This is a genomic window from Candidatus Pseudomonas auctus, assembly GCF_048654275.1.
Lineage (GTDB): Bacteria > Pseudomonadota > Gammaproteobacteria > Pseudomonadales > Pseudomonadaceae > Aquipseudomonas > Aquipseudomonas pharyngis.
The window spans coordinates 1-110,690 of sequence record NZ_JBJYZK010000014.1 but is presented as its reverse complement, the minus strand read 5'-3'; the positions used below and the strand labels follow the sequence as shown (position 1 = coordinate 110,690).

Sequence of the window (110,690 nt, the reverse complement as noted above, 5' to 3'; positions counted from 1 at the left end):
GCTGGCGTTCGATGGCGGTGGCGACCTGGGCACAGACGTATTGCAGCAGTTCCTTGTCGCGTTCGGTGTAGCGCTCGCCACCGGGCAGGCTTTTGACGATCAGCGCGCCGATGGTGCGGTCTTTCGAGCTCAGCGGTACGCCGAGCCAGCACGGCGATTGCTGCCCGGCCACCAGCGCGGCGAACTCCGGCGGCGCGTGGGGGCAATCCGGGGTCAGGAGGATTGGCTGGCGGCTGCGGATCACCTCCGCACACAGACGCCCGGTGACTGTCCCGGGTTGTTCCGGTTGCAACTCGTCATCGTCAACGTGATAGGGGAAATTCAGCTGCGCGCAATGTTCGTCGTACAGCGCCACGGAGAAATTCAGCGCCGGCAGCCACTCGCCAATAATCATGTGAATGCGCTTGAACAGCGCCAGCAGATCCTCCGCCGCATGGGCCGCTTCGGAGATGGCGTACAGCGCCGCCTGGCGCGACTCGGCGAGTTTGCGCTCGGTGATGTCCCGAGCCACGGCGATGCGCAGTTGGTCGACCTCCGACCAGCGCGCCGACCACAGGATATGCACGACGCTGCCGTCCTTGCGCACATAACGGTTTTCAAAATTGTGCTTGGGTTCGCCGCCCATGATGTCGTTCGCGGCAGCCAGGGTGCGCTCACGGTCGGCCGGGTAGACGTAGTCGATCATCGACTGGCCGATCAGCTCGTCAGGCGTGTAGCCGAGAATCCGCTCGCAGGCTGCGCTGACAAAAACGAAACGGCCCTGCTTGTCCACGGCACAGACGGCGTCCAGCAACAGATCGATGTAACTCGCCAACGGCGCGGAATTTCGGCTTTCCATGGTTCAGAAAAGGTGTCCGGACAATGCAGCGCTGATCCACCGTCCCTGACCCCGACCTCGCATCCTGCGATCGATTTCAAGCCTTGTTCGGCATCAACCCCGGCAGTGCATGCACCAGCGCGTTGATGGCAAAACAGATGAACATGATCCCGCACAACCGGGTGATCGCCAGTTCATGACGCTGGTACAACGTACGCACCTGCCGCGCCCCGACGATGCCAATGAGGATAGCGTAGGCGAGCAATCCGCCGAGGAAGCTCAAGGCGATCAGCATCGGCAGCATCGACCAGTTGAGCAGTTCGGCGCGGCTCGACAGCAGCGCGGTGAAGGTTGCCACCGCCACCGGGTAGGCCTTGGGGTTGGTCAGGCCGAACAGGATGCCGTGCCAGAACGGCTGACGCGCCGCGCCCTGCGGTTGATCGCCGTTGCTGCGCTTGGCCCGTACCGCACGCCAGCCGAGCCAGAACAGGTACAGGCCGCTGAGTACGCCGAGTACATCGAACGCGGTGCTGCCGATTTCCCGGGCGCCGACAATCGCAATCAGCGCGGTGCTGCACCAGATCACATCGCCCAGCAGGTGCCCGCACAGAAACCCCGCCCCGGCCCTCCGCCCACGTGCGGCGCCAATGCCGAACACCGCCAGCACACCCGGCCCCGGCGTGATGCCGTAAATGAAACCCGAAGCCAGCACGGCCATTAGCAACGATGGAGTCATGGAAAACCTGCAAGTCCCGGAAAACGTGGCCGCCAGTCTATCCCAGCAGTTTGTGAATATTCACGACTCGTTGAAAAAACCCATGCCCGCGTAGGGCTTTTGCCGACACGCGGCCAGTCGCGAGGCCAGGTCGCCGACGTGGGCTTCGAGTTTGTGCCCGTCCGGGTCGAGGAAGTAGAACGACGCGCCTTCGCTGCGGTTGTCGCGCCATTCCTGCACGTTGGCGGCGCGAAGCTGCTGTACGAACAGCGGAAAATCTTCAGCGCCAATGCTGAAGGCGTAGTGGGTATAGTCGGCGGCGGGTTCGGGATGGCGCTTCGGATCGAAGGACAGGCACAACCACAGGCCCGGGAGCGACAGATAGGCACCGGCGTCCCAGGTGGCCTCGACTCGCAGCTTCAGGATGTCGCGGTAGAACGCGAGGCTGCGGTCCAGGTCGGTGACAGCGAGGGTCAGGTGATTGAGGCCGGTGAGCATCGGTCAGTAACCTCGGAGGTCTTCGGGGATGGAGTATTGCTTGCCGTCGTAGGTCAGGGTGATTTGGGTTTTCTTCAGTGGGGAATCCTGGGAAACGCACTCCTTGCCGGCCTTGACGGTTTTCATCGCCGTGCCGCTTGAGGTGACGATCAGGTCGGAATAACCATTGTGGCTGGTCGGGCCGATTTCCACGGTTCGGCGAATTTGCTGACCTTCACCCACACAGTTTTCCAGCCACTCACCGTTGTTCTTGTAGACCACCAGGCCATCAAGTACCGGGCGCAGTTTATTACCCTCGCGCACATAAAGTGTCAGGTCGGTTTTTTCGTAGGGAATGGCGCTTGAATTGTGCGAGAACTTTGACCGCAGCCCGAACGCGCGAACATCCGGGGCCAGCCGATAGCGAGCGGTATCGACCAGCAGATCGGTGAAACGAATGGCATCGGAATTGTAGGCACCGGGTTTCGCATACGTCGCCAGCGTCTTCCAGTTGCTGGTGTCGATGATCGCCAGATCCAGATCAAACACACCGGCATCGTCACTACCAGCATCCGGCACGTAGGTGGATTTGAGGGCAATCGCCTGATCCTTGAACGCCGGCCATGCCTTGCAGCGTGCCAATGACTGGTCGTTGTAATCCTTGGTGACGCAGGAAACCTGGGCCTGGGCTGGAGCGGTGATGGCCAGCAAGCCGAGAGCGATGAAAAGTCGGGTTAGGGTGAGCATTGTTCTTCCTTGAATTAAGTCGCGTTGGCTCTGTATCACTCGATGGCTTTGAAACCTTTAGGCAGGACGTAGGATTTTCCGTCGTAGCGAAGGGTTGTCAGTTCAGGACCACTGACACTGATTTTGTCTTCACAAGTATCGCCTTCGACGACATTGGTCGTCCCTGTCGTCTTGGTTTTGATGATCAGATCGGCATAACCATGGGAGCTGGTCTTGGCGATTTCTACCGTTCTGGTCGTCTCATATCGCTCGCCGGCGCAATCACCGTCCCATTCGCCGCCGTACTCATAAACCACTAATTGACTGAGCACGGGACGTAATTTATCGGCCTCTCTCACATAAAGAGAGAGGTGCGTTTCCTCAAGCGGGTTGAGGCGAGAGGCATTGGTGAATTGCACGCGAACGCCAAACGCCCGTACTTCTGGGGTTAGTTTGTAGCGCGCGGTATCGAGCGAGAGATCTCGCAATGCCACCCCACCCGAGAAAAAAACGGAGGCTTGGTGATAAGTGGCAACCGGTTCCGTTTGGTCGCTTTTCAAGACCGATAAATTGAAATCATAGGTGCCGCTCGTGTCGGTGCTCTCCGGCACGGAGCTGCGCTCAAATTTCGCATTCGCGCTGATGATCAACCCCGGATACGCCGGCCACTCCTTGCACACGGAGAAATCCAGATCACCCGCCACCGGCGCAGGCACACAATCAGCCAACACCTGCCCCGCCATCAGCGCCCCACAAAGCGCCAGCCCCACAACAACCCCAGACTTCACTGTCACGCCCCGCTCCTTGATGTTTTTCAGCCGCGCACTATCCCCTGCTCAATCCGCCGATTCAACCAGTTCAACGCCTGATCCCCACCCCGCCGCTTGTGCCACGCCGACACAAAGGTGAACGGCGCAATTTCAAACGGTGGCGGTACGACGATCAGCGATTGGTCATCCACCTCATTCAACGCCCGCGAAGCGACGGTCAGGATCAGGTCCGTGCCGCTGATGAAACGTGGCGCGGCGCTCCAGTGCGGCAGGCTGATGGCGACGCGGCGGCGTTCGCGCAGGGCAGTCAGGGTGCGTTCGATTTCCGGGGTGCCGCTGCCGCGCATTTCCAGCAGTACGTGCGGGCGTGACAGGTAGGTGGGCAGGTCGAGCTGGCCGTCGGCCGGCAGGCTGTGGCGATCGAGCAAACACACGTAGCGTTCCTCGAACAGTGGCGTGCTGCGCAGTTCACCCGGCAATTCGGGGAGTACGCCAGCGGCGAGGTCGATGTCGCCGTTGAGCAGGCCTTCGACCATGCCTTCGCGGCTGGCATGGCTGATTTGCAGGTCGATGCCCGGTGCTTCCGCGCGCAAGGTGCGAATCAGCCCGGGCAGGATGATCGCCGCGCCGTAGTCCGACATCGCGAGGCGAAAGGTCCGACGGGCGCTGGCCGGATCGAAGGTGTTCGGCGCCAGCAGCGATTGCACCTGGGCCAGGGTTTCCGCCAGTGGCGCCGCCAGCTCCAGCGCCCGCGCGGTGGGCACTAGCCCCGAACCGGCACGCACCAACAATGGATCACCGAGCAAGTCGCGCAGACGCGCCAACGCGTGGCTGACCGCCGGTTGACTCAGGTGCAGACGCTCGGCGGCGCGGGTCACGTGTTGCTCGCCGAGCAAGGCGTCAAGGATCACCAGCAGATTGAGGTCGATGCGGCGCAGATCATTCATTCGATGCATGTTCCGAATACCAAAACAGAATTTAAATCTGCGCGACGAATACCCTAGAGTCCAGCAAAACCTTGCCGGAGAACGATCATGGGAACGATGCAGTGGGTCGGTTTGCTGCTATTGGCGGTATTTGCCGGGGCGGTGGTGCCGTTTCAAAGTGCGATCAATATCAATCTGGCGCGGGGGTTGGGGCATCCGCTGTGGGCGACGTTCACCTCGCTGGTGGTGAGCGTGCTGGTGTTGTTGCCGGTGATTATCGTCCTGCGCTTGCCACTGCCGTCGTTGGCCCCGCTCGGCAAGCTGCCGCTGTGGATGTGGACCGGCGGGGCGTTCGGGGTGTGCTTCGTGGCCTTGGCGGTGGTGTTGCTGCCGAAGCTGGGGGCTTCGGGATTTCTGGCGCTGGCCCTGGCCGGGCAAATGATCACGTCAATCGTGCTGGATCACTTCGGCCTGTTCGGGCTGGTGGAGAAGCACCTGACATTGCCGCGCCTGTTCGGCGCAGTCTTGTTGATGGCGGGAGTGGCGTTGATCCAGTTCTCCCCGACACTGGAAAAGAGCGCCACAGCCGTTGGATAAGGGTTCAAGCGTAGGCTCTCCAGCACCGGACTTGTCGGGCATTTCATCGCCTCACAGCCGGGCAAGGCTTCGCCCTACAAGCAAATCTCCAACAGCCGTCAATGCTATCGGACGCAGCCGATTCTGACCCTGCATAGCTCTCTGTAAAGTCTGGCAACACACACAATTTGCAACACCCCATGGATTGCCCTGCTCAAGGAGAGCTGCCTATGAATCACCTGTCGGAATCCGCCAACACTTTCTCCAATTACCGCAAGGTCATCGCTTTGGCAGACCACGATTGGGAGGCTGCGGAAGCTGGAAAAATCGCCGCCCTCAACGTCGAGGTCACAGGCTGTAATCACTTGCTCGATCAGCACGGGCGCCAGTTCCATCATTTCTGCACCACCTCCTATCTGGGCCTCGATCACCACCCCGCGCTGCTTGAGGGGGCCATCACGGCGCTGCGTGAAACCGGTACGTTGCGCGTTGCCAACTCGAAAAACCGCTGCAAACTGGCGCTGCTCGAGCAATACGAAAGCGAGTTGTCGCAATTGTTTGGCGCGGTGTGTCTGAGCAGTCTGTCCTGCAGCGCCGCGAGCGCCGGTATCCTGCCGCTGCTGGCCAGTGGCGTGTTCACCCAGAACCGCCCGCCGGTGATGGTGTTTGATCGCCTGGCCCATTACTCGATGAATCACCTGAAGGCCAGTTGCGCCGACGAGACCCTGGTATTGACCTGCCCCCACAACGACATGGATTTTCTCGAATCGGTGTGCCAGCGCCATTCCACCGTCGCCTACATCGCCGACGGCGCCTACAGCATGGGGGGCGTCGCCAATCTGGACGGTCTGTTGTATCTGAAGGAGCGTTACGGCCTGTTCCTTTATCTGGACGATTCTCATGCGTTGTCAGCGGTCGGCAGCAACGGCGCAGGTCTTGTTCGACCAAGAATGCCGGCGCTGGAGGAGGACTGCCTGATCGTCGCTTCGCTGGCCAAATCGTTCGGGGCAAGCGGCGGTCTGGTGATGCTCGGGAATGAACGGCAGAGGAAGTTGATCCAGCGTTACGGCGGGCCGAGCAACTGGTCGCAAAGTCTCAATTGCGCGGCCATCGGTGCGGGCCTGGCGTCGATCCAGGTGCATCGCAGCGCGGAACTGAGGGCGCTGCAGGTTCGGCTCCAGGCCAACATCCACCTGTTCGACAGCCTCTTGAGCACCGAGCAGCACGGCAGCTCCATGGCCATCCGTTTGATCAACTGCGGCGAGGCCGCCCTGGCCACGCAAATCGCCGTTGAACTGGCCGAACACGGTTTTTTCACCAGCGCCGTGTTTTTCCCGGTAGTGGCCCGAGGTAAAGCCGCGATCCGCGTGACCCTGCGCGCCGACATGGAATCGACCCTGATCCACCGCTTTTGTGATTTGATCACCGGTCTGTTAATGACGCGCGGTCACCCTCGCCACCGCTGAACCTTTACGGACGACTCATGAACCCCAGCCTCATCCTGCTCATCACTTGCTCCACCGTGTTCCTCGCCCAGTTGGGCATGAGCATTTATCTGCCGGCGCTGCCACAGATCGCCGGGCATTTGCAGGTCGATGCATCGCAAGTGGCCTGGGGTTTGTCGCTGTACCTGATCGGCATGGCGCTGCCGATGCTGCTGTGGGGCAGCCTGGCCCAGCGCATCGGCCGCAAACCGGTGCTGCTGGCGGCATTGGGAATTTATGGCGTGGCGAATCTGGCACTGCCGCTGGGTGCGACGCTGGAGTCGTTCCTGCTGCTGCGACTGCTTCAGGGGATCGGCGCCAGCGGCATTTCGGTGATGGCGCGGGTGCTGATTCGTGACAGCTTTCGGGGGGATCTGCTGGCGAAGGCGTTGTCGTGGATTTCGATTTCATTCGTTGTCGCGCTCGGGATCGGGCAATACGCCGGTTCGCTCATTCAGGTGACGCTGGGCTGGCAGGCGATCTTTTATCTGCTGGGCGCGGTCAGTCTGTTGATGGCCGCGATAGTCTCGCGTCTGAATTTTCCGCAACTCGTCGAAGCGCCCACAACCGCTTCGCCCTGGGCGGTCTACCGGACGATTCTGGTCCATCGGGCGTTTCTTCTGCCAGCGCTCGCGGGCGGCCTGGGCTATGGCGTGATCATCGCGTTCAACAGCGCTGCGCCGTTGATTCTGCAAGGCCCGTTCAACTGGTCGGCGACTGAATATGGATTGCTGGGCTGGCCGATCAGCGCCGCATATTTTCTGGGGGCGCTGGCGGTCAATCGCTTTGTACTGCGTATCGGTCAGCACCGGTTGATGACACTGGGGGTCGCGTTGGTGATGGCCGGCACTGGCGTGATGCTGGCTGGCAGTCTGTTGGCCAGCTCGATGGCCTGGCTGCTTTGGCTGCCTTATTGCGTTGCCGTGTTCGGCCAGTCGCTGAACTATCCGATCAGCCTGTCACGGGCCAACGATGGCGCGCCGATTGCCGGCGCCTACGCGATGGCCCTGAGCGGGTTCATCCACCAATTGATGGCGGCGCTGATCGGCGCCGTGGCCAGCCTGTTCGCCAGTCCGCAAGCCTGGCCGCTGTCGTTGCTGTGCTGCATTCTGGCGATGGGCGCGCTGCTCTGTACGAGAGGCACGCCCGTTCGCCTGCCCGCTTAAAACGCGCTGCGAAAAATCTCCTCGATCTGCCGTTGATCCGCCGCCCGTGGATTGGTGAAGCCGCAGGCGTCTTTCAGGGCGTTGGCGGCGAGCACCGGGATGTCGGTGCATTTGGCGCCCAGATCACGCAGGCCACCGGGAATCTCCACGTCCCTGGCCAGGCAACGAATCGCATCGATCGCGGCTTTTGCACCCTCCTCCGGGCTGAAACCACGAATGTCGGCGCCCATGGCGTGGGCCACGTCGGTCAGACGATCGGCGCAGACCTGCGCGTTGAATGTCTGCACATGCGGCAGCAATACCGCGTTGCACACCCCGTGAGGCAGATCATAGAAACCGCCCAACTGGTGCGCCATCGCATGCACGTAGCCGAGGGACGCATTGTTGAAGGCCATGCCCGCGAGGAACTGCGCGTAGGCCATGTTTTCCCGCGCGGCCAGGTCGCTGCCGTCGCGCACGGCCAGGCGCAGGTTGTTGCTGATCAGGGTCATTGCCTTCAGCGCGCAGGCGTCGGTGATCGGGTTGGCAGCGGTGGAGACGTAGGCTTCGATCGCGTGGGTCAGCGCGTCCATGCCGGTGGCGGCGGTCAGGCTTTTCGGCATGGCGACCATCAGCGCCGGATCGTTCACCGACAGCAGAGGCGTGACGTTGCGGTCGACGATGGCCATTTTCACGTGGCGGGTTTCGTCAGTGATGATGCAGAACCGGGTCATCTCGCTGGCGGTGCCGGCGGTGGTGTTGATGGCGATCAGCGGCAGTTGCGGCTTGGTCGATTGATCGACGCCTTCGTAGTCGCGGATCTGCCCGCCGTTGGTGGCACACAACGCAATGCCCTTGGCGCAGTCGTGGGGCGAACCGCCGCCCAACGACACCACGAAGTCGCAGCGACTGTCCTTGAGCAGCGCCAGCCCCGCCTCGACGTTGGCGATGCTCGGGTTGGGTTTGGCGCCGTCGAAGATCACCGAATCGATGTCCTGCATCGCCAGTTTCTCGGCAATCATCGTCGCCACCCCGGCCTTGGCCAGCCCGGCGTCGGTGACGATCAGCGCCTTGCGAAAACCGTAGTTGCGGATCGCGTTCATGGCGTCGTCAAGGCAGCCGCTGCCCATGATGTTTACGGCGGGAATGAAAAAGGTGCTGCTCATGGCGCGTCTCCTGACTGGAGCCGAATCGACTCGTGCAATTCGGCGGATGCACACAGGATCGACCGATCGGTCACGGCGGATGTTGATCTGGCTCAATGCCCGCTCGTGATAAAGTCGCCGTCCATCTGCCCCTTTGTTTTGAGACGTGCCCTGCAATGAGCGATTTTCTGGATGTCGACGCCACCCTCGAAGACTGGAACGCGTTGCGCGCCACCACCGACTTCAGCGGTCTGCTGCTGGGCAACGGCGCCAGTCGCGCGGTGTGGGACGATTTCGGCTACGACTCGCTGTTCGAAAACGCCCGCACGGTGGAAGAAAAGCCCCTTAGCCCGTCGGAACTGAGCGTGTTCGACGCCATGCAGACGCGCAGTTTCGAGCAGGTGCTCGGCGCGCTGAAAACCACCAGTCGGGTCAACAAGGCGCTGGCCGTCAGCTCGGCCGCGCCGCGCAACCGCTACTACGCAATCAAGGAAGCGCTGATCAACACGGTGCACGCGGTGCACATCCCGTGGCGGCTCATCGAAGCCTCGACCCTGACGACCCTGAACAGCGAACTGGCGCGTTATCGCACGGTGTTCACCACCAATTACGATTTGCTCAATTACTGGGCTCTGCAACATCAGGGCGAGGCGATCGACGACCTGTTCAACGGCCCCGATGCGAGTTTCGATCTGTGCGAAAGCAGCACGGAAAAACCGCGTCTGCTGTACCTGCACGGCGGCCTGCATCTGGTGCGCAACCAGGACGGCACCGCGCGCAAACTGACCGCCACCGAGGGCACGCTGCTCGGCAGTTTCGCGATCAACAACACGATCAAGACGCTGGACGACGTGCCGCTGTTCGTCAACGAAGGGCCGAGCGCCGACAAGCTCAAAACCATCCGCAGTTCCGATTACCTGTCGTTCTGCTACAACCAGTTACTCGGTCACGGCGACAATCTGTGCATCTTCGGCCACGCCCTCGGCGAGCAGGACAGCCACCTCGTGCGCGCCCTGCGTCTGGCAAAACCGAAGACCGTGGCGATCTCGATCTACCCGCGCAGCGCGGCGTTCATCCAGCACCAGAAGCGGCACTACGCCAAGGTGTTCGAGGGCACGGGTGTCGAGTTGCGGTTTTTTGATTCCAAGAGCCATGCGTTGGGCAATCCGAAGCTGTCGGTGCCGGTCGAGGTCTGATCACTCCTCGCCGCTGTGCACCACCACCAGCAACTGCGCCTGCACCTCGCCCACTGAGCGGATGCGATGGGGTTTCTGCGCATTGAAGTGCAGCGCATCGCCCCGCTCCAGCAGCACCCTTTCGTTCACGAAGTCCACTTCGACCTGGCCTTCGTGGACGAACAGAAATTCCTCGCCCAAATGTTCCTTGAAGGTCTTGTCAGTGAATTCGCTCGGCGGATAAATGATGAACGGCAGCAGGCTGCGTTCGCTGACCTGATGGGCCAGCACCGCGTAGCCGGGGCTGTGGTCGTTGGCCGCCAGCGACTGGCGCTCATGGCTGCGCACCAGGCTGTAGCTGTCGAGGCTGACGTTGTCTTCGGAGAACAGCTCCTCGACTTTCACGTTCAGCGCCTTGGCCAGTTTCAGTGCAGCGGCTATCGACGGCGTGTTCAACCCGCGCTCGACTTTCGACAGGTAACTCTTGGTCATGCCGGATTTCTCGGCCAGCGCCTCAAGGGTTACGCCAAGTTTTTTTCTCAATAATTTCAAACGGATAGACATGCGAAGCGATTAATCCAGCAAAGGAAAGACGATTTGTCCTTGCCAATGACACAAAGTGTCATATAGCCTCTTAAGTGTCATCCATGGCAACCACCACAGGACACGGATATGGCGAAGACATTAGCACTACCCAAAGACGAACTGGTCAAGCAAGCGCTGACCCAGATGCAAAAAACCCTGGCGGATAATACGTGGACGGACCGGCAAAAGCTGGCCCTGACCTGCCGGATCCTGTTCGAAAACGGTCACGATTCGGGCCTCGCCGGGCAGATCACCGCCCGTGGCCCGCAACCGGGCACTTACTACACTCAGCAACTGGGACTGGGTTTCGACGAAATCACCGCGAGCAATCTGCTGCTGGTCAACGAAGACCTCGAAGTACTCGAAGGCCACGGCATGGCCAACCCGGCCAACCGTTTCCACAGCTGGGTGTACCGCGCCCGACCGGACGTGAACTGCATCATCCACACCCACCCGACACACATTGCCGCGCTGTCGATGCTGGAAGTGCCGCTGCAGATTTCCCACATGGACCTGTGCCCGCTGTACGACGATTGCGCGTTCCTTGAAGGCTGGCCGGGTGTGCCGGTGGGTAACGAAGAAGGCGAACTGATTGCCGGCGCGTTGGGCGACAAACGGGCGATCCTGCTTTCCCACCACGGGCAACTGTCGACCGGCACGACCATCGAGGAAGCCTGTGTCATCGCGCAACTGATCGAACGCGCCGCCAAACTGCAACTGCTGGCAATGGCCGCCGGGACGATCAAACCGATCATTCCCGAGCTCGGCCGCGAGGCCCATGACTGGGTGTCGAAACCCAAACGCCACGCCGCGGCCTTCAACTACTACGCCCGGCAGAACCTGCGGCAGCACGCCGATTGCCTGAACTGAACACCTCATCCTTGCGGAGCACTCTCATGTCCAACATTCACGGCATCATCGGCTACACCATCACCCCGTTCGGCGCCAATGGCGAAGGCGTCGACCTGCCGGCCCTCGGCCGCTCCATCGACCGTCTGATCGCCGGCGGCGTTCACGCCATCGCGCCACTGGGCAGCACCGGCGAAGGCGCCTACCTGAGCGATGCGGAGTGGGACCAGGTCGCCGAATTCAGCATCAAGCACGTCGCCAAACGCGTGCCGACCGTGGTCAGCGTGTCCGACCTGACCACCGCCAAAGCGGTACGGCGCGCACGCTTTGCCGAAGCCCACGGCGCCGACGTGGTGATGGTGCTGCCGACGTCCTACTGGAAACTCACCGAGGCGGAAATCCTCGCCCACTACCGCGCCATCGGCGACAGCATCGGCGTGCCGATCATGCTCTACAACAACCCGGCCACCAGCGGCACCGACATGTCGGTGGAGCTGATCCTGCGTATCGTCAACGGCGTGGAAAACGTGACCATGGTCAAGGAGAGCACCGGCGACATCCAGCGCATGCACAAGCTGCAACTGCTGGGCGAAGGCCGGGTGCCGTTCTACAACGGCTGCAACCCGCTGGCGCTGGAAGCCTTCGCTGCCGGGGCCAGGGGCTGGTGCACGGCGGCGCCGAACCTGATTGCGCAGCTCAATCTGGATTTGTACGAAGCCACGCTGGCGGCGGATCTCGGCAAGGCGCGGGAGCTGTTCTACCGCCAGTTGCCGCTGCTGGACTTCATCCTCAAGGGCGGCTTGCCGGCGACGATCAAGGCCGGTCTGCGCCTGACCGGTCTGGAAGTCGGCGATCCGCGTTTGCCGGTGTTCCCGCTGGCTGAGGCCGGGCGTACGCAATTGCAGGCCTTGCTGAACACCTTGCGTTGAACGAAAAAGATCCCGCCCGGTTTACGCCGGGCGGGATTTATTGTGGCCGTCGATCAGAGGCTGGCGGCGCGCTTCATGGCTTCGCGGTGGAACGGCTGATCCTTGAGAATCTGCGCGATGAACGTGTCGCTGATCAAGCGCATGTGTTCGAACTGACCGCCCGAGGCATTGAATGCGCCGCGCCAGGATTCGGTGTGATTCTTCACGGTGTACACGCCCAGTATCTGCTTGCCATGGCTGAGGCTGAACACCACCGTGCTGTCGAAACTCACCGGCACCGGCACCAGAAACAGAGTGAAGGCGCTCAGAAGCATCTGCGGCTGAATCCCGCCGACATCGCTGTTGGCAATCACCAAAACGTTGTAGCCGTCTTCGCTGCGGCCGGCCTTCACTTCTTCAAAGGTGCCACGCCGACGCAATTCGTCACGCAGCATCCAGCTCGGCATGCCGATCACACTGACGTTGATGGCCGGCAATTGCTGGCTGCTGTAATCGACGTCCGGCGCCTTCAGCGAATGGGTGGCCTGGCAGCCACCGAGCAGCAGAAGCAAGCCCAGAAGCAGACGTTTGATGAGCATTAGAATTTCCCCGAGAGCATGGCTTTGTAGACGGAGGCGCTGGTGCCGTTCTCTTCACGAATAAACGGTGTGGCGGTGTACAGGTTCGGCATGTCCAGTCGTTGCAGGCCGGGTACTTGCGGATATCTGGCGCGGACCAGCGCGGCGTCGCGTTCGAGATGATCGCTGTGCAGAAACAGGCAGGTGCTGTCGCTGGGGGACACGCAGCCGGCACGGAAGTCACCGATGTAGTAAGCCTTGCCCGCTTCAAGCTGCATGCCGATGGTGAAGTCTTCACGGCTCCAGGACACCGATCTGCCGCGATCGAATCGCACGTTGTAGATCTCGTAGCGACCGGGTTTGAGCGGCATCACGAACAGCGTGCCGATACCACGGCCGGTCTCGCGCACGTCTCGTGCGGTACGGGCATAGAACTCGTTGTGCAGGCGCGCGCTGGCGAATTCGTCACTGCCACGCTTGCGGATCAGCAGCATCTGTTCCTGGGCCGCATAGGATGCTTTTGGCCAGATGCCGACCACGCCCACCAGATAAGCCGTGCCGGAATCGGCACTCGGTGCGAGTTCATCATCGATTTGGGTCGGGGACAGGCTATAGCAGCCGCTCAAGCCGAGCAGCAGGGTCAGGACAGCGAAAAGGCGGATCATCAGTGGGAAAACTCTGGCGGCAGTTGTTCAAAAATTCCGCGAAAGAGTCATCTCGCGCCCCTTCCTTGGATTGGCGGCGGAGGATAAGCGAAATGATGGCACATGGCCAGAATTCAGTCGCCAAAGATTTGGCGACTGAACGTCATGGGTGGTTCAAAGCACCGGCAGGGTTTTGTCCTTGATCACCTTGGACGGCCCGTTGGCCTTGACGCTGGCGATGCCCTTGTCACACGCCGCGTCGGATGAATAGGATTCGCTGCTGCCGATGATCTGGTGATTGGCCGCCTTGAGGTTGAAGTAGGGGTGACCGTCCTTCGTCGATTTTTTCTCGTAGCGTTCGTCCAGCGGGCTGTTGGCCTGCACCGAGGCGATGCCGTTTTCGGCAGCCGTGCGGCTGGTGTACAGCTCGCTGGTCAGAATGGTTTCGGCGTTCGCCGCTTTCAGTACGAACCTGTACTGGCCGTTGCTGCTTTTGCTCAACTCATACCATCCGGACATGGTGTTTCTCCTTTTCGATGTGTCACAGGGTGATTCTGGTTCCAAGCAACCCGAGGAAACCGGCCAGCCATTTCGGGTGCGCCGGCCAGGCGGGCGCGGTGGCCAGGTTGCCCTGGACATGGCCGTCCGTGACCGGGATGTCGATGTAGGTGCCGCCGGCCAGCCGCACTTCCGGGGCACAGGCCGGATAAGCGCTGCACTCCCGTCCTTCGAGAATCCCCGCCGCCGCCAGCAGTTGCGCGCCGTGACAGACAGCGGCAATCGGCTTGCCGGCCTTGTCGAAAGCACGCACCAGTTCGAGGACTTTTTCGTTCAGCCGCAGGTATTCCGGCGCACGCCCGCCGGGCACCAGCAAGGCGTCGTAATCCTTGGCATCGACCTTGGCGAAATCGAAGTTCAGGGCGAACTGGTGACCGGGCTTCTCGCTGTAGGTCTGGTCGCCTTCAAAGTCATGGATCGCGGTGCGCACGGTCTTGCCGGCGGCCTTGTCCGGGCACACGGCATGCACGGTGTGACCGACCATTTGCAGGGCCTGGAACGGCACCATCACTTCGTAGTCTTCGACGTAATCGCCGACCAGCATCAGTATCTTTTTCGCGGCCATGGGCAGGACTCCTCTAGTGAATGCGCAGGAATATTCACAGTAGCCCAAGGACCGCGATGGCGTTCGCAAACTGTATGGATAACTCTGCGCTCAGCTGTAACAGCCCGACTGCCGTGGTTTGTGGCTAGATGAAGACACCTTCCTGTCATCTTCGAATCTGGTTGCCCTCATGTCTTCGCGCGAAAACACCGGCATGGCCCTCGGCCTGCTCGGCGTGGTGATTTTCAGCCTCACCCTGCCCTTCACCCGCATCGTGGTGCAGGAACTGCACCCGCTGCTCAATGGCCTCGGCCGCGCGTTGTTCGCGGCGATTCCGGCAGCAGCGCTGTTGTTGTGGCGACGGGAAAAGTGGCCGACCTGGAAGCAAGTCAAAGGCCTGAGCCTGGTGATCGCCGGGGTGATCCTCGGTTTCCCGGTGCTGTCGGCGTGGGCCATGCAGACCCTGCCGGCCTCCCATGGCGCGCTGGTCAACGGTTTACAGCCGCTGTGCGTGGCGTTGTACGCCGCGTGGTTGTCCCATGAACGTCCATCAAAAGCCTTCTGGGCCTGCGCCGCACTGGGCAGTGCGCTGGTGCTGGGATACGCGCTGTACACCGGTGCCGGCAGCATTCAGGCCGGGGATTTGTTGATGTTGGGTGCGATTGCGGTGGGTGGTCTGGGTTATGCCGAGGGCGGGCGTCTGGCCCGGGAGATGGGCGGCTGGCAAGTGATCTGCTGGGCGCTGGTGCTGTCGACGCCGCTGCTGATCGGCCCGGTGCTGTATCTGGCGTTGCAGCATCAGGGCGCGGTATCGGCAAAAACCTGGTGGGCGTTCGGTTACGTCGCACTGTTTTCGCAGTTTCTGGGGTTCTTCGCCTGGTACGCCGGGCTGGCCATGGGTGGCATTGCCCGGGTCAGTCAGATCCAGTTGTTGCAGATCTTCTTCACCATCGCGTTTTCCACGTTGTTCTTCGGGGAACACGTGGAGCCGATCACCTGGCTGTTCGCCTGCGGGGTGATCGCGACGGTGATGCTCGGGCGCAAGACCGCGGTGCGCCCGGCTCAACCGGGCACATTACCGGCCGGGGTTCAGCTCAAGCCTTGAGCTTCAGCAGGCCGTCAGCGAGCAGCAGGGTTTCGAGGCAGTGCTCGCTGATCTGGTAGAACGCCTTCAACTCCTGAATTTTCACCAGCAACTGAGTCGGGTCCACCGGCTCGGCGCGCTTCACCGCCAGGATCATCTTGTTCTTGTTGGTGTGGTCCAGGGAGATGAACTCGAACACCTTGGTCTCGTAACCGCAGGCTTCAAGGAACAGCGCACGCAAGCTGTCGGTGACCATTTCCGCCTGCTGGCCCAGGTGCAGGCCGTATTGCAGCATCGGCTTGAGCAGCGCCGGGCTCTGGATCTGCAAGCGGATCTGTTTGTGGCAGCACGGCGAGCACATGATGATCGAGGCGCCGGAGCGGATGCCGGTGTGGATCGCGTAGTCGGTGGCGATGTCGCAGGCATGCAGGGCGATCATCACGTCCAGCTCGCTCGGCGCCACGCTGCGCACATCACCGCATTTGAACACCAGCCCCGGGTGTTCGAGTTTCTGCGCGGCGGTGTTGCACAGGTTGACCATTTCTTCACGCAACTCGACGCCGGTGACTTCGCCTTCGGCCTTCAGGGTGTTGCGCAAATAGTCATGAATGGCGAACGTCAGATACCCCTTGCCCGAACCGAAATCCGCCACCCGCACCGGTTTGTCCAGGGCCAGCGGCGACGAGGTCAGCGCGTGGCTGAAGACTTCGATGAACTTGTTGATCTGCTTCCACTTGCGCGACATCGCCGGGATCAGCTCGAGCTGGGCGTTGGTCACGCCCAGATCCTTGAGGAACGGTCGGTTCAGATCGAGGAAGCGGTTTTTCTCGCGGTTGTGCTCGGCGGACGGCACTTCGCGCAATTGCTGGGGTTTGCTCATGAACAGCGAGCTCTTGCCCTTTTTGCTGTATTCGAGCTGGGCTTCATCAGTCAGGGCCAGCAAATGCGCATTTTTGAACGCCGCCGGCAGCAGCCCGGCAATCGTCGCCACCGCTTCATCCAGCGGCAGGTTCTTGGTGATGTCGCGAGTCTTGTAGCGAAAAACGAACGACAGGCACGGCTGCGCCTTGACCGTCACCGGTTTGATGATGATCCGCTGCAGATCCGCTTCTTCGCCGACGTACTTGGCCAGCACCAGTTTGATGAAACCATTCAGTTCGAGGCTGGTTTGCAGCAGCTCGATGAACCGGGCGTGGTGATCGGGCGCCGGTTTGGCAGATGCGGAGGGAGCGGTAACGGACATGGGAAAAAGCGGCCTCGGACGGGCAAATCGGGAATGGGCGCTAGTTTAGGGGGGATGGGGGTTGGGGACACGCTCTTATTTACCGAACGGCTTCTAAAAGCGGCCCTCACCCCAACCCTCTCCCGGAGGGAGAGGGAGCCGACCGAGTTGTTTTCTTGAGTTACGCCGACCTGAAATACCGAGTCGAACTCAAGATTTGAAACCCAAGAAAATCGGCTCCCTTCCCCCTCTCCCCTCTGGGGAGAGGGCTGGGGTGAGGGGGGGGTTCAAGCCGAACGCAAAAATCAAAGCTACCCCAAAACGACCAACCGATTCGGCAACTCATTCCTGACCTGCGTCACCGGCACATGCACCTTGAGCAACTCGCCGCACGCCTCGATACAGGTAACAAAGCCCTGCAACGTCTGCCCCTGCCGCACCTGCTCGGTAAACGCCGCGACAATCGAGTCCCAGCTCTTGTTATCCAGCTTTTTGGAAATCCCTTCGTCCACCAGAATTTCCACATACCGCTCCGCCTCGCAGACAAAAATCAGCATGCCGGTGCTGCCCACCGTGTGATGCAGGTTCTGTTCGAGAAACTGGCGCCGCGCCAGGTTCGAGGCGCGCCAGTGCCGGACGTGGCGCGGGATCAGATGAGTGGTGACCCTGGGCAGGCGAAACAGCAGGCACAGCACGACAAAACTGACCCACTGCACCAGCAACAGACTGTGCATGGTCAGCCAGCCGGTCAGGTAATGCACGATCCCCGGCACCACCAGCGCCAGCAGGCTGGCCCACAGCAGCGGGATGTACGCGTAGTCGTCGGCGCGGGCCGCGAGCACCGTCACCAGTTCGGCGTCGGTGTCGCGCTCGACCCGGGCGATGGCCTCGGCGACCTTGCGTTGTTCGTGTTCAGTCAGTAATGCCATGTCGTGTTGTGCCTGCTCATTATTGTTATCACCAGCCGCCGGAGGACCCGCCCCCGCCGAAACTGCCACCGCCGCCGCTGAAGCCCCCGCCGCCTCCGCCGCCGCCAAATCCACCGCCACCAAAGCCGCCCCCTCCTCCGGAGCCGCCCCGGCCGGCGGGAAGGATACCGAGCATCTGGCAGACAAAAACAGTCACGATGAACAACATCACCAGAAATACGAACAACGCCGGATGCCGCGAGACGAAGTCGTCCGCAGGATCGCCGGCCGATTCATACACAGTGGACGGTTCGTCCAGCGGATTTCCGCCCAGCACTACCAGCATCGCCGCGACACCGTCGCTGATGCCCTTGCTGAAATTGCCGGCCTTGAACGACGGCGTGATCACCTGATGAATGATCACCGAGCTCTGGGCATCGGTCAGGCGATCCTCCAGCCCGTAGCCGACTTCGATGCGCAATTTGCGCTCGTCCCGGGCGACGATCAACAGGGCGCCGTTGTTCTTGTCCTTCTGGCCGATGCCCCAATGCCGGCCGAGCTCGACGCCATAGTCCTCGATGGTCGCGCCTTGCAGGTTCGGCAACGTCACCACCACCAACTGTTCGCCGGTCGCCTGCTCGTGGGCCTGCAATTGCTGGCTCAGTTGCGTGCGCACCGACGGCTCGATCATCTGCGCATCGTCCACCACCCGCCCGGTCAGCGCCGGAAAGGTCAACTCGGCCCGGGCGCTGACGGCAAACAGCCACAGCATCAGCACCAGGCCCATCTTCAACACACGCATGGGCATCCCCGGCTCAGAACTTCACTTCCGGGGCCTTGTCCGCGCCGGGGCTGGTGGCTTCGAAGGTCTCGCGGATCGGCAAATTGCTGTACATCACGCTGTGCCACAGACGACCGGGAAAGGTGCGGATCTCGGTGTTGTACTTCTGCACTGCCAGAATGAAATCGCGTCGGGCCACGGCGATGCGGTTTTCCGTGCCCTCAAGTTGCGATTGCAGGGCGAGGAAGTTCTGGTTGGCCTTCAGGTCCGGATAGCGTTCGGACACCACCATCAAGCGGCTCAAGGCACCGGTCAACTGGTCCTGGGCCTGCTGGAACTGCTTGAGTTTTTCCGGATTGTCGAGAGTGCTGGCATCGACCTGGATCGACGTCGCCTTGGCCCGGGCCTCGATCACGGCGGTCAGGGTTGCTTCCTCGTGTTTGGCATAGCCCTTCACGGTTTCCACCAGATTGGGGATCAGGTCGGCGCGGCGCTGGTACTGGTTCTGCACCTGGCCCCAGGCAGCCTTGGCCTGTTCGTCGAGGGTGGGAATGTTGTTGATGCCGCAGGCGGTCAACAACGTGGCCAGCACCAGCAGGGTGGCGACCTGCAAACGCGAGCGGTAGACAGGACTGACATTCATCGGACGGGTGCTCCCTTGCACATTTCATGAATAATGAATCGCGAAACATTCTCAGCCGACGGTTGGGGCATAATCGCCCCCGCCACTGGATTGCGGCGGGCCGATGGGCTAAAAAGAGGCCCTGCGCGATCACGTCGCCGAAACGTTCGACGTACATTCGGCTGTCGTTTTCTGAATCAGCACCCGAACAACAATAGTCGCTCCCTACATTTTGGCTGGCCGGTGTTGTAACGCCGTTTAGGCCCTTGAGAAAACTATTCATGAAGAAGCTGTGTTTGCTGGGCCTGTTCGTCAGCCTGGCCAGTCATCAGATACTGGCCGCCACGACCCCGGTCCCCCTGGAAAACAAGGATGCGTTCATCAGTAATCTGATGAAACAGATGACCCTCGACGAGAAAATCGGCCAGTTGCGCCTGATCAGCATCGGCCCGGAAATGCCCCGCGAGCTGATCCGCAAAGAGATCGCCGCCGGCAACATCGGCGGCACCTTCAACTCGATCACCCGCCCGGAAAACCGTCCGATGCAGGATGCTGCCATGCGCAGCCGGCTGAAGATTCCGATGTTTTTCGCGTACGACGTGATCCACGGTCACCGTACGATTTTCCCGATTCCGCTGGCCCTGGCGTCGAGCTGGGACATGGACGCCATCGGCCAGTCCGGGCGCGTTGCCGCCAAGGAAGCCGCCGCCGACAGCCTCGACATCACCTTCGCGCCGATGGTCGACATCTCCCGCGACCCGCGCTGGGGCCGCAGCTCCGAAGGTTTCGGTGAAGACACCTACCTGACCTCGCGCATCGCCAAAGTCATGGTCAAGGCCTATCAGGGCGACACGCCGAGCGCGGCCGACAGCATCATGGCCAGCGTCAAGCACTTCGCCCTGTACGGCGCGGTCGAGGGCGGTCGCGACTACAACACCGTCGACATGAGCCCGGTGAAGATGTACCAGGACTACCTGCCACCGTACCGCGCAGCCATCGACGCTGGCGCCGGCGGCGTGATGGTGGCGTTGAACTCGATCAACGGCATCCCGGCCACCGCCAACACCTGGCTGATGAACGACCTGCTGCGCAAGGACTGGGGCTTCAAGGGCCTGGCGGTCAGCGACCACGGCGCGATCTTCGAACTGATCAAGCACGGCGTGGCCCGCGACGGTCGGGAAGCGGCGAAGCTGGCGATCAAGGCCGGCATCGACATGAGCATGAACGACACCCTGTACGGCAAAGAGCTGCCGGGGCTGCTCAAGTCCGGCGAGATCGAACAGCAAGACATCGACAACGCCGTGCGTGAAGTCCTCGCCGCCAAGTACGACATGGGCCTGTTCAAGGACCCGTACCTGCGCATCGGCAAGGCTGAAGACGATCCGGCCGACACCTACGCCGAAAGTCGCCTGCACCGCGCCGACGCCCGTGAAGTGGCGCGTCGCAGCCTGGTGCTGTTGAAGAACCGGAACGAAACCCTGCCGCTGAAGAAAACCGCCAAAGTTGCGCTGGTCGGCCCGCTGGCCAAGGCTCCGATCGACATGATGGGCAGTTGGGCGGCCGCCGGTCGTCCGGCGCAATCGGTGACCCTGTTTGACGGCATGAGCAATGTGATCGGCGACAAGGCGAACCTGATCTACGCCCGTGGCGCCAACATCACCAGCGACAAGAAGGTTCTCGACTACCTGAACTTCCTCAATTTCGACGCGCCGGAAGTGGTCGATGACCCACGCCCGGCCAACGTGTTGATCGACGAGGCGGTGAAAGCCGCCAAGGATGCTGACGTGGTGGTCGCGGCCGTGGGCGAGTCCCGTGGCATGTCCCACGAATCGTCGAGCCGCACCGACCTGAACATCCCGGAAAACCAGCGCGAGCTGATCCGTGCCCTGAAAGCCACCGGCAAGCCGCTGGTGCTGGTGCTGATGAACGGTCGTCCGCTGACCATCCTCGAGGAGAAGGAACAGGCCGACGCGATTCTGGAAACATGGTTCAGCGGCACCGAGGGCGGCAACGCTATCGCCGACGTGCTGTTCGGCGACTACAACCCGTCGGGCAAACTGCCGGTGACCTTCCCGCGCTCCGTGGGCCAGATCCCGACCTACTACAACCACCTGAGCATTGGCCGGCCATTCACGCCAGGTAAACCGGGCAACTACACTTCGCAGTACTTCGATGACACTACCGGCCCCCTGTTCCCGTTCGGTTACGGCCTGAGCTACACCGACTTCAGCCTGAGCGACATGGCGCTGTCCTCGACCACCCTGAACGCCACCGGCAAGCTCGACGCCAGCGTCATGGTCAAGAACACCGGCAAGCGTGACGGCGAAACCGTGGTGCAGCTGTATATCCAGGACGTCACCGGGTCGATGATCCGTCCGGTCAAGGAGCTGAAGAACTTCCAGAAAATCATGCTCAAGGCCGGCGAGCAGAAAGTCGTGCACTTCACCATCACCGAAGATGACCTGAAGTTCTACAACGCCCAGCTCAAGTACGCGGCCGAGCCTGGCAAGTTCAACGTGCAGATCGGCCTGGATTCCCAGGACGTGACGCAGCAGAGCTTTGAGTTGCTGTAATTAGCCAAGCGCTGCAAAACCTGTCTGATCGTTCCCACGCTCTGCGTGGGAATGCAGCCCGGGACGCTCCGCGTCCCAAAGCGGACGCAGAGCGTCCATTGAGGCATTCCCACGCAGAGCGTGGGAACGATCAATTGCGCTTAGCCGCGTCTGTCGAGCAAGTTGACCACCACTCGATCCACCCAGCCCCACACCCGCTGCTTCACCCGCCGCCACAGTGGCCGTTTCCGCCATTCCTCCAGGCTCACCTGCTGACTCAGGCCGAAGTCCTTCTCGAAACTCGCCGCCACCGCTGCCGTCAGCGACGGGTCCAGCGCTTCCAGATTCGCCTCAAGATTGAAGCGCAGATTCCAGTGATCGAAATTGCACGAGCCGATGCTGACCCAATCGTCCACCAGCACCATTTTCAGGTGCAGGAAACACGGCTGGTATTCGTAGATTTTCACCCCGGCCTTGAGCAGGCGCGGGTAGTAGCGATGCCCGGCATAACGCACCGACGGGTGATCGGTACGCGGCCCGGTCAGCAGCAGGCGCACGTCGAGACCTCGGGCGGCGGCCTTGCGCAGGGAACGGCGGATCTTCCAGGTGGGCAGGAAGTACGGCGTGGCCAGCCAGATCCGCTGCTGGCCGCTGTTCAGCGCGCGGAACAGCGATTGCAGAATGTCGCGATGCTGGCGGGCGTCGGCGTAGGCCACGCGGCCCATGCCCTCACCCGTGTCCGGCACGCGCGGCAGCCGTGGCAGGCCGAAATGCGCGTTGGGCCGCCAGGCCCGGCGATGGCGGTTGGCGATCCATTGACGGTCGAACAGTAATTGCCAGTCGAGCACCAGCGGGCCGGTGATCTGCACCATGACCTCGTGCCATTCGCTGGTGTCGTGGCCCGGCGTCCAGAACTCGTCGGTGACCCCGGTGCCGCCAACCACCGCCAGACGCTGGTCGACCAGCAACAGCTTGCGATGATCGCGATAGAAATTGCCGACCCAGCGCCGCCAGTTCAGCCGGTTGTAAAAACGCAGCTCGACCCCGGCCCCGGTCAGCCGCCGGCGCAACGTGAGGGTGAAGGCGAGGCTGCCGTAATCGTCGAACAGGCAACGCACCCGCACGCCCCGCTCCGCCGCCAGCACCAGCGCCTGCACGATGGTTTCGGCACAGGCACCGGCCTCCACCAGATACAGCTCCAGTTCGATCTGCTCGCGGGCGCGGGCAATCTCGTCGAGCATGCGCGGGAAGAATTGCGGGCCGTCGATCAACAGCTCGAAGCGGTTGCCATCACGCCACGGAAACACCGCGCCGCGCATGTCAGCGCGCCGTGAAGATCAGCACCGCACCCACCGGCACCGACAGACTGATGGCCGACAGACCGGCCATGTTGCGCAGGCTTTCCAGGCCCGGCAGCAGATCGAAATCCTCGGCGCTGATCACCAGCGGCTCCAGGGTCACCACCTGAAAGCGTCGGTCATCGAGGCGCGTGGCGAGCAGCTCGGCGGGGTATTCGTGCTCTTTGCCGTGCAGGTTGACGGTCAGCGGCAAGCGCAATTCAAGCTGCGCGCCGGGGGCCAGATCGTTGATCGGGCGCAGGTCGATCTGGGTGGTGATGGTCGCTTCGGGGAATTGCTCGATCTGGAACAACTCCTTGCGCATGCGCTCGTCGCGCAGCGGGATGCCGCTGTTGATCGAGTCCAGCTCGACCTCGACCACGGCGCGCCCGTCGGGATCGACCTTGCCGTGCAGCACCAGAAAGCGCTGCACTTCGGACACGTTGGCGTTTTTCGTGCTGACGAACGACAGCCGCGACGACTCGCCGTCCAGATACCAGTTGGCCTGGGCCGGCAGCGCAGCGGCGCCCAGCAGCAGGCCGGCGAAGGCGTTGCACAGAGAACGGTTGAACATTGAAAACTCGTGGGGCCGATAAACGTGCACGAACCTTAACTGGCCTTGGCGTTATTGCAAACTGTCAGTCTGTGCAAACACTCAGGCCAATGCCTGCTGCACCTCGCCGATGGTCGACGCGAGGCTGTTGAGGTGCAGGCTCAGCACCCGTTCCACCGGCGCCTGATCCATTGGCCAGTGCAGCGCCATACTGCCGACCAGCCGCCCTTGCGCACGAATCGGCAACGCCACCGCGCGAATCAGGAACGGCAGGCGCACCGGGTATTCCCAATAACCTTCAGTGCGCTGGCCGAAGCCCTGATGCAAGGCTTGTTCGGTGGCCTGCAATACACCGTCATCCGCCAATTGTTCGCGCTCGGCCAGACGTTTCACGTCCTGGCTGTCGAGTTCGCCAAGGCAGGCCCGGCCCATGGCCGAATGAAACAGGCTGGCGTGATGGCCGACGATCTGGCAGTTGGTGGGATAGCGTTTGCGCAAGATCTGCGGGATCGCACTTTCCATCACTTCAACCCGTTCGCCGTCGAAGCACGACAGATCTGCCACCAGCCCGGTACGCTCGCTCAGCTCCAGCAGCATCGGCGCGGCGCTTTCCACCAGGTGGCGTTTGAAGCGTTGCTGTCGATCACCGAACAGCCGTTTGGCGCACAACCGGTAGCGGCGGTCGCTGAGGCCGCGATAGATCCAGCCCTGCTCCTGCAAGGTCGCGAGCATGCGCGACACCGTGGCCTTGGGCAGAGTCGTCAGGTAGTGCAACTCTTCCAGCCCCAACGCCTGATGCTCGCCGAGCAACTCGACGATGGCCAGCGCCCGTTCGACCGAGCGCACGCTACCGGTGTCTGCCTTGCTGCCCATGTGTTCGACCTCCATGGATACGGATGAAAGATCACTTCGTGCAGCAAGATGCGGGCCGCTCAGGCGGATTGCAGGCATGCCGGCGGTCGCCGTTCGACCCAGCGGGTCAGCTGTTCATGGGCGTAGGCCAGTTGCAGCACCGCCCGATCCGCCTGGGCCGGGCCGATGATTTGCAGGCCCATCGGCAGCCCGGCCGGGTTGAAACCGACCGGCACGCTGATGCTCGGCAGCCCCGCCAACGTCGGGCCTATTACCACTTCCATCCAGCGGTGATAGGTGTCCATGGTCTGCCCGCCGACAACTCGCGGCCACGCTTGCTGTGCATCAAAAGGGAACACTTGGGCGGTGGGCAGCAGCAGGAAATCGTAACGCTCGAACAACTCGCTCAACGCGCGATACCACTCGCTGCGCGCGACCGACGCCTGATAGACCTCGGCAGCGGTCAGACGCAGACCGCCCTCGATTTCCCATTGCGCTTCGGGTTTGAGCAGCGCGCGCTTTTGCGGGTCGGCATAGGCCGCGCCGAGGCTGCCCTGAACCAGAAAATGCCGGTGCGTGAGCCAGGTCTGCCACAAACGTTCCATGGAAAAGTCCGGCTGACAGGCCTCAACGTGACAACCCAGGGTGCTGAAATCCGCCAGCGCCGCTTCGCACAGGCTCAACACACCGTCGTCCATCGGCAGATAGCCGTTGTAATCGCCGAGCCAGCCGAGGCGCAGGCCGTTGCAGTCCTGTTGCAGATCCAGGCCGAAGTCCCGTGGTTCATCGGCCAGCGACAGCGGCACCCGCGGATCGTAGCCGGCCTGGGTCGAGAGCAACCGCGCGACGTCGGTGACCGTGCGCCCCATCGGCCCTTCGGTGGCCAGTTGCTGGACGAAAACTTCCGGCATCGGCCCATGGGGCACGCGGCCTTGGGACGGTCGGAAGCCGAACACGTTGTTGAACGCCGCCGGGTTGCGCAGCGAGCCCATCATGTCACTGCCGTCGGCCACCGGCAGCAGGCGCAGGGCCAGCGCCACGGCCGCCCCGCCGCTGCTGCCGCCGGCGATCAGGCTCGGATCGTAGGCGTTGGTGGTGGTGCCGAACACGCTGTTGTAGGTCTGCGAGCCGAGGCCGAATTCCGGGACGTTGCTCTTGCCGATGATGATCGCGCCGCAGTCGCGAACCCGCGCCACACTGATCGCATCGTGCTGCGGCACTTGCTCGGCGAACAGCGGCGAGCCGAGGGTCGTGCGCAATCCGGCAGTGGCCGCCAGGTCCTTGATCGCCTGGGGCATGCCGTGCATCCAGCCTCGGGACTCGCCGCGATCCAGTTGCCGATCGCATTCATCGGCCTCGCGCAGCAGCACGTCTTGCGGGCGCAGCGAAACCAGCGCATTGACCGCCGGATTGAAGCGATCAATGTGCGTCAGGTAGGCCTGCATCACCTCACGGCACGACACCTTGCGGGCATGGATCACCCGGGACAGCGCATCGGCGTCGAGGGCGACAATCGGATCAATGGCCAACGGACTCACGGTTTCACTCCCAGGTTGAGCGCAACGGATTTCTTCGCGCGTGGTGCCTCCTGCAAACAGTAAGTACCGAGCAGGGTCAGCAGGCAAGCGAACAAGACATAGAACGACGGCGCCACCGGGGTGTTCAGAACTTTACTCAGCCAGGTGACGATCAGCGGCGCGAAACCACCGAACACCATCACCGCCACGTTGTAGGCTACCGACACGCCGGTGGAGCGCACCTCAATCGGAAACTGTTCGGCCAGCGCCGTCGGCGCCGGGCCGAAGAACCCGCCAATCGCCGTGCACAGCAGCAGTTGCATCACCAGCAGGCGCTCGATCGAAGGCGCCGCCGCGACCCACACATACAACGGATAAACCATGACGAAAAACGCCAGGGTGAAGGCCATCAGCACCGGCCGCCGACCGAGGCGATCCGACAGTGCGCCGGAGAATGGAATCACCACGGTCATCAGCGCTACCGCGAGCATCTGCACCAGCAGCACTTGATCCAGCGGCAGGCCGAGGTTCTTGTGGGCGAAGGTCGGCATGTTCACCAGCACCACGTAGAACGACACCGTCGCCCCGCACGCCAGGCCCATCGACACCAGCAGGCTGCGGCGATGTTCGCGCAGCACCTGCCACAGGCCCGGCGCTGCGCCTTTGGCTTTCTTGCGCGCTTCGAGAAATTCTTCCGGCTCTTCCATGTGCTTGCGAATCCACAAGCCCACCGGGCCGATCAACAGGCCGAGCACGAACGGAATCCGCCAGCCCCAACTGTCCAGCGCTTCGGGGGAAAACAGGTGCGTGACCAGCGCCACCATCGCCGCGCCGCTGAACACCGCCAGGCATTGCCCGACCAGTTGCCACGAGCCGTACAAACCCTTGCGATGGGCCGGCGCGCTCTCTACCAGAAACGCCGTGGCGCTGGCGTATTCACCGCCCGTAGCGAAACCCTGGAGCATCCGCGCCACCACGATCAGCAACGGCGCGCCCATGCCGATGGCGGCGTAGTTCGGCGCGAACGCGATAAGGGCGATGGACACGGTCATCAGGCGGATGATCATCTGCATCGCGGCTTTGCGCCCTTTGCGGTCGGAGTAGATGCCGAGCAGGATGCCGCCCACCGGGCGCATGAAAAAGCCGACGCCGAAGGTCGCCAGCGCCATCAGCAGCGAGGCGTAGTCGTCGTCGGACGGGAAAAACTGCCGGGCGATGATGCTCGCCAGAAAGCCGTAAACGATGAAGTCGTACCATTCCAGGGCGTTGCCGATGACGGCGGCGACCACTTGCCGGGTGCGCGAAACGCCTGCGTTCGAAGTCTGCATGGGGATTCTCCAGAAGCTGTGGGTTGACCACGCAGGCACGTGCGCACCTGCGTTCCAGCGGCAGCAAAAAGTGAAGAAATCAGGCCGGCTTGAGCCAGCTCTCGGTGAGCGCGCCCCAATACGCCGCGCCGGTCAGCAGAATGTCATCGTTAAAATCGTACGCCGGGTTATGCACCATCGGCCGCGCCACGCCGTTGCCGATGAACAGGTACGCGCCGGGGCAGCGCTGGAGCATCCAGGCGAAGTCTTCGCTGCCCATCAGTTTGGGAGTGTTGCCATCGACGGCATCGGCGCCCACCAGTTCGACGCCGACCTGACGAGCGAACTCGGTTTCGGCGGCGTGGTTGACCAGCACCGGGTAGGCCGGGCGGTGTTCGATGGTCGAGGTGCAGCCGAAGCTTTCGGCCTGGGACTCGATGATCGAGCGCACGCGGTCCAGTGTCTGAACGCGGACTTCGGCATTCAACGCACGCAGGCTCAGGCGCAGGATCGCCTGTTGCGGAATCACGTTCGCCGCTTCGCCGGCCTGCAATGCGCCGACCGTTACCACCGCCGCCTGCTGCGCATCGATATTGCGCGCGACCACGGTTTGCAAAGCCATCACCACACTGGCTGCGGCCACCAACGGATCCACCGCCAGATGCGGCATCGAGCCGTGACCGCCGACGCCTTCGATGGTCACCGTGAGCAAGTCCTGCGAAGCCATCATTGGCCCTTCGCGAAAGCCCAGATGTCCCGCCGGCAGGCCCGGCATGTTGTGCATGCCGAACAGCGCATCACACGGGAAGCGTTCGAGCAGGCCATCGGCAAGCATCGCTTCGGCGCCGCCCTGGCCCTCTTCGGCGGGCTGGAAAATCAGCGTCAGGGTGCCGTCGAACTGACGGGTCGCGGCCAGATAACGCGCCGCGCCGAGCAGCATCGCGGTGTGCCCGTCGTGGCCGCAGGCGTGCATGCAGCCTTGATGCCGGCTGCTGTAGACGACGCCGGTGTTCTCGATGATCGGCAGCGCATCCATGTCGGCCCGCAGCCCGAGTCTGCGTGTGCTGCTGCCGTTGCGCAGCACGCCGACCACGCCGGTCTTGCCGACCCCGGTGTGGACTTCATAACCCCACTCTTCCAGCGACCTGGCGACCAGCGCCGAGGTGCGGCTTTCCTCGAAACCGAGTTCAGGGTGAGCGTGAATGTCCTGGCGGGTGGCGTGCAGGTCGCCAGCCACGTCGTTGAGCCAGGCCAGAATGTGCTGATGTCGGGGCATGACGGTTCTCCTCGCGCGGGTGTTCCCGGTCTTTTTGTTCGGTGTTGTTTCACGACACGTGAACGGCAGGTCGTGCTCACCGCCAGATAACCGCGAGACACGCGAGAGGACAATCGAATGTGGTTCCACAGGGTGGAACCGGATCAGGGTTGCAGGCGACAGCCCTGGCGTTCGCCTAACCATTGGGCGCTGTTGCTGCGTCCCAGGCCGCTGGCGGTGACGATTTTTTGCGTGCGGTCATCGGTCAGTTCGCTGGGCAGCCACTGCTTCACGTAGCCCCGGCAATACTCGGCGTCGTTGTTCATGACGTAGCGGCACGAGCAATATTCCTTGGCGGTGTAGGCGCTGATGATGTCCGGGAAGGCCCACAGGTTTTCGCGCTCGTGCCAGCCCCAGCCCAACAGCACGATCAACAGCACCAGCAGGATGCGTCTGAACACTTTCATGGCCGCACCGCCCCGAGCACGCGCTTGAGCAATTCGTTGTGGCGATAGCTGCCGTCGCGGTCATCGGCGTAGCGCACGATCAGCAGTTTTTCGCTCGGGATCACGTACAGCGCCTGACCCCAGTGGCCGAGGGCGGCGAAGGTGTCGGGTGGTGCGTCGGGCCATGGCGAGGCGGCGCCGTCTGCCGGGCGATTGAGCCACCACTGGCCGCCGGGCACGGCTTCGTCCTGATGAGCCTTGTAGCCGGCGAAGGGTTGGCGGTTGAAGGCGACCCAATCCTTGGGCAACAACTGCCGGTCGTTCCAGCGTCCGTCCCGCTCCATCAACAGACCAATTCGCGCCAGATCCCGGGCCGTCATATAGGCATAGGAGGAGGCGACGAAGGTGCCCGTCGCGTCGGTTTCCCACGTGGCATGGCGTATGCCCAAGGGATCGAAAAGCGCTGTCCACGGATAGTCCGGATAACGTTGCGGACCGACGATGGTCTTCAGGGCTGCGGCCAATAGATTGCTGTCGCCGCTGGAGTAACGAAACGCCTGACCCGCTGGCGCGTAGCTGTCGTGATTGGCGGTGAAGGCGGCCATGTCGCGGTGACCACGGGTGTAGAGCATCGCCACCACCGAGGATTTCAGCGGGGCGTATTCGTAGTCTTCCTGCCAGTCGATGCCGGAGGACCAGTGCAGCAGATCCTTGATCGTGACGGCCGGGTGTTTTTCCAGCACCGGGTAATATTTCGCGGCCGGGTCATCGAGCTTGAACAGGCCTTCGCCGTACGCCACGCCGAGCACCGTGGCCATCAGGCTTTTGCTGATCGACCAGGTCAGGTGCGGGGTGTCGGCGGTGGTCGCGGCGGCGTAGCGTTCGTAGATGAGCTGGCCGTCGCGGATCACCAGCAAGGCGTCGGTGCGGATGCCTTTGCGGGTGCTGTCATCGCGGGTCGGGAAGGCATAGGCCTCCAGTGCCTCGACGGCTGGGCCGGTGAGTTTCGCGCCGGTCGGCCATTGCTCGCCCGGCCATTGTTCGGCCTGAACCGTGAAGCTGATCAGCAGCAGAAACAGGGACAGGCCTTTGAACATGGTGAGAGCTCTGGGGATGAACCTGAGAAGACTAGCCGGCGTTCATGACAGATGTGTTTTGGTTTGCCGCCAACGCCTTGGCCAGGCGTTTGGCCCGCGCACCCGCCGCCAGTTGCATGACCGACTGATCGCGCTGCCACATCGCCGCCCACTCAGGATCGCCGTTGCGCAGGGCCTGATCGACTTCCGTTTTAAGCCCGTCGAACTGCGCAAACAAACCACCGAGCAACACATGCCCGGCGGGATTGTTCGGCGGCTGGCGACTGACCTCCGCGCACCCGGCCAGCAGCGCCAGCAAGCGCAATTGCAGCAGCTGCGGCCAGCCGCTGTCCTGACCGACGCCGTACAACCACGCGGTCATCGTGCTCAATACGTAAACGTCTTCAAGGGTGCGGAACGGTTTGACGTAAGCATCCCAACCGTCCCCGGCAAGCAACTCGCACAATGCATCGTCGAGATGCAGCCGGCCATGGCTGATGTCCGGCATCAACGGCAGCGCCGGGAGTTTTTCCACCCGCACGCCGGGTTCGCCGGGGTACACCACCGCCAGACTCAGGCGCGGTGATTCGCCGGGTTGTTCACTGCGCGCGGCGATCAGCAGCCAGTCCGCCGCATCGCCGGCGGTGACGAAATCCTTTTGCCCGGTGAGGCGCAGATCCGTGAGCCGGGTCTGCATGTCCGCCGGGCGCAGACTGCGCTGCTCGGTCGCACACATCGCGCCGAGGCTCGGCGGCGCGCTCGGCCAGAGCATGCGCAACGCCGCCTGATAACCCACCAGAAACGCCAGCCCCGGCGTCGCCATTCGCCGCCCTCCCGCCACCGCCAGTTCGAACGGCGTCACGCTGCCCAGTTGCTGCAGCAACGTGGCGAAGCCCTCGGCCAGATCGGCAACGGCGGGCAGGCGTTCGCGACATTCAAGCAGGGTCAACCAGGTCATCAGAGGCTCCTCGTGGGCTGTCATATAAGCATCACCAAACATTCATGGCGATGACACCGGGGCTACATAGCCTGACTTTGCACAACACGGCTGCATAAAGAAAGTCGATCGGCTGCAACCCATGACGGGTTCAAGGCCCGTACGGAGATTCACATGACTCAGATCGCCCGCATCAGCGACACCGGCAATGAACGCCGCCTGCAAGCCGAACGCCTGATCGGCGCCGAGGCCTTGCAGCAAGCCCAGGCCTTGCGCTTCAACGTGTTCAGCGGCGAGTTCAACGCCAAGCTGAACGGCGCGGAGCTGGGTCTGGACATGGATGACTATGATGTTCACTGCAGCCACATCGGCGTGCGTGACCTGAACACCGGCCGCCTGGTGGCGACCACCCGTTTGCTCGATCACACCGCCGCCAGCAGCCTGGGCAAGTTCTACAGCGAAGAAGAATTCAGCCTGCACGGCCTCGCGCATCTACAAGGCCCGATCCTGGAAATCGGCCGCACCTGCGTCGACCCGGCCTACCGCAACGGCGGCACCATCGCCGTGCTCTGGGGCGAGCTGGCCGAAGTGCTGAATCAGGGCGGCTACAGCTATCTGATGGGTTGCGCGAGCATCCCGATGCAGGACGGCGGCATACAGGCCCACGCGATCATGCAGCGCCTGCGCGAACGCTATCTGTGCACCGAACACCTGCGCGCCGAGCCGAAGAATCCGCTGCCAACTCTGGATATTCCATCCAACGTGATCGCCGAAATGCCGCCGCTGCTCAAGGCCTACATGCGCCTGGGCGCGAAGATCTGCGGCGAACCGTGCTGGGACGAAGACTTCCAGGTCGCCGACGTGTTCATCCTGCTCAAGCGCGACGAACTCTGCCCGCGCTACGCCAAGCACTTCAAGGCGGCCGTGTGATGAGCCGGCTGCGGGTGTACGCGCGGATCGCGCGAGTGCTGCTGGTGGTGACGCTGGGCCTGAGCATGGCCGGTGTCTTCGGAGTATTCGAACGGCTGGGGCTGGCTCATTCGATGGAGCGTCGGCAGCGCTGGTCGCGGTTTTTCATGGCGCGTCTGAGCAATGCCCTGCCCTTTCGCGTGACCGTCCACGGTGAGCTGCCGAAACAGCCGATGCTGTGGGTCAGCAACCATGTGTCGTGGACCGACATTCCGCTGCTCGGCATGCTCACGCCGCTGTCGTTTCTGTCCAAGGCCGAAGTGCGCACCTGGCCGGTGGCCGGCTGGCTCGCGGCGAAGGCCGGCAGCCTGTTCATCCGTCGCGGTTCGGGCGACAGCCAGCTGATCCGCAAGCAGATGACCCGTCACCTGCAAACCGCTCATCCTCTGCTGATGTTCCCGGAAGGCACCACCACCGATGGTCGTTCGCTGCGTACCTTTCACGGCCGCCTGCTGTCGGCGGCGATTGATTCGGAAGTGAAGCTGCAACCGGTGGCGATCCGTTATCTGCGCGACGGCAAGATCGATTCGCTGGCGCCGTTCATTGGTGACGATGATCTGCTGTCGCACCTGATGCGCCTGTTCAGCAATGACTGCGGCGATGTCGAAATCCATCTGCTCAAGCCGATTGCCTGTCAGGGTCGGGAGCGCGCGGCATTGGCGTACGAGGCCCAGCAAGCGGTGCAGAAAGCCTTGTTCGGTGATGTGCTCAAACCGGTCGAAGCGCAACACGCGGGCGATCTGATCGCAGCCTGATCGGCAACGTCTATCTACAGCTGCCGGCCGGCAAAGTCCTGCAGCTGTGGGTAGAACAAGCGGAAGTCTTCGCTCAACGGTTCATACAACCGCCGCAATTCCTCCATCGCCCCCGCCAGTTCTTCAGGCCGGGTCAGGCGCCGGGAGATCCCGCGCAACACCTGCTCCAGCACTTCGAATTCCTGATACGAACCCAACCAGTCATTGGCGACCATGTGCGGGGCGATCTTCGCCAGGCGGTCGGGCAATTGCCGCTCGCTGGACAGCACGCGGTAAACGTCGGTGGTGAATTGGCCGAGCGGCCGATCGGCGTACTGCGTCCAGTCGCGGGCCAGGCAATGGTCGAAAAACACGTCGAGGACGATGCCCGCGTAACGGCGGCGAGTCGTCGAAAACCGCGCCAGCGAGGCATCCACCAACGGATGGCGATCAGTGAACACATCGATTTGCCGATGCAGGGCAATCGCCGCTTCGATCTCCGGGTCGAACTGCCCTTGCAGCCGCCCTTTGACGAAATCGCCATACAGACTGCCGAGCAGTTGACCGGGGCGCTGGCCACCGAGGTGTAAATGTGCGAGATAGTTCATGGGCGCAGCTTAGCACCGCGCCCGCGGTTGTTTACACCTCACATATCGTTATAACCCGATATACCGATTTAAGCGGTCGTCAGATCAAATTCATATTGGTGTATCGCGAAGTACCGATATAAAGTTCGCCTCATCGCGATATAACGCTACACACATCACGAGCACCCAGCCATGAACATTGACCTCGACGAAATAATAAAAGCCCTGGCACACCCAGTACGGCGAGACATCCTCAACTGGCTGAAAGACCCGAAAGCCCAGTTTCCGGAACAGATCCACAACCACGAGTACGGTATCTGCGCCGGGCAGATCGATCAACGCTGCGGCCTGTCGCAATCGACCGTTTCCGCCCACCTGGCCACCCTGCAACGGGCCGGGCTGATCAGCAGCCAGAAGGCCGGCCAGTGGCACTTTTTCAAACGCAACGAGGACGTGATCCAGGCGTTCCTCAGCACCCTCAGCAAAGAGCTCTGACCCTTAACGTCAGCCAGCCAAAAGGACCAGACAATGCCCCTCTCGCTACTCATACTCGCCTTGAGCGCCTTCGCCATCGGCACCACCGAGTTCGTCATCATGGGCCTGCTGCCCAATGTGGCGGCTGACCTCGGTGTGTCGATCCCCGGTGCCGGCTGGCTGGTGACCGGTTACGCCCTGGGCGTGGCGATTGGTGCGCCGTTCATGGCAATGGCCACTGCAAAACTGCCGCGCAAGGCTGCACTGGTTACGCTGATGGGCATCTTCATTATCGGCAACCTGCTCTGCGCCATCGCCACTGATTACAACGTGCTGATGTTCGCCCGAGTGGTCACCGCCCTCTGCCACGGTGCGTTCTTCGGCATCGGTTCGGTGGTCGCGGCCAATCTGGTGGCACCGAACAAACGCGCCTCGGCCGTGGCCCTGATGTTCACCGGCCTGACCCTGGCCAACGTGCTGGGTGTACCGCTGGGCACCGCCCTCGGTCAGGAAGCCGGCTGGCGCTCGACCTTCTGGGCAGTGACCGTGATCGGTGTGATCGCGCTGATCGGCCTGATCCGCTTCCTGCCGGCCAAGCGTGACGAAGAAAAACTCGACATGCGCGCCGAACTGGCCGCGCTCAAGGGCGCCGGCATCTGGCTGTCGCTGAGCATGACCGCGCTGTTCGCCGCCTCGGTGTTCACGTTGTTCACCTACGTCGCACCGCTGCTGGGCGATGTCACTGGCGTCTCGCCCCGTGGCGTGACTTGGACCCTGATGCTCATCGGCCTGGGCTTGACCGTCGGCAACATCATTGGCGGCAAACTGGCCGATAAAGGCCTGGCCGCGACGCTGATCGGCGTGTTCATCGCCATGGCCGTGACTTCCACCGTCCTGACCTGGACCAGCATCGCGCTGATCCCCACCGAAATCACCCTGTTCCTCTGGGCTACCGCGTGTTTCGCTGCCGTGCCGGCTCTGCAAGTGAACGTCGTGACCTACGGCCAGGCCGCACCGAACCTGGTGTCGACCCTGAACATCGGCGCCTTCAACGTCGGCAACGCCCTCGGCGCCTGGGTCGGCGGCAGCGTCATCGCCCACGGCTACGGCCTGACCAGCGTGCCTCTCGCCGCCGCAGCGCTGGCTGTCTTGGCCCTGCTGGTGACCCTGATCACATTCCGCCAGAACGGTAATCCCGAGCTGGCCACCGCTAACTGATTCACTCACTTACCTCACGAGGGTTGTATCTCATGGCAACAATTTTCGATCCGATCAAACTGGGCGACCTCGAGCTGTCCAACCGCATCATCATGGCGCCGCTGACCCGCTGCCGCGCCGACGAAGGCCGCGTACCCAACGCGCTGATGGCCGAGTACTACGTACAACGCGCCTCGGCCGGCCTGATCCTCAGCGAAGCCACGTCGGTGACCCCGATGGGCGTCGGCTACCCGGACACCCCGGGCATCTGGTCCAACGACCAGGTGCGCGGCTGGACCAACGTGACCAAGGCCGTTCACGCGGCCGGCGGCAAGATCGTCCTGCAACTGTGGCACGTCGGCCGGGTCTCCCACCCGTCGTACCTGAACGGCGAAGCGCCAGTTGCCCCGAGCGCCATCCAGCCAAAAGGTCACGTCAGCCTGGTTCGCCCGCTGGCCGACTATCCAACCCCGCGTGCACTGGAAACCGCTGAAATCGCCGACATCGTCGACGCCTACCGCGTCGGCGCGGAAAACGCCAAGGCCGCCGGTTTCGACGGCGTGGAAATCCACGGCGCCAACGGCTACCTGCTCGACCAGTTCCTGCAAAGCAGCACCAACCAGCGCACCGATATCTACGGCGGCTCCCTGGAAAACCGTGCCCGCCTGCTGCTGGAAGTCACCGACGCCGCGATCGAAGTCTGGGGCGCCGGCCGTGTTGGTGTGCACCTGGCACCGCGCGCCGACTCCCATGACATGGGCGACGACAACCTGGCCGAGACCTTCACCTACGTCGCCCGCGAACTGGGCAAGCGTGGCATCGCCTTCATCTGCTCCCGCGAGAAAGAAGGCGCCGACAGCCTCGGCCCACAACTGAAAGAAGCCTTCGGCGGCGCGTACATCGCCAACGAGCGCTTCACCAAGGACAGCGCCAACGCCTGGCTGGCCGAGGGCAAGGCTGACGCCGTGGCATTCGGCATCCCGTTCATTGCCAACCCGGACCTGCCGGCCCGTCTGAAGGCCGATGCGCCGCTGAACGAACCGCGGCCAGAGCTGTTCTACGGCAAGGGCCCGGTCGGCTACATCGACTACCCAACGTTGTAATCACTACGCCTTGCAATTCAAAAGCCCCGGACTCGTAAGAGCCGGGGCTTTTTGTTTATCAGGGGGGGCGACTACTTGCGAAATAAACCATTACATAGCTCGCATGCACATCGACCTTGGTACTGTTATTTTCGCACCCTCCAACTAAACAAAAAGAGAAACCGTCATGAATGACACAACAAACAACACCGCTTCAAAAGACGAAAACAATCATGAAGAAACTCAAATCAAAACATTCGAAAACACTACTCTAAACTCCATTTTATCAAGCTCAACCTATTTAATTAATCCAGTCGCCGCTGGTATTTTAGGTACTGTGCTTTCCAGCATCACCGACGACGAACCCACCAAGACCACTAACCACTCAAAACCCGAAGATGAATTCAAAACCGTTATCAAAAAAGCTCAACAACACGAAGAAAAAACCTGGAATACGATTAAACACGAAGGCAATAACAGTATTCTGATCAATATCTACAACGGAACCTCGGAAAAATTTTCACTCACCCAATGCAGCTGGGATACCAGTGGATTCCAAGGAGAGGATCTGGTCATCCACCCGTGGAAATACATGCAGTTCATACTACGCAGCACGCCTCCAGCGATTTCTGGTGGGGCGAAACGGCGCAGATCCACCCCCGTCGGACATGCGTTTACTTACTCCGGTGAAAAACAGGCCTTTCATTTCACAACCTCAGTAAAGTTAACGGCCCCCTATGAACCGTTCGCCTTTGACACGAAAATAATCCCCAAACGCGAACATAACGTTCGTTCTATTGGCAAAAAACCACTGACCTGCGAATCTCATATAACCCGGCAACAGCCCGCTCGCCCTTATAGCTATGCCATAGTGATCAACTTAGGTTAAGTACGACCGCCGCCCGTATAACCAATTATTGGGCTGTCGGGAACTGAGATTACATAGTTCGCAACCATTCAAGTAAAAAGATTCCTTTGTTCGTAAAGCGGTATGCACTCAAGGATGCTCCACGGTCGGCCACATCGACTACCCGACAGTATTCGTCAATTACAGAAACACGAAAAAAGCCCTGGACTCGAAAGAGTCGGGGCTTTTTGTTTATCGTAGGTCTGACGCAGCTCCAATAGGGGATCACGTCAGGATTGATTGTCTAGCACTTACCCTCTCTCACATTCCAGACACAAAATTCCTACAAAATACTGAGCTAGCAATCTGTCAATCAAGTGAACGTGCGTATATAAAAGCAGCCCATCACCGCAGCGTGCGTGAAGCACCGTTCATTTTCAACATCACGGTTGACACCCACGGACCAATAACGAATTTTGTTTCATTTGCGCAGGCTGGGGCTCCAGCGCAGCATGTCCAGCCCCGTATCGACCCAACGCTCCGCCTCGGCGTACAGATCGAAGGCGTCCGGCGCCAGGAGCCATCCATAAAGGAGGCCGTCGATATAGGCGTGAATGCTGATGGCTGCCCGGGCGGTGTCGAGGTCCGCCGGCAACTGCCCACGATTGACCGCGTTACTCAGTGTCAGCGCGATCCGCACATTGCAATCGAGGCTGGCGGTCCGGCGCTGCTGACGCAGATCGCACATTTCATCGGTGAACTCGCACTTATGAAACAAAATTTCGTTGATACGCCGGGTCTTCGGATCCAGTGCAACTTTATGAAACAAATGAATCAGCAATTGGCGCATGCAGCCCAGTGGATCGGGTTCGTCCTCGCTTTCGCTGGCCTTGGCCAGTTCGTCCAACGGCTCATGCAGAGTATCGAGCATGGCTTGCAACAGATCGGCCTTGTTGCTGAAGTGCCAGTAGATGGCTCCGCGCGTCACCCCGGCCAGGGTCGCGATATCCGACAATGTCGTGCGCGCCACGCCCCGCTCATAGAAGGCTTTCTCGGCCGCTTCGAGAATCTGGCTGCGCGTTTCCTGAGCTTCCTCTTTGGTACGACGGACCATGGCAGTAAAACCTCAAACAGGATGTTTCAGGGATGGCTGAATATCCGCTGAATAAAAAAGGGTCGATCTCTCGCGGATCGGCTCCCCGGCCTACAATTTCAGACCTTGCGACGACTTTTGTAACAGGATGGATACGACGCCAAGGTGTTTACAAACAACCATGAACGTAAGTATATTCATTAGCAAGCTACTTATCCACCCGATAACCCTTTTTTACCCTTCCACACTTCTTGTGCGCTTTTCGCGCGCCTGACCCGAGGATCTTCATGCAATTCAAGCCAGCTGTTACCGCTCTGGTCACTGCCGTCGCCCTGGCATCGCTGCTCAGCGGATGTAAAAAGGAAGAGGCGGCTCCCGCCGCACCACCTCCTCAGGTCGGCGTCGTCACCCTGCAACCACAAGCCTTTACTCTGACTTCCGAACTGCCGGGCCGCACCAGTGCATTCCGCATCGCCGAAGTTCGTCCGCAGGTCAACGGCATCATTCTCAAGCGTCTGTTCAAGGAAGGCGGCGATGTCAAAGCCGGCCAGCAGCTGTATCAGATCGATCCGTCGGTTTATGAAGCGACCCTGAAAAGCGCCGAAGCCAACCTGCGTTCGACCAAGTCGATCTCCGACCGCTACAAGCAACTGGTCGACGAGCAGGCCGTCAGCCGTCAGGAATACGACACCGCCGTGGCCAACCGCCTGCAATCGGAAGCGTCGTTGCAAAGCGCGCAGATCAACGTGCGTTACACCAAGGTCTACGCACCGATCTCCGGTCGCATCGGCCGTTCTTCGGTGACCGAAGGCGCGCTGGTCAGCAGCGGCCAGACCGACGCGATGGCCGTGATCCAGCAACTGGACCCGATCTACGTCGACGTTACCCAGTCCTCGGTCGAGTTGCTGGAATTGCGTCGCGAACTGGAAAGCGGTCGTCTGCAGAAGGCCGGCGACAACGCCGCTGCGGTCAAGCTGACCCTCGAAGACGGCAGCCAGTACAAGCTCGACGGTAAGCTGGAATTCTCCGAAGTGTCGGTCGACCAGACCACCGGTTCCGTGACCCTGCGCGCCGTGTTCCCGAACCCGGATCACACTCTGCTGCCGGGCATGTTCGTCCACGCGCAGTTGCAGGCCGGTGTGAACAGCGCCGCGATCCTCGCGCCGCAGCAAGGCGTGACCCGCGACCTCAAGGGCACCCCGACTGCGCTGGTCGTCGGTCCGGACAACAAGGTCGAACTGCGTCAGCTCAAGGCCAGCCGCACCGTCGGCAGCCAGTGGCTGATCGAAGACGGCCTGAAGGCCGGAGATCGTCTGATCACCGAAGGGCTGCAATTCGTCAAACCGGGTGTTGAGGTCAAACCGACCGAAGCGACCAACGTCGGCAAAAAGAACCCGGCCCCCGCTCAGGCAGCTGACAAAGCCGCCGGCGGCAAAGGGGAGTAATCCATGTCAAAATTTTTCATCGACCGTCCGATTTTCGCCTGGGTAATTGCCCTGGTGATCATGCTGGTCGGGGCACTTTCGATCCTGAAACTGCCAATCAACCAGTACCCGAGCATTGCGCCACCGGCCATTGCAATCTCCGTGACCTACCCGGGTGCTTCGGCACAGACGGTTCAGGACACCGTGGTGCAAGTGATCGAGCAGCAGCTCAACGGTATCGACAACCTGCGTTATGTGTCCTCGGAAAGTAACTCCGACGGCAGCATGACCATCACCGCGACCTTCGAGCAAGGCACCAACTCCGACACCGCGCAGGTTCAGGTCCAGAACAAGCTGAACCTGGCCACCCCGCTGCTGCCGCAGGAAGTGCAGCAACAGGGTATCCGCGTGACCAAGGCAGTGAAGAACTTCCTGCTGGTGATCGGCGTGGTGTCGCGTGACGGCAGCATGACCAAGGACGACCTGTCCAACTACATCGTGTCGAACATGCAGGACCCGATCTCCCGGACCGCCGGTGTCGGTGACTTCCAGGTCTTCGGTGCCCAGTACGCGATGCGCATCTGGCTCGACCCGGCCAAGTTGAACAACTTCAACCTGACCCCGGTCGACGTGAAAACCGCGATTGCGGCGCAGAACGTCCAGGTGTCGTCCGGTCAGCTCGGTGGCTTGCCTGCCGTGCAGGGCCAGCAGCTGAACGCCACGATCATCGGCAAGACCCGTCTGCAGACCGCCGAGCAGTTCAAAGAGATTCTGCTCAAGGTCAACAAGGACGGCTCGCAGGTTCGCCTCAAAGACGTCGCCGACGTCGGCCTGGGTGGCGAGAACTATGCGATCAGCGCCCAGTTCAACGGCAGCCCGGCGTCCGGTCTGGCGGTGAAACTGGCCAACGGCGCCAACGCCCTCGACACCGCCAAGGCACTGCGCAAGACGATTGACGACCTCAAGCCGTTCTTCCCGCAAGGCATGGAAGTGGTGTTCCCGTACGACACCACCCCGGTGGTGACCGAGTCGATCAAAGGCGTGGTTCACACCCTGGTCGAAGCGATTGCGCTGGTGTTCCTGGTGATGTTCCTGTTCCTGCAGAACTTCCGCGCCACCGTCATCACCACGATGACCGTGCCGGTGGTATTGCTCGGTACTTTCGGCATCCTCGCAGCGGCCGGTTTCAGCATCAACACCCTGACCATGTTCGGCATGGTGCTGGCCATCGGCTTGCTGGTGGACGACGCCATTGTCGTGGTGGAAAACGTCGAGCGGGTGATGAGCGAAGAAGGCTTGTCACCGAAGGAAGCGACCAAGAAATCCATGGGCCAGATCCAGGGCGCCCTGGTCGGTATCGCCCTGGTGCTGTCGGCGGTGTTGCTGCCGATGGCATTCTTCAGCGGCTCCACCGGTGTGATCTACAAGCAGTTCTCGATCACCATCGTGTCGGCCATGGCGCTGTCGGTACTGGTCGCGCTGATCTTCACCCCGGCGCTGTGCGCCACCATGCTCAAGGCGATTCCGCACGGTGAGCACGGCACACCGAAAAAGGGTTTCTTCGGCTGGTTCAACCGCAACTTCGACCGTGGCGTCAACAGCTACGAGCGCGGTGTTGGCAACATGTTGTCGCGCAAGGCGCCGTATCTGCTGGCGTACCTGCTGATCGTGGTCGGCATGATCTGGCTGTTCACCCGCATCCCGACCGCGTTCCTGCCGGAAGAAGACCAGGGCGTTCTGTTCGCCCAGGTGCAGACACCCGCCGGTTCCAGTGCCCAGCGCACTCAGGTGGTGGTGGATGAAATGCGTGAGTTCCTGCTGCGTCCGACCAAGGACGGCGGTGAAGGCGACGCCGTAGCTTCGGTGTTCACCGTGACCGGCTTCAACTTCGCCGGCCGTGGCCAAAGCTCGGGTATGGCGTTCATCATGCTCAAGCCGTGGGGCGAACGTAACGCCGACAACAGCGTGTTCAAACTGGCGGCCCGCGCCCAGCAGCACTTCTTCAGCTTCCGCGATGCGATGGTGTTCGCCTTCGCCCCGCCGGCCGTACTGGAGCTGGGTAATGCCACCGGTTTCGACGTGTTCCTGCAGGACCGCGCCGGTATCGGTCACGAACAACTGATGGCCGCGCGCAACCAGTTCCTCGGCATGGCCGCGCAGAGCAAGGTGCTCACGCAGGTCCGTCCGAACGGTCTGAACGATGAACCGCAGTTCCAGCTGGAAATCGATGACGAGAAGGCCAGTGCCCTGGGCATCACCATCTCCGACATCAACAACACCCTGTCGATTGCGCTGGGCAGTAGCTACGTCAACGACTTCATCGACCGCGGTCGGGTGAAGAAGGTGTACGTGCAGGGCCGGCCAGACTCGCGCATGAGCCCGGAAGACCTGAAGAAGTGGTACGTGCGCAACGCCGCCGGCACCATGGTTCCGTTCTCCGCGTTCGCCAAGGGCGAGTGGATCTACGGTTCGCCGAAGCTGGCGCGTTACAACGGCGTTGAAGCGGTCGAGATCCTCGGTGCCCCGGCGCCGGGTTACTCCACCGGTGAAGCGATGGCCGAAGTCGAGGCGATTGCCAAGAAACTGCCGGCCGGTGTGGGTATTTCGTGGACCGGTCTGTCGTACGAAGAACGTCTGTCCGGTTCGCAGGCTCCGGCGCTGTACGCCCTGTCGCTGCTGATGGTGTTCCTGTGTCTGGCGGCGCTGTATGAAAGCTGGTCGATTCCGATCGCGGTCATGCTCGTGGTACCGCTGGGGATCATCGGTGCGCTGATGGCCACCAGCCTGCGCGGTCTGTCGAACGACGTGTACTTCCAGGTGGGTCTGTTGACGACTATCGGTCTGGCGGCTAAAAACGCCATTCTGATCGTCGAGTTCGCCAAGGAATTGCACGAGCAGGGACGCAGTCTGCGCGATGCGGCCATTGAAGCCTGCCGCATGCGTCTGCGACCGATCATCATGACGTCGCTGGCCTTCGTCCTCGGTGTTGTACCGTTGGCTATCTCCACCGGCGCAGGCTCGGGCAGTCAACACGCGATCGGTACCGGCGTGATTGGCGGTATGCTCACCGCGACGATCCTGGCGATATTCTGGGTTCCACTGTTCTTCGTCACTGTGTCGTCCATGGGTCAGCGCAAAAACGCCGGCAAGGATGACGCCATAGAAACTCCTAAAGAGGCTGGCCAATGAGCAAGTCGCTACTCTCCATCGCAGTCGCCGCCTTCGTGCTGAGCGGTTGCTCGCTGATACCGGATTATCAGCAGCCGGAAGCACCGGTGGCGGGCCAATACCCGCAGGGCCCGGCGTACTCGCCGGCCCAGGCACCGGCGCAGGCCGCTGCCGAGCAGGGCTGGAAGCAGTTTTTCCATGACCCGGCCCTGCAGCAGCTGATCCAGGTGGCCTTGGAAAACAACCGCGACCTGCGTGTCGCGGCGCTGAACATCGACGCCTACGCGGCTCAATACCGCATCCAGCGCGCCGATCTGTTCCCGGCCGTGTCGGCCAATGCCAGCGGCAGTCGTCAGCGGGTTCCGGCCCGTGCGTCGCAGACCGGTGAAGCGGCCATCAGCAGTTCCTACTCCGCTACCGTCGGCATCAGCGCCTACGAACTCGACCTGTTCGGTCGGGTTCGCAGCCTGAGCGAACAAGCGCTGCAACAATACTTCGCCACCGAAGAAGCGCGCCGCAGCACCCAGATCAGCCTGGTGGCCAGCGTGGCCAACGCCTACCTGACCTGGCAGGCCGACAAGGAACTGCTGAAGCTGACCCAGGACACCCTCGGTGCCTTCGAGGAAAGCTACAAGCTGACCAGCCGCAGCAATGAAGTCGGTGTGGCCTCGGCGCTGGACCTGGCGCAGTCGCGTACATCGGTGGAAAACGCCCGGGCACAACTGGCGCGTTACACCCGTCAGGTGGCCCAGGACGAAAACAGCCTGACCCTGCTGCTCGGCACCGGCATCCCGGCCAACCTGCAAGCGGCCAAGCCGCTGTCGGATGACCTGCTGGCCGACGTACCGGCCGGTCTGCCGTCGGATCTGCTGCAACGTCGTCCGGACATCCTTCAGGCCGAGTACAACCTGAAGGCCGCCAACGCCAACATCGGCGCGGCCCGTGCAGCGTTCTTCCCGAGCATCAGCCTGACCGCCAACGCGGGCAGCCTGAGCCCGGACCTGTCCGGCCTGTTCAAGGGCGGCTCGGGCACGTGGCTGTTCCAGCCGCAGATCAACCTGCCGATCTTCAACGCCGGCAGCCTGCGCGCCAGCCTCGACTACGCCAAGATCCAGAAGGACATTGGCGTGGCGAACTACGAGAAGTCCATTCAAACGGCCTTCCAGGAAGTCGCCGACGGCCTGGCCGCGCGCCAGACCTACACCGAGCAGTTGCAGGCCCAGCGTGATTTCGTTCAGGCCAACCAGGATTACTACCGCCTGGCCGAGCGTCGCTATCGCATTGGCGTCGACAGCAACCTGACCTTCCTCGATGCCCAGCGTCAGCTGTTCAGCGCACAACAATCGCTGATCACCGACCGCCTCGCGCAGCTGACCAGTGCGGTCAACCTGTACAAGGCCCTGGGCGGTGGCTGGAATGCGCAGACCGCGCAGAACGAGCCGCTCAAAGAAGAAGCGCCGAAGATGAAGTTGTTCTGATCATCTGCTGAATACAAGAAGCCCACCGTTTGGTGGGCTTTTTGTTGCCCGCAAATCTTGCGTTCGATAATCGCCCAAATTCCACTTTCGCCGATTGAATCGCCTCGCCCGCGCCCCGCACCATTCGAGCCACAAAACCAATAACAACAGGTTCGACACCATGCTCCCGCGCCCTGCTCCTCCCGGCTGATCGCCGCCGCTTCGCCTCTGAATCCATCGAATGTCTGCGCCTTGAAAAACGGTCGCAGCGCCCCCGTTTGCCCAAAAAAACAAGAGAGACCCGAGCCCATGACAACCTCCCCTGCGCCCTACGCACTTCCCGGTCTGATCGCCCTCGCCCTGGCCGGCATCGCGATGCCCGCTGCGGCAGAAGAAACCGGTTTTATCGACGGGGCCAAGGTCAACCTGAACCTGCGCAACTTCTACATCAACCGCAACTTCACCAACCCGACCAAGGCTCAGGGCAAGGCTGAAGAGTGGACGCAGAACTTCATCCTCGACGCCAAATCCGGTTTCACCCAAGGCACCGTCGGGTTCGGTCTGGATGTGCTGGGGTTGTACTCGGTGAAGCTCGATGGCGGCAAAGGCACCGGCGGCACGCAATTGTTGCCGCTGGATCATGACGGACGCCCGGCGGACAACTTCGGCCGCACCAACGTCGCCTTCAAGGCGAAGCTGTCGCAAACCGAAGTGAAGGTCGGCGAGTGGATGCCGGTGTTGCCCATCCTGCGCTCGGACGACGGCCGCTCGCTGCCGCAGACCTTTCGCGGTGGCCAGATCACCTCGAAGGAAATCGACGGCCTGACCCTCTACGGCGGCCAGTTCCGCGCCAACAGCCCGCGCGACGACAGCAGCATGAGCGACATGTCGATGACCGGCAAAGCCGCGTTCACCTCCGATCGCTTCAACTTTCAGGGCGGCGAATACGTGTTCAACGACAAGCGCACCCAGATCGGCCTGTGGAACGCCGAACTCAAGGACATCTACAGCCAGCAATACGTCAACCTGATCCACAGCCAGCCGCTCGGCGACTGGACGTTGGGCGCCAACCTCGGTTTCTTCTACGGCAAGGACGACGGCAGCGCCCGCGCCGGCGAGCTCGACAACAAGACCTGGTCGGGGATGTTCTCGGCAAAATACGGTGGCCACACCTTCTACGTCGGCCTGCAGAAACTCACCGGCGACAGCGCCTGGATGCGCGTCAACGGCACCAGCGGCGGCACCCTGGCCAACGACAGCTACAACGCCAGCTACGACAACGCGCAGGAACGCTCCTGGCAGGTCCGCCACGACTACAACTTCGTTGCCCTGGGCATCCCCGGCCTGACCCTGATGAACCGTTACATCAGCGGCGACAACGTGCACACCGGCACCATCACCGACGGCAAGGAATGGGGCCGCGAATCGGAACTGGGCTACACCGTGCAGAGCGGCGCGCTGAAGAACCTGAACGTCAGATGGCGCAACTCGACCATGCGCCGCGACTTCAGCAACAACGAGTTCGACGAGAACCGCCTGATTGTCAGCTATCCGATCAGTTTGCTGTGACTGTGAAAACGGCGCTCCCGGCGAGCGCCGTCTTTGACCGCTGGTCATTTGAGTCTGGCAAGCCACCAAGACCCGGTTACATTTAAGCGGTACTTTTTATTCTCCAGCCTGCAGTAGGAGTCATTTACCTTCCGTTATCTCCGGATGCCGTACGCGAAGCACACCTTGACCATGGAGGTCAGGTATGAAAAAGCGAATAGTGATCGTCGGTGGCGGCGTAGGCGGAACCATGCTGGCCAATCAACTGGTCGGCAAACTGTATCCCGAACTCCTGCGTGGCGAAGTCTCGATCACTCTCCTGTCGGAATCCCCCGATCATTACTACAAACCTGCGTTCATGTACGTGGCGTTCAACCTGTTCTTCAAAGAAGAACTCAAACGCCCGGAACGCTCGTTGTTGCGACCTGAAATCGACTTTCAGGTTGAAAAGGTCATACGGTTCGACTTCAACAACCAACACCTCAAAACCCATAGCGGCAAGTTTTTTGCCTACGACTTTCTGGTCATCGCCACCGGTTGTGTGCCCGCTCCGGAACGCATCGAGGGTTTGAAAGAGGCTGGCGACCATTTCTATCAATACGAACCGGCGCGCCAACTGGCGCAACGTCTGAGCACGCTTGAAAAAGGTCGGATTTTCATTACCGTGTCTTTTCCGCAGACTCCCAATGTGCCGCACCAATGCGGTATTGCTCCGGTAGAAACGACACTCATGCTGCATGATTTTCTGTGCCGTCGTGGTGTTCGCAAGAACGTGGAGATCATCTACACCTACCCGACTACCGCCCAGCTGTTGCGCAACTGTCTGTTCCTGCAACGCCCGACCGGAGAGATCCTGCCGGGCATTTTCGACAAAGCGGGCATCCAGTATCGGCGCGGTTTCACTCTGAGCCAGGTCGATCCCGACGCAAATATCGCCTACTCCCATGAAGGCGCGGACGAACCGTTCGACATCCTGATGGCAACCCCGCCGATCCGTGCCGTGGATGCCGTGCTGGAAGCCGGTATTTCTCAAGCGCCAAACAACGAAGGCTGGCTGCCGACCAACCACGAAACGCTGCAGGTCTATGGCCAGGAGGGGGTCTATGTGATCGGCGACACCGTTGACCTGCCAGTGAGCAAGGCCGGTGGGGCCTGCCATAACCAGGCGCCGGTGATCGCCAACAACATCGCCGCCGAAATCCGTCTGGGGCACCCCATCAGTGCCTATGACGGTCGCGTTCAGGCCGTTGCGCAAATGGGCCTGAATGCCGGAATGCCGCTTTGGTACAACTATCGGAGCGATGTACTGCCGACGCCACCGACCAAACTCGGCGGCCTGCTGCGCAACAGCTTCAATCGCGGTCTGTACTGGGCGGTGGCCCGTGGAATGCTTTGACCCTGCACAGGGAGGAGTGATTGCTGATGAAAGAGTCTGAAGCCCTGTCGGCCACACCCGGCTACACCGCCCTGATGGCCAGACTGCAACCGTTGATCGACGGTGGACGGCTGGAAAACATTGTCGACCTGCTGTCCCTGCTGTCGGATCTGGTCGACCTGTTGGATGAAGCCATGGTGGAGAAGCTGTCCTTGCTGGTCGAACAGGCGGCAGCCTGCAGTTGGGAGATGGCCAATGCTCTGCGTCTGGCGAAGGCTGAAGTCGCGGCGCACCACCAGCCACCAAGCGTCGTTGCACTGCTCAAACTGTTGAACGACAGCGATACACGCAAAGGAGTAGCCGTTGTCCTGAAAGCGCTCAACGTCATCGGAAGACAACTTTAACTCGCCAGAGAGGATCACCTCATGAGCGTAAAACTCGAAACGCCGGGCAAGCCCTGCTCCGACTGGGACGCCAAGGCGTACCAGCAGTTTTCCCGTCTCAGGCAACAACCGGTCGTTGAATTGCTCGGCCGCGTCGAACTGAACGATCCGAAACTCATTTATGACCTCGGTTGCGGCACCGGCATTGCCACGCAACTGTTGGCCGAACGCTGGCCGCGTGCGCAGTTGCGGGGCATCGACAGTTCGGCACAGATGCTCGATCAGGCCCGCAGCCTGCCGATCAAGGCGTCGTGGCAGCACTGCAACCTGCTCGACTGGCAACCCGAGCAATCGGCCGACCTGCTGCTGGCCGCAGCCGTGCTGCACTTTATCGACGACCATGAGCAACTGCTGCCCCGTCTGCTCGGCCACATAAACCCCGGCGGCTGCCTCGCCGCGCATATGCCGGACTGGCGTGATGCGCTGTGGTATCAGCTGATGCTCGACACCCTCAACGATGCCGGACCCTGCGGCCGCCCCATCGGCACTGCGCAATTGCGCCAGCGCATGGCCGCGCGGCCGTTGTTGTCGCTGGAGGATTACTACCGGCTGCTGGCCCCGCTGACCCAATCACTGGATATCTGGGAAACCGAGCAGTTGCAGGTGGTCGACGGCAAGTCGCCGGTTTATGACTGGGTGAAGGTGTCGGCGCTGCGGCCGGTGATGCAGGGGCTGACGTCGGAGGAACAGGCGCGCTTCATTTATCACTACCTGAGGCGGGTGCATGCGCATTATCCGCAGGAGGAAAATGGCCATACATTGTTTGCGTTCAAGCGGACTTTCATTGTTGCCAAGGTATGAAGTTCAAAGGATCGCAGCCTTCAACAGGCTGCGCCCCCTCGAATTCGGCGATTACTCGCGAGATTCGGTACCCAGCTCATCCCACACCGATTCGGCCAGATGGAACGTCGCATTCGCCGCCGGAATCCCGCAGTAGATCGCGCTCTGCATGATCACTTCCTTGATCTCGCCGCGGCTCACGCCATTGTTGGCCGCCGCCCGCAGGTGCAACTTGAGTTCACCCTCGCGGTTCATGCCGATCAGCATGGCGATGGTGATCAGGCTGCGGGTGTGGCGCGGCAGGCCCGGGCGGGTCCAGATGTCGCCCCAGGCGTGACGGGTGATCATCTCCTGGAATTCCGAGTTGAACTCGGTCAGCGTGGTCAGGCTGCGATCGACGTGGGCGTCGCCGAGCACCGCGCGGCGCACTTGCATGCCGTCGTCGTAACGTTGTTTCTCGTCCACGGAAATCCCCTCAATCGGCCAGCAAAAAGGTCAGCACGCGGTCGCTGAACGCGTCGCCGGCCTGAACGTTGGAAAGGTGCGCCGCATAAAACTCGGCGTACTCGGCGCCACGCACATGTTCCTGAATGAAATGCCCGCCGGACGGTGGCGTCACCGCATCTTCGGTACCGGCGATCACCAGCAGCGGCACCGTGATCGACGCCAACTGCTCGCGGAAATCCGCATCGCGTACCGCTGCGCAGTTGGCGGCGTAACCTTCAGGATGGGTCGCGGCCAGCATGTCAGTGATCTGCTTCGCGGCTGCCGGGTTGGCTGCCGAAAAGTCCGGGGTAAACCAGCGGGCAATCGACGCATCGCGCAACGCGACCATCGCCGCCGGGCCGTCACGCAGCACGGTTTCGATGCGCGGGTTCCACACCGACGGATCGCCGATTTTCGCCGCCGTGTTGCAGACGATCAGTTTGTTCAGCCGCTGGCCGGCGTTGATCCCCAGCCACTGGCCGATCAGGCCGCCCATCGACAGACCGCAAAAATGCGCGCGTTCAATGTGCAGCGCATCCAGCAGCGCCAGCACGTCGCGGCCCAGTTGCTCGATGCTGTAAGGGCCCGGCGTCACCAGCGACTGGCCGTGCCCGCGAGTATCGAAACGCAGCACGCGAAAATGTTCGGTGAAGGCCGGCATCTGCACGTCCCACATGTGCAGGTCGGTGCCCAGCGAGTTCGACAGCACCAGCACCGGTGCATCGACCGGGCCTTCCAATGAGTAATGCAGTTCGCCATCGGCGAGTTGAACGAAAGCCACAGCCCTCTCCTTTCAGTCAGACAATGCGTTGTGTTCGGCCACTGCCCGCTCGACCCAGACTTGCGCCTGACCGAGGTAATGGGCGGGATCGAGCAGATGATCCAGTTCGGTTGCGCTCAGTTCGGCGATCACCTGCGGTTCGTCACCGAGGACCGCTCGCAGATGACGCTGTTCGGCCACCGCCCGTTTGCAGCATTGCTCGAGCAGATGATGCGCGGTGTCGCGGCCGACCCGTTGCGCGAGCACGATGCTCACCGCTTCGGCCAGCACCAGACCTTGGGTCAATTCCAGGTTGCGGGCCATGCGCGCGGCATCGACTTCCAGACCATCGGCCAGCAGCCGCGCCTGTTGCAGCGCGCCCGACACCAGGCAGCAGATGTCCGGCAGGGTTTCCCATTCGGCGTGCCACAGACCGAGGCTGCGTTCGTGTTCCTGGGGCATGGCGCTGAACAGCGTCGACACCAGCCCCGGAACGCGGGTGGCGGCGCCGATCAGCACCGCCGCGCCCACCGGATTGCGTTTGTGCGGCATGGTCGAAGAGCCGCCCTTGCCCGGCGCCGACGGTTCGAACACTTCCGCCGCTTCAGTCTGCATCAACAGGCTGATGTCGCGGCCGAACTTGCCGAGGCTGCCGGCGATCAGACCGAGCACCGCGCCGAACTCGACGATGCGATCACGCTGGGTGTGCCACGGTTGTTCCGGCAGGGTCAGGTGCAGTTCTTCAGCCAGCGCCTGGGCGATCGGCAACGCCTGTTCGCCGAGTGCCGCGAGGGTGCCGGACGCGCCGCCGAATTGCAGCACCAGCAGCCGTGGCTTGAGCTCGCGCAGACGCTGACGGCTGCGCGTGATCGCACCGAGCCAACCGGCGATCTTCATGCCGAGCGTCACCGGCGTCGCATGTTGCAGCCAGGTGCGCCCGGCCAGTGGCGTCGCGGCGTGGCGCTGCGCCTGAATGGCGAGAGCGTCGGCCAGTTGCGCCAGCTCCCTTTCAATCAATTCCAGCGCCTGACGCAATTGCAGCACCAGACCGGAATCCATCACGTCCTGACTGGTGGCGCCCAGATGTACATAGCGCTCGGCTTCGGCATCGGTCGCGGCAATCTGTTTGCCCAATGCCTTGACCAGCGGAATCGCCGAATTGCCGGCGGTGGCAATCGCCTCGCCCAGCGCTGCGAAATCGAACAGTCCGGCGCGGCAGGCGTTTTCGATCGACTCGACGGCGTCCGCCGGAATCAACCCGACACGCGCTTCGGCCCGGGCCAGTGCCGCTTCGAAGTCGAGCATCGCCTGCACCCGGCCCTGATCGCAGAACACGTCGCGCATATCGCGGGCAGTAAAGTAGGCATCGAACAATTGATTGCCCGGTCGCTGAGTCATAAACAGTCCTTGCCGGCGCGGGCCGTTGTGGCCCGCGCGCATCGGTTTAAAGATCGTGGTGCAAATACTTCGCTTCTTTGGGCAGGCGCAGGCTGAACAGGAACGCCACGGCCATCATGATCGTGACATACCAGTAGAACGCGTTTTCCATGCCGCCAGCCTTGAGGCTCAGGGCCACGTATTCTGCCGAACCACCAAAGATCGCATTCGCTACCGCGTAGGCCAGGCCGACGCCGAGGGCGCGGACTTCCGGCGGGAACATCTCGGCTTTCACCAGACCGCTGATCGAGGTGTAGAAACTGACGATCGCCAGCGCCACGGTGATCAGCACGAAAGCCAGGAACGGGCTGCCGACACTTTTCAGGCTGAGCAGGATCGGCACCGTGAACAACGTGCCGAGGCCACCGAACCAGAGCATCGAGTTACGCCGGCCGATCTTGTCGGCGAGCATGCCGAACAGCGGCTGCATGCACATGTACAGGAACAGCGCGCCGGTCATGATGTAGCTGGCGGTCTTGGCGTGCATGCCGGCGGTGTTCACCAGGTACTTCTGCATGTACGTGGTGAAGGTGTAGAAAATCAGCGAGCCGCCGGCGGTATAGCCGAGCACGGTGATGAACGCAGCCTTGTGATCGCGGAACAGTGCGCGGATGCTGCCGGCGTCCTTGTTCTCGCGCATTTCCTTGCTGGTGGTTTCTTTCAGCGAACGGCGCAGGAACAGCGAAATCAGCGCGGCGGCCGCACCGACCACGAACGGAATCCGCCAGCCGTAGGCACGCAATTCTTCTTCAGAGAGGAACTGTTGCAGGATCACCACCAGCAGCACCGCCAGCAGTTGCCCGCCGATCAGGGTCACGTACTGGAACGAGGCGAAGAACCCGCGCTGGCCCTTGAGCGCGACTTCGCTCATGTAGGTCGCGGTGGTGCCGTACTCACCGCCCACCGACAGGCCTTGCAGCAGACGCGCGAACAACAGCAGCAGCGGCGCCCAGACGCCGATGTCCTTGTAGGTCGGCAGGCAGGCGATCAGCAACGAACCGAAGCACATCATCAGGATCGAGATCAGCATCGAGTTCTTGCGCCCGTGCTTGTCCGCGACCCGGCCGAAAATCCAACCGCCGATCGGTCGCATCAGGAACCCGGCGGCGAAGACGCCTGCCGTGTTGACCAACTGCACCGTGGGGTTGTCGGAGGGGAAAAACGCCGGGGCGAAATAGATCGCGCAGAAGGCGTAGACATAGAAGTCGAACCATTCGACGAGGTTGCCGGACGACGCGCCGACAATGGCAAAGATGCGCTTGCTGCGCTCTTCACCGGTGTAATGGGAGGTGAGGGTTGTCATTGTTTTTCACTCGATAGGGACAGTGAGAGTCTAGACACACTTTGCAACAGCCCCGTTCCACATTGGATCAGCAACTCAGTTCCCCCCTGTGGGAGCGAGCCTGCTCGCGATGGCGGTACATCACCAACCTTTGTGCTGAATGACACTCCGCAATCGCGAGCAGGCTCGCTCCCACATTGGAACTCTGGTGTTCTAGTAATCGAAGAACACGGTCTCCGCATCAGTGCCCTGCAGGATCACATTCCACTGATAGACACCCGCCGCGTCCGGCTTCGCCAGCAACGTGGTGCGGCGCTCCGCTGGTACGCACTCGAGCAACGGATCATTGACGTTCGCCGGATCGCCTTCGAAGTAAATCCGCGTCAGCAAGTGCTTCACCAGACCGCGCGCAAACACCAGCACCACCAGATGCGGCGCCTGGGTCGAGCCCTTCAGGCCTTCAACCGTGCCCGGCTTGATGGTGGTGAAACGAAAGCGCCCTTCCGCATCCACCGGCACCCGGCCGAAGCCTTCGAAATTCGGATCGAGCGGCTTGGCCTGCTCGTCTTCCGGGTGGTCATATTTGCCGGCGGCGTTGGCCTGCCAGACTTCGAGCATGGCGTCGTTGACGACATCGCCGTTGCCGTCCACCACTTGCCCGGTGATCGCCACGCGCTGGCCGAGGGTCAGTTCGTTGGCGAGGTTTTCACGGTTCAGCCAGGTCAGGCCGATGTGGTAATACGGCCCGACGGTGTGGGACGTGGTCGCAGTCAGGGTCATCTCATTTCTCCATCGGCGTGGCTTCGCGGCCGCGCAGCACGATGTCCCAGCGATAAGCGAGGGCGTAGGACGGAATGGTTTTTTCCAGATCGAAAGCGGCGATCAGGCGTTCCTTGGCCGAGGTGTCCGGCACGCAGTTGTAGATCGGGTCGTAGGCCAGCAGCGGGTCGCCCGGGAAATACATCTGCGTGACCAGGCGCGTCAGGATGCTCGGCCCGAACAGCGAGAAATGCACGTGGGCCGGACGCCAGGCATTGTGGTGGTTGCCCCACGGATAGGCGCCGGGCTTGATGGTCTGGAACTGATACCAGCCGTCAGCGTCGGTCACGGTGCGGCCGGTGCCGGTGAAATTCGGGTCCAGCGGCGCGTCGTGCAGGTCACGGGCATGGTTGTAGCGACCGGCGGCGTTGGCCTGCCAGATCTCCACCAGAATTCCCGGGACCGGCAGACCGTCTTCGTCGAGCACACGCCCGTGAATGATGATCCGCTCACCGAGGGGTTCACCCTGATGCTGGGCGGTCAAATCGTTGTCGGTTTCGGCCACACGCTCGGCACCGATGGTCGGGCCGGTGATTTCCGACAGCGAATGCGGCAGAAACACCAACGGCTTGGACGGCGAGCGCAGATTGGTGGATTGATAGGTCGGGTGCAGGTACGGCGGCTGGGTGCCTTCCTGCGGGCGGCGGTAACCAGGCTTGTCAGTCATTTCGCTTTCCTCTGTTCTTTTTCGTCACGGCTTGCGTCAGACGCGTTCGATGGCCAGGGCCAGACCCTGGCCGACACCGACGCACATGGTCGCCAGACCTTTCTTGCCACCAGTCTTTTCCAGCTGATGCAGCGCAGTCAGCACCAGCCGCGCGCCGCTCATGCCCAACGGGTGGCCCAAGGCAATCGCGCCACCGTTCGGGTTGACCTGGGCCGCGTCGTCCGCCAGTCCCAGTTCACGCAGCACCGCCAGACCCTGGCTGGCGAAGGCTTCGTTGAGTTCGATCACATCGAAATCGCTGACCGCAACGCCGAGGCGTTCGGTGAGTTTGCGCACCGCCGGCACCGGGCCGATGCCCATCACCCGTGGCGCAACCCCGGCGCTGGCCATGCCCAGCACTTTGGCGCGGGCAGTCAAACCGTGTTTTTTCACCGCTTCCGCCGAGGCCAGAATCAGCGCGGCGGCACCGTCGTTGACGCCCGAAGCGTTGCCGGCGGTGACGGTCTTGTCCGGGCCGTTGACCGGTTTCAGTTTGCTCAGCGCTTCAAGCGTGGTGTCGGCGCGGGGGTGTTCGTCCTGGCTGACCACGGTTTCGCCCTTTTTGTGGGCGATCCGCACTTCGACGATTTCCTCGGCGAAGTAGCCGGCAGCCTGGGCAGCGGCCGTACGTTGCTGACTGCGCAAAGCGAAAGCGTCCTGATCCTCGCGGGAAACTTCGTAGTCGTCGGCGACGTTGTCGGCGGTCTGCGGCATCGCGTCAACGCCATACTGGGCCTTCATCAGCGGGTTGATGAAACGCCAGCCGATGGTGGTGTCCTCCAGCTTCATGTTGCGCGAGAACGCCGCATCAGCCTTGCCCATCACGAACGGTGCGCGGGACATCGACTCGACGCCGCCGGCAATCGCCAGCTCCATTTCACCGCTGGCAATGGCGCGGAACGCGGTGCCGATGGCATCCATGCCCGACGCGCAGAGGCGATTGAGGGTGACGCCGGGCACGCTGTCCGGCAGACCGGCCAGCAACAGCGCCATGCGCGCGACGTTGCGGTTGTCTTCACCGGCCTGGTTGGCGCAGCCGAGGAATACTTCGTCGATGGCGCTCCAATCCACCGACGGGTTGCGCTCCATCAGGGCCTTGATCGGCACGGCGGCGAGGTCGTCGGCGCGAACAGCCGCCAGACCACCACCGAAACGACCGATGGGGGTACGAATCGCATCGCAGATATAAACGTCGCGCATCATGCTTCTCCCGGTGCCTGGCCGTGGGCCGCTGCGGTGCGGGCTTCGAGATCGCGCAGAGCGGTCAGCTCGACCTCGGTCGGTTCGGCCGTGGTGGCCACGCTGTCGGCAAAACGGATCGCCCAACCGGTGGCGGCGACCACTTGCTCGCGGGTCACGCCCGGGTGCAGTGCGGTAACCACGAATTCATGGGTGCCCTCTTCCGGCTCCATGATGCACAGGTCGGTGATGATCCCGACCGGGCCGGCGCCCGGCAGGCCCAGACGTTTGCGCGAATCACCACCCTCACCATGGCCGACCGAGGTGATGAAATCGAGCTTGTCGACAAACGAACGCGCCGACTGTTTAAGGATGATCAGCACGCTTTTGGCGGAACCGGCGATCTCCGGCGCGCCACCGGCACCCGGCAGACGCACTTTCGGCTGGTGATAATCGCCGACCACGGTGGTGTTGATGTTGCCGAAACGGTCGACCTGGGCTGCGCCGAGGAAACCGACGTCGATGCGCCCACCCTGCAGCCAGTAGCGAAAAATCTCACCGGTCGGCACGACGGTGTCAGCGGTTTCTGCCAGTTCGCCGTCACCGATGGACAGTGGCAACACGCTGGGTTTGGCGCCGATAGGGCCGGACTCGTAGATCAACACCACGTCCGGCGACGAGGTCAGGCGCGCCAGGTTGGCGGCTTTCGACGGCAGGCCGATGCCGACGAAGCACACCGAGCCGTTCTTCAGGCGACGGGCTGCGGCGACGGTCATCATTTCATTGGTGGTGTAAGTCATTACTTGGCCTCCGAAGCAGCGGCCAACTTGGCCTGGAACTCGCTGAAGTCAGCGCAGCCATGGATGTATTCGTTGATCCACGCGGTAAACGTCTCACGGTCGCGGGCGATCGGATCCCACGCCTGATAGAAGCGGTTGTCACGCTCGGTGTAACCGTGGGCGTAGGACGGATGCGCGCCACCGGGTACGTGGCAGACCGCACTCAAGGCCCAGGTCGGCAGCACGCAGGCGTTCATCGGGGCGTTGAGGTTGTCGACGATCTCTTCGACGGTGACGATGCAACGCTTGGCGGCCAGTGCGGCTTCTTTCTGCACACCGAGAATGCCCCACAGCAGCACGTTGCCCTGACGGTCGGCTTTCTGGGCGTGGATCACGGTCACGTCCGGACGCACCGACGGCACCGCCGCCAGCACTTCGCCGGTGAACGGGCAAGTCACGGATTTGATCAGCGGGTTGACCTTCGGCAGGTCGGAACCGGCGTAGGCCCGCAACACCGCGAACGGCAGGCCGGAGGCGCCGGCGACGTAGGCATTGGCCAGGTCGGCGTGGCTGTGCTCTTCGATTTCCAGCGCGTGCGGCCATTGCTTCTCGACCGCGTCGCGCAGACGGTGCAGCGAACCCACGCCAGGGTTGCCGCCCCAGGAGAAGATCAGCTTGCGTGCACAGCCGGCGCCGATCAGTTGGTCGTAGATCAGGTCAGGCGTCATCCGCACCAGGGTCAGATCTTTCTTGCCCTGACGAATGATTTCGTGACCCGCCGCCGTAGGGATCAGGTGAGTGAAGCCTTCGAGCGCGACGGTATCGCCGTCGTTGACGAATTGCTTCACCGCGTCGTGCAGCGAAAGGATCTCAGCCATGGAGCGGGCTCCCGTTTTTGTAATGAATCGCCAGTGAATAAAAAGGCGCGAGGTTCTGCGCCGGAGTCACTGAAGATTAAGCCGCTGATTTTCACCAAACAATCCGATAATCGACTGAGTGTTCGTTTATCGAACAGATTGTTATCTGCCTAATGATCACTCCCGCACCGCGTGCGGGAGTGGCACTGATCGTTCCCACGCTCTGCGTGGGAATGCAGCCCGGGACGCTCCGCGTCCCTTCAGAAGCCGAACGCGGAGCAACCTCTGCGGCCAGTTCGACGCGGGAACAATCCTGCAATGAAACTCAGGTCGCGTCCGCGTGACTGACCAGACCCTTGATCACCACCGCTGCCGTGGCCAGGCCCGCCGGAACCACCAGCGCCGTCAGCACTTGCTCGAAATTCCAGCCCAACCCCAAGAGGGTCGCGCCCATCCACGCCCCGAGAATCGCGCCGAAGCGGCCGATCCCGAGCATCCACGACACACCGGTCGCCCGGCCCTGCGTCGGATAAAACCGCGCCGCGAGCGACGGCATCGCCGACTGCGCGCCGTTGACGCACATGCCCGCCACCAGCACCAGCGTCGCCAGCAGCGTGATGTTGCCCAGACTCTGCCCGACCGCGTAGGCAAACACCCCGGCCAGCAGGTAGAAAATGCCGATGACCTTGTGCGGATTGAAGCGGTCCATCGCCCAGCCTACGCCCACCGCACTCAGCACCCCACCGAACTGGAACAACGCACCGATGAAGGCCGCCTGCTCCATGCTCGCGCCGCTGTCGCGCATCAGGGTCGGCAGCCAGCTGGTCAGCAGGTACACGATCACCAGACCCATGAAGTAGGTCAGCCACAGCAGCAACGTGCCGACGCTGTAGGTGCCGGAAAAAATCACCGCAAACACGTTGCGCGCTTTCACGGTTTTCTGTTCCGGCACGCTGAAACTCGCGGCCTGAGCGACGATGGCAGGATCAATGGGTGCGAGGGTCTTGCGCACCTTGTCGGTGCCGCGATTGCGCACCACCAGATAACGCGCCGACTCCGGCAGCCAGAGCAGCAACACCACGGTGAGGATCAGCGGCAGGATCCCGCCGATCAGCAACAGACTGTGCCAGCCGAATGCCGGGATCAACTTGGCCGAAATAAACCCGCCACCGGCCATGCCCAGGTTGAAGCCGCAGAACATGCTGGTCACCAACAGGGACTTCTTGCGCTCCGGGGTGTATTCCGACAGCAGCGTGGTGGCGTTCGGCATGCCGGCGCCCAGTCCCAGACCAGTGAGGAAACGCAGCACCAGCAACTGATCGACATTGGTGGCGTAGGCCGACGCCAGGCTGAAAGCACCAAACAGGAAAACCGCGCCGACCAGTATGACTTTTCGCCCGAAGCGGTCAGCCAGCGGCCCGGAGCCCAGCGCACCGAAGACCATTCCGATCAGCGCGGCACTCATCACCGGGCCGAGGCTGGCGCGGTCGATGCCCCAGTCCTGGGACAGGGCCGGCGCGATAAAACCCATGGCCGCGGTGTCGAGGCCATCGAGGAACACAATCAGGAAACACAGGATCACGACGCGCCACTGATAGCGCGAGATCGGTTGGGCATTGATGAAGGACTGCACGTCGAGGCAGTGACCTACAGCGGACTGAGGCTGGTTCATTATTTTTATTCCACGCAAGAAAACGCAGTCGAACGGCGGCCGGCCAGAGAGCGGCACGGTCACAACTATATAAGGAAGAAATCAGGCGTTGCGCTAATACCGGCAACAGGAACGGGAGCGGCGACAGTCGGGGAACGTGCGCATGGGAAGTTGCCTCTTGTCATTATTATGGGAGTCGACGATCCGGCGGGCTCATTCACATTCGCGCCGGATGACGCTGCCGCGACATTAATGATCCGGGGGTTTTAGCGTCAATTCGATAAACGCAACTCTGTGCGTTTATCGAACAGCTTCATCAGGCAAACAATTGCGCACTGAGGTCCCGGCTGGCGCTCAACAGGCCCGGCAGAAAGCGCTGCTCGAGCTCGGTACGGCTGACACGACCGGCGTGGGTGCTGACATTGAGCGCGGCCACCACCTGGCCGGAAGCGTCATACACCGGCACGGCAATCGAACGCAGACCTTGTTCCAGTTCCTGATCGACGATGCACCAGCCCTGCTGCCGGACTTCCTGCAGACATTCGAGCAAGGCGTCGGGGGTGTGAATCGTGCGGCTGGTTTTGGCCACCAGTTCGGCGTGGTCGAGATATTCGCGCAGCGAGGTGTCGTCCAGCGCCGCCAGCAGGATTCGCCCCATCGACGTGCAGTACGCCGGCAAACGCCCGCCCACCGACAGGTCCACCGAAATCAGACGCTGGGTGGTGGCCGAACGGGCAATGTAGAGAATGTCGTCGCCTTCCAGCGTGGCCATGTTGCAGGCCTCGTGCAGTTGCTCGCTCATGCGGTCGAGGTACGGCTGGGCCGAGACCGCCAGCGGAGTCGACGACAGATAGGCGTGACCGAGGGTCAGCACTTTCGGCAGAAGTGAATAAGTGCGCCCATCGGTGGTGGCGTAGCCGAGCTTGATCAGTGTGTGCAGGCAACGGCGCACAGCGGCGCGGGGAATTTCCGTGCGGTGGCTGATCTGGGCGATGGTCAGGTGGCGCTTGCGCTCCTGAAACGCCTGCACCACCGCCAGGCCACGGGCCAGGGAGGTCATGAAATCCGGATCACCGGTCAGGGCCTGGATACGCTTGGCCGGCGAAGCGACGATCGGCGGCGCTACCGAGGTGAAGGAATTGCGCATTTGATCGTTCATGTCAGGTCCTTTTTTTCTTGTTCGGATCAACGGCTATACAAGCGGCTCGTCGGCAGATACACAAGCGACACACCGCCAACACCGGGCGATTATCGAACCGTCGACCGATAATCGCAATCGCCCTCACCTCCTCGTTTGGGTTGTGCGCAACAGATTTGAACTTGGAACGCCGGTGCGGTTTAAGCGCCTTAGTTGTCCGACTAAATGGCGCCAGAAATCAAACACTGCGCAACGGCGATGCAACTATTGATGAAAGTTGCACGTCACAAAACAATCACACATCCGGAACCGTTTTTAACTTGGCAAAGATAGTCAATCCCGATTCGGCCGCTATAATGCACCTAAGTGACACCGCGCTCTTATCTGCCGACGGTGCCACCCGCTGGCGCGATGTCCATCGCCGCCGGCCCCGGCCAGCGCCTGATGCTCATTACTCATGCACCGCCAGCGCGCTCGCTGAAACAGGAAACTGATGCTGCGTCAGTTTTAATCTGGTGCCGTAGCCGCCTGCAACATGGAAGTCTTGACCGTCTTCCCGACAACACCGCTGCCTTTACAGGCAAGTCCTTGTTGGCGATTCGGTTAAATGATTCGTGCAGTGCGTTCACCAGACATTTTTCTCAACTCATACAGGTAGCACTGTGACGAAAGACGAACTGCGCGCGGAACTTGAGCGCCAGGAACAACGTTACAAGGAAGTTTACGGCGGGGAAGTCACCACCTACGCCGCCCAGCCCGAACCGGAACGCAAAGCCTGGCGTAAACGCCCTACCGTTCAGGATCAGGTCTTCCAGCAAGAACTGAAAAAAATGGAAGAGGAACTCAAAGCCGAAGAGCCTTGACGCCGTCCTTTGCATCTTTCGAGGGTAAGCGTACTCACCGGGTTACAAGCACGGTGGGCTGACGATGCCTTGCGCGCCCGCTACCCGCGGGCAGCGGCCAACTCCCCCTGTATTGCACAGGCTGGGAGCATGTCAGACGCGTTTCTCAGATATTTCATACAAGTTTCAGCCCCCTCCCGACAACCGGCCAATCCGCCGACTCCTCGCATTTTTCCCAATAGAATCAAAGGCTTGAAAATCCCTGCAGAAAGCTTGGGTAATGCCCCCTGATACAAATTAATTCGTTGAAGAATGTTACCGATGAGCAGGTAGGGGATCGATTTCCAGTCTTTTCTGGCATAATCGCGCCCCCTTATGACCGGGTCAGAAAACCTTCATGATCGATTTATTCAGCGGACTGGATGCCTGGGTGCTTGTGAGCCTCCTGCTCGCCCTGACATTTGTCCTCGCCTTCGAGTTCATCAATGGATTTCATGACACCGCTAACGCGGTAGCCACTGTTATCTACACCAAAGCGATGCCGCCTCACTTGGCGGTGTTCTTCTCGGGCGTGTTCAACTTCCTCGGCGTACTGCTGGGCGGCGTTGGCGTGGCGTATGCCATCGTGCACCTGCTGCCGGTAGAACTGTTGATCAACGTGAACACCGGCCATGGTCTGGCAATGGTGTTCTCGCTGCTCGCCGCCGCGATCGCCTGGAACCTGGGCACCTGGTACTTCGGTATCCCGGCCTCCAGTTCGCACACCCTGATCGGTTCGATCCTCGGTGTCGGCCTGGCCAACGCCCTGATCAACGAAATTCCACTGGCTGACGGCGTCAACTGGCAGAAAGCGATCGATATCGGTGCCTCGCTGGTGTTCTCGCCAATGGCCGGCTTCCTGATCGCCGCGCTGGTGCTGATCGGCCTGAAATGGTGGCGCCCGCTGTCGAAGATGCACAAGACGCCGGAACAGCGCCGCAAGATCGACGACAAGAAGCACCCACCGTTCTGGAACCGCCTGGTCCTGGTGATCTCGGCCATGGCCGTGAGCTTCGTGCACGGTTCCAACGACGGCCAGAAAGGCATCGGCCTGATCATGCTGGTACTGATCGGTATCGTGCCTGCGCAGTTCGTACTCGACCTGAACAGCACCACCTACCAGATCGAACGTACCCGCGACGCGACCCTGCACCTGAGCCAGTTCTACAAGCGCAACGCCGACACTCTGGGTGAATTCCTGGCCCTGGGCAAAAGCGTGGAAGGCGACCTGCCGGAGAAATTCCGTTGCAACCCGCAACAGACCGAACCGACCATCGCCGCCCTGCTCGACACCCTCAAAGGCGTAGCCGACTACCACTCGCTGTCCGCGGAAAGCCGCATCGAAGTGCGTCGTTACCTGCTCTGCCTGGACGACACTGCGAAGAAAGTCAGCAAACTGCCAGGCCTCGCCGCTCGTGAAAAAGCCGACCTGGACAAACTGCGCAAAGACCTGACCACCACCACCGAATACGCCCCGTTCTGGGTCATTCTGGCGGTAGCGCTGGCCCTGGGCCTGGGCACCATGGTCGGCTGGAAACGCGTGGTACTGACCATCGGCGAGAAGATCGGCAAGCAAGGCATGACCTACTCGCAAGGCATGTCGGCCCAGATCACCACCGCCAGCCTGATCGGCATGGCCAACATCTTCAGCCTGCCGGTGTCCACCACCCACGTCCTCTCCTCGGGCGTGGCCGGCACCATGGTCGCCAACAAAAGCGGCCTGCAAGGCGGCACGGTGAAAACCATCCTGCTGGCCTGGGTCCTGACCCTGCCGGCCACCGTGGCCCTGTCGGCCGGCCTGTTCTGGCTGGCGTCGAAGGCGCTGGGTAGCTGATAGATCGCTGGAATGAAAAAGGCGTGATTCGAGAGGATCACGCCTTTTTTGTTGGTCGCGGTAAAGAGGCGCTGAAGATCAAGAACGCCCTCACCCTAACCCTCTCCCGGAGGGAGAGGGGACTGACCGAGTTGTTTGGGAGAGGTACGCCGACGTGAGATACCGAGGTGAACTCAGGTCTTAAAAGCAAACATCTCAAGCCTGCCTTTGGCTTTGGCTTTCCACCACTCAACACGATGAGCGTTAGCTCGAGTACCGCTCTTGACCTGCCGGCCCCATCGGAACGAAGGAACGCCGAGCCTCAGCGAGGCGCCGAACGTCGGGGCCCAGCCTTTTGGTTCCTTTTTGGCGTCTGAAAAAGGGACTCGCCGTAAGGGCGAAACCGCCGGCCGCAACCCCCGAAGAAACGGATATTCACCCAAAACCCCAAGAGCATGGTCGGCCCAAAGGCCGCCAAGACACAAAAAAAAAGGGCAACCGAAGTTGCCCAAAATGCCTTGCGTGCTCATCAAACCCGGAAGAATCAAGGCTTCTTGCGCTTGTTCGCATCCTTCCAGATAAAAAATCCAAACCCTGCAAAAAACAGAACCATCAGCCCCACAGTCAGGACCCCGGCAAACACCACGTTATCGAAAAACATGACTGGCCTCCTGGCCCCTGCTTTGCTGCGATGGAACTAAGTTAACCAATCAGGCAGGCGCAGGAATTGACCGGGATCAATGCCGGTCACAGAGAGGAGGAAAGGAAGGGAAATAACTGACCTGCATCAACGGATGCAGGGGAGATCAACGCTTTTTCGGTTTGTTTTTCGGCTTTTTCTTCGGCTTACCCAACGGCATGGCCTGCTCGAAAGCCTGGCGCACTTCATTCAGGCGCTTCTCGTTGAGGTCATGAACCCGCTTGGCGCGTTCGGTGTTGAGGTCGATCAGCTTGTCGTCTTGGCTCATGGCGTTCGGTGCATCGCTTGGACTGAATCACAACTGCCGCTTCAACGGCAGGACTGCGCCAATAATGCGGCCTGGCGCGAACGCTGACCAGCCACTCGCCTGAACCCTCTACAACATTTCATGTACCGCCCACCGGATTTGCTTGCACAATCGGCGCCTCGCCCTGAACCCGAAGGATCTGCGCCGTGCCCCTGCATCAGGACCTGCCACCGCTGATGGCCTTGCGTGCCTTTGAGGCCGTGGCCCGTCATTTGAGTTTCATCAAGGCTGCCGATGAGCTGTCGGTGACCCAAAGCGCGATCAGCCATCAGGTGCACAAACTCGAAGAATTCCTCGATCAGCGACTGTTCGTGCGCCGCACCCGGGCGATCGATCTGACGGTCGCCGGCGAACATTACTACCGGCAGATCGAACCGGCCCTCGCCGCGATTGCCGCCGCCACCCACGATCTGCGCGCCGAGCGCCCCACCAACCTGCGCATCGGTCTGCTCGCCTCTTTCGCCACCTTGTGGCTGGCGCCGCGTCTGGCGGATTTCAACGCAACATACCCGAACATCCACGTCGAACTGCTGCCCGCCGTACAACTGGCGGATGTCGACGCCGGCGAGGTGGATCTGGCGATCCGCTACGGCAAGGGCGGCTGGCCGAAAGTCCAGGCCCGCCGGTTCATGGGCGAGACCCTGACGCCGGTGTGCAGCCCGGCATTCAAGGCCAGGGGCGTGACCAACGGGCCGTTGCTGATGGCCAAGTCGTACCAGCCGTTCGAGTGGATCGACTGGCAGCAACACAGCGGCATCGATCTGGCTCATGTGCCCAGCGTCATGCTGCACGACTACAACATCGTCGTCGAAGCGGCCGTCGCCGGCCAGGGCATTGCCATGGGCCGCCAGCGAATGATCGAACGGCGAATCAAGGAAGGCGCGCTGGTACCAGCCTTCGACACGCCGCCGATGCTCGGCGAGATCGGTTATTGGCTGGTCACGCCGCAACGCCCGCCCACGCCGGCAGCGCAGAGTTTCTGCGAGTGGCTGGAGGAAACCGCGAACGCATGAGTTTTTTGGATGCGTCAGATTAAATCTATCCGTTTGTCGCCCTTCGCTCGCACCAACATGCTGAAGCCCTCACTCAGGAGGACTTCCCATGACCGATTCCCTCAGACAACGCGTGCAACAACTCGGCCTGCGTCTGCCCGAACCAAGCCAGCCGATCGCCAACTACGTCAACCACGTGGTCAGCCAGAACCAGTTGTTCATCTCCGGGCAGATTCCATTGCTCGACGGCAAACCTGCGTTCATCGGGCGACTGGGCGAAGCAATTTCCGACGAAGAAGGGGTTAACGCCGCTGAACTGGCTGCCTTGGGCCTGCTCGCCCAGTTGAGCCATGCGCTGGGCGATGACCTGTCGAAACTGGTGCGCATTCTGCGCCTCGGGGTTTTCGTGGCCGCCACGCCGGACTTCAAGACTCAGGGCGTGGTCGCCAACGGCGCCTCGAATCTGCTGGTCAACGCCCTCGGCGACAAGGGCCGACACGTGCGCACCGCGGTCGGCGTGGCGAGCCTGCCGGCCGGCGTCGCGGTGGAAATCGACGCAATCTTCGAGCTCAAGCCGTGAACATCGACGACATCTTGCGTCTGCGCGCCGCCACGCCCGGCTGCGCTCAGGTGATCCACTTCAACCACGCCGGCGCCTCGCTGCCAAGCCACGCCACCCTCGATGCAGTGATCGAACAGCTACAACGCGAAGCACTCGGCGGGCCGATGGAGGCGGCGGACAACCGGGTCCAGGAACGCGCGCGCAATGCGGCCGCCGCCCTGCTCAACGCCCAGCCCGAAGACATCGCCTTCGCCAGCAGCGGCTCGGCGGCCTGGAGCCAGGCGTTCAACGCGCTGGGGCCGTGGCAGCCCGGCGAACGGATTCTGGTGGGTCGCCATGAATGGGCCGGCAATCTGGCGTGCATGGCCGAAGCGGTGAAGGCCGGCGCGCGGCTCGAAGTGATTCCTTGCGATGCCAAAGGTGCGGTCGATCCGCAAGCCCTGGCGCAGATGATCGACGGCCAGGTACGCCTGATCGCCCTGACCTGGCTGCCGGCCAACGGCGGTCTGATCAACCCCGCCGCGCAGATCGGCAATGTCGCGCGGCGCCACGGCATCCCTTATTTCATCGACGCCGGCCAGGCACTGGGACAGTTGCCCTGCGATGTTCAGGCCTTGCAGTGCGACGTGCTCAAGGGTGCCGGACGCAAGTTTCTGCGCGGGCCGCGCGGCACGGCGTTGATGTACATCCGGCCGCAATTCCTGCAACGGCTGCTCCCCGTGCAACGCGATGTACTGTCGGCGCCGTGGGACGGCAAGCGCTTTACCCTGCGTGACGACGCCCGCCGCTTTGAAACCAGCGAGGTATCGCTGGCCCTGCTGGCCGGTCTGGCCAATGCGCTGGAGGAGTACAACCGCCTCGGCGCGATCCCCGTCCGCCAGCGCATCGAACAACTGAGCAGCGGATTGCGCCAACGCCTGAAGGCGATTCCCGGTCTGACACTGCGGAATCTCGGCGCGGCCAATCAACAATCCGGGCTGATCGCCTTCACGCTTGAGGGCTGGGACAGCGTGGCGCTGAAGCAGACGTTGGCCGGACGACGAATCAACATCGGCGCCAATGGCGTCTCCTACACGCCGCTGGACATGCAGGCGCGCGGGCTGACAAATATTGCGCGGGTGGCGGTGAGCTACTTGAACACACAAGAAGAAATCGACGTGTTGCTGGAAAACCTGACACAGCTGGCCGCCCGGCCTCAGATTTCGATATCGACCCAAAGCCCCTGACGCGGCTGATCTTCCATCAACGGCGCCACCGGCACTGTGTTGTCGGCGTTCAGTTCGGTGCCGGGCACCGCGAGGTGCGCTTCGGGGTCGTCGTCGGCTTCGCGGCGGCGGCGATCGCGTTCCTGCTGGCGGCGCTGCTCTTCGCGCAGCAGATAGCCGTCTTCTTCCGGGTCGCGCTTTTGCAGGTCGATGGTGCTTTCGTTGGAGCTTTCCTGCACCGGCACCACAGGGGGAATATCCGGTCGCTGGCGGATCGGATCCTGCTGGGAGGTGATCGGCACGGCGCTCAGGGGGAGCATCGGTGGCAGCATATGAAGGGTCTCCTGTCAGCAAGCTATCGGCTGGGGCGAGGTTGCCTTGAACCATCTGTCGCAAACTTGTGACCGGGTTGGCACTCACAGGTGCCCCGGCCCTGCGTAAAACTGACAGATGACCACATCTGCCTTACTTGCAGCGTGCAGCCAAAAGCTCGTCACCGCTCCTTATCCTTTGGCCTCGGGCCCTCATTCCGTTAAGATAGCCCGCTTTTTCAAGGTGGGAGTCAGGCAGCATGGCGCAGCAGTATCAACCGGGGCAACGCTGGATCAGTGACAGCGAAGCAGAGCTTGGTTTAGGCACCGTTCTGGCACAGGACGGCCGCTTGTTGACCGTGCTTTACCCGGCCACTGGCGAGACTCGCCAGTACGCGCTACGGAATGCGCCCCTCACCCGCGTGCGGTTCTCGCCGGGCGATTCGATCACGCACTTCGAAGGCTGGAAGATGACCGTCCAGCAAGTCGACGACGTCGACGGCCTGATGGTCTACCACGGCCTCAACGCACAGAACGAAGCGGTCACCCTGCCGGAAACCCAGCTGTCGAACTTCATTCAGTTCCGTCTGGCCAGCGACCGTCTGTTCGCCGGGCAGATCGACCCGCTGGCGTGGTTCTCCCTGCGTTATCACACCTTGGAACACACCAGCCGCCAGTTGCAGTCTTCGCTCTGGGGCCTGGGCGGCGTGCGTGCACAACCGATCGCCCATCAGTTGCACATTGCCCGTGAAGTCGCCGACCGCATCGCGCCGCGCGTACTGCTGGCGGACGAAGTGGGTCTGGGCAAGACCATCGAAGCCGGCCTGGTGATCCATCGCCAGTTGCTGTCGGGCCGCGCCAACCGCGTGCTGATCCTGGTGCCGGAAAACCTCCAGCACCAATGGCTGGTGGAAATGCGCCGCCGCTTCAACCTGCAGGTCGCGCTGTTCGACGAAGAACGCTTCATCGAAAGCGATGCCACCAACCCGTTCGAAGACACCCAGCTGGCCCTGGTGGCGCTGGAGTGGCTGGTCGACGATGAAAAGGCGCAGGACGCCCTGTTCGCTGCCGGTTGGGACCTGATGGTGGTCGACGAAGCCCACCACCTGGTGTGGCACGAAGAGAAAGTCAGCCCGGAATACTCGCTGGTTGAACAACTGGCCGAGGTCATTCCCGGCGTGCTGCTGCTCACCGCCACCCCGGAACAACTCGGCCAGGACAGCCACTTCGCCCGTCTGCGCCTGCTCGACCCGAACCGTTTCCATGACCTGGCCGCCTTCCGCGCCGAGAGCGAAAACTATCGCCCGGTGGCCGAAGCCGTTCAGGAGCTGCTGGACAAGGGTCGCCTGTCGCCAGCCGCGCACAAGACCATCCACGGTTTCCTCGGCAACGAAGGTGAAGCCCTGCTCAGCGCCGTCAACGATGGCGACACCGAAGCCAGCGCCCGCCTCGTGCGTGAACTGCTCGACCGCCACGGCACCGGCCGCGTGCTGTTCCGTAACACCCGCGCCGCCGTGCAGGGTTTCCCGGAGCGCAAACTGCACCCGTACCCGCTGCCATGCCCGGACGAATACCTCGAACTGCCCCTGGGCGAACACGCCGAGCTGTACCCGGAAGTCAGCTTCCAGGCCCAGCCGGACGCCAGCGAAGAAGAACGCTGGTGGAAATTCGACCCGCGCGTCGAGTGGCTGATCGACCAGCTGAAAATGCTCAAGCGCACCAAAGTGCTGGTGATCTGCGCCCACGCCGAAACCGCGATGGACCTGGAAGACGCCCTGCGCGTGCGCTCCGGCATCCCGGCCACGGTGTTCCACGAAGGCATGAACATCCTCGAGCGTGACCGTGCCGCCGCCTACTTCGCCGACGAAGAGTTCGGCGCACAGGTGCTGATCTGCTCGGAAATCGGCAGTGAAGGTCGCAACTTCCAGTTCGCCCACCACCTGGTGCTGTTCGATCTGCCGTCGCACCCGGACCTGCTGGAACAGCGGATCGGTCGTCTCGACCGGATCGGCCAGAAGCACATCATCGAACTGCACGTGCCTTACCTGGAAACCAGCCCGCAAGAGCGCCTGTTCCAGTGGTATCACGAAGCACTGAACGCGTTCCTCAACACCTGCCCGACCGGCAACGCCTTGCAGCATCAGTTCGGCTCGCGCCTGCTGCCGCTGCTCGAAGAGGCCGACGACGGCGAGTGGCAAGCGCTGATCGACGAGGCGCGCACCGAGCGCGAGCGCCTGGAAGCCGAGCTGCACACCGGTCGCGACCGCCTGCTGGAACTCAACTCCGGCGGCGCCGGCGAAGGTGAAGCGCTGGTCGAGGCCATCCTCGAACAGGACGACCAGTTCGCCCTGCCGATCTACATGGAAACCCTGTTCGACGCGTTCGGCATCGACAGCGAAGACCATTCGGAAAACGCCCTGATTCTCAAGCCGAGCGAGAAGATGCTCGACGCCAGTTTCCCGCTGGGCGACGACGAAGGCGTGACCATCACCTACGACCGCAACCAGGCGCTGTCACGCGAAGACATGCAGTTCATCACCTGGGAACACCCGATGGTGCAGGGCGGCATGGATCTGGTGCTGTCCGGTTCGATGGGCAACACCGCCGTCGCGCTGATCAAGAACAAGGCGCTCAAGCCGGGCACCGTGCTGCTGGAACTGCTCTACGTCAGCGAAGTGGTTGCCCCGCGTTCGCTGCAACTGGGCCGTTACCTGCCGCCGGCCGCCCTGCGCTGCCTGCTCGACGCCAACGGCAACGACCTGTCGTCGCGCGTGGCGTTCGAAACCCTCAACGACCAACTGGAAAGCGTGCCGCGCGCCAGCGCCAACAAGTTCATCCAGGCCCAGCGCGATCAGCTGACGCCACGGATCAACGCCGGTGAAGACAAGGTCACCCCGCGCCACGCCGAGCGCGTCGCCGAGGCCCGCCGCCGTCTGGCAGCCGACACCGACGAAGAACTGGCACGCCTGACCGCGTTGCAGGCGGTCAACCCGACCGTGCGCGACAGCGAACTGGATGCCCTGCGCAAGCAGCGTGAACAAGGTCTGGCGATGCTCGACAAAGCGGCGCTGCGACTGGAAGCGATCCGGGTGCTGGTGGCGGGCTAAACCGCCCTGCTCCATCGCCAAAAAAAGAAAAGGCCCGCAGCGATGCGGGCCTTTTTGTTTGCCTGATATTTATCCTGCGCGGCTGATTGCCTCTTCGCGAGCAAGCCCGCTCCCACAGTTGGCCGGTTTCCTTCAGGAGGAAATGCGGTCGAATGTGGGAGCGGGCTTGCTCGCGAAAGCGATTACGCAGTCACCGCTGCGCCCTCTGGCTCAACCACCGCCACCATCCCGTCCTTCATCCGCTTCGCATCCCGCACAAAGCAGCGCGAGGCGAGGAACAGGAACACCATGGTCAGGAACAACGCCACCGGAATCAGGTACATCGCATCATGCAGCCCGACGGCCTTGAACGCCTCGGTCATCTGCTCGGCGCCCGCGGCGGCCATCGCCGACCTGGCGAAGTGATCCGACAAACCACCGACCACCACTGGCCCCAGACCGCCCCCCAGCAAATACAACCCGGCAAAGAACAGCGCCATCGCCGTGGCCCGCAGGCGCGGTTCAACCACGTCCTGAATCGCCGTGTACACACAGGTGTAGAAGTTGTAGGCGAACAGCCAGCCCACACTGAACACCGCGACGAACACCCCGATCTCGATGCGCCCGGCATGCAGCGCCCACGCCGTGCACAGGGTCGAGATGATCAGGCTGAACGCGGCAAACAGCAGTCGCCCGTTAGCCACCCGCTGGTGAATCTTGTCGGCGATCCAGCCACCGAGGGTCAGGCCGATCAATCCGGTCACACCGACGATCACCCCGGTCGCCACCGCCGCTTCCTGCAACGGCATCAGGAAATAACGCTGCAGCATCGGCACCAGGAATGAGTTGCAGGCGTAGGTCGCGAAGTTGAAGCACAGCCCGGCCATCACCAGCCACAGGAAGGTCGGTACGGCGAGGACGCGGCGGATCGGCTTGTCGACTTTCTCCTGCGACACCTGCACGGTTTCCGCCGCACCGCGCTTGGGTTCCTTGATGAAGAACATGAACACCGCCAGTACCAGCCCCGGCACGGCGGCGATGAAGAACGGCGCGCGCCAGCTGTCGAACGCCTTGACCATCCAGCCGATGGTGAAGAAGGCCAGCAGCAATCCGAGCGGCAGGCCGAGCATGAAGATGCCCATGGCCCGGGCCCGGCGATGGGCCGGGAACAGATCGCCGATCAGCGAGTTGGCGGCGGGCGCGTAACTGGCTTCACCAATGCCGATGCCCATGCGCACCAGCAGGAAACTCCAGAAACTGCCGACCAGACCGTTGACCGCCGTCAGCGCGCTCCAGGTCGCCAGGCCCCAGCCCATCAGTTTGCTGCGCGAACCGGTGTCGGCCAGGCGGCCCAGTGGTAATCCGGCAATCGCGTAAACCAGAGTGAACGCGGTGCCGACGATCCCCAGCTGAAAATCGCTGAGGTGCCATTCCATGCGGATCGGCTCGATGATGATCGCCGGGATGGTGCGATCGAAGAAGTTGAACAGGTTGGCAAGGAACAGCAGGAACAGAATGCGCCAGGCATTCGCCGCTTGGGTCGAGTTCTGCATGGGTCCGTCTCTTTATTGTTATTAGGGCTTCACTGCCAACGCATCGAGCCCGGAACCTGCAATCTAGTCACGCTCGTCGGGGCTGTCTGTGATCATTCGCAAGCCTGATGACGGGCCATGGCCGTGTAACGAAACGTAAGCCCTTGAAATGCTTCGAATCCCCCGAAAACCGGGGGTTTTGCAGAAAAATCCGGCAATGAAAAAATACTTTCACGCCCCCCTTCCCAACGCCGTGGCGAAGCCTAGAATGGCCGCCGGATCCGTCCGGATCCTGCCGATCAACCCCTTTGATATCCCGCCCATGTCCGAAGTCAGTCCGTGTCTGAATTGCGGTGCCTGCTGTTCCCATTTTCGTGTGTCATTTTTCTGGGGTGAATGCGCATCCTCCGGCGGGACCGTGCCCGATGAACTGGTCACCCAGATCACGCCCAGCCGGGTCGCGATGATCGGCACCGACCGCAAGGCGCCGCGCTGCACCGCGCTGGAGGGCGAAGTCGGAACAGCCGTGAGTTGCACGATCTACGACAAGCGTTCCAGCCCCTGCCGGGAGTTCGAAGCGTCGTGGGAAAACGGCGAACAGAATACCGACTGCGACAAGGCACGTGCCCGTTTCGGCCTGCCACCGCTGCAACCGCACTGGAACGAAGTCGCCTGAATTCAGGCGCTTCAACGCTTAGAGCCAATCGCTATGACGCTAATGCCGAAATCATTAGCGCCAATGTGCCACTACCGCTTGCACGGCAAAAACCGCCTCTATACTGCAAACATTCGCCTGCGTTGATGACGCAGTAAGGACGTATTCAGAGACGGGGCATGCTATGGAGTGGCTTGGTTTGCAATTTGTTGCCGAGCAGCCGGAGAGCGGGCAGGTCATCCTCAATTGCACACACAATCCCCTGTTGGTGCTGGTGGCCTATCTGGTTGCCTGCGCCGCGAGTTTTGCCACCCTCGACATGGCCGAACGGGTCGCCCACGCTGAAGAGCCCGGTTCGCAACGCCTGTGGCGCTGGATCGGCGCAACCTGCCTGGCCGGCGGCATCTGGGCGATGCACTTCATCAGCATGCTGGCGTTCCAGGCGCCGATCGACATCCAGTACGACCTGCCCGTGACCCTGTTTTCCCTGGTGATCGCGTTACTGGCGTCCTGGCTGGCGATGCACACCCTGAGCACGCCCCAACCGAACCTGCTGCAGTACCTCAAGACCGCCATCGTCATCGGCCTCGGCATCGCCGGCATGCATTACGTCGGCATGGCCGCCATCGAATCCGCCGCCACGGCCTACTACGAGCCCACCCTGTTCCTGTCGTCGATCGTGATCGCCATCGGCGCCAGCTTCGCGGCGTTGTGGGTTGCCGGCAACTTGCGCGAAGGCAGTGGCCTGCACATCCAGATGCTCAAATACCTGGCCGCGCTGATTCTCGGCGCCGGCATCCTCAGCATGCATTTCACCGGCATGGCGGCGCTGCAACTGGTGCTGCCCGAGGGGCAATTGCCGACCCTGGCGCCGCAATCCAGTCACCTGCAACTGGGTCTCACCGTCGCACTGATCACGTTGCTGATCCTGGGCAGCGCGATCAGCGCCGCGCTGGCCGACAAGAAGCTGCAGAACAAGGAACACGATCTGCGCCGGGTCAACGCCCTGCTCAGCCAGCTTGATCAGGCGCGCATGTCGCTGCAGCACGTGGCCAACTACGACGCCCTGACCAACCTGATCAACCGACGCGGTTTCAATCAGATCTTCGCCGAAAAACTCAGTCAGAAATCCAGCGAAGGCGGGATGCTGGCGGTGATGTTCCTCGACATCGACCACTTCAAACGCATCAACGACAGCCTCGGCCATGACGCCGGCGACGAACTGCTCAAGGTCATCGCCCAGCACATCAAGGGCTCGGTGCGCAGCCATGAAGACGTGGTGGCGCGATTCGGCGGCGACGAGTTCTGCATCCTCATCGGCCTGCGCGACCGCGAAGAAGCGCGCAATCTGGCCCAGCGCATCATGCTCAAGATGAAAGAACCGATCGAACTTGCCGGACGACGCATGGTGATGACCACCAGCATCGGCATCAGCCTGTTTCCCGAGGACGGCTCGACCTGCGATGAACTGCTCAAGCATGCGGATCTGGCGCTGTACCAATCCAAAGGCGCCGGGCGCAACGGCGTGCATTTTTTCGATTCCAACCTGAAAAACCGCGCCAGCTTCGAGCTGCAACTGGAGGAAGAACTGCGCCATGCCCTGCGCGGAGAGGACGGGTTGATGCTGTATTACCAGCCGATCTTCGAACTCAAGACCGGCAAGGTCACCAAGCTTGAAGCGCTGATCCGCTGGCAGCACCCGGTGCACGGCCTGCTCACCCCGGATCGCTTCATTGCCATCGCCGAAAACAACGGCCTGATTGCCGAGCTCGACAACTGGGTTCTGCGCAAGGCTTGTGAAGACCTCGGCGAACTGTCGCGCCATGGCTGTGAAGAGCTGAAGATCGCCTGGAACTGCTCACCGCTGAATCTGGCCCGGGAAGAGCTGGCCAATGAAATCGAGCACGCCTTGCGCAGCGCCGGGGTCGCCCCGGAACGGCTGGAACTGGAGGTCACCGAAAACGCCTTGATGGGCAACATCGCCAACACCCTGGTGCTGCTGCGGCAGATCCGCGCCCTCGGCGTGTCATTGTCGATCGACGACTTCGGCACCGGCTATTCGTCGCTGGCCTATCTCAAGCGCCTGCCGCTCAACACCCTGAAGGTCGACCGCTCGTTCATCCTCGATATTCCCAAAGCCACCGCCGACATGGAAATCGTCCAGGCGATCATCGTCATGGCGCACACCCTGCATTTGCAGGTGGTCACCGAAGGCGTCGAAAGCCTGGAGCAATACGAATTCCTCGAGCGCTCGGGCTGCGACTTCATTCAGGGCTACCTGCTCAGCCGTCCGGTGCCACTGGCCGAACTACGCCCGGTACTGGAGGAAATCAACCAGCGCAAACACGCGCGCACGCTCAATCCGCTGAGTCTGGCGCGCGGTACATTTGCACCAGTGTCGCTGGATCCTTCTGCAAAAAGCCTTGTGCCCCATGCAGGCGCATCAGTTGTGCGGCCAATCCGCTGATCGGTGTGGCCGAACCGGTTTCCCGGGAAAACTTAACCGCGGTATCCAGATCCTTGAGCAGCGTGCGCACGTGCCACTTCACCGGCTCGAAACGGCTTTCGGCCATTTGCGGGGCGAGGATCTGCAACGGTTTCGAATCGGCAAAACCACCGGCCAGCGCTTCGGCAATCAGGCTGGCATCGACCCCGGCCTGCTCGGCCAGCGCCACCACTTCGGCGATCACCAAAGCGTTGCAGGCGACGATCATCTGATTGCAGGCCTTGGTCACCTGACCGGCGCCGACGCCCCCCATGTGCGTGACGCGCTGCCCGAGTTCGAGCAGTACCGGTCGTACGCGATCAAGATCCGCTGCATCACCGCCCACCATGATCGCCAGGCTGCCGGCTTCGGCGCCGACCACCCCGCCGGACACCGGCGAATCGAGCCAGGCCATGCCTGTCTTGTCGGCCAGTTCGGCGGCCATTTCACGGGTGGCCGTCGGTTCGAGGCTGGAAAAATCCACCAGCAACTGACCGGGTTTCGCCCCCTCAGCCACGCCGGCCGGACCGAACACCACTTCGCGCACCACCGCCGTGTCGGCCAGGCACAGCATCACCACGTCAGCCTGCTCACAGAGTTCGGCGGGAGTCGCCACCTGCCGGGCGCCGGCCTCGACCAGCGGCGCGCACTTGGCCGGGTTGCGGTTCCACACGGTCAGCGGGTAACCGGCGGCCAGCAGACGGCGGCACATCGGCAGGCCCATCAGGCCGATTCCGGCAAAACCCAACGAAGGTCGCGTTGACATCATTTAGCCTCCTTTTGATTAAAGATCGCCGAATAATGGCCGATCCATCATCAATCAGGAAAGGATTCCCCCGCGCGGCACTCAGGTCATACCCCCTGACGCACGGGCCAAACACGCGCAAGAAAAAGACGCGAGATTCCCATTCCGTGAGGTTCGACGACAGCGGTCGTTGAACCAACCAGTCCAGGTAGATGGCGCTCAATGACTTCTAAAAACAATCCGGCCACTGCGGTATCCGATCTGACTCTGAGCCCTGCGGCGAACAGCCCTGCCCCGATGAAGCCATTGCCCCCCTCGCGCCCGCTGGGCACCCAGCAATACCTGTACTTCACCGAAACCAATACCGACCGCATCCTCGACAACCTCGATGGCCTGCGTGACCTGGTGTTCCCGCGCCCGCCGCACCTGGAAGGCGACAACGAACAGCACAACGATCAGGAATTCCCGTCGGTGTGCCTGATCGGCCTCGGTCGCTGCGGCTCCAACATCGCCCTCGACGTGGCGGAGCTGGTGTACAACGCGCGCAAGTTCTACCTCAACGAATTCAACAGCGAAGATCGCGCGGCTGACCGTCGCCTGGCCTCCGACAAAGGCTACAGCCCGGCCCAGTGGATCAAGCAGAACCTGCGGATCGGCCCGAACAAGTCGACCAAACCGGTGTTCCTGGTGGAGCCGCTGGTGATGCTCGGCGACCTCGACAAGGACATTGCCGGGCGTATCCGTTTCTCGCGCAAGGGCGAAAAAAGCGGTTTCCTGCGCGACTACAGCAAGATGAAGATCATGGACTTGTCCGAAGTCCACGCCGGTGGCGCCGGTAACGCGCCGATCCTCGGCCAGTACCTGGCGAAGATCATCCTCAACAAGGACACCCAGCGTTTCTCCAGCCCTGACTGGAAAATGATCCACTCGTACCTGATCGACAGCTGCGGCATCAAGGCCAACCAGTCGCGCCTGTATTTCTCGATCTTCAGTGCCGGCGGCGGTACCGGTTCGGGCATGGCCTCGGAATTCGGCCTGGCCCAGCAGCACTCGTACATGAACAAGACGTTCGACACCAAGCCGATGGACGAGCATGACGGCAAGAGCGGTCATTCCTTCGTGTTCGAACCGATCTTCACCAGCGGCATCTGCGTGCTGCCGAACATTTCCGACCACCGCAGCGAAATGTCCGAGGCGCTGCACATCAACGCCGGCCGCCTGCTGTGCAAATACCTCTCGGAAGAATGGGATTTCTCGTACAACTTCGCCAACGAAGACAGCAGCGAAGCCAGCGTCATGGGCCGTATCCGCCCATGGAACGCGATGATGCTGATTTCCAACGACATCATGCGTTACGCCGAAGAGAGCGATGACGGCAACATCCAGAACATTGATGTCAATGCGATGGAGAAGCACGCCAACCAATACATCTCGCAGCAGATCTTCAACATTCTGACGGCCCAGGCGGTCACGACCGACTACGACCAGAACTATTTCCGTCGCGCCGGCATCGACATCGGCGAGACCATTCGCCTGGACGCCAACGACCTGTTCATGAGTCTGGCCGGCCCGGTGGCGATTGCCTACGCCGAATCCGTGGTGCCGGAAACCCCGCCTCCGAGCAGCGACAAGTTCAAGGTGTTCGACAAAGAGCCGCAGCGCCTGAACATCGACGACCTGTTTTTCCGCTCGATCGACCTGCCGCACTTCAATAAAGTGACCCAGGCCATCGAAGGCATCAGCCTGCTGCCGATCGAGTCCAAGCGTTATCGCGCCTCGCTCGAGCAATACAAGAACTCCGGCTACGACGCGGCTGCGCTGCACGACCTGCACTTCTTCAAGAACTGCTCGTCGGTGGTCTCGATCGTTTCGCTGCCGAAAGACTACAAGCTGTCGTACATGGACCTGAACCGGTTGAAGACTCACCTCAACAGCCTGTTCCCCAACACCACGCTCAAACGCTACGCGCTGGTGATCGGCGCCTCGGCCAACCTGTCGCTGACCACCCTGATCGCCAAGAGCCCGTGCCTGTCGGACGACTTCCTGACGCTGATCGTGGCGTTCATCAAGCGTTGCTTTGCCAAGACGCCGTACCGTTTCGACGAGACCCTGGACAACTCGATCCTCGATTTCATCATTCAGGAAGAGTTCGATGAGGACCGCATCGACGACCTGCTCAACGAATTCGAGAACCCGGCGAAGATCCTCGATACCAACTGGTACGCGATCAAGCCGATGTACGAGAAGAAGTACCGCGAGTTGATCAACGACAAAGAGAAGTTCGTCTCGATCAATGACATTCGCCTGTCGCGCGATTGCGTGAAGAAGTCGATCAAGTACCTGCGCGAGATCTACCGTCACCGGATCGGCAAGACCAAGGTTATTTCCCTCAATAACCACACTGGCAAGTCTTACTCGGTCTGATCCAGACCCGAGTCGCCCCATTCGCGAGCAAGTCGAATCGTCGCACCGCCGCTCCCACATTTGGAATGCATTCCCCTGTGGGAGCGGGCTTGCTCGCGAAGAGGCCCGCTAATTCACTGAAGATTTCAGCCTTTCCAACATCCCGAAACAATTAAGCAGCCGTCAGGCTGCTCAATAAACTGTGCCCGTTACGTTTACGTCACCGTTATGCCACCCCCGCCTGTGGCATTTCTCTACGGCAATCGGCCATCACGCTACTCCGCTACACACTTTTTGCCGGTCAGCGCCCGCACCAACAAGGTGCAACCCGTCAGGTCGCTGCCCTTTCCTGGATCAGGATCCACGGCCGGACTACCACCGCCCACATCTCGGGATCACGCTCGAAGATATCCAGCGCCCGCGTTTCAGACAGCTTGGCGACCTTGTCTTCGGCCAGCCAGGCAGCGACTTTCTCGCCCTGATCCGATGCCACGGCCTCGGCGACCGCGATCAAATCCAGGCCGGCGTCGACCCACAATAGGGCACCCTGGGCATAGAAGCGCTCCAACTCTTTCCAGGTAATAGATGCGGTTTCACCAAGCAGCTTGGCATAGAGGGTGCTAGGTTCTTGATTCATGGGACTGTCCGGAAAAGAAATCGGCGCGAATGATAACGTCGGTGGTCCGGCAGAAAAACCCGGTTGCAAAAGGCCGTACCGAACGAAAAGAGCAGGAACGCCAAGGAATGCTGATGATTGGGGCATAAGCCCTCTGAACGTCCCGCCGCAATTCTGTCTTTTTCTTTCATTAAAGCGACACCCTCAGGTTTTGCCCCCTGGCGCCAGCTTCCCAGGCCAACAACCGGCGCTCTACACTGTACCGGTACAGTTGCCGGGGGCTTTTCCGGAGGGTATCGCCCAGATATCTGTCCCGGTTCTGCTGCTACGGCGTCAGGACTCTAAAAAAATACAACAGTAAGAGTGGAGCACTATGACTAAGGCTACTAAGCAGATTTCCAAACTGTTTGCCGCTATGGTTCTGGCCGGGGTTGCCAGCCATTCGTTCGCAGCTGACACCATCAAGATCGGTATCGCCGGCCCTAAAACCGGTCCAGTAGCCCAGTACGGCGACATGCAGTTCAGTGGCGCGAAAATGGCCATCGAGCAGATCAACGCCAAGGGCGGCGTCGACGGCAAGAAGCTCGAAGCCGTTGAATACGATGACGCCTGCGATCCCAAACAAGCGGTAGCGGTCGCGAACAAGGTCGTCAACGACGGCGTCAAATTCGTGGTCGGTCACCTGTGCTCCAGCTCCACCCAGCCTGCTTCGGACATCTACGAAGACGAAGGCGTGATCATGATCACCCCGGCTGCCACCAGCCCGGACATCACCAACCGTGGTTACAAAATGGTCTTCCGCACCATCGGTCTGGACAGCGCCCAGGGCCCTGCCGCCGGTAACTACATTGCCGATCACGTGAAACCGAAAATCGTCGGCGTGCTGCACGACAAGCAGCAGTACGGTGAAGGCATCGCCACCGCCGTCAAATCCACCCTCGAGAAGAAAGGCACCAAGGTTGCCGTGTTCGAAGGCGTCAACGCCGGCGACAAGGACTTCTCCGCGATCATCGCCAAGCTCAAGCAAGCCAACGTCGACTTCGTCTACTACGGCGGCTACCACCCGGAGCTGGGCCTGATCCTGCGTCAAGCCCAGGAAAAAGGCCTGAAAGCCAAATTCATGGGTCCGGAAGGCGTGGGTAACGACTCGATCACCCAGATCGCCAAGGACGCGTCCGAAGGCCTGCTGGTGACCCTGCCGAAATCCTTCGACCAGGATCCGGCCAACGTGGCCCTGGCCGATGCATTCAAGGCCAAGAAAGAAGACCCGAGCGGTCCGTTCGTGTTCCCGTCCTACTCGGCCGTTGAAGTGATTGCCGAAGGTATCAAGGCTGCCAAGTCCGAAGATGCTGCCAAGGTGGCTGAAGCCATCCACAAAGGCACCTTCAAGACACCTACCGGCGACCTGAGCTTCGACGACAAGGGCGACCTGAAGGACTTCAAATTCGTGGTTTACGAGTGGCACAACGGCAAACCTAAAACCGAAGTGTCGCCTCAGTAAGGCGCTGCCTGACTGACTGCCAATAAAGCCCACGGCGTGCCGTGGGCTTTGTTTTACGAATGTATTGGGCCGCGCTGGCGTGATCCGCCAGTCTCCCCACCTGAAAATCTCAAAACCGTCATCAGCGGTTCGCTGGCAAAACCCGGATTCGAAGTGGATATAGATCCACGGGACCGGGCGGGAAAATGACTCCACCAGTGAAATGCGTATCAGGTTTTTAGGAGCGCTGTAATGCCTGACATCTATCACTTCTTCCAACAGCTGGTTAACGGCTTGAACGTTGGCAGCATGTATGCCCTGATCGCCATCGGCTACACGATGGTCTACGGCATCATTGGAATGATCAACTTCGCCCACGGCGAGGTGTACATGATCGGTTCCTACGTGGCGTTCATCGCCATCGCCGGGCTGACCATGATGGGACTCGAAAGCGTCCCGCTGCTGATGACCGTGGCGTTCATCGCCAGCATCGTCGTCACCAGTTCCTACGGTTACAGCATCGAACGCATTGCCTACCGCCCGTTGCGCGGTAGCAACCGTCTGATCCCGCTGATTTCCGCGATCGGTATGTCGATCTTCCTGCAGAACACGGTTCTGCTGGCGCAAGACTCCAAGGACAAAGCAATCCCCAACCTGATTCCGGGCAACTTCGCCTTCGGCCCGGGTGGCGCACATGAAGTGCTGATTTCCTACATGCAAATCGTGGTGTTCGTGGTGACCCTGATCGCCATGCTCGGCCTCACGCTGTTCATCTCCCGCTCTCGCCTGGGCCGCGCGTGCCGCGCCTGTGCCGAAGATATCAAGATGGCCAACCTGCTGGGCATCAACACCAACAACATCATCGCCCTGACCTTCGTCATCGGTGCTGCGCTGGCGGCCGTCGCGGCCGTGCTGCTGAGCATGCAATACGGCGTGATCAACCCGAACGCCGGTTTCCTCGTCGGCCTCAAGGCCTTCACCGCCGCGGTACTGGGCGGGATCGGCAGCATCCCCGGCGCGATGCTCGGCGGGCTGGTGCTCGGGGTAGCGGAAGCCTTTGGCGCCGATATCTTCGGCGACCAGTACAAGGACGTCGTGGCTTTCGGCTTGTTGGTTCTGGTGCTGTTGTTCCGTCCGACCGGCATTCTGGGCCGTCCGGAGGTTGAGAAAGTATGACTAGGAATCTTAAACAGGCGCTGTTCAGCGCCTTGCTGGTCTGGGCCGTGGCCTATCCGGTACTGGGTCTGAAACTGACCATCGTCGGCATCAACCTGGAAGTGCACAACACCAGCCCGGCCATTCTGGCGACCATCGCCATCTGCTCGGTGCTGATGTTCCTGCGGGTGCTGTTCAACCAGCAGATCAGCAAGGCGTGGCGTTCGTCGCCGGGCATGCCGCTGATCCCGGCCAAGGCCAGCAACTTCCTGACCCTGCCTTCCACCCAGCGCTACTTCATCATCGCGCTGATCATCGGTGCGCTGGTGTGGCCGTTCTTCGGCTCCCGTGGCGCGGTGGACATCGCGACGCTGATCCTGATCTACGTGATGCTCGGCCTGGGCCTGAACATCGTGGTCGGTCTGGCCGGTCTGCTCGACCTGGGTTACGTCGGTTTCTACGCCGTCGGCGCCTACAGCTACGCGCTGCTGTCGCACTACTACGGCCTGAGCTTCTGGATCTGCCTGCCGATTGCCGGCCTGATGGCGGCGACGTTCGGCTTCCTGCTCGGCTTCCCGGTGTTGCGTCTGCGCGGCGACTACCTGGCGATCGTGACCCTGGGCTTCGGGGAAATCATTCGCCTGTTCCTGCGTAACCTGACCGACATCACCGGCGGCCCGAACGGCATCAGCAACATCGAGAAACCGACGTTCTTCGGCCTGACCTTCGAACGCAAGGCTGCGGAAGGCCTGCAAACCTTCCATGAGTATTTCGGCCTGCAATACAACTCGATCAACAAGGTGATCTTCCTCTACCTGGTCGCCCTGCTGCTGGCGCTGGCGGCGCTGTTCATCATCAACCGCCTGCTGCGCATGCCGATCGGCCGTGCGTGGGAAGCACTGCGTGAAGATGAAATCGCCTGCCGCGCGCTGGGTCTCAACCCGACCGTGATCAAGCTCTCGGCGTTTACCCTGGGCGCGAGCTTCGCCGGTTTCGCCGGCAGCTTCTTCGCCGCCCGTCAGGGTCTGGTGACGCCGGAATCGTTCACCTTCATCGAGTCCGCCATCATCCTCGCCATCGTGGTGCTGGGTGGCATGGGCTCGCAGTTGGGCGTGATTCTCGCGGCCGTGGTGATGATCCTGCTGCCGGAAATGATGCGTGAGTTCAGTGAGTACCGCATGTTGATGTTCGGCGCCCTGATGGTGCTGATGATGATCTGGCGACCTCAAGGTCTGCTGCCCATGCAACGTCCTCACATGGAGCTGCGCAAATGAGCCGCGAGATCCTGAAAGTCGAAAATCTGAGCATGCGCTTCGGCGGCCTGCTGGCGGTCAACGGCGTGGCCCTGACCGTCAAAGAGAAACAGGTGGTTGCACTGATCGGGCCGAACGGCGCGGGCAAGACCACCGTGTTCAACTGCCTGACCGGTTTCTACCAGCCATCGGGCGGCAGCATCCTGCTGGACGGCGAGCCGATCCACGGCCTGCCGGGCCACAAGATCGCCCTCAAAGGCGTGGTGCGCACCTTCCAGAACGTGCGCCTGTTTAAGGACATGACGGCGGTCGAGAACCTGTTGATCGCCCAGCACCGTCACCTGAACACCAACTTCCTGTCCGGCCTGTTCAAGACCCCGGCGTTTCGCAAGAGCGAGCGCGAGGCCATGGAGTTCGCCGAGTACTGGCTGGAAAAGGTCAACCTCAAAGAGTTCGCCAACCGCCCTGCCGGCACCCTGGCTTACGGTCAGCAGCGTCGCCTGGAAATCGCCCGCTGCATGATGACCCGTCCGCGGATCCTCATGCTCGACGAACCGGCCGCCGGTCTGAACCCGAAGGAAACCGAAGACCTCAAGGCGCTGATCAGCGTGCTGCGTGAAGAGCACAACGTGACCGTGCTGCTGATCGAACACGACATGAAACTGGTCATGAGCATTTCCGACCACATCGTCGTGATCAACCAGGGCACGCCCCTGGCCGACGGCACGCCGGAGCAGATCCGCGACAATCCTGAAGTGATCAAAGCCTACCTGGGGGAAGCGTAAATGCTGCAGTTCGAAAACGTTTCCACCTTCTACGGCAAGATCCAGGCGCTGCACAGCGTCAACGTCGAAGTCCGCCAGGGCGAGATCGTGACCCTGATCGGCGCCAACGGTGCCGGCAAGTCCACGCTGCTGATGACGCTCTGCGGTTCGCCGCAGGCCCACAGCGGCAGCATCCGCTACATGGGTGAGGAACTGGTCGGCCAGGACTCGTCGCAGATCATGCGCAAGAGCATTGCCGTGGTGCCGGAAGGCCGTCGAGTGTTTGCCCGTCTGACCGTCGAAGAAAACCTGTCCATGGGCGGATTCTTCACCGACAAGGGCGACTATCAGGAACAGATGGACAAGGTTCTCGGACTTTTCCCACGCCTGAAAGAACGCTTCAACCAGCGCGGCGGCACCATGTCCGGCGGCGAACAGCAAATGCTCGCCATCGGCCGTGCGCTGATGAGCAAGCCGAAACTGCTGCTGCTCGACGAGCCGTCGCTGGGCCTGGCACCGATCATCATCCAGCAGATCTTCGACATCATCGAACAGCTGCGCAAGGACGGTGTGACGGTGTTCCTGGTCGAACAGAACGCCAACCAGGCGCTGAAAATCGCCGACCGCGCCTACGTTCTGGAGAACGGCCGGGTGGTGATGCAAGGCACTGGTGAAGCGCTGCTGACCGACCCGAAAGTGCGCGAGGCGTACCTCGGCGGTTGATCGATCGCTTCAAAAAAAACGGCCTTCGGGCCGTTTTTTTTGTGCCCGGCAAAAAAACTTTTACTGATCGCTGTAACGCATCGCCGAGTCGTTTCTCTAGTGGGGCAAGCAAGCGCAATCGCTTGTTCAAACCCAAGTTCAAACCGGAGAAACATCATGACTGCTACCACCCGCACCCTGTCCGCCACCGCCCTGGTTCTGGCCCTCGGTTCCGCCCTGAGCATCGCTGCCGTCTCCACCGCCCACGCCGCTGACGACAACATGGAAAAATGCTTCGGCGTGGCCATGAAAGGCAAGAACGATTGCGCCGCAGGCGCGGGCACCACCTGTGCCGGCACCGCGAAAATGGATTATCAGGCCAACGCCTGGAAGCTGGTTCCGAAAGGCACCTGCACCACCACCGAAAGCAAAACCTCGCCGACCGGTTTCGGTCAGCTCGAAGCGTTCAAAGCCAAGTCCTGATCCGGGAGCCGCCCGAGTGTCGATCATGATCACATCCTGCGACCATGCCTTGCGCCGCACTCGGGCAGCCCTCACCGGGCTCCCGTCCCGTGCCGGGCTGGGGCTCAAGAGCGAGCACTTCAGCGAAGTGCTCGACTCACGTCCGGACATCGGTTTCTTCGAAGTCCACGCCGAAAACTACATGGTGGCCGGCGGACCGTTTCACCACTTTCTGGGTTTGATCCGCGAGGCGTATCCGCTGTCGCTGCATGGGGTCGGGCTGTCCATCGGTGCCGAAGGCCCGCTGGATGTCCAGCACCTCAAACGCCTGGCGGCGCTGATCGAGCGCTATCAACCCCACTCCTTTTCCGAACACCTGGCCTGGTCGAGCCATGGACCGGTGTTTCTCAATGACTTGTTGCCCCTGGCCTACGACACGCCGACGCTGAACCGCGTCTGCGACCACATCGACCAGGTACAAAGCACCCTCAAACGTCCGATGCTGCTGGAAAACCCGGCGACCTACCTGGCATTCGAGCGCTCGACCATCGACGAAGCGGACTTCATCCGCGAAGTCATCCAGCGCACTGGCTGCGGTCTGTTGCTGGACGTGAACAATGTCTACGTCTCATGCATCAACCATCAGCGCGATCCCCTGACTTACCTCGATGCCCTGCCGCTGCATGCAGTGAGCGAAATTCATCTGGCGGGGTTTGCCGAAGATGCCGACAGCCTCGGTGATCGCTTGCTGATCGACGATCACGGCGCGCCGATCGATCAAGCGGTCTGGTCGCTGTACCGGCTAGCGCTGGAACGTGTCGGCCCGGTGGCGACGCTGATCGAACGGGACAATCAGGTGCCGGCCTTCAAGGTGCTGTTGGCGGAAGCGCAGCAGGCCGACGAGCTGTTGCTGTTCGCGGGAGGTCGGCCATGAGCACTCAAGCCGCGTTCAGCGCAGCGTTGCTCGATACCGACCTGCCCTGCCCCGACGGTTTGTGCAGCGCCAACGGCGCCGATCCAGCCAGCCGTTTCGCGGTGTACCGCAACAATGTTCAGAGCTCGTTGATCAACGCACTGGCCGACAGCTATCCCGTGGTGATGCAGTTGGTGGGTGACGAATTCTTTCGGGCCATGGTCGGAGTTTTCGTGCAAAGCCATCCGCCACACAGTCCGTTGATGAGTGACTACGGCAGTGAGCTGGCGGATTTCATCAGCGGCTTCGAACCAGCCTCGAGCGTTCCTTACCTGGCCGATGTCGCGCGACTGGAACGCCTGCGTACGCTGGCCTATCACGCGGCCGATGCGTTGCCTCTGAGTCAGGAGCGGATCGCGGCCGTATTCGCAGACGCCGATGCGCTGAATGAACTGCGCATCGGCCTGCACCCTTCGCTGCATCTGCTCGATTCAAACTTCGCCGTGGTGGACATCTGGGCCGCGCATCAGCACGACGCGACCCTGGCCGGGATCGATCTCAACCACGCCCAACACGCGCTGATCCTGCGCAATGAACTGGAGGTCGAGGTGTTCGCCGTGGATCGCGGCGCCAGTCAATTTATTCGCCAGCTCAAGACCGGCCTGTCACTGACCCAGGCGCTGGAATCCGCCGAGGCCTTCGACCTCAGCCAGACCCTCGCCCTGCTGATCAGTCGCCAAGTCATCACTCATTTCCATCCAAAGGTGTCGTCATGAACAGCCTCATTGTCCGCGCCATCGCGCTGCTGGAAAAAATCCCTCACAGCCTGATCGCCTTCATCGCGCGTTTTTCCATCGCAGCGGTGTTCTGGAAATCCGGGCAGACCAAGGTCGAAGGGCTGGCCGTCGACCTGATCGATGGCACCTTCGAGTTCGGCTGGCCGCGTCTGGCCGACTCGACGATTCCACTGTTCAAGAGCGAATACCACGTGCCGCTGCTGTCGCCGGAAATCGCCGCGCACCTGGCAGCGTTCGCCGAACACTTTTTCCCGATCCTGATCCTCATCGGCTTCGCCACGCGCTTTTCGGCGCTGGCGTTGCTGGGCATGACCCTGACCATTCAACTGTTCGTGTATCCGGATGCCTACCCGACCCACGGCACCTGGATGGCGGTGTTGCTGTACCTGATGGCCACCGGGCCGGGAAAAGTGTCGATCGATCACCTGATCGCCCGGCACTACAACCGGTCCAGCGCTTCGCCGCTGAGTTTGAACCAGCCGATCAGGTAATCCGCCAGTACCTGAGTGCGTTTCGGTAGCCCGCCCTGATACGGATGCACCAGATACATCGGCATGCGGCGGGTCTGAAAATCGCGAAGGAGCCAGCGCAATCGGCCGTCAGCCAGTTCCGCCTGCAACAGGTAGGACGGCAGGCGAGCGATCCCGGCGCCGGCCAATGCGGCTTTCTTCAACAGGTTGTAGTGATTGCTGGCGAACGGTCCCGACACCCGCACCCGCAGCAGTTCGTGCTGTTGGTGATAGAGCCATTCCTCGCGACCGCTGTAATGACTGTTGAGCAGACAACGGTGCTCGGCCAATGCCTGCGGTGTCAGCGGTTCGCCAAAGCGCTCCAGATAGTCAGGGCTGGCGCAGGTCATTTCCTGCCAGGCCAGCAGCGGCTTGGCCACCAGTCGCTCATCATTGGCGACTTCAGTGCGGATCGCCAGATCGAAGCCGTCGCGGGACAGGTCGCGGTAGCTGTTGTTCAGCTCCAGTTCGATCTGCACCTCGGGGTATTTCTGCGAGAAATCCAGCAACAGGCCATCGAAGAAGGTTTCTCCCAGCGACACCGGAACGGTCATACGCACCGGGCCGGCCATGTCGTCCTTCAATCGCGCCAATGCCTGACGCGCTCTTTCAACCTGGACGACAAGCGCCTGAGCCTGTGGCAACAATGCCGCACCGGCCGCCGTGAGGCTCAGCCGACGCGTGGTGCGTTGCAGCAACACCACGGAAAACCGCGCCTCCAGCTGACTGATGCGCTTGGACAACTGTCCCTTGCTGCACCCCAGTTGCTGCGCCGCCAGGGTAAAGCTGCCGGCCTCGATCAACACCGCGAACGCCGCCAGATCATCCATCTCGCTCATGGATTGTTTCCAATTGAAAACCAAAGGTTGCCCATTAGTGCGCTTATCCGCAGAAAAAACCACTCTAGACTGAAACCTCGTTCAATCACTTGAGGCAATCACGATGAAAATTCTGTTGATCGGCGCGGGCGGCACCATCGGTTCGGCCGTGGACAAAGAGCTGTCGCAGCGTCATGAAGTCATTCGTATCGGTCGCAGCAGCGGCGATTATCAGGTGGATATCAGCGACAGCGCATCGATTCGCAAGCTGTTCGAACAGACCGGCAAGTTCGACGCGCTGGTCTGCGCCGCCGGCAACGTAACCTTCGCCCCGCTGGGTGACATGACCGAGGACAGCTTCGCCCTCGGCCTGAAAGACAAGTTGATGGGCCAGGTCAATCTGCTGCTGATTGGCCGCGAATTCGCCAACGACGGCGCCTCGTTCACCTTCACCACCGGCGTACTCAGTCACGATCCGATCCGCAGCGGCGCCTCGGCTGCACTGGTCAACGGCGCGCTGGACAGCTTCGTGCGGGCCGCCGCCATCGAACTGCCACGCGGTCTGCGCGTAAACTCGATCAGCCCGACCGTGCTGGTCGAAGCCATGGGCAGCTACGCCCCATACTTCCGTGGCTACAAGCCGGTTCCTGCGGCGGATGTGGCATTGGCCTACGCCAAAAGTGTCGAAGGCTTGCAGACAGGTCAGACGTTTCACGTGGGCTAAACCCTTGTGATGAACGGTCAGCCTGCGTAACGTGACGGCACTTGTCTGGAGAGCCAAAGATGCGTGTTGCCCGTTCCCTGATCGTTGTTGCCCTGCTCCCGTTGTTTGCCGCGTGCCAGTTGTTCGATGGCGCGCGGGAAAGCGCCTCCCACGTCGGCCAGACGCGGATGCAGGGGCAACTGACCGCTGCCGACGGCAAACTGGTGTTCCAGGCCTGCGGCGAGCAGCGCCAATACGTAGTCAATGACATCGGCGGCACCAGCGTCCTGCAAGAGGCCGCCACCCTGGCCGATGAGCAAGGCAAGCTGTTCGCCGACGTGCGCGGGAAGATCGCCGGCGACCGCCTCGACCTGACTCAGCTCTATCGCGTCGAACGCTCCGGCACTGCCTGCGACGATCCCAACTTCAAACAGTTGATCCTGCGCGCCGCCGGTCATGGCCCGGAATGGAACGTCAAGGTCAGCGGCAAGGGCCTGGTCATCGACCGCGAAGGCCAGCCGCCGCTCGCCGTGCCTTACGTCGAAGAACAACTGGGCGATGGCCGCTTCAACCTCAGCAGCGAAGCCAACAACCAGCGCATCGAATTGTGGGTGGCGCCGCAGCGCTGCGTCGACAGCAGCACCGGCAGCGTGCAGCACATGAGCGCCGAGTTGCGTATCGACGGCCAGGTACAGCGCGGTTGCGGGTATTTCGGCGGTTCGCGTAACGACTGATCGTTTTACCCTCACGGGATCCGGCCGATGCGGCTTATAATCGCCGCCTTCAAACGCCCTGGCGCAGTTGTGCGCCCCGCGAACCGGATCCTGTCATGTTACGAATCACCGAACTCAAGCTGCCGATCGACCATCCCGACGAAGACCTGCGCGCTGCCATCGTGCAACGCTTGGGCATTGCCAGCGATGACCTGCTCGATTTCACCTTGTTCAAGCGCAGCTACGATGCGCGCAAAAAGTCCTCCGAACTGTGCTTCATCTACACCATCGACCTCGAAGTGCGCGACGAGGCCAAAGTGCTGGGCAAGTTCGCCGACGACCGTAACGTCAACGTGGCGCCGGATGTCAGCTACAAATTCGTCGGCCAGGCGCCGAGCGACCTGAGCCAGCGCCCGATCGTGGTCGGTTTTGGCCCATGCGGGATCTTCGCCGGCCTGCTGCTGGCGCAGATGGGCTTCAAGCCGATCATCCTTGAACGCGGCACCGAAGTGCGCCAGCGCACCAAGGACACCTGGGGCCTGTGGCGCAAAAGTGTGCTCAACCCCGAGTCCAACGTGCAGTTCGGCGAAGGCGGCGCGGGCACGTTCTCCGACGGCAAGCTGTACAGCCAGATCAAGGATCCGAAATTCCTCGGCCGCAAGGTTCTGCACGAGTTCGTCAAGGCCGGCGCGCCGGAAGAAATCCTCTACGTCAGCAAACCGCACATCGGTACGTTCCGTCTGACCGGCATGGTCGAGACCATGCGCGAAGAGATCCGCGCCCTGGGCGGTGAAGTGCGCTTCCAGGAACGCGTCACCGACGTGCTGATCGAAGACGGCCAACTGGTCGGCGTCGAGCTGGCCAGCGGCGAAATCCTGCACTCCAGACACGTGATCCTGGCGCTGGGCCACAGTGCCCGCGACACGTTCCGCATGCTCCACAGCCGTGGCGTGTTCATGGAAGCCAAGCCGTTCTCGGTGGGTTTTCGCATCGAACACCCGCAGTCGCTGATCGACCGTGCGCGCCTCGGCAAGTACGCCGGCCACCCCAAGTTGGGCGCCGCCGACTACAAACTGGTGCACCACGCCAAGAACGGCCGTTCGGTCTACAGCTTCTGCATGTGCCCGGGCGGCACCGTGGTGGCGGCGACTTCCGAGCCGAACCGCGTGGTCACCAACGGCATGAGCCAGTACTCGCGTAACGAGCGCAACGCCAACTCCGGCATCGTCGTCGGCATCACCCCGGAAGTCGACTATCCAGGCGGCCCGCTGGCCGGGATCGAGCTGCAGGAACGTCTGGAGTCCCACGCCTTCATCCTTGGCGGCAGCGACTACAAGGCGCCGGCGCAACTGGTCGGCGACTTCATCAACGACATTCCTTCGACCGAACTGGGCGAAGTCGAACCCTCGTACAAACCGGGCGTGGCACTGGGCGATCTGGCCCTGGCCCTGCCGGACTTCGCCATCGAAGCCATTCGCGAAGCGTTGCCGGCGTTCGAGAAGCAGATTCGCGGTTATTCGCTGCACGATGCGGTGCTGACCGGGATCGAGACCCGCACCTCGTCGCCGCTGCGCATCACGCGTAACGAGACGCTGCAGAGCATGAACGTCAAAGGTCTGTTCCCGGCCGGTGAAGGCGCGGGTTATGCGGGCGGGATTCTGTCGGCGGGTGTGGACGGGATTCGGATTGCTGAAGCCGTGGCGCGTGACATTCTCGGCCTCGAAGCCTGATCATCATTAGCTGACTTAACACAAAACCCTGTGGGAGCGAGCCTGCTCGCGAAAGCGGTATTTCAGACAACGATGATGTTGAATGAGATGACGCCTTCGCGAGCAGGCTCGCTCCCACATTGGTCTCAGCACTCGGCTTTAGATATTGGCGCGCAGGACTGAATCAGGCAGCGGCTCACCGCGCTCGGCACTCGCGGTCACCGCTTCGATCAACCCACTCAATTCATACCCTTGCGCCTTCAGCCAGTCCTGATCGTAATAGGTGTCGGCATACCGCTCGCCGCCATCGCACAGAATCGCCACGATCGAGCCCGACTCCCCCGCCGCTTTCATCTGCTGCGCCGCCATCAATGCGCCGATCAGGTTAGTGCCGCTCGACCCGCCGACATGCCGGCCCAGACGCTGCGCCAGGTAATGCATGGCCGCCAGCGACAACGCATCCGGCACCTTGACCATCGCATCGATCACCTTCGGCAGGAACGACGCTTCCACCCGTGGCCGGCCGATCCCCTCGATCCGCGAACCGTGGTCCAGACGCAGGCTGGCGTCGCCAGTCTGGTAGTAGTCGAAAAACACCGAACGCTCGGCATCAGCGCACAGCACGCGGGTGCAGTGCTGGCGATAACGCACGTAACGCCCGAGGGTCGCGGTGGTGCCGCCGGTGCCGGGGCTGGAAATCAGCCAGGCCGGGCATGGATGCTGTTCGTAGCGCATCTGCTGGAAGATCGACTCGGCGATATTGTTGTTCGCCCGCCAGTCGGTGGCGCGTTCGGCGTAGGTGAACTGGTCGATGAAGTGCCCGTCGTGTTCGCGGGCCAGGCGTTCGGATTCGGCGTAGATTTGCGTCGGATCGTCCACCAGATGACTCTGGCCACCGTAGAACGCAATCTGCGCAATCTTCTCCTTGGAGGTGGTCGCCGGCATCACCGCAATAAATGGCAGACCGAGCATCCGCGCGAAATACGCTTCGGAAATCGCCGTCGAACCGCTGGACGCCTCGATCACCGGTGCGCCGGGCTTGAGCCAGCCGTTACACAAGGCGTAGAGAAACAGCGAACGGGCCAGCCGGTGCTTGAGGCTGCCGGTCGGGTGGCTGGATTCATCCTTGAAATACAACTCGATGCCCGGAAACCCCGGCAGCGGCAAGGGGATCAGGTGGGTGTCGGCGCTGCGCTGGAAGTCCGCTTCGATAATCCGGATGGCTTCGCGGGCCCACTGTCGGTTGTCGCTCATGGCTGTCGTTCTCGTTGAATCGGGCAGAAGTGCCTTTACAGGCTCAGCCCCCAAGCTTAGGAAAAAACCTACGGCACCGACAGATACAGCTGAACTTCAATCCCTTGGGCAACTGCTAGGCTCTCCTGCACGTGGGGGCCGATGCCTGTAACCATATATAACAAAAAAGAATATAACTTTTGTTTTAACAACTAACGGTACGGGTTAGGGTGTGCCACCTTTTGACTTTATCGATGGAGAGCGACCTTGCCTCTGCGTAGCACTTTCACGCGTTTCTTTCAGTTGGAAGCTGCCAGCGGTCTGTTACTGATCGCCGCGGCCATCCTGGCTCTGATCATCAACAACTCGCCGCTGTCGTGGTTGTACAACGGCCTGCTCGACACCCCGGTGGTGGCGCAGATCGGCGCATTGAAAATCGCCAAGCCTCTGCTGCTGTGGATCAACGACGGCCTGATGGCGCTGTTCTTCCTGCTGATCGGCCTGGAAGTGAAGCGCGAAGTCCTCGACGGTCAGTTGTCCAAGCCGTCGCAGATCGTCCTGCCCGGTGCGGCGGCGATCGGCGGCATGCTGGTGCCGGCACTGATCTACTGGTTCCTCAACCGCGACAACCCGGCCGCCCTCGATGGCTGGGCGATTCCGACCGCCACCGACATCGCCTTCGCCCTCGGCGTACTGGCCTTGCTCGGCAAGCGCGTGCCGGTGTCGCTGAAGCTGTTCCTGATGACCCTGGCGATCATCGATGACCTCGGTGCCATCGTGATCATTGCGATCTTCTACTCCGGTGAGTTGTCGACCCTGTCGCTGGGCCTGGCGGCGGCGTGCATCGCGGCGCTGGTGGCGATGAACCGGCTCGGGGTGGTCAAGCTCGGGCCGTACATGATCATTGGTTTGATTCTCTGGGTCTGCGTGCTCAAGAGCGGTGTCCACGCCACGCTGGCCGGCGTAACCCTGGCGTTCTGCATCCCGCTGCGCACCAAGAATGCCGAGCCTTCGCCGCTATTGGCCCTCGAACACGCGCTGCACCCGTGGGTCGCCTACGGCATTCTGCCGCTGTTCGCCTTCGCCAACGCCGGCCTGTCGCTGACCGGCGTGACCGCCGAAAGCTTCACCCACCACGTCCCGATGGGCATCGCCGTCGGCCTGCTGCTGGGCAAGACTCTCGGCGTGTTCGGCCTGACCTGGCTCGCCGTAAAAATCGGCATCGCCGCCCTGCCCCACGGCGCCAACTGGGGCCAGGTGCTGGGCGTGGCGATCCTCTGCGGGATCGGCTTCACCATGAGCCTGTTTGTCGGCTCCCTCGCCTTCGTGCCGGGCGCCAGTGAATACGCCGGGATGGACCGAATGGGCATTCTCACCGGCTCGGTTTTTGCGGCATTGATCGGTTATGCGGTGACGTTGGCGGCGAGCAGAAAGAACACCGCGTTGCCTTCCTGATACTCCGTGGATCGCTGTAGCGAACAATCCCCACGTCTTTAGAGACGAGTCCTACAGCCACGCTTTTCCTGCTTTGTTAATGCCGCAAACCAACAAAAAACCCCGACCAGTCACCTGATCGGGGTTTTCTTTTACCGCTCGTTTGTGCTTAGTGCGAAACGCGGCTGGTCCCGCCAACAGTCGAAATCCGTACCCGCTCACCCACGCGGAACACTTCATTCTCCTGCACTTGCTGCACATAGGCGCGCATGCTGCCGTCGTCTTCACGTACGGTGATTTCAACACCTTGGGTGCGGGTCAGGCCTTCTTCGGTGGCCGAACCGATCAGGCCGCCAGCCACGGCACCGATAACGGCTGCAACGATGCTGCCTTTGCCGCCGCCGATCGCGCTGCCACCAACGCCGCCAACCACTGCACCGGCAGCGCCGCCGATCGGGGTCTTGGTGCCTTCGATTTTCACCGGACGCAGGGATTCGATGGTGCCCATGCGAATCGTCTGCACGCGACGCGCTTCGTCACGGGAGTAGGAGTCACCGGTCAGGCTCGACTGGCAGCCGGTCAGCAACATCGCCATCGTGGAAAAGGAAGCAACCAGCAGAACAGACTTACGCATAGCATCAACTCCAAAGGACAGGTATTCATTAAACTCCGCAGCTTGACGCCTGTCACGGCGTCGCCCGGATTAAGTTGCTTTCATTCAGGCCCGGTACAGGCGCCCGCGAACTCACCCAACAGTAGCGCCAAATTCCATTTCCTGCGCCGCCGACCCAAGGATTTCCATGGATTACTTCATCATTGTCGTCACCACCGCCGCCGGTCTGTACTTCCATTGGTGGCTGTATGTACGGATCAAACGCTGGATGGATCGCGATCTGGCATTGTCACTGGCCGGCAAGGATGAAGGCAAACGCGCGTTCATGCTCGAACGGCTGGAGCAGGCTCAGGCGCAGAAGATCAAGCGCCGGGACCTGCCGAAGTGGCTCGAAGCCGCTGCGGCAGGCTATCCCGCTCGGTAGACTGCTCAGGGTGCCAGACGTTCAAGAATCCAGTCGGCGCCCTGCACACGGTAGTTGAGGCGATCGTGCAGACGGCTCGCGCGGCCCTGCCAGAACTCGATGCGCTCGGGGAGCAGGCGGTAACCGCCCCAGTGTTCCGGGCAGTGAGGCTGAGTGTCGGTGAAGCGTTGCTCGGTCGCCTTGAGCAAGTCTTCCAGTTCACCCCGGCCGTTGATCACCCGGCTCTGCGGTGAGGCCCAGGCGCCAAGTCTGCTGCCCAGCGGCCGCACTTGATAGTACGCGTCGGACTCTTCAGGCGTGACCTTCAGCACCCGCCCTTCAATCCGCACCTGGCGCTCGAGGGTCGGCCAGAAGAACGTCATGGCAGCGAACGGGTTCGCCGCCAGATGCTGGCCCTTGGCGCTTTCGTAGTTGGTGAAGAAGGTGAAGCCCTGCTCGTCCAGGCCCTTGAGCAGCAGAATGCGGCAATGCGGACGGCCGTCCGCATCCACTGTGGCCAGGGTCATGGCGTTGGCTTCCACTGGCGCCTGTTCGGTTTTCACCGCTTCGGCAAACCACTGGTGAAACAACGCAAAGGGCTCCGCCGGGGCTTGCGCCTCGGTCAGGCCGTCCCGGGTGTAATCACGACGCATATCTGCCAGAGACTGGGTCACGGCGCATTCCTTTTCGTTAGCGGATCACTTTTTGGTGGTATCGGTCGCAGCGACTTTCTTGTCGGTTGCAGCGGCTTTGGCGGGTGCGGTCTTTTTCGCCGGAGCCTTGGCCGGGGCCTTTTTCGCTGGAGCCTTGGCAGCGGCTTTCTTGGCCGGGGCCTTTTTGGTGGCCGGTACAGCGGCTTTCTTCGCAGCTGGCGCCGGGGTCACCGGTTTGGCGGCAGGCTTGACGTCCTGGGCAGCGACCATGGTCACTGGCTTCGGTGCCGGCATGTTGTATTTGCTCAGCAGCGCGACCATGGTGTTCTGCGGGGTCACCAGCAGTTCGACACGACGGTTCAGGGCGCGACCTTCAACGCTGTCGTTGGCGGCACGCGGTGCTTCGGAACCCATGCCGCGCAGCATCAGGCGATCACGCTGCAGACCGCTGAGGCGGAAGATCGCCGCCACGGCCTGGGCGCGTTCCTGGCTCAGCTTGATGTTGGCCGGAGCGGCACCGGTCGTGTCACTGTGACCCAGCACCAGCACGGCGGTTTTCGGGTCGGCTTCAAGGATTTTCGCGACGCGAGTGAACGGGCCGAGAGTCACCGGCAGCAGCATGGCCGGGCGATCCGGGTTGAACGAGCCTTCCACCGGCGCGGTCACGACCAGCACGTTTTCACGGCGTTCGAGTTGCAGATTGCTGTCCTTGATCGCGGTGCGCAGGCGCGGTTCGTAATCATCCAGCCAGGCTTGAGTGACTTTCGGATCGGGCATCGGCACGACTTTGGCCGTGTCCTGCTCCTTGCCGCCAAACGGCCACCACCATTTGCCGCCCTTGTCGGCCTCAGCCTTGGCGACTTCGACCGGTTTGGCCTCGGGTTTGGCTTCAGCTTTCACTTCAGGCTTGGCCGCCGAGTCGTCGGAGCCAAACGGCCAGTACCAGGGACTGCTGCTCTCGGCCTTGGCCACAGGCGCTGTGGCGGCCGGTTTCAACGGCGCAGGCGCCGGAACCGGCTCCTTGGCTGCGACTTTGTCGGAAGAACCGAACGGCCACCAGCTGCCGCCATCGGCGTCGTTCTTCGGAGTCTGTGCACAACCGGTCATTGCGAAACACAGGGCCAGGGCGAGAGTTTGTTTGGACGACATTGGAAACCCACAAAAATAATTAGTGAACAATCAGAGGACTTTCGCCCGGATAAACAGACGCTTTGAAACGAAATTCGCCATGAGGTTCCGGCCCTGGAACCTCGGACGACGCTTTACAGACAAGTGGCAAGTACCCGCGCCAGCTTCTGCGCGCGCGGATCCATCAGGACATACGGCCCAAGGGTATTTGTCACAAATCCGAAGGCAACATCATGCTCCGGATCAGCAAAACCGATGGAACCACCCGCACCCGGATGCCCGAATGCGCGCGGGCCGAGGCCGTAGGTGGCATTTGGCACGTCGGGTTGATCAAGCATGCAACCGAGACCGAAACGGGTGCGGGTCAGCAAGGTCTTGTCCTCGCCGAGGCTGTGTTCGCGGGTCAGTTCGTCGAGCATTTCGCTTTCCAGCAGGCTGCCGTCGAGCAGACCGGCGTAGAACCCGGCCAGACTGCGGGCATTGCCGTGGCCGTTGGCGGCCGGTTGCTGCATACGGCGCCATTCCGGCTTGTTGGTGCTGGTGAGCACCGACGGCGGATTGGTGAAGGCCCGGGTGGTCATCGCCGTCGGCTCGCGCATGGTCACTTGCAGCAGGCGCTGGGCGGCGGCGTCGCCGGTGTTGCCCTTGCCACGGGCAATGTGCGCCACGCGATGGAATTCTGCGTCGGCCAGACCGACATGAAAATCCAGCCCCAGCGGTTTCGCGACCCGCGCCACGATCGATTCCCCCGGCCCACGACCGTCGGCGCGCCGCAGCAATTCGCCGATCAGCCAGCCGTAGGTGATCGCGGCATAGCCGTGACCGGTGCCCGGCGTCCACCACGGTGCTTCGGCCGCGAGGGCGTCGACCATGGTTTGCCAGTCGTACAGCGCTTCCGGCGCGAGCAACTCGCGCAGGGCCGGCAGACCGGCCTGATGGCAAAGCAGCTGGCGCAGGGTGACGTATTCCTTGCCGGCAGCGGCGAATTCCGGCCAGTAACGGGCGACCGGCGCATCGAGCTGCAACTTGCCTTCGGCGACCAGTTGCAGCGCGGTGACGGCGGTGAAGGTCTTGGTGCAGGAGAACAGGTTGGCGATGGTGTCGCTGTGCCAGGCCTCGGCGCCGTCCTTGTCGGCGGTACCGGACCAGAGGTCGAGGACGGTTTCCCCGCCGACCCGGATGCACAACGCGGCGCCGCGTTCCTGGGGATCGTCGAACAGTGCAGCGAAGGCTTCGCGCACCGCTTCGAATTGAAGCTCGTAATGTCCCTGAATCTGCACCCGCAACTCCCCCGCGAAAACGCTCTACAAAGTGGCCCGCATTGTTCCAGCCCGTGAGGCTTTTGGGAACCGCTGCGGGCCGGGCGGTCTTCAGGTTTCGTAATGCTCAGTGACCGTTGCCGGAATGCCCGCCGGTGTGGCCTGCGCCCTGCCCCGGGCCTTTGCCGGCGTCAGCCTTGCGGCCGCCTTCGGCTTCGTGGCCGGCCTTGTCCGCTGCGGCAGCCGCTTTCTGCGCGTCTTTGCTCAACTGATCGACGGTGGCCAGGTTGCTCTTGCGCACGGCTTCGACAAAACCCTGGAACGGCAGATCGGTGACGCCAACCAGACCGAAGTGGCCGTTCTCGCCATCGAGCAGGCGCCCGGTCACCGGTTGGTCCAGATACTGGAACCAGTGCACGCCGACAATCGACGGTTCGCTCAGCGCCTGTTTGAGGAAGTTGGCATAGGCAGGGCCGCGATCTTCTTCCTTGCTCAACGGGGTCACGCCGCCCCAGAACGGGCCACGGTCGGTGGAGCCGAAGTTGAATTCGGTAATCAGCACCGGTTTGTCGAGGTTGCGCAGCGCTGCGAAGTCATAACCATCCTGGGGTTCCAGGGTGTACATGTTGAAGCTCAGCACGTCGCAATACTGGGCGCAGGACGCCACGGCTTCCGGGGTGCTGGTGGCGAAACGGCCGCCGAGCAGCAACTGGTTCGGCGCGTGCCATTTCAGCGAGTCGGAAATGGTCTTGAAGTAGGTGTCGGCGAAGACCTTCTGGAAGTATTTGAAGTCGGCCTCGATTTCCGGATGCTCCGGGTTCGGCAGCGGCGCCTCGAAACCCGGGTCTTCCATCAATTCCCACGCCGGCAGATCAATGCCCCAGGCCTTCGACAGCCCCGCCTGATTGCGGTACTTGTCGCGCAACTGCTTGAGGAACGCGCGTTTGGCCGGAACGTCGGTGGTCATTTTCAAGGTGCCGTAGGCCAGCGCGTAACGGGATTTCGGATCATCGCCGGGGCCGGCCCAGGCCAGTTCGTTGTCGGCGAAGTAGCCGATCAGCCACGGATCATCGCGATGATCACGGGCGGCAATCGCCACGGCGCGTTCGGTGGCCATGGCGAAACGTGGATCGAACGGGTCTGGCATGCCGCCCCACCAGTCGGTGCCGGTGCTGATGCTGGTGTAATCGCCGACGATCGACAGCGGCAAGGTGTAAGGCATGCGCTCGGCGTCGCCAAGGACAGGGGCGCTCCAGTTACCGACGGTGTTGAAGCCCCAGGCTTGCAGACGATCAAGCGTGTGGCTGGCCCACTTTTGTTCGTCGACCGTGTTTTTGCACGGTGTCGCGACACTTTGCCCGGTTGTCGCGGCCGACTCGGCAACCCCGGATTTCGGCTGTTCGGAGGCGGCTACCGGCGCACTGGCGTTGGTCGCCGCTTCTTCAGCGGCCCCGGCCTTGGCGGCTTCGGCCACTCCGGCCTTGTTGCCGCTGTCCGAAGTGCACGGCTCGCCATACAGGCGCTGAAGGTTGGCGCCGTAGAAGTCGTACCAACGCCCGAAGTTGTAGCCACGACCCTGATCGGCGCCGTTGCCGCCACGGTTATCACCTTCGCCGAAGTGGCTGGCCAGCGGCTCTCCTGGTTTGGGCAGGGATTCGAACATGTATTCGCGACCGGCCACGTAGGTCTGGTTGACCTCCGGGCTGACGGTGTTCACGCCCAGGGAATAGAACGGATGGCCTTCTGGTGTCACCAGATACCAGCGGCCGTCACGCTTTTCGGTGCGGAAGAAACCGCTGGCCTTGAACGCCGGGCCTTTGCTCCAGCCACCGAACTTGTCCAGCGAGGATTTTTCGCGCTCGGCCAGCCAGGTGTTCAGTTGTTGCTGTTCTTTGGCGGCGGCGGATTTCAGTTGTTCGTCATTGGCGACTTTCTCCGGCCACTTGCCGCGAGTGGATTGGCCATAGGCATCCACCAGATTGCCGTAGGCGGATTTGATCACCTCGCCTTCGTCCTGCACGCCAAAGCGCTCGAGCAACAGACTTTGCGCGGCTTTCGGCTGGTCCATCGACAGGCTGACCGATACCACCTGGCTGCGATCCAGCTCACCGCTGCTGCTTGCCAGCAGGATGCGCTGCCCGTCGATCATCATCGGCATCACCGGCCCGGCCTTCATGCCCTGGCTCAGTGGCGAGGTCGCGGTCAACGGCACGAGCAAGGTCTGCGCCGGACCGGCCGGCAGGTCCACGCGGCTGACCAGGGTCTTGCCGTCGTTGCTCTGGATTTGCACGTAGACGGTCACCGCCCAGTTCATCGCGCTCTGGATGCGCAGGCTCATCATGCCGGACTGCGACCAGTCCCAGGCACCGGTCTGCGGGGACAGACGCAAGGTCGGGCGAGCCGTCGGGTTGAACGTCACCCGGCGCAGCACTTCACCCTCGGGAGTCTGCTCGGCGTTGGCTTGCGGCAGGTCGGCGTTTTCGGTCGCCACTTTCACCACATCGGCGGGGCGAACAAAGTTGAACAGGGTCTGCTGGCCGGCAGGTGCCGCGAATAAAGGCGCAGCGAAAACCAGGGCAAAAACGGCAGGCAACGAACGACGAATCATGAGAACGGAATTCTCCCTAACGACCCGCAAGGGCCAATGGAAAAGCAGTGACAGAGAGATAGACAGCGCGGCGGGCAAAACTGCCCACCGATGTCTCAGGATATTTCACGACGGAAAGGAGGCAACGCATTGAGGATCGCCTTGCCGTAGCGCTGGGTGACCAGCCGCCGATCCAGCAAGGTGATGGTGCCGCGGTCTTCTTCGGTACGCAGCAGTCGGCCGCAGGCCTGAACCAGCTTCAGCGAGGCGTCAGGCACCGAGATCTCCATGAACGGATTGCCGCCCCGGGCTTCGATCCATTCCGACAGTGCGGCTTCGACCGGATCGTCCGGCACCGAGAACGGGATCTTGGCGATCACCACGTGTTCGCAGTAGGCCCCCGGCAAGTCCACGCCTTCGGCAAAACTGGCGAGGCCGAACAGCACGCTGGAATCGCCGCCATCGACCCGCGCCTTGTGCTTGTTCAGGGTTTCCTGTTTCGACAGGTTGCCTTGAATGAATACTTGCTTGCGCCAGTCACGGTCGAGGCCGTCGAACACGTCCTGCATCTGTTTGCGCGACGAGAACAGCACCAGACTGCCGCGCGAGCCTTCGACCAGTTCCGGCAGGTCGCGGATGATCGCGGCGGTGTGGGCAGCGGCATCCCGCGGGTCGGCCTTCAGGTCCGGCACCCGCAACACACCGGCATCGGCGTGATGGAACGGGCTCGGCACCACGGCGGTGACGGCTTTTTTCGGCAGGCCGGCACGCATGCGGAAGCGGTCGAAGGTGCCGAGGGCGGTCAAGGTCGCCGAGGTCACCAGACAGCCGTAGGCCACGTTCCACAGGCTGCGGCGCAGGGTTTCGGCGGCAAGGATCGGGCTGGCGTTGACCTCGATGTCGAATAGCGAACCGCTTTCCGCCAGGGTCAGCCAGCGGGCCATCGGCGGGTTGTCTTCCGGGTCTTCGGCGGTGAACGCGGTCCACAGCTCCCAGTTGCCGGAGGCACGGGACAACAGGCTGCCGAACAGTGGATACCATTCCTCGGCCTGATTGCTGGCGATGCCGATGTTGACCTCGCCGTCCATGCCTTCCTTGAGCAGATCCGTCAGGCGGGTGAACAGGTCGTTGAGGCGGGCGAAGCCTTTTTTCAGCTCGATGCCCATCTCGCGCATGTGCTCGGGAATCACCCCGCCGATGAAGCGGTGACGCGGACGTTCGCGGCCTTCGACATCTTCACCGGGCTTGAAGTCGGCGATCTGTTCGCAGGCGGTGAACATGAACTGCTGCTGGGTCTTGATCTCCCGCGCCAGCTCCGGCACCTGCTCGATCAGTTTGCCGAGGTCACCCGGCAGCGGGTGCTGGGCCAGCAGTTTGGTGAGGTTCTTGGCGGTGGTTTCCAGCCAGTCGGCGGTGGAACGCAGGCGCGTGTAGTGAGCAAAGTGGCCGATGGCCTTGTCCGGCAGGTGGTGGCCTTCGTCGAACACATAAATGGTGTCGCGCGGATCCGGCAACACGGCCCCGCCGCCCAGTGCGAGGTCGGCCAGCACCATGTCGTGGTTGGTGACGATCACGTCGACCTTGCCCATGCCTTCGCGCGCCTTGTAGAAGGCGCACTGGCCGAAGTTCGGGCAATGGCGGTTGGTGCACTGGCTGTGATCGGTGGTCAGGCGCGCCCAGTCGGCGTCTTCCAGCGCGTTGGGCCAGCTGTCGCGGTCGCCGTCCCATTTATTGCCGGCGAGCTTCTCGATCATGCTGGTGAACAGCTTCTGGCTGGCCTCGTCGACCTCGATCTTGAAGCCTTCTTCCTCGAACAGCTGGGCGGTGGCGGTCTGTGCGTGGCCTTCCTGCAACAGCATGTCGAGCTTGGACAGGCACATGTAGCGGCCACGGCCCTTGGCCAGGGCGAAGCTGAAGTTCAGCCCGCTGTTGCGCATCAGGTCGGGCAAATCCTTGTAGACGATCTGCTCTTGCAGGGCGACGGTGGCGGTGGCGATCACCAGGCGCTTGCCGGCCAGTTTGGCCGTCGGGATCGCGGCCAGGCTGTAAGCCACGGTCTTGCCGGTACCGGTGCCGGCTTCCACCGCGACAATCGCGGGGTCGCCACTGCGCCGGCCTTCGTCGTCGGTGTCGATATCCCCGAGGACCTTGGCGACTTCAGCGATCATCAGGCGTTGGCCGTAACGCGGCTTGAGGCTCTTGGCCTCTAGAAAACGCGAGTAGGCGCCCTGGATCGTGGTTTTGAGTTCAGTGCTGATCATTGAGTGTCGGGCGCAAAAAACGCTGGATAAATTTTCAGTGGTTCGGTTCGGCGGCTATCATACCCCGCGAATCGATCCTGCGCAGAACGGAGTACCCCAATGACACCTTTTAGCCTCGTTTACCCCATCCATGTACTGGCCGCGCTGGTTTGGGTCGGCGGCATGTTTTTCGCCTGGATGGTGCTGCGCCCTGCGGCGATGAAGGCCTTGGACGGTCCCGGGCGCCTGACGCTCTGGGTGGAAGTGTTTCAAGGTTTTTTTCGTTGGGTGTGGGGGGCGGTGATTCTGCTGCCGGTGACCGGGGTGGGCATGTTGCATCTGCAACACATCGCCTTCGACAACGCGCCGCGTTATGTGCAGGTGATGATGGGGTTGTATGTGGTGATGACCGCGTTGTTCATCCGGATTCAAGCATTGATGCTGCCTGAATTGCGCACGGCGGTGCAGGCGAAGGACTGGCCGGCGGGCGCGGCGGTGCTGGGCCGGATTCGCAAGGTGGTGGGGTTCAACCTGTTGGTCGGGGTGGTGCTGGTGGCGGTGGCTGCTGCGCGCCCCTCGTTCTGACTAGAGCACCGTTGATCGTTCCCACGTCGAGGCGTCGAAACGTCCGCGTGGGAATGCCTCAAGGGACGCTCCGCGTCCAGTGACGCAGAGCGTCACGGGCTGCATTCCCACGCAGAGCGTGGGAACGATCAAACAATCGATTACAGGCGCTGTACGGTGACAGACCCCGCCGCACCCGCAGGCCCCGGCTGCCCGTCAGCCCCCGGCTTGCCGCTCTTGCCGCCGTCGGCGCGATACACCAGACAGCCCTTGGACTTGCCACCCGCCCCCGGTTTGCCGCCAGGACCGGCCGGGCCACCGGCACCGCCGGCGACTTCGACCTTGATCAGTTCGGCCGGAAACTCGCGCGGCACTTCAAGTCGCACCAGCGCGCCCGGTGCACCCGGCTGACCATCGCTGCCGTTGCTGCCATCAAAACCGTGTCCCGCCTGACCCCAGGTGCAACCCGGCTCCTTACCGTTGGCGCCATCAAGCCCGACAAATCCCGGCGCACCGGTGCCGCCACGGGCATCGACCACCAGTTTCGGCGCGTTCAACGCCTTGAACTGCAGATTCAGGTTGCGCCCGGCGCGGGCAGCTTTTTCGTAGGTGCCCGGTGCGCCACGGGCGGTGATCTGGCTGCCTTCGGCGAGTTCGGCGCGGCTGACTTTCATCTCCAGCGCCTGTTCGCTCGGCACGATGGCGATACGCGCTTCGTGGCCCAGTTGCAGTTCACCGACACTCAGCTCGGTCACGTTCGAGGGAATCAGCAAGGTGCCGTAGTCGGCGACCACCAGTTTTTCCAACTGCAAAGTGCTGGCGGTGTTCGGCAGACGCATCAGCGAGTTGGTTTCGACGCTGACCACCTGGGCGCAGGCCAATGGACTGATGAATGCAGCGAGCAGGCAGAGTTTACGCATGGGAAGCCTCCGGAGCGGCCGGGGCCGGGATGGTTTGCAGGTGGAATACGCCGAACAGCAGGATGCGGCCACGATCACGCCAGGGGTGCGGACGACCCTTCAGGCTGCGATTGCACAGCAGCACTTCGAGCACGTGGATCGCCAGCAGCAGAGCGCCGGCCAGATTGACCAGCAGGTGCAGCGGATGAACAAACGGCACCAGCTGATTGGCCAGCACCACGCAGCAGAACAGCAGGGTCAACAATCGCCCCAGCCCACAGAACACCTTCATACGCTCCCCCGTGTTGCGAATTATTCTTTGGGCGCACAGTAACGGCTTCTGCAGGGGATAAGCCAGAGGGAAAAATGAAAAAAACCGATCCACCGCCGGATGGCTGCCGGTTCGACGATGATCATCGACCGACAGCTCTAGCCCGCGGACTACAGACTCATCCTAACGATTGATGTGCAGTTCCACCCGACGGTTCTGCGCACGCCCCTCGTCCGTGTTGTTATCGGCGACCGGTTCACTCTCGCCGCGCCCTTCACTGGTGAGTTTGTTCGGCGCCAGGCCCTGACTCAGCAAATACTCCGCCACGCTGCTGGCGCGACGCTCCGAAAGCGCCTGGTTGTAGGCATCCGAACCCTTGCTGTCGGTGTGGCCGATGACCTTGATGCTCACCACATCGGCATTGCGCAGTTTGTCCATCAACGTGTCGAGCTGGCTTTTTGCGGCCGGTTTCAAATCCGACTTGTCGAAGTCGAACAGCACGTTGCCGGCATCGTTGAGGGTGATGACTTCGGTTTGCGGGGCCGGTTCGGCCGGTTTCTCGGTGACCGGATATTGCGGCAGCGGACAGCCACGGTGGTCGACCGGGGTGTTGGCCGGGGTATCGGGGCAACGGTCGCGGCGATCGAACACGCCGTCGTCGTCTTCATCGCCATCCTGGGCGTAGCAGATCAATCCGCCGGTGAGGATCCCCAGCGCAGCGCCACCGCCGGCCCAACCGCTGCTTTCGAGCGCGCCGAGACCGCCGCCGACCAGTCCGCCAATAAGGCTGCAGATCGGCCAGGTACGTTGATTGAGGGGAGCGGTGCCATCGCTGTGGGTGGCGCAACCGGTCAACAGGCTGCCCAGCAGCAGAACCGGCAAGACGGACCTTGTAAGAACACTCATCGTTAAAGCTCCTGTGTCACCGGCCCATACCGGTTACACAGGAGTAAAGACCCGCATCCGCGACTGCACAAGCCGCGGATGCGAGGGGGCTAGCGGTTGATTTTGATTTCGGTACGACGGTTCAGCGCGCGACCGTCGGCAGTTTTGTTGTCTGCCACCGGCTGGCTTTCACCGGCACCGGTCACCGACACGAAGCTGCTTTGCGGTACGCCGCTTTCAACCAGGTACTTGACCACCGAGTGCGCGCGGCGATCCGACAGTTTCTGGTTGTAGGCATCGCTGCCGACGCTGTCGGTGTGGCCGGTCACGGTCAGTTGCGCGGTGCTGGATTCCTGTTTCAGGCGCGAAGCGACCTTATCCAGGACCAGTTTGTCGGACGGGGTCAGCGTGGCCTTGTCGAACTGGAAGTGAACATCGCGGATGACAATGGTTTCTTCCTTGACCACTACAGCTTCTTCGACCACTGGTGCAGGGGCTGGTGGAGGGCAGCCGTCGGCATCGACCTGTACGCCTTTAGGCGTGCCCGGGCACTTGTCGCGACTGTCCGGCACACCATCGCCGTCTTCATCGCCGTCACCGTGAACCCAGCAATAGGCCGCTGCCGTACCGCCGACGAGTAACGCGCCATACCCCGCCCATGCGGAGCTTTCGGTCGCACCGAGCCCCGCACCGACGACACCACCGACTGCCGCACAGGTCGGCCAGTCGGTTTTCTGCAAACCTGCGCAACCAGTCAACACACTGGTTAGCAGAACCAAGGGTAATGCTGTCCGAACTATGCTCATCTAGTTTTCTCCTGAGGGATCGGCTTAGAACCGATTCAGGGAGTAAAGACCGGAGTTTTAATCTCCGCCAGCAATAGGCCATTGCTGTTTGTGCGCCTGTTCACGGGACTTCGACGAATTTGCCGCAAACCCGCAGGACAGAGATCTAGGCCTTGGCGTCCGGGCAGGCTAGTCTTGGCGCTCTGATTGAGGAGCTTCGATGAACGTCGCCATTTCTTCCCGCACACCGCAGCAGGCATTGGCCGCCCTGCTCGACCGCTACGCCCCGGCACGTCTGCTGCTGATCGGCGCCAGCGAGTTCCCGGCGCTGGCTGCCTTCAAGGAAGCACACCCGGAGACCTGCGTCGCGCACGCCGCGCCCGGTGCGTTGCCGGCGGAACTGGCGGCCCGCCGTTTCGACCTGGCGCTGGTGGTCGATTGCCTGGAACATTTGCCCAAGCGCGACGGCCTGAACCTGTTGGGCGGGATCCGCAACCTCAACGCCAGCCGCATCGCCGTGCTGGCGGATCTGCCGGCCAGTGGCTGGCAGGAGACCGATTTTTACTCACTGGCCCTGCAGGCCAGCGAACGCTTCGCCCGCGACGAGCAGGTACTGACACTCTTCACCTACGATCTGCTTGACTACAAACAAGTCCCCGACTGGCTCAACTCACGGTTCTGGGCCAATCCGGAAAACTTCGGGAAATACTGGTGGTAATGCAATGAGTACAGCCATTTGCCCTTGCGGCAGCGGCAACCTGCTGGATGCCTGCTGCGGTCACTATCACGCCGGCCACCCGGCCCCGTGCGCCGAAGCCCTGATGCGCTCGCGCTACAGCGCCTACGTGCTGGGTCTTATCGACTATCTGGTGGCTACCACCCTGCCAGCCCAGCAAGCGGGGCTGGATCGCCAGTCGATCAGCAACTGGAGCGCCCAGAGCACCTGGCTCGGTCTGGACGTGGAAAGTTCGGAAGTGCTCGGCGGCCAGCCGGAACACGCGTTCGTCACCTTCACCGCGCGCTGGCATGACGGTCAGGGCGAGCACAGCCACCGCGAGCGCTCGTCGTTCGTGCAGAACAGCGGGCGCTGGTACTTCATCGACCCGACCGTGCAACTGAAGCTGGGCCGCAACGACGCCTGCCCGTGCGCCAGCGGCCAGAAGTTCAAGAAATGCTGTGCGGGGTATTTCGGCAGCTGAGGCTAGACTGGGCAGCAAAGGGAGTTAAACCATGCTCGGTCATTGGCGCACAATCCAGGCTTTCTCACTGCTCGTGTTTCTGGGGCTCGGCGGCTGCGCGTCCTGGTTTACCGACGACGCCCGCGACCCCGCCGTGCACCTGGTGAAAGTCGAAGTGGTGCGCGCCAAGTTGCTGGAACAGAAATTCATCCTGCACTTTCGCATCGACAACCCCAATGACAGCGACCTGACCGTGCGCGGTCTGGAATACCGCATACACTTGGCCGAAATGCTGCTGGCCGAAGGCGAGCACGAACACTGGATCACGGTGAACCCCAAAAGCAGCGCGTTTTACAAGGTGCCGATCCGTACCAACCTGTGGCCGAAGGTGAAAGAGGTGGTGAAAATGCTGAAAAACCCGCACCAGCAGATTCCCTACCGACTGGAGGGCGAGATGGAAACCGGTTTATTCATCGCTCACTACGTGCACCTGGCGCGCAATGGCGTGATAATCCCCGCCGATTTGATTACGGAGTGACCCCGATGACCCAGCAACCTCATGTCCATGGCCCAGACTGCAACCACGATCATGACCATCACCACCATGATCACGACCATGGCCATGTCCACGGTCCGAACTGCGGCCACGCCCACCAGGAACCGGTGCGCAACGCCCTGAAAGACGTTGGCCGCAACGACCCTTGCCCCTGCGGCAACGGCAAGAAATTCAAGAAGTGCCACGGCGCTTGATGTTTCAGGCAATTATCTTCTTCGCCTGAGATACCGACTTCGCGAGCAAGCCCGCTCCCACATTTGATTGCATTCCGTCAGAAGGAATACGGTCGAATGTGGGAGCGGGCTTGCTCGCGAAGGGGCCGGCCCATTCACCGGAAGCTTTTCAGCCTGCCGCCAGAATCCGCCCGGTGCTGACCACCGTCGCATACTCCCCGTGCAAATTCCCCAGCGACATCGCATGTACCTCTTGCGCCGAACGCAAAGTGCCGAAATAGTCGGCCTTGTCGAAGGTAAAGCACGCATCCTCCGCCACCCACGCGTCAAACCCCAGATTGCCCGCCGTGCGCGCCGTGGACTCCACCGAGTTGTTCGTCGCCACGCCGACAATGATCAACTGCTCGACCCCCGCCTCACGCAACTTCGCCTCAAGCCCCGTCGCACAAAACGCATCCGGCACCTGCTTCTGGATCAGCCATTCGCCGTCCTGCGGCAAAAACCTGTCCTGAAACTCCACCCCTTCCTGCTCGGGCCAGAACACCGAATCCGGCGAGCGCGACAGGTGCTGCACGTGGATCACCGGCCGTCCACTGCGCCGCCAAAAACTCAGCAGCTCAAGAATCCGCTCCTCGGCCGACGGATTATTCCGCCGCCCCAGACGCGGTTCCAGAATGCCTTTTTGCTGGTCGATGATGATCAGTGCAGCGTTGGCCTTGAGCGCCATGGCGATTTTTCTCACGCGGGGTCATTGAATTTCCCGTACTTGAGCATCACCTCCTGGGATTAAGCAAGCTATCGAACGCACACAGGACAACCTGAAGCCGGCGTTTGCTGTCCGCACGTAAGCCATTTTCCTGATTTGGAGTTTTCCATGATCGACCTGTATTACTGGACCACGCCCAACGGCCACAAGATTTCCCTGTTCCTCGAAGAAGCGGGCCTGCGCTACAACGTGCACCCGATCAACATCAGCCAGGGCGAGCAGTTCCAGCCGCATTTTCTGAAAATCGCACCGAACAACCGCATCCCGGCGATCGTCGATCATGAGCCGGCCGACGGTGGCGAGCCGTTGTCGCTGTTCGAGTCCGGGGCGATCCTGCTGTACCTCGCGGAAAAGACCGGCAAGTTCCTGCCCAAGGACCTGCGTGGCCGCCAGGCGGCCCTGCAATGGCTGTTCTGGCAAATGGGCGGGCTGGGGCCGATGGCCGGGCAGAACCATCATTTCAGCCAGTTCGCCCCGGAAAAAATCCCCTACGCGATCAAGCGCTACATCGATGAAACCGCGCGCCTGTACGGGGTGCTGGACAAGCAACTGGCCAACAACGAGTTCGTGGCCGGCAGCGAGTACAGCATCGCCGACATGGCGATCTACCCGTGGATCGTCTCGCACAAGTGGCAGAGCCAGAACCTGGAAGACTTCCCGAACGTGCAGCGCTGGTTCAACCACATCAAGGATCGCCCGGCGACCGTGAAGGCCTACGCGCTGGTGCAGAAGATCAATCCGCCGAAGGCTTGAGTCACCCGGCCTGATCGTTCCCGCGCGCGGGAACGATCAACGGGAAGAAATAACCGCTCGCCCCGCTTGCGCGGCCCCCTCCTGCTCACTAACGTAGCGGCTTTATTGCGCCCCCAGCCTCTACACCCCCGCAGGAGCTTTGCCATGGCCTCGCCAGCCCTTTCACATTTTCTTCCCCGGTTCGGCGTTGCCGCAGCAGTGGCCGGTGTTCTGAGCCTGACCGGTTGTCAGACCTGGAACGCCCAGGACACCCTCCCGCCGACCTCCGGTGTGCAGCCGCTCAAGGGCCTGGCGCAGAACGTTTCGGTACGCCGCAATGCCATGGGCATGCCGCTGATCGAAAGCAACAGCTTCCACGACGCTCTCTTCGCCCTCGGCTACGTGCATGCCAGCGACCGGATCAATCAGATGGTCACCCTGCGCCTGCTGGCTCAGGGCCGTCTGGCGGAGATGTCCGGCGCCTCGATGCTCGACGCCGACCGCTACATGCGCGCCGTCAACCTGAAGAAAAGCGCCGGCGAGCTGTACAAGGCTTCGTCGCCACGGCTCAAGCGCTTCTTCGAAGTCTATGCCCGGGGCGTCAACGCCTACCTGTTCCGCTACGCCGACAAGTTGCCGGGGGATCTGGCTTCCAGCGGCTACAAGCCTGAATACTGGAAACCCGAAGATTCGGCGCTGATCTTCTGCCTGCTGAACTTCAGCCAGTCGGCCAACCTGCCGGAAGAAATCGCCTCGCTGGTGCTGGCGCAGACCGTGACCAACGACAAACTGGCGTGGCTGACCCCGTCCGCCCCCGACGAAAACCTGCCGCTGGCCGAAGCCGACAAGCTGCAAGGCATCAAGCTCAACGGGCAGATTCCGGGGCTGACGGAGCTGAGCAACGCCAGCGAACAACTGGCAGCCCTCAACCTGCTGGGCACTCAGTCGTCGAACAACTGGGCCATCGCCCCGCAACGCAGCCGCAGCGGCAAGAGCCTGTTGGCCAGCGACAGCCATGGCCCGCTGGCGGCGCCATCGCTGTGGAGTTTCGTGCAGATCCGCGCGCCGAAATACCAGGCCGCTGGCGTGACCGTGGCCGGTCTGCCGATGGTGCTCGGCGGTTTCAACGGCAAGGTGGCGTGGAGCCTGACCAGCGTGCTCGGCGATAACCAGGACCTGTTCCTGGAAAAAATCCGTCGTCAGGGCAGCACGTTGTCCTACGAGGTCAACGGCAAGTGGCAACCGGTCGCCGTGCGCAACGAAACCTATTTCGTCAAAGGCCAGCGGCCGATTCGTGAAGCGGTGTACGAAACCCGCCGTGGCGCGCTGCTCAACAGCACCCAGGCCGCTGCTCAGGGCGCAGGCTTTGGCCTGGCCTTGCAGACCCCGAGCTTCACCGACGACAAATCCCTCGATGCGTTTTTCGATCTGAGCCGCGCCCAGAACGTTGAACGCGCTTCGGACGCCAGCCGGGAAATCCGCGCCATCGCGCTGAACCTGGTGTTTGCTGACGCCAGCAACATTGGCTGGCAAGTTACCGGGCGCTTCCCCAACCGCCGCGAAGGTGAAGGCCTGCTGCCGTCGCCGGGCTGGGAAGGTCGCTACGACTGGGACGGTTACGCCGACCCGATGCTCCACCCCTACGATCAGGACCCGGCCCAGGGCTGGCTCGGCACCGCCAACCAGCGGGTCATTCCTCACGGCTACGGCATGCAACTGTCGAATTCCTGGGCGGCGCCGGAACGTGGCGAGCGTCTGGCCGAACTGGCTGGCAGCGGCAAGCATGACGGTCGCAGTGTGATCGCCATGCAGTACGACCAGACCACCACCTTCGCCGCCAAACTGAAGAAAATGTTCGAGGCACCGGGCATGGCGCAGCCGCTGAAACAGGCGATCGACGCACTGCCGGAAGCCGAGCGCAGCAAGGCGCGCGAGGCCTACACCCGTCTGATGGCGTTCGACGGCAAGCTCAGCCCGACCTCCGCCGATGCGGCGATCTACGAGCTGTTCCTGCAGGAAAGCATGAAACAGATCTTCCTCGACGAGCTCGGCCCGCAAGGCAGCCCGGCGTGGAAAGCCTTTGTCGCCAATGGCGATCTGTCCTACACCGCCCAGGCCGATCACTTGCTGGGCCGCGAAGACAGTCCGTTCTGGGACGACGCCCGCACCCCGCAAAAAGAAGACAAGCCGGCAATTCTCGCCCGCAGTCTGGCGGCAGCGATCAGCGCCGGCGACAGTCAGCTGGGCGGCGACCGCCGGGCCTGGCAGTGGGGCAAACTGCACCGTTACGAGTGGAAGAATGCCAGCGGCCAGACCGTTCGCGGCCCAATTGCGGCGGGCGGCGACCACACCACCCTCAACACGGCGGCGTTTGCCTGGGGCCAGGATTTCAACACCACGCGTGCGCCGTCGATGCGTTTCATCGTCGACTTCGGTCAGAGCGAGCCGTTGATGGGGCAGAACGGGACGGGGGAATCCGGGAATCCGGTCAGCCCGAACTACTTGAATGGAATCGATCCGTGGCTCAAGGGCCAGTACATCGGGTTGCCGATGCAGCCGCAGAACTTTGACCGGGTGTATGGCAAGACGCGGTTGACGCTTACTCCCGGCAAATAGCGCTACTCCCCAAAAGATCAAAAGCCCCCTCACTGTAGAGACCGGTACATCCTTTACACATTAGACCGGGGACATCGTTTACACCTTTTACAGGCTTGATA

108 protein-coding genes (1 of these 108 running past the window's edge) are annotated in these 110,690 nt (G+C 61.8%); 51 read left to right on the top strand and 57 right to left on the bottom strand.

The window, feature by feature from the left end; translation table 11 throughout:
* The 6 genes from ACKUG4_RS22795 to ACKUG4_RS22770 all read right to left on the bottom strand — a co-directional run.
* Nucleotides 1-838, bottom strand: the 5' portion of a protein-coding gene (locus ACKUG4_RS22795) for a sensor domain-containing protein (protein WP_445434884.1). The gene continues 512 nt to the left of window position 1, outside the view; the window shows 838 of its 1,350 coding nt (coding positions 1-838); it begins with the start codon at nt 836-838; the stop codon falls past the left edge of the window.
* A 76-nt stretch (nt 839-914) separates the two neighbouring features.
* Nucleotides 915-1,553: a LysE family translocator gene (locus tag ACKUG4_RS22790; RefSeq protein ID WP_445434883.1), complete on the bottom strand. Its 639-nt coding sequence runs from the start codon at nt 1,551-1,553 to the stop codon at nt 915-917.
* Nucleotides 1,554-1,613: 60 nt separating this feature from the next.
* A complete protein-coding gene (gene fos, locus ACKUG4_RS22785; protein WP_064594052.1) occupies nt 1,614-2,030 on the bottom strand; it encodes a fosfomycin resistance glutathione transferase in 417 nt (138 codons plus the stop codon).
* Nucleotides 2,031-2,033: 3 nt separating this feature from the next.
* The gene (locus ACKUG4_RS22780) at nt 2,034-2,756 is read right to left on the bottom strand and encodes a PA3715 family protein (protein ID WP_445434882.1); all 723 of its coding nucleotides are present in this window, start codon (nt 2,754-2,756) and stop codon (nt 2,034-2,036) included.
* Nucleotides 2,757-2,791: 35 nt separating this feature from the next.
* Nucleotides 2,792-3,529: a PA3715 family protein gene (locus ACKUG4_RS22775; RefSeq protein WP_445434881.1), complete on the bottom strand. Its 738-nt coding sequence runs from the start codon at nt 3,527-3,529 to the stop codon at nt 2,792-2,794.
* A gap of 20 nt (nt 3,530-3,549) precedes the next feature.
* Complete coding sequence (locus tag ACKUG4_RS22770) at nt 3,550-4,461, bottom strand: LysR family transcriptional regulator (protein WP_172829473.1); 912 nt, start codon at nt 4,459-4,461, stop codon at nt 3,550-3,552.
* Between the two features lie 78 nt (nt 4,462-4,539).
* On the opposite strand from ACKUG4_RS22770, the gene ACKUG4_RS22765 reads away from it, so the two are divergent.
* The 3 genes from ACKUG4_RS22765 to ACKUG4_RS22755 all read left to right on the top strand — a co-directional run bounded on the left by ACKUG4_RS22765 (nt 4,540) and on the right by ACKUG4_RS22755 (nt 7,657).
* Nucleotides 4,540-5,028 carry a DMT family transporter gene (locus ACKUG4_RS22765; protein ID WP_064594046.1) on the top strand — a complete coding sequence of 163 codons (489 nt, stop codon included), beginning with the start codon at nt 4,540-4,542 and terminating at the stop codon, nt 5,026-5,028.
* A gap of 209 nt (nt 5,029-5,237) precedes the next feature.
* On the top strand, nt 5,238-6,473 hold the full coding sequence (locus ACKUG4_RS22760; protein ID WP_445434880.1) for an aminotransferase class I/II-fold pyridoxal phosphate-dependent enzyme: 1,236 nt from the start codon (nt 5,238-5,240) through the stop codon (nt 6,471-6,473).
* Between the two features lie 17 nt (nt 6,474-6,490).
* On the top strand, nt 6,491-7,657 hold the full coding sequence (locus tag ACKUG4_RS22755) for an MFS transporter (protein ID WP_445434879.1): 1,167 nt from the start codon (nt 6,491-6,493) through the stop codon (nt 7,655-7,657).
* On the opposite strand, the gene yiaY is transcribed toward ACKUG4_RS22755, so the two are convergent.
* A complete protein-coding gene (gene yiaY / locus ACKUG4_RS22750; RefSeq protein ID WP_064594040.1) occupies nt 7,654-8,802 on the bottom strand; it encodes an L-threonine dehydrogenase in 1,149 nt (382 codons plus the stop codon). The two genes, ACKUG4_RS22755 and yiaY, sit on opposite strands and share 4 nt — an antisense overlap.
* A 155-nt stretch (nt 8,803-8,957) precedes the next feature.
* Here yiaY and ACKUG4_RS22745 point away from each other — a divergent pair, with 155 nt between their 5' ends.
* Entirely contained in the window at nt 8,958-9,977 is a 1,020-nt protein-coding gene (locus ACKUG4_RS22745; RefSeq protein ID WP_445434878.1) for a DUF4917 family protein, read from the top strand.
* Here ACKUG4_RS22745 and ACKUG4_RS22740 read toward each other — a convergent pair whose 3' ends face one another.
* On the bottom strand, nt 9,978-10,520 hold the full coding sequence (locus tag ACKUG4_RS22740; RefSeq protein WP_085611647.1) for a helix-turn-helix domain-containing protein: 543 nt from the start codon (nt 10,518-10,520) through the stop codon (nt 9,978-9,980).
* Nucleotides 10,521-10,628: 108 nt separating this feature from the next.
* Between ACKUG4_RS22740 and ACKUG4_RS22735 the strand changes: the two genes are divergently transcribed.
* Both ACKUG4_RS22735 and ACKUG4_RS22730 read left to right on the top strand, forming a co-directional pair.
* Complete coding sequence (locus ACKUG4_RS22735; RefSeq protein ID WP_064594034.1) at nt 10,629-11,411, top strand: aldolase; 783 nt, start codon at nt 10,629-10,631, stop codon at nt 11,409-11,411.
* 26 nt (nt 11,412-11,437) lie between these two features.
* Nucleotides 11,438-12,319, top strand: coding sequence for a dihydrodipicolinate synthase family protein (locus ACKUG4_RS22730; protein ID WP_445434877.1), 882 nt, complete (start codon nt 11,438-11,440; stop codon nt 12,317-12,319).
* A gap of 53 nt (nt 12,320-12,372) precedes the next feature.
* Here ACKUG4_RS22730 and ACKUG4_RS22725 read toward each other — a convergent pair whose 3' ends face one another.
* The 4 genes from ACKUG4_RS22725 to ACKUG4_RS22710 form a co-directional block, all read right to left on the bottom strand.
* The gene (locus tag ACKUG4_RS22725) at nt 12,373-12,897 is read right to left on the bottom strand and encodes a hypothetical protein (protein ID WP_064383015.1); all 525 of its coding nucleotides are present in this window, start codon (nt 12,895-12,897) and stop codon (nt 12,373-12,375) included.
* Entirely contained in the window at nt 12,897-13,541 is a 645-nt protein-coding gene (locus ACKUG4_RS22720; RefSeq protein WP_039772743.1) for a hypothetical protein, read from the bottom strand. The genes ACKUG4_RS22725 and ACKUG4_RS22720 overlap by 1 nt, the downstream gene beginning before the upstream one ends.
* A gap of 153 nt (nt 13,542-13,694) precedes the next feature.
* Nucleotides 13,695-14,039 (bottom strand): YegP family protein, encoded by a 345-nt coding sequence (locus ACKUG4_RS22715; RefSeq protein WP_085648635.1) that lies wholly within the window; start codon nt 14,037-14,039, stop codon nt 13,695-13,697.
* Nucleotides 14,040-14,061: 22 nt separating this feature from the next.
* Nucleotides 14,062-14,643 (bottom strand): DJ-1/PfpI family protein, encoded by a 582-nt coding sequence (locus ACKUG4_RS22710; RefSeq protein WP_064594029.1) that lies wholly within the window; start codon nt 14,641-14,643, stop codon nt 14,062-14,064.
* 169 nt (nt 14,644-14,812) lie between these two features.
* On the opposite strand from ACKUG4_RS22710, the gene ACKUG4_RS22705 reads away from it, so the two are divergent.
* Nucleotides 14,813-15,727, top strand: a complete 915-nt coding sequence (locus ACKUG4_RS22705; protein WP_445434876.1) for a DMT family transporter — start codon at nt 14,813-14,815, stop codon at nt 15,725-15,727.
* Here the strand turns inward: ACKUG4_RS22705 and ACKUG4_RS22700 are convergent.
* From ACKUG4_RS22700 to ACKUG4_RS22685, 4 genes are all read right to left on the bottom strand, one after another.
* Complete coding sequence (locus ACKUG4_RS22700) at nt 15,717-16,949, bottom strand: class I SAM-dependent methyltransferase (protein WP_445434875.1); 1,233 nt, start codon at nt 16,947-16,949, stop codon at nt 15,717-15,719. The genes ACKUG4_RS22705 and ACKUG4_RS22700 overlap by 11 nt on opposite strands.
* Before the next feature lie 290 nt (nt 16,950-17,239).
* Nucleotides 17,240-17,857, bottom strand: a complete 618-nt coding sequence (locus ACKUG4_RS22695) for a TPM domain-containing protein (RefSeq protein ID WP_236189539.1) — start codon at nt 17,855-17,857, stop codon at nt 17,240-17,242.
* 28 nt (nt 17,858-17,885) lie between these two features.
* Nucleotides 17,886-18,638 carry a TPM domain-containing protein gene (locus ACKUG4_RS22690; protein ID WP_064594025.1) on the bottom strand — a complete coding sequence of 251 codons (753 nt, stop codon included), beginning with the start codon at nt 18,636-18,638 and terminating at the stop codon, nt 17,886-17,888.
* Between the two features lie 13 nt (nt 18,639-18,651).
* Complete coding sequence (locus tag ACKUG4_RS22685) at nt 18,652-19,260, bottom strand: LemA family protein (RefSeq protein WP_039771481.1); 609 nt, start codon at nt 19,258-19,260, stop codon at nt 18,652-18,654.
* Nucleotides 19,261-19,520: 260 nt separating this feature from the next.
* Between ACKUG4_RS22685 and bglX the strand changes: the two genes are divergently transcribed.
* The gene (gene bglX / locus ACKUG4_RS22680) at nt 19,521-21,812 is read left to right on the top strand and encodes a beta-glucosidase BglX (protein WP_445434874.1); all 2,292 of its coding nucleotides are present in this window, start codon (nt 19,521-19,523) and stop codon (nt 21,810-21,812) included.
* Nucleotides 21,813-21,952: 140 nt separating this feature from the next.
* On the opposite strand, the gene ACKUG4_RS22675 is transcribed toward bglX, so the two are convergent.
* The 9 genes from ACKUG4_RS22675 to ACKUG4_RS22635 all read right to left on the bottom strand — a co-directional run bounded on the left by ACKUG4_RS22675 (nt 21,953) and on the right by ACKUG4_RS22635 (nt 31,092).
* Nucleotides 21,953-23,110 carry a phospholipase D-like domain-containing protein gene (locus ACKUG4_RS22675; protein WP_134334230.1) on the bottom strand — a complete coding sequence of 386 codons (1,158 nt, stop codon included), beginning with the start codon at nt 23,108-23,110 and terminating at the stop codon, nt 21,953-21,955.
* A gap of 1 nt (nt 23,111) precedes the next feature.
* On the bottom strand, nt 23,112-23,702 hold the full coding sequence (locus tag ACKUG4_RS22670) for a YceI family protein (protein ID WP_445434873.1): 591 nt from the start codon (nt 23,700-23,702) through the stop codon (nt 23,112-23,114).
* Nucleotides 23,703-23,783: 81 nt separating this feature from the next.
* On the bottom strand, nt 23,784-24,554 hold the full coding sequence (locus ACKUG4_RS22665) for an IclR family transcriptional regulator (RefSeq protein ID WP_085647870.1): 771 nt from the start codon (nt 24,552-24,554) through the stop codon (nt 23,784-23,786).
* A gap of 59 nt (nt 24,555-24,613) precedes the next feature.
* Nucleotides 24,614-26,071, bottom strand: coding sequence for an amidase (locus ACKUG4_RS22660; protein WP_445434872.1), 1,458 nt, complete (start codon nt 26,069-26,071; stop codon nt 24,614-24,616).
* Entirely contained in the window at nt 26,068-27,378 is a 1,311-nt protein-coding gene (locus tag ACKUG4_RS22655; protein WP_103386920.1) for a citrate-proton symporter, read from the bottom strand. Before ACKUG4_RS22655 ends, ACKUG4_RS22660 begins: the two co-directional genes overlap by 4 nt.
* Before the next feature lie 79 nt (nt 27,379-27,457).
* Nucleotides 27,458-28,633 (bottom strand): M20 aminoacylase family protein, encoded by a 1,176-nt coding sequence (locus ACKUG4_RS22650; RefSeq protein WP_236191646.1) that lies wholly within the window; start codon nt 28,631-28,633, stop codon nt 27,458-27,460.
* A gap of 143 nt (nt 28,634-28,776) precedes the next feature.
* The gene (locus ACKUG4_RS22645; protein WP_039771461.1) at nt 28,777-29,079 is read right to left on the bottom strand and encodes a hypothetical protein; all 303 of its coding nucleotides are present in this window, start codon (nt 29,077-29,079) and stop codon (nt 28,777-28,779) included.
* Nucleotides 29,076-30,155: a serine hydrolase domain-containing protein gene (locus tag ACKUG4_RS22640; protein WP_445434871.1), complete on the bottom strand. Its 1,080-nt coding sequence runs from the start codon at nt 30,153-30,155 to the stop codon at nt 29,076-29,078. The genes ACKUG4_RS22645 and ACKUG4_RS22640 overlap by 4 nt, the downstream gene beginning before the upstream one ends.
* Before the next feature lie 31 nt (nt 30,156-30,186).
* Nucleotides 30,187-31,092, bottom strand: coding sequence for an acyl-CoA dehydrogenase middle domain-containing protein (locus ACKUG4_RS22635; RefSeq protein WP_445434870.1), 906 nt, complete (start codon nt 31,090-31,092; stop codon nt 30,187-30,189).
* A 153-nt stretch (nt 31,093-31,245) separates the two neighbouring features.
* Between ACKUG4_RS22635 and olsB the strand changes: the two genes are divergently transcribed.
* A complete protein-coding gene (gene olsB, locus ACKUG4_RS22630) occupies nt 31,246-32,001 on the top strand; it encodes an L-ornithine N(alpha)-acyltransferase (protein WP_445434869.1) in 756 nt (251 codons plus the stop codon).
* Nucleotides 32,001-32,795: a lysophospholipid acyltransferase family protein gene (locus tag ACKUG4_RS22625; protein ID WP_445434868.1), complete on the top strand. Its 795-nt coding sequence runs from the start codon at nt 32,001-32,003 to the stop codon at nt 32,793-32,795. Before olsB ends, ACKUG4_RS22625 begins: the two co-directional genes overlap by 1 nt.
* 14 nt (nt 32,796-32,809) lie before the next feature.
* Here ACKUG4_RS22625 and ACKUG4_RS22620 read toward each other — a convergent pair whose 3' ends face one another.
* On the bottom strand, nt 32,810-33,382 hold the full coding sequence (locus ACKUG4_RS22620; RefSeq protein ID WP_445434867.1) for an acyl carrier protein phosphodiesterase: 573 nt from the start codon (nt 33,380-33,382) through the stop codon (nt 32,810-32,812).
* Between the two features lie 171 nt (nt 33,383-33,553).
* Between ACKUG4_RS22620 and ACKUG4_RS22615 the strand changes: the two genes are divergently transcribed.
* The 4 genes from ACKUG4_RS22615 to ACKUG4_RS22600 all read left to right on the top strand — a co-directional run bounded on the left by ACKUG4_RS22615 (nt 33,554) and on the right by ACKUG4_RS22600 (nt 37,003).
* Nucleotides 33,554-33,856: an ArsR/SmtB family transcription factor gene (locus ACKUG4_RS22615; RefSeq protein WP_007957866.1), complete on the top strand. Its 303-nt coding sequence runs from the start codon at nt 33,554-33,556 to the stop codon at nt 33,854-33,856.
* Between the two features lie 33 nt (nt 33,857-33,889).
* Nucleotides 33,890-35,053 carry an MFS transporter gene (locus ACKUG4_RS22610; protein ID WP_011332833.1) on the top strand — a complete coding sequence of 388 codons (1,164 nt, stop codon included), beginning with the start codon at nt 33,890-33,892 and terminating at the stop codon, nt 35,051-35,053.
* 32 nt (nt 35,054-35,085) lie between these two features.
* Nucleotides 35,086-36,135, top strand: coding sequence for an alkene reductase (locus tag ACKUG4_RS22605; protein WP_445434866.1), 1,050 nt, complete (start codon nt 35,086-35,088; stop codon nt 36,133-36,135).
* 166 nt (nt 36,136-36,301) lie between these two features.
* On the top strand, nt 36,302-37,003 hold the full coding sequence (locus ACKUG4_RS22600) for a hypothetical protein (RefSeq protein WP_064593996.1): 702 nt from the start codon (nt 36,302-36,304) through the stop codon (nt 37,001-37,003).
* A 439-nt stretch (nt 37,004-37,442) separates the two neighbouring features.
* Here ACKUG4_RS22600 and ACKUG4_RS22595 read toward each other — a convergent pair whose 3' ends face one another.
* Nucleotides 37,443-38,075, bottom strand: coding sequence for a TetR family transcriptional regulator (locus ACKUG4_RS22595; protein ID WP_064593995.1), 633 nt, complete (start codon nt 38,073-38,075; stop codon nt 37,443-37,445).
* A gap of 266 nt (nt 38,076-38,341) precedes the next feature.
* Between ACKUG4_RS22595 and emhA the strand changes: the two genes are divergently transcribed.
* The 7 genes from emhA (at nt 38,342) to ACKUG4_RS22560 (ending at nt 48,270) form a co-directional block, all read left to right on the top strand.
* Nucleotides 38,342-39,499 (top strand): efflux RND transporter periplasmic adaptor subunit EmhA, encoded by a 1,158-nt coding sequence (gene emhA / locus ACKUG4_RS22590; RefSeq protein WP_039771445.1) that lies wholly within the window; start codon nt 38,342-38,344, stop codon nt 39,497-39,499.
* A gap of 3 nt (nt 39,500-39,502) precedes the next feature.
* Entirely contained in the window at nt 39,503-42,667 is a 3,165-nt protein-coding gene (gene emhB, locus ACKUG4_RS22585; RefSeq protein WP_085647861.1) for an efflux RND transporter permease subunit EmhB, read from the top strand.
* A complete protein-coding gene (gene emhC, locus ACKUG4_RS22580) occupies nt 42,664-44,124 on the top strand; it encodes an efflux RND transporter outer membrane subunit EmhC (RefSeq protein ID WP_221398873.1) in 1,461 nt (486 codons plus the stop codon). The genes emhB and emhC overlap by 4 nt, the downstream gene beginning before the upstream one ends.
* A 288-nt stretch (nt 44,125-44,412) precedes the next feature.
* Nucleotides 44,413-45,672: an OprD family porin gene (locus ACKUG4_RS22575; RefSeq protein ID WP_085647860.1), complete on the top strand. Its 1,260-nt coding sequence runs from the start codon at nt 44,413-44,415 to the stop codon at nt 45,670-45,672.
* Nucleotides 45,673-45,856: 184 nt separating this feature from the next.
* Nucleotides 45,857-47,047: an NAD(P)/FAD-dependent oxidoreductase gene (locus ACKUG4_RS22570; protein ID WP_445434865.1), complete on the top strand. Its 1,191-nt coding sequence runs from the start codon at nt 45,857-45,859 to the stop codon at nt 47,045-47,047.
* Nucleotides 47,048-47,073: 26 nt separating this feature from the next.
* Nucleotides 47,074-47,430, top strand: a complete 357-nt coding sequence (locus ACKUG4_RS22565; protein WP_085647858.1) for a helical membrane plugin domain-containing protein — start codon at nt 47,074-47,076, stop codon at nt 47,428-47,430.
* Nucleotides 47,431-47,451: 21 nt separating this feature from the next.
* A complete protein-coding gene (locus tag ACKUG4_RS22560) occupies nt 47,452-48,270 on the top strand; it encodes a methyltransferase domain-containing protein (protein WP_064593985.1) in 819 nt (272 codons plus the stop codon).
* Nucleotides 48,271-48,321: 51 nt separating this feature from the next.
* Here the strand turns inward: ACKUG4_RS22560 and pcaC are convergent, their stop codons facing one another.
* The 11 genes from pcaC to pcaR form a co-directional block, all read right to left on the bottom strand.
* On the bottom strand, nt 48,322-48,714 hold the full coding sequence (gene pcaC, locus ACKUG4_RS22555) for a 4-carboxymuconolactone decarboxylase (RefSeq protein ID WP_011332825.1): 393 nt from the start codon (nt 48,712-48,714) through the stop codon (nt 48,322-48,324).
* 10 nt (nt 48,715-48,724) lie between these two features.
* On the bottom strand, nt 48,725-49,516 hold the full coding sequence (gene pcaD, locus ACKUG4_RS22550) for a 3-oxoadipate enol-lactonase (protein ID WP_445434864.1): 792 nt from the start codon (nt 49,514-49,516) through the stop codon (nt 48,725-48,727).
* A gap of 12 nt (nt 49,517-49,528) precedes the next feature.
* A complete protein-coding gene (locus ACKUG4_RS22545) occupies nt 49,529-50,893 on the bottom strand; it encodes a 3-carboxy-cis,cis-muconate cycloisomerase (protein WP_445434863.1) in 1,365 nt (454 codons plus the stop codon).
* 46 nt (nt 50,894-50,939) lie between these two features.
* Entirely contained in the window at nt 50,940-52,235 is a 1,296-nt protein-coding gene (locus ACKUG4_RS22540; RefSeq protein ID WP_039771430.1) for an MFS family transporter, read from the bottom strand.
* A gap of 192 nt (nt 52,236-52,427) precedes the next feature.
* Nucleotides 52,428-52,994 (bottom strand): protocatechuate 3,4-dioxygenase subunit alpha, encoded by a 567-nt coding sequence (pcaG, locus tag ACKUG4_RS22535; protein ID WP_064593979.1) that lies wholly within the window; start codon nt 52,992-52,994, stop codon nt 52,428-52,430.
* A 1-nt stretch (nt 52,995) separates the two neighbouring features.
* Nucleotides 52,996-53,700 (bottom strand): protocatechuate 3,4-dioxygenase subunit beta, encoded by a 705-nt coding sequence (gene pcaH / locus ACKUG4_RS22530; protein WP_039771426.1) that lies wholly within the window; start codon nt 53,698-53,700, stop codon nt 52,996-52,998.
* Between the two features lie 36 nt (nt 53,701-53,736).
* Nucleotides 53,737-54,942: a 3-oxoadipyl-CoA thiolase gene (gene pcaF / locus ACKUG4_RS22525; RefSeq protein WP_178076480.1), complete on the bottom strand. Its 1,206-nt coding sequence runs from the start codon at nt 54,940-54,942 to the stop codon at nt 53,737-53,739.
* Nucleotides 54,939-55,718 carry a CoA-transferase subunit beta gene (locus tag ACKUG4_RS22520; protein WP_007957829.1) on the bottom strand — a complete coding sequence of 260 codons (780 nt, stop codon included), beginning with the start codon at nt 55,716-55,718 and terminating at the stop codon, nt 54,939-54,941. The genes pcaF and ACKUG4_RS22520 overlap by 4 nt, the downstream gene beginning before the upstream one ends.
* A complete protein-coding gene (locus ACKUG4_RS22515) occupies nt 55,718-56,575 on the bottom strand; it encodes a CoA transferase subunit A (protein ID WP_003222404.1) in 858 nt (285 codons plus the stop codon). The genes ACKUG4_RS22520 and ACKUG4_RS22515 overlap by 1 nt, the downstream gene beginning before the upstream one ends.
* Before the next feature lie 304 nt (nt 56,576-56,879).
* The gene (pcaK, locus tag ACKUG4_RS22510) at nt 56,880-58,226 is read right to left on the bottom strand and encodes a 4-hydroxybenzoate transporter PcaK (protein ID WP_445434862.1); all 1,347 of its coding nucleotides are present in this window, start codon (nt 58,224-58,226) and stop codon (nt 56,880-56,882) included.
* A 295-nt stretch (nt 58,227-58,521) separates the two neighbouring features.
* A complete protein-coding gene (pcaR, locus tag ACKUG4_RS22505) occupies nt 58,522-59,364 on the bottom strand; it encodes a pca regulon transcriptional regulator PcaR (RefSeq protein WP_007917109.1) in 843 nt (280 codons plus the stop codon).
* 641 nt (nt 59,365-60,005) lie between these two features.
* Between pcaR and ACKUG4_RS22500 the strand changes: the two genes are divergently transcribed.
* Nucleotides 60,006-60,206 (top strand): hypothetical protein, encoded by a 201-nt coding sequence (locus tag ACKUG4_RS22500; RefSeq protein ID WP_007957826.1) that lies wholly within the window; start codon nt 60,006-60,008, stop codon nt 60,204-60,206.
* 376 nt (nt 60,207-60,582) lie between these two features.
* The gene (locus ACKUG4_RS22495) at nt 60,583-62,058 is read left to right on the top strand and encodes an inorganic phosphate transporter (RefSeq protein ID WP_011332813.1); all 1,476 of its coding nucleotides are present in this window, start codon (nt 60,583-60,585) and stop codon (nt 62,056-62,058) included.
* 523 nt (nt 62,059-62,581) lie between these two features.
* On the opposite strand, the gene ccoM is transcribed toward ACKUG4_RS22495, so the two are convergent.
* Both ccoM and ACKUG4_RS22485 read right to left on the bottom strand, forming a co-directional pair.
* A complete protein-coding gene (gene ccoM, locus ACKUG4_RS22490; RefSeq protein WP_007959205.1) occupies nt 62,582-62,698 on the bottom strand; it encodes a cytochrome c oxidase subunit CcoM in 117 nt (38 codons plus the stop codon).
* A 145-nt stretch (nt 62,699-62,843) separates the two neighbouring features.
* Entirely contained in the window at nt 62,844-63,005 is a 162-nt protein-coding gene (locus ACKUG4_RS22485; RefSeq protein WP_007959203.1) for a hypothetical protein, read from the bottom strand.
* Between the two features lie 185 nt (nt 63,006-63,190).
* Between ACKUG4_RS22485 and ACKUG4_RS22480 the strand changes: the two genes are divergently transcribed.
* From ACKUG4_RS22480 to ACKUG4_RS22470, 3 genes are all read left to right on the top strand, one after another.
* Nucleotides 63,191-64,057, top strand: a complete 867-nt coding sequence (locus ACKUG4_RS22480; protein ID WP_445434861.1) for a LysR substrate-binding domain-containing protein — start codon at nt 63,191-63,193, stop codon at nt 64,055-64,057.
* A gap of 88 nt (nt 64,058-64,145) precedes the next feature.
* Complete coding sequence (locus ACKUG4_RS22475) at nt 64,146-64,616, top strand: RidA family protein (protein WP_445434860.1); 471 nt, start codon at nt 64,146-64,148, stop codon at nt 64,614-64,616.
* Entirely contained in the window at nt 64,613-65,824 is a 1,212-nt protein-coding gene (locus tag ACKUG4_RS22470; RefSeq protein ID WP_445434859.1) for an aminotransferase class V-fold PLP-dependent enzyme, read from the top strand. Before ACKUG4_RS22475 ends, ACKUG4_RS22470 begins: the two co-directional genes overlap by 4 nt.
* On the opposite strand, the gene ACKUG4_RS22465 is transcribed toward ACKUG4_RS22470, so the two are convergent.
* Entirely contained in the window at nt 65,794-66,135 is a 342-nt protein-coding gene (locus tag ACKUG4_RS22465; protein ID WP_007959194.1) for a hypothetical protein, read from the bottom strand. The genes ACKUG4_RS22470 and ACKUG4_RS22465 overlap by 31 nt on opposite strands.
* Before the next feature lie 239 nt (nt 66,136-66,374).
* Between ACKUG4_RS22465 and rapA the strand changes: the two genes are divergently transcribed.
* The gene (rapA, locus tag ACKUG4_RS22460) at nt 66,375-69,221 is read left to right on the top strand and encodes an RNA polymerase-associated protein RapA (RefSeq protein ID WP_445434858.1); all 2,847 of its coding nucleotides are present in this window, start codon (nt 66,375-66,377) and stop codon (nt 69,219-69,221) included.
* A 182-nt stretch (nt 69,222-69,403) separates the two neighbouring features.
* On the opposite strand, the gene ACKUG4_RS22455 is transcribed toward rapA, so the two are convergent.
* Nucleotides 69,404-70,753 (bottom strand): spinster family MFS transporter, encoded by a 1,350-nt coding sequence (locus ACKUG4_RS22455; protein ID WP_445434857.1) that lies wholly within the window; start codon nt 70,751-70,753, stop codon nt 69,404-69,406.
* 301 nt (nt 70,754-71,054) lie between these two features.
* Between ACKUG4_RS22455 and ACKUG4_RS22450 the strand changes: the two genes are divergently transcribed.
* Together ACKUG4_RS22450 and ACKUG4_RS22445 are read left to right on the top strand one after the other, a co-directional pair.
* The gene (locus ACKUG4_RS22450; RefSeq protein ID WP_039771496.1) at nt 71,055-71,408 is read left to right on the top strand and encodes a YkgJ family cysteine cluster protein; all 354 of its coding nucleotides are present in this window, start codon (nt 71,055-71,057) and stop codon (nt 71,406-71,408) included.
* A gap of 163 nt (nt 71,409-71,571) precedes the next feature.
* Nucleotides 71,572-73,854, top strand: coding sequence for a putative bifunctional diguanylate cyclase/phosphodiesterase (locus ACKUG4_RS22445; RefSeq protein ID WP_445434856.1), 2,283 nt, complete (start codon nt 71,572-71,574; stop codon nt 73,852-73,854).
* Here the strand turns inward: ACKUG4_RS22445 and ACKUG4_RS22440 are convergent.
* Entirely contained in the window at nt 73,745-74,641 is an 897-nt protein-coding gene (locus tag ACKUG4_RS22440; protein WP_163974132.1) for an NAD(P)-dependent oxidoreductase, read from the bottom strand. The two genes, ACKUG4_RS22445 and ACKUG4_RS22440, sit on opposite strands and share 110 nt — an antisense overlap.
* 198 nt (nt 74,642-74,839) lie before the next feature.
* On the opposite strand from ACKUG4_RS22440, the gene ACKUG4_RS22435 reads away from it, so the two are divergent.
* Complete coding sequence (locus ACKUG4_RS22435; RefSeq protein ID WP_039771398.1) at nt 74,840-77,041, top strand: hypothetical protein; 2,202 nt, start codon at nt 74,840-74,842, stop codon at nt 77,039-77,041.
* Between the two features lie 310 nt (nt 77,042-77,351).
* Here ACKUG4_RS22435 and ACKUG4_RS22430 read toward each other — a convergent pair whose 3' ends face one another.
* Entirely contained in the window at nt 77,352-77,657 is a 306-nt protein-coding gene (locus tag ACKUG4_RS22430) for a DUF2288 domain-containing protein (RefSeq protein ID WP_039771396.1), read from the bottom strand.
* 352 nt (nt 77,658-78,009) lie between these two features.
* Between ACKUG4_RS22430 and ACKUG4_RS22425 the strand changes: the two genes are divergently transcribed.
* The 9 genes from ACKUG4_RS22425 (at nt 78,010) to ACKUG4_RS22385 (ending at nt 85,653) form a co-directional block, all read left to right on the top strand.
* Nucleotides 78,010-79,137, top strand: coding sequence for a branched-chain amino acid ABC transporter substrate-binding protein (locus ACKUG4_RS22425; RefSeq protein ID WP_039771394.1), 1,128 nt, complete (start codon nt 78,010-78,012; stop codon nt 79,135-79,137).
* Between the two features lie 231 nt (nt 79,138-79,368).
* Nucleotides 79,369-80,292: a high-affinity branched-chain amino acid ABC transporter permease LivH gene (gene livH / locus ACKUG4_RS22420; protein WP_007959165.1), complete on the top strand. Its 924-nt coding sequence runs from the start codon at nt 79,369-79,371 to the stop codon at nt 80,290-80,292.
* On the top strand, nt 80,289-81,545 hold the full coding sequence (locus tag ACKUG4_RS22415) for a high-affinity branched-chain amino acid ABC transporter permease LivM (protein ID WP_039771392.1): 1,257 nt from the start codon (nt 80,289-80,291) through the stop codon (nt 81,543-81,545). Before livH ends, ACKUG4_RS22415 begins: the two co-directional genes overlap by 4 nt.
* Nucleotides 81,542-82,309: a high-affinity branched-chain amino acid ABC transporter ATP-binding protein LivG gene (gene livG, locus ACKUG4_RS22410; protein WP_007959160.1), complete on the top strand. Its 768-nt coding sequence runs from the start codon at nt 81,542-81,544 to the stop codon at nt 82,307-82,309. Before ACKUG4_RS22415 ends, livG begins: the two co-directional genes overlap by 4 nt.
* Nucleotides 82,310-83,011: an ABC transporter ATP-binding protein gene (locus ACKUG4_RS22405; protein WP_003222380.1), complete on the top strand. Its 702-nt coding sequence runs from the start codon at nt 82,310-82,312 to the stop codon at nt 83,009-83,011.
* 156 nt (nt 83,012-83,167) lie between these two features.
* Nucleotides 83,168-83,473 carry a BufA1 family periplasmic bufferin-type metallophore gene (locus tag ACKUG4_RS22400; protein ID WP_445434855.1) on the top strand — a complete coding sequence of 102 codons (306 nt, stop codon included), beginning with the start codon at nt 83,168-83,170 and terminating at the stop codon, nt 83,471-83,473.
* Nucleotides 83,474-83,498: 25 nt separating this feature from the next.
* Nucleotides 83,499-84,386, top strand: a complete 888-nt coding sequence (gene bufB, locus ACKUG4_RS22395; RefSeq protein WP_445434854.1) for an MNIO family bufferin maturase — start codon at nt 83,499-83,501, stop codon at nt 84,384-84,386.
* Nucleotides 84,383-85,141: an HvfC/BufC N-terminal domain-containing protein gene (locus tag ACKUG4_RS22390; RefSeq protein WP_445434853.1), complete on the top strand. Its 759-nt coding sequence runs from the start codon at nt 84,383-84,385 to the stop codon at nt 85,139-85,141. Before bufB ends, ACKUG4_RS22390 begins: the two co-directional genes overlap by 4 nt.
* Nucleotides 85,138-85,653: a DoxX family protein gene (locus tag ACKUG4_RS22385; RefSeq protein WP_064593953.1), complete on the top strand. Its 516-nt coding sequence runs from the start codon at nt 85,138-85,140 to the stop codon at nt 85,651-85,653. Before ACKUG4_RS22390 ends, ACKUG4_RS22385 begins: the two co-directional genes overlap by 4 nt.
* Here the strand turns inward: ACKUG4_RS22385 and ACKUG4_RS22380 are convergent.
* Nucleotides 85,602-86,510, bottom strand: a complete 909-nt coding sequence (locus ACKUG4_RS22380; RefSeq protein ID WP_375745773.1) for a LysR family transcriptional regulator — start codon at nt 86,508-86,510, stop codon at nt 85,602-85,604. The two genes, ACKUG4_RS22385 and ACKUG4_RS22380, sit on opposite strands and share 52 nt — an antisense overlap.
* Nucleotides 86,511-86,613: 103 nt before the next feature.
* Between ACKUG4_RS22380 and ACKUG4_RS22375 the strand changes: the two genes are divergently transcribed.
* The 3 genes from ACKUG4_RS22375 (at nt 86,614) to ACKUG4_RS22365 (ending at nt 89,635) form a co-directional block, all read left to right on the top strand.
* A complete protein-coding gene (locus tag ACKUG4_RS22375) occupies nt 86,614-87,213 on the top strand; it encodes a short chain dehydrogenase (protein ID WP_064593949.1) in 600 nt (199 codons plus the stop codon).
* Nucleotides 87,214-87,272: 59 nt separating this feature from the next.
* A complete protein-coding gene (locus tag ACKUG4_RS22370) occupies nt 87,273-87,926 on the top strand; it encodes a COG3650 family protein (RefSeq protein ID WP_064593947.1) in 654 nt (217 codons plus the stop codon).
* Nucleotides 87,927-88,021: 95 nt separating this feature from the next.
* Nucleotides 88,022-89,635 (top strand): NAD(P)/FAD-dependent oxidoreductase, encoded by a 1,614-nt coding sequence (locus ACKUG4_RS22365; RefSeq protein WP_445434852.1) that lies wholly within the window; start codon nt 88,022-88,024, stop codon nt 89,633-89,635.
* 138 nt (nt 89,636-89,773) lie between these two features.
* Here the strand turns inward: ACKUG4_RS22365 and ACKUG4_RS22360 are convergent, their stop codons facing one another.
* Nucleotides 89,774-90,868 (bottom strand): PLP-dependent cysteine synthase family protein, encoded by a 1,095-nt coding sequence (locus tag ACKUG4_RS22360; RefSeq protein WP_445434851.1) that lies wholly within the window; start codon nt 90,866-90,868, stop codon nt 89,774-89,776.
* A 246-nt stretch (nt 90,869-91,114) separates the two neighbouring features.
* On the opposite strand from ACKUG4_RS22360, the gene nhaA reads away from it, so the two are divergent.
* On the top strand, nt 91,115-92,302 hold the full coding sequence (gene nhaA, locus ACKUG4_RS22355) for a Na+/H+ antiporter NhaA (protein ID WP_440817266.1): 1,188 nt from the start codon (nt 91,115-91,117) through the stop codon (nt 92,300-92,302).
* Between the two features lie 148 nt (nt 92,303-92,450).
* Here the strand turns inward: nhaA and ACKUG4_RS22350 are convergent, their stop codons facing one another.
* Nucleotides 92,451-92,915, bottom strand: a complete 465-nt coding sequence (locus ACKUG4_RS22350; protein WP_007969461.1) for an outer membrane lipoprotein — start codon at nt 92,913-92,915, stop codon at nt 92,451-92,453.
* 166 nt (nt 92,916-93,081) lie between these two features.
* Here ACKUG4_RS22350 and ACKUG4_RS22345 point away from each other — a divergent pair, with 166 nt between their 5' ends.
* Nucleotides 93,082-93,318 carry a hypothetical protein gene (locus ACKUG4_RS22345; protein ID WP_039771369.1) on the top strand — a complete coding sequence of 79 codons (237 nt, stop codon included), beginning with the start codon at nt 93,082-93,084 and terminating at the stop codon, nt 93,316-93,318.
* 5 nt (nt 93,319-93,323) lie between these two features.
* On the opposite strand, the gene pdxH is transcribed toward ACKUG4_RS22345, so the two are convergent.
* From pdxH to dinG, 5 genes are all read right to left on the bottom strand, one after another.
* Nucleotides 93,324-93,971 (bottom strand): pyridoxamine 5'-phosphate oxidase, encoded by a 648-nt coding sequence (pdxH, locus tag ACKUG4_RS22340; protein WP_064593937.1) that lies wholly within the window; start codon nt 93,969-93,971, stop codon nt 93,324-93,326.
* A 24-nt stretch (nt 93,972-93,995) separates the two neighbouring features.
* Nucleotides 93,996-95,099, bottom strand: coding sequence for an OmpA family protein (locus tag ACKUG4_RS22335; protein WP_445434850.1), 1,104 nt, complete (start codon nt 95,097-95,099; stop codon nt 93,996-93,998).
* Nucleotides 95,100-95,212: 113 nt separating this feature from the next.
* On the bottom strand, nt 95,213-96,358 hold the full coding sequence (locus ACKUG4_RS22330; protein ID WP_445434849.1) for a serine hydrolase domain-containing protein: 1,146 nt from the start codon (nt 96,356-96,358) through the stop codon (nt 95,213-95,215).
* Between the two features lie 106 nt (nt 96,359-96,464).
* A complete protein-coding gene (locus ACKUG4_RS22325) occupies nt 96,465-98,945 on the bottom strand; it encodes a beta-agarase (RefSeq protein ID WP_445434848.1) in 2,481 nt (826 codons plus the stop codon).
* 95 nt (nt 98,946-99,040) lie between these two features.
* Nucleotides 99,041-101,185, bottom strand: a complete 2,145-nt coding sequence (gene dinG / locus ACKUG4_RS22320) for an ATP-dependent DNA helicase DinG (RefSeq protein ID WP_007952008.1) — start codon at nt 101,183-101,185, stop codon at nt 99,041-99,043.
* A gap of 99 nt (nt 101,186-101,284) precedes the next feature.
* Between dinG and ACKUG4_RS22315 the strand changes: the two genes are divergently transcribed.
* Nucleotides 101,285-101,749: a CopD family protein gene (locus ACKUG4_RS22315; RefSeq protein ID WP_064382929.1), complete on the top strand. Its 465-nt coding sequence runs from the start codon at nt 101,285-101,287 to the stop codon at nt 101,747-101,749.
* Between the two features lie 140 nt (nt 101,750-101,889).
* On the opposite strand, the gene ACKUG4_RS22310 is transcribed toward ACKUG4_RS22315, so the two are convergent.
* The 4 genes from ACKUG4_RS22310 to ACKUG4_RS22295 all read right to left on the bottom strand — a co-directional run bounded on the left by ACKUG4_RS22310 (nt 101,890) and on the right by ACKUG4_RS22295 (nt 104,589).
* Nucleotides 101,890-102,648, bottom strand: coding sequence for a collagen-like protein (locus ACKUG4_RS22310; RefSeq protein ID WP_445434847.1), 759 nt, complete (start codon nt 102,646-102,648; stop codon nt 101,890-101,892).
* Nucleotides 102,641-102,919, bottom strand: a complete 279-nt coding sequence (locus ACKUG4_RS22305) for a DUF1145 domain-containing protein (protein ID WP_085612355.1) — start codon at nt 102,917-102,919, stop codon at nt 102,641-102,643. Before ACKUG4_RS22305 ends, ACKUG4_RS22310 begins: the two co-directional genes overlap by 8 nt.
* 162 nt (nt 102,920-103,081) lie before the next feature.
* On the bottom strand, nt 103,082-103,804 hold the full coding sequence (locus ACKUG4_RS22300; protein ID WP_039771352.1) for a PA1041 family peptidoglycan-binding anchor lipoprotein: 723 nt from the start codon (nt 103,802-103,804) through the stop codon (nt 103,082-103,084).
* Nucleotides 103,805-103,893: 89 nt separating this feature from the next.
* On the bottom strand, nt 103,894-104,589 hold the full coding sequence (locus ACKUG4_RS22295) for a PA1041 family peptidoglycan-binding anchor lipoprotein (protein ID WP_064593923.1): 696 nt from the start codon (nt 104,587-104,589) through the stop codon (nt 103,894-103,896).
* Nucleotides 104,590-104,788: 199 nt separating this feature from the next.
* On the opposite strand from ACKUG4_RS22295, the gene ACKUG4_RS22290 reads away from it, so the two are divergent.
* The 4 genes from ACKUG4_RS22290 to ACKUG4_RS22275 are packed head-to-tail and all read left to right on the top strand — an operon-like array spanning nt 104,789 to nt 106,496.
* Entirely contained in the window at nt 104,789-105,286 is a 498-nt protein-coding gene (locus ACKUG4_RS22290; protein ID WP_064593921.1) for a DUF6231 family protein, read from the top strand.
* A gap of 4 nt (nt 105,287-105,290) precedes the next feature.
* Entirely contained in the window at nt 105,291-105,767 is a 477-nt protein-coding gene (locus tag ACKUG4_RS22285) for a YchJ family protein (RefSeq protein ID WP_011332777.1), read from the top strand.
* 31 nt (nt 105,768-105,798) lie between these two features.
* Nucleotides 105,799-106,284: an LEA/WHy family protein gene (locus tag ACKUG4_RS22280; protein ID WP_445434846.1), complete on the top strand. Its 486-nt coding sequence runs from the start codon at nt 105,799-105,801 to the stop codon at nt 106,282-106,284.
* A gap of 5 nt (nt 106,285-106,289) precedes the next feature.
* On the top strand, nt 106,290-106,496 hold the full coding sequence (locus ACKUG4_RS22275) for an SEC-C metal-binding domain-containing protein (RefSeq protein ID WP_007955014.1): 207 nt from the start codon (nt 106,290-106,292) through the stop codon (nt 106,494-106,496).
* A 148-nt stretch (nt 106,497-106,644) separates the two neighbouring features.
* Here ACKUG4_RS22275 and ACKUG4_RS22270 read toward each other — a convergent pair whose 3' ends face one another.
* Nucleotides 106,645-107,202, bottom strand: a complete 558-nt coding sequence (locus ACKUG4_RS22270) for a cysteine hydrolase family protein (RefSeq protein WP_085647840.1) — start codon at nt 107,200-107,202, stop codon at nt 106,645-106,647.
* A 147-nt stretch (nt 107,203-107,349) separates the two neighbouring features.
* Between ACKUG4_RS22270 and ACKUG4_RS22265 the strand changes: the two genes are divergently transcribed.
* Nucleotides 107,350-107,994 (top strand): glutathione binding-like protein, encoded by a 645-nt coding sequence (locus ACKUG4_RS22265; RefSeq protein WP_445434845.1) that lies wholly within the window; start codon nt 107,350-107,352, stop codon nt 107,992-107,994.
* A 144-nt stretch (nt 107,995-108,138) separates the two neighbouring features.
* Complete coding sequence (locus ACKUG4_RS22260) at nt 108,139-110,589, top strand: penicillin acylase family protein (protein ID WP_445434844.1); 2,451 nt, start codon at nt 108,139-108,141, stop codon at nt 110,587-110,589.
* The last annotated feature ends 101 nt before the right edge of the window (nt 110,590-110,690 follow it).

Excerpts from the sequence above, each read along its gene's own strand:
- ACKUG4_RS22790 (WP_445434883.1), bottom strand. The coding sequence starts at position 1,553 with ATGACTCCATCGTTGCTAATGGCCGTGCTGGCTTCGGGTTTCATTTAC.
- fos (WP_064594052.1), bottom strand. The coding sequence starts at position 2,030 with ATGCTCACCGGCCTCAATCACCTGACCCTCGCTGTCACCGACCTGGAC.
- ACKUG4_RS22780 (WP_445434882.1), bottom strand. The coding sequence starts at position 2,756 with ATGCTCACCCTAACCCGACTTTTCATCGCTCTCGGCTTGCTGGCCATC.
- ACKUG4_RS22770 (WP_172829473.1), bottom strand. The coding sequence starts at position 4,461 with ATGCATCGAATGAATGATCTGCGCCGCATCGACCTCAATCTGCTGGTG.
- ACKUG4_RS22765 (WP_064594046.1), top strand. The coding sequence starts at position 4,540 with ATGGGAACGATGCAGTGGGTCGGTTTGCTGCTATTGGCGGTATTTGCC.
- ACKUG4_RS22760 (WP_445434880.1), top strand. The coding sequence starts at position 5,238 with ATGAATCACCTGTCGGAATCCGCCAACACTTTCTCCAATTACCGCAAG.
- ACKUG4_RS22755 (WP_445434879.1), top strand. The coding sequence starts at position 6,491 with ATGAACCCCAGCCTCATCCTGCTCATCACTTGCTCCACCGTGTTCCTC.
- yiaY (WP_064594040.1), bottom strand. The coding sequence starts at position 8,802 with ATGAGCAGCACCTTTTTCATTCCCGCCGTAAACATCATGGGCAGCGGC.
- ACKUG4_RS22745 (WP_445434878.1), top strand. The coding sequence starts at position 8,958 with ATGAGCGATTTTCTGGATGTCGACGCCACCCTCGAAGACTGGAACGCG.
- ACKUG4_RS22740 (WP_085611647.1), bottom strand. The coding sequence starts at position 10,520 with ATGTCTATCCGTTTGAAATTATTGAGAAAAAAACTTGGCGTAACCCTT.
- ACKUG4_RS22735 (WP_064594034.1), top strand. The coding sequence starts at position 10,629 with ATGGCGAAGACATTAGCACTACCCAAAGACGAACTGGTCAAGCAAGCG.
- ACKUG4_RS22730 (WP_445434877.1), top strand. The coding sequence starts at position 11,438 with ATGTCCAACATTCACGGCATCATCGGCTACACCATCACCCCGTTCGGC.
- ACKUG4_RS22725 (WP_064383015.1), bottom strand. The coding sequence starts at position 12,897 with ATGCTCATCAAACGTCTGCTTCTGGGCTTGCTTCTGCTGCTCGGTGGC.
- ACKUG4_RS22720 (WP_039772743.1), bottom strand. The coding sequence starts at position 13,541 with ATGATCCGCCTTTTCGCTGTCCTGACCCTGCTGCTCGGCTTGAGCGGC.
- ACKUG4_RS22715 (WP_085648635.1), bottom strand. The coding sequence starts at position 14,039 with ATGTCCGGATGGTATGAGTTGAGCAAAAGCAGCAACGGCCAGTACAGG.
- ACKUG4_RS22710 (WP_064594029.1), bottom strand. The coding sequence starts at position 14,643 with ATGGCCGCGAAAAAGATACTGATGCTGGTCGGCGATTACGTCGAAGAC.
- ACKUG4_RS22705 (WP_445434876.1), top strand. The coding sequence starts at position 14,813 with ATGTCTTCGCGCGAAAACACCGGCATGGCCCTCGGCCTGCTCGGCGTG.
- ACKUG4_RS22700 (WP_445434875.1), bottom strand. The coding sequence starts at position 16,949 with ATGTCCGTTACCGCTCCCTCCGCATCTGCCAAACCGGCGCCCGATCAC.
- ACKUG4_RS22695 (WP_236189539.1), bottom strand. The coding sequence starts at position 17,857 with ATGGCATTACTGACTGAACACGAACAACGCAAGGTCGCCGAGGCCATC.
- ACKUG4_RS22690 (WP_064594025.1), bottom strand. The coding sequence starts at position 18,638 with ATGCGTGTGTTGAAGATGGGCCTGGTGCTGATGCTGTGGCTGTTTGCC.
- ACKUG4_RS22685 (WP_039771481.1), bottom strand. The coding sequence starts at position 19,260 with ATGAATGTCAGTCCTGTCTACCGCTCGCGTTTGCAGGTCGCCACCCTG.
- bglX (WP_445434874.1), top strand. The coding sequence starts at position 19,521 with ATGAAGAAGCTGTGTTTGCTGGGCCTGTTCGTCAGCCTGGCCAGTCAT.
- ACKUG4_RS22675 (WP_134334230.1), bottom strand. The coding sequence starts at position 23,110 with ATGCGCGGCGCGGTGTTTCCGTGGCGTGATGGCAACCGCTTCGAGCTG.
- ACKUG4_RS22670 (WP_445434873.1), bottom strand. The coding sequence starts at position 23,702 with ATGTTCAACCGTTCTCTGTGCAACGCCTTCGCCGGCCTGCTGCTGGGC.
- ACKUG4_RS22665 (WP_085647870.1), bottom strand. The coding sequence starts at position 24,554 with ATGGGCAGCAAGGCAGACACCGGTAGCGTGCGCTCGGTCGAACGGGCG.
- ACKUG4_RS22655 (WP_103386920.1), bottom strand. The coding sequence starts at position 27,378 with ATGCAGACTTCGAACGCAGGCGTTTCGCGCACCCGGCAAGTGGTCGCC.
- ACKUG4_RS22650 (WP_236191646.1), bottom strand. The coding sequence starts at position 28,633 with ATGCCCCGACATCAGCACATTCTGGCCTGGCTCAACGACGTGGCTGGC.
- ACKUG4_RS22645 (WP_039771461.1), bottom strand. The coding sequence starts at position 29,079 with ATGAAAGTGTTCAGACGCATCCTGCTGGTGCTGTTGATCGTGCTGTTG.
- ACKUG4_RS22640 (WP_445434871.1), bottom strand. The coding sequence starts at position 30,155 with ATGTTCAAAGGCCTGTCCCTGTTTCTGCTGCTGATCAGCTTCACGGTT.
- ACKUG4_RS22635 (WP_445434870.1), bottom strand. The coding sequence starts at position 31,092 with ATGACCTGGTTGACCCTGCTTGAATGTCGCGAACGCCTGCCCGCCGTT.
- olsB (WP_445434869.1), top strand. The coding sequence starts at position 31,246 with ATGACTCAGATCGCCCGCATCAGCGACACCGGCAATGAACGCCGCCTG.
- ACKUG4_RS22625 (WP_445434868.1), top strand. The coding sequence starts at position 32,001 with ATGAGCCGGCTGCGGGTGTACGCGCGGATCGCGCGAGTGCTGCTGGTG.
- ACKUG4_RS22620 (WP_445434867.1), bottom strand. The coding sequence starts at position 33,382 with ATGAACTATCTCGCACATTTACACCTCGGTGGCCAGCGCCCCGGTCAA.
- ACKUG4_RS22615 (WP_007957866.1), top strand. The coding sequence starts at position 33,554 with ATGAACATTGACCTCGACGAAATAATAAAAGCCCTGGCACACCCAGTA.
- ACKUG4_RS22610 (WP_011332833.1), top strand. The coding sequence starts at position 33,890 with ATGCCCCTCTCGCTACTCATACTCGCCTTGAGCGCCTTCGCCATCGGC.
- ACKUG4_RS22605 (WP_445434866.1), top strand. The coding sequence starts at position 35,086 with ATGGCAACAATTTTCGATCCGATCAAACTGGGCGACCTCGAGCTGTCC.
- ACKUG4_RS22600 (WP_064593996.1), top strand. The coding sequence starts at position 36,302 with ATGAATGACACAACAAACAACACCGCTTCAAAAGACGAAAACAATCAT.
- ACKUG4_RS22595 (WP_064593995.1), bottom strand. The coding sequence starts at position 38,075 with ATGGTCCGTCGTACCAAAGAGGAAGCTCAGGAAACGCGCAGCCAGATT.
- emhA (WP_039771445.1), top strand. The coding sequence starts at position 38,342 with ATGCAATTCAAGCCAGCTGTTACCGCTCTGGTCACTGCCGTCGCCCTG.
- emhB (WP_085647861.1), top strand. The coding sequence starts at position 39,503 with ATGTCAAAATTTTTCATCGACCGTCCGATTTTCGCCTGGGTAATTGCC.
- emhC (WP_221398873.1), top strand. The coding sequence starts at position 42,664 with ATGAGCAAGTCGCTACTCTCCATCGCAGTCGCCGCCTTCGTGCTGAGC.
- ACKUG4_RS22575 (WP_085647860.1), top strand. The coding sequence starts at position 44,413 with ATGACAACCTCCCCTGCGCCCTACGCACTTCCCGGTCTGATCGCCCTC.
- ACKUG4_RS22570 (WP_445434865.1), top strand. The coding sequence starts at position 45,857 with ATGAAAAAGCGAATAGTGATCGTCGGTGGCGGCGTAGGCGGAACCATG.
- ACKUG4_RS22565 (WP_085647858.1), top strand. The coding sequence starts at position 47,074 with ATGAAAGAGTCTGAAGCCCTGTCGGCCACACCCGGCTACACCGCCCTG.
- ACKUG4_RS22560 (WP_064593985.1), top strand. The coding sequence starts at position 47,452 with ATGAGCGTAAAACTCGAAACGCCGGGCAAGCCCTGCTCCGACTGGGAC.
- ACKUG4_RS22545 (WP_445434863.1), bottom strand. The coding sequence starts at position 50,893 with ATGACTCAGCGACCGGGCAATCAATTGTTCGATGCCTACTTTACTGCC.
- ACKUG4_RS22540 (WP_039771430.1), bottom strand. The coding sequence starts at position 52,235 with ATGACAACCCTCACCTCCCATTACACCGGTGAAGAGCGCAGCAAGCGC.
- pcaG (WP_064593979.1), bottom strand. The coding sequence starts at position 52,994 with ATGACCCTGACTGCGACCACGTCCCACACCGTCGGGCCGTATTACCAC.
- pcaH (WP_039771426.1), bottom strand. The coding sequence starts at position 53,700 with ATGACTGACAAGCCTGGTTACCGCCGCCCGCAGGAAGGCACCCAGCCG.
- pcaF (WP_178076480.1), bottom strand. The coding sequence starts at position 54,942 with ATGATGCGCGACGTTTATATCTGCGATGCGATTCGTACCCCCATCGGT.
- ACKUG4_RS22520 (WP_007957829.1), bottom strand. The coding sequence starts at position 55,718 with ATGACTTACACCACCAATGAAATGATGACCGTCGCCGCAGCCCGTCGC.
- ACKUG4_RS22515 (WP_003222404.1), bottom strand. The coding sequence starts at position 56,575 with ATGGCTGAGATCCTTTCGCTGCACGACGCGGTGAAGCAATTCGTCAAC.
- pcaK (WP_445434862.1), bottom strand. The coding sequence starts at position 58,226 with ATGAACCAGCCTCAGTCCGCTGTAGGTCACTGCCTCGACGTGCAGTCC.
- pcaR (WP_007917109.1), bottom strand. The coding sequence starts at position 59,364 with ATGAACGATCAAATGCGCAATTCCTTCACCTCGGTAGCGCCGCCGATC.
- ACKUG4_RS22495 (WP_011332813.1), top strand. The coding sequence starts at position 60,583 with ATGATCGATTTATTCAGCGGACTGGATGCCTGGGTGCTTGTGAGCCTC.
- ccoM (WP_007959205.1), bottom strand. The coding sequence starts at position 62,698 with ATGTTTTTCGATAACGTGGTGTTTGCCGGGGTCCTGACTGTGGGGCTG.
- ACKUG4_RS22485 (WP_007959203.1), bottom strand. The coding sequence starts at position 63,005 with ATGAGCCAAGACGACAAGCTGATCGACCTCAACACCGAACGCGCCAAG.
- ACKUG4_RS22475 (WP_445434860.1), top strand. The coding sequence starts at position 64,146 with ATGACCGATTCCCTCAGACAACGCGTGCAACAACTCGGCCTGCGTCTG.
- ACKUG4_RS22465 (WP_007959194.1), bottom strand. The coding sequence starts at position 66,135 with ATGCTGCCACCGATGCTCCCCCTGAGCGCCGTGCCGATCACCTCCCAG.
- rapA (WP_445434858.1), top strand. The coding sequence starts at position 66,375 with ATGGCGCAGCAGTATCAACCGGGGCAACGCTGGATCAGTGACAGCGAA.
- ACKUG4_RS22455 (WP_445434857.1), bottom strand. The coding sequence starts at position 70,753 with ATGCAGAACTCGACCCAAGCGGCGAATGCCTGGCGCATTCTGTTCCTG.
- ACKUG4_RS22450 (WP_039771496.1), top strand. The coding sequence starts at position 71,055 with ATGTCCGAAGTCAGTCCGTGTCTGAATTGCGGTGCCTGCTGTTCCCAT.
- ACKUG4_RS22445 (WP_445434856.1), top strand. The coding sequence starts at position 71,572 with ATGGAGTGGCTTGGTTTGCAATTTGTTGCCGAGCAGCCGGAGAGCGGG.
- ACKUG4_RS22440 (WP_163974132.1), bottom strand. The coding sequence starts at position 74,641 with ATGATGTCAACGCGACCTTCGTTGGGTTTTGCCGGAATCGGCCTGATG.
- ACKUG4_RS22435 (WP_039771398.1), top strand. The coding sequence starts at position 74,840 with ATGACTTCTAAAAACAATCCGGCCACTGCGGTATCCGATCTGACTCTG.
- ACKUG4_RS22430 (WP_039771396.1), bottom strand. The coding sequence starts at position 77,657 with ATGAATCAAGAACCTAGCACCCTCTATGCCAAGCTGCTTGGTGAAACC.
- ACKUG4_RS22425 (WP_039771394.1), top strand. The coding sequence starts at position 78,010 with ATGACTAAGGCTACTAAGCAGATTTCCAAACTGTTTGCCGCTATGGTT.
- livH (WP_007959165.1), top strand. The coding sequence starts at position 79,369 with ATGCCTGACATCTATCACTTCTTCCAACAGCTGGTTAACGGCTTGAAC.
- ACKUG4_RS22415 (WP_039771392.1), top strand. The coding sequence starts at position 80,289 with ATGACTAGGAATCTTAAACAGGCGCTGTTCAGCGCCTTGCTGGTCTGG.
- livG (WP_007959160.1), top strand. The coding sequence starts at position 81,542 with ATGAGCCGCGAGATCCTGAAAGTCGAAAATCTGAGCATGCGCTTCGGC.
- ACKUG4_RS22405 (WP_003222380.1), top strand. The coding sequence starts at position 82,310 with ATGCTGCAGTTCGAAAACGTTTCCACCTTCTACGGCAAGATCCAGGCG.
- ACKUG4_RS22400 (WP_445434855.1), top strand. The coding sequence starts at position 83,168 with ATGACTGCTACCACCCGCACCCTGTCCGCCACCGCCCTGGTTCTGGCC.
- bufB (WP_445434854.1), top strand. The coding sequence starts at position 83,499 with ATGATCACATCCTGCGACCATGCCTTGCGCCGCACTCGGGCAGCCCTC.
- ACKUG4_RS22390 (WP_445434853.1), top strand. The coding sequence starts at position 84,383 with ATGAGCACTCAAGCCGCGTTCAGCGCAGCGTTGCTCGATACCGACCTG.
- ACKUG4_RS22385 (WP_064593953.1), top strand. The coding sequence starts at position 85,138 with ATGAACAGCCTCATTGTCCGCGCCATCGCGCTGCTGGAAAAAATCCCT.
- ACKUG4_RS22380 (WP_375745773.1), bottom strand. The coding sequence starts at position 86,510 with ATGAGCGAGATGGATGATCTGGCGGCGTTCGCGGTGTTGATCGAGGCC.
- ACKUG4_RS22375 (WP_064593949.1), top strand. The coding sequence starts at position 86,614 with ATGAAAATTCTGTTGATCGGCGCGGGCGGCACCATCGGTTCGGCCGTG.
- ACKUG4_RS22370 (WP_064593947.1), top strand. The coding sequence starts at position 87,273 with ATGCGTGTTGCCCGTTCCCTGATCGTTGTTGCCCTGCTCCCGTTGTTT.
- ACKUG4_RS22365 (WP_445434852.1), top strand. The coding sequence starts at position 88,022 with ATGTTACGAATCACCGAACTCAAGCTGCCGATCGACCATCCCGACGAA.
- ACKUG4_RS22360 (WP_445434851.1), bottom strand. The coding sequence starts at position 90,868 with ATGAGCGACAACCGACAGTGGGCCCGCGAAGCCATCCGGATTATCGAA.
- ACKUG4_RS22350 (WP_007969461.1), bottom strand. The coding sequence starts at position 92,915 with ATGCGTAAGTCTGTTCTGCTGGTTGCTTCCTTTTCCACGATGGCGATG.
- ACKUG4_RS22345 (WP_039771369.1), top strand. The coding sequence starts at position 93,082 with ATGGATTACTTCATCATTGTCGTCACCACCGCCGCCGGTCTGTACTTC.
- ACKUG4_RS22335 (WP_445434850.1), bottom strand. The coding sequence starts at position 95,099 with ATGTCGTCCAAACAAACTCTCGCCCTGGCCCTGTGTTTCGCAATGACC.
- ACKUG4_RS22325 (WP_445434848.1), bottom strand. The coding sequence starts at position 98,945 with ATGATTCGTCGTTCGTTGCCTGCCGTTTTTGCCCTGGTTTTCGCTGCG.
- dinG (WP_007952008.1), bottom strand. The coding sequence starts at position 101,185 with ATGATCAGCACTGAACTCAAAACCACGATCCAGGGCGCCTACTCGCGT.
- ACKUG4_RS22315 (WP_064382929.1), top strand. The coding sequence starts at position 101,285 with ATGACACCTTTTAGCCTCGTTTACCCCATCCATGTACTGGCCGCGCTG.
- ACKUG4_RS22310 (WP_445434847.1), bottom strand. The coding sequence starts at position 102,648 with ATGCGTAAACTCTGCCTGCTCGCTGCATTCATCAGTCCATTGGCCTGC.
- ACKUG4_RS22305 (WP_085612355.1), bottom strand. The coding sequence starts at position 102,919 with ATGAAGGTGTTCTGTGGGCTGGGGCGATTGTTGACCCTGCTGTTCTGC.
- ACKUG4_RS22300 (WP_039771352.1), bottom strand. The coding sequence starts at position 103,804 with ATGAGTGTTCTTACAAGGTCCGTCTTGCCGGTTCTGCTGCTGGGCAGC.
- ACKUG4_RS22295 (WP_064593923.1), bottom strand. The coding sequence starts at position 104,589 with ATGAGCATAGTTCGGACAGCATTACCCTTGGTTCTGCTAACCAGTGTG.
- ACKUG4_RS22290 (WP_064593921.1), top strand. The coding sequence starts at position 104,789 with ATGAACGTCGCCATTTCTTCCCGCACACCGCAGCAGGCATTGGCCGCC.
- ACKUG4_RS22285 (WP_011332777.1), top strand. The coding sequence starts at position 105,291 with ATGAGTACAGCCATTTGCCCTTGCGGCAGCGGCAACCTGCTGGATGCC.
- ACKUG4_RS22280 (WP_445434846.1), top strand. The coding sequence starts at position 105,799 with ATGCTCGGTCATTGGCGCACAATCCAGGCTTTCTCACTGCTCGTGTTT.
- ACKUG4_RS22275 (WP_007955014.1), top strand. The coding sequence starts at position 106,290 with ATGACCCAGCAACCTCATGTCCATGGCCCAGACTGCAACCACGATCAT.
- ACKUG4_RS22270 (WP_085647840.1), bottom strand. The coding sequence starts at position 107,202 with ATGGCGCTCAAGGCCAACGCTGCACTGATCATCATCGACCAGCAAAAA.
- ACKUG4_RS22265 (WP_445434845.1), top strand. The coding sequence starts at position 107,350 with ATGATCGACCTGTATTACTGGACCACGCCCAACGGCCACAAGATTTCC.
- ACKUG4_RS22260 (WP_445434844.1), top strand. The coding sequence starts at position 108,139 with ATGGCCTCGCCAGCCCTTTCACATTTTCTTCCCCGGTTCGGCGTTGCC.